The organism is Streptomyces sp. NPDC025721 (genome assembly GCF_055558595.1).
Map to the genome: position 1 here is coordinate 1 of NZ_JBVHMF010000021.1, position 112,239 is coordinate 112,239.

91 protein-coding genes and 5 pseudogenes are annotated in these 112,239 nt (G+C 70.2%); 47 read left to right on the forward strand and 49 right to left on the reverse strand.

The window, feature by feature from the left end:
• Window positions 1-138: 138 nt before the first annotated feature.
• Window positions 139-246, reverse strand: a pseudogene (locus tag ACZ4EF_RS25805) (aldehyde dehydrogenase); the annotation flags it as partial.
• A gap of 304 nt (window positions 247-550) precedes the next feature.
• On the opposite strand from ACZ4EF_RS25805, the gene ACZ4EF_RS25810 reads away from it, so the two are divergent.
• The 7 genes and pseudogenes from ACZ4EF_RS25810 to ACZ4EF_RS25840 form a co-directional block, all read left to right on the forward strand.
• The gene (locus ACZ4EF_RS25810) at window positions 551-832 is read left to right on the forward strand and encodes a hypothetical protein (protein ID WP_467506507.1); all 282 of its coding nucleotides are present in this window, start codon (window positions 551-553) and stop codon (window positions 830-832) included.
• A 294-nt stretch (window positions 833-1,126) separates the two neighbouring features.
• Entirely contained in the window at window positions 1,127-1,306 is a 180-nt protein-coding gene (locus ACZ4EF_RS25815) for a hypothetical protein (protein WP_467506508.1), read from the forward strand.
• A gap of 242 nt (window positions 1,307-1,548) precedes the next feature.
• The gene (locus ACZ4EF_RS25820; RefSeq protein ID WP_401720314.1) at window positions 1,549-1,842 is read left to right on the forward strand and encodes a VOC family protein; all 294 of its coding nucleotides are present in this window, start codon (window positions 1,549-1,551) and stop codon (window positions 1,840-1,842) included.
• A 1,549-nt stretch (window positions 1,843-3,391) separates the two neighbouring features.
• Window positions 3,392-5,245: an SGNH/GDSL hydrolase family protein gene (locus ACZ4EF_RS25825; protein WP_467506509.1), complete on the forward strand. Its 1,854-nt coding sequence runs from the start codon at window positions 3,392-3,394 to the stop codon at window positions 5,243-5,245.
• A gap of 33 nt (window positions 5,246-5,278) precedes the next feature.
• A pseudogene (locus ACZ4EF_RS25830) lies at window positions 5,279-5,535 on the forward strand (winged helix-turn-helix domain-containing protein); the annotation flags it as partial.
• Window positions 5,536-5,644: 109 nt separating this feature from the next.
• Window positions 5,645-5,884: pseudogene (locus tag ACZ4EF_RS25835) on the forward strand (transposase); the annotation flags it as partial.
• A gap of 146 nt (window positions 5,885-6,030) precedes the next feature.
• Window positions 6,031-6,648: pseudogene (locus ACZ4EF_RS25840) on the forward strand (IS701 family transposase); the annotation flags it as partial.
• 172 nt (window positions 6,649-6,820) lie between these two features.
• Here ACZ4EF_RS25840 and ACZ4EF_RS25845 read toward each other — a convergent pair.
• The 5 genes from ACZ4EF_RS25845 to ACZ4EF_RS25865 all read right to left on the reverse strand — a co-directional run bounded on the left by ACZ4EF_RS25845 (window position 6,821) and on the right by ACZ4EF_RS25865 (window position 9,635).
• A complete protein-coding gene (locus ACZ4EF_RS25845) occupies window positions 6,821-7,333 on the reverse strand; it encodes a DUF4760 domain-containing protein (protein WP_401854512.1) in 513 nt (170 codons plus the stop codon).
• Window positions 7,334-7,619: 286 nt separating this feature from the next.
• Entirely contained in the window at window positions 7,620-7,892 is a 273-nt protein-coding gene (locus ACZ4EF_RS25850; RefSeq protein WP_467506510.1) for a hypothetical protein, read from the reverse strand.
• A gap of 21 nt (window positions 7,893-7,913) precedes the next feature.
• The gene (locus ACZ4EF_RS25855) at window positions 7,914-8,090 is read right to left on the reverse strand and encodes a toxin glutamine deamidase domain-containing protein (protein WP_467506511.1); all 177 of its coding nucleotides are present in this window, start codon (window positions 8,088-8,090) and stop codon (window positions 7,914-7,916) included.
• An 8-nt stretch (window positions 8,091-8,098) separates the two neighbouring features.
• On the reverse strand, window positions 8,099-8,356 hold the full coding sequence (locus ACZ4EF_RS25860; protein ID WP_467506512.1) for a hypothetical protein: 258 nt from the start codon (window positions 8,354-8,356) through the stop codon (window positions 8,099-8,101).
• An 889-nt stretch (window positions 8,357-9,245) separates the two neighbouring features.
• Entirely contained in the window at window positions 9,246-9,635 is a 390-nt protein-coding gene (locus ACZ4EF_RS25865) for a MerR family transcriptional regulator (RefSeq protein ID WP_266608394.1), read from the reverse strand.
• Between the two features lie 80 nt (window positions 9,636-9,715).
• On the opposite strand from ACZ4EF_RS25865, the gene ACZ4EF_RS25870 reads away from it, so the two are divergent.
• Complete coding sequence (locus ACZ4EF_RS25870) at window positions 9,716-10,906, forward strand: MFS transporter (protein WP_467506513.1); 1,191 nt, start codon at window positions 9,716-9,718, stop codon at window positions 10,904-10,906.
• A 249-nt stretch (window positions 10,907-11,155) separates the two neighbouring features.
• Here ACZ4EF_RS25870 and ACZ4EF_RS25875 read toward each other — a convergent pair whose 3' ends face one another.
• The 4 genes from ACZ4EF_RS25875 to ACZ4EF_RS25890 all read right to left on the reverse strand — a co-directional run bounded on the left by ACZ4EF_RS25875 (window position 11,156) and on the right by ACZ4EF_RS25890 (window position 14,588).
• Window positions 11,156-11,509 (reverse strand): STAS domain-containing protein, encoded by a 354-nt coding sequence (locus ACZ4EF_RS25875; RefSeq protein WP_467506514.1) that lies wholly within the window; start codon window positions 11,507-11,509, stop codon window positions 11,156-11,158.
• Window positions 11,506-12,810, reverse strand: a complete 1,305-nt coding sequence (locus ACZ4EF_RS25880) for a PP2C family protein-serine/threonine phosphatase (RefSeq protein WP_467506515.1) — start codon at window positions 12,808-12,810, stop codon at window positions 11,506-11,508. The genes ACZ4EF_RS25875 and ACZ4EF_RS25880 overlap by 4 nt, the downstream gene beginning before the upstream one ends.
• A complete protein-coding gene (locus ACZ4EF_RS25885; protein ID WP_467506516.1) occupies window positions 12,810-13,613 on the reverse strand; it encodes an alpha/beta fold hydrolase in 804 nt (267 codons plus the stop codon). The genes ACZ4EF_RS25880 and ACZ4EF_RS25885 overlap by 1 nt, the downstream gene beginning before the upstream one ends.
• A gap of 282 nt (window positions 13,614-13,895) precedes the next feature.
• A complete protein-coding gene (locus tag ACZ4EF_RS25890; protein ID WP_467506517.1) occupies window positions 13,896-14,588 on the reverse strand; it encodes a PRC-barrel domain-containing protein in 693 nt (230 codons plus the stop codon).
• A gap of 594 nt (window positions 14,589-15,182) precedes the next feature.
• Between ACZ4EF_RS25890 and ACZ4EF_RS25895 the strand changes: the two genes are divergently transcribed.
• A complete protein-coding gene (locus tag ACZ4EF_RS25895) occupies window positions 15,183-15,668 on the forward strand; it encodes a hypothetical protein (protein ID WP_391162722.1) in 486 nt (161 codons plus the stop codon).
• On the opposite strand, the gene ACZ4EF_RS25900 is transcribed toward ACZ4EF_RS25895, so the two are convergent.
• Both ACZ4EF_RS25900 and ACZ4EF_RS25905 read right to left on the reverse strand, forming a co-directional pair.
• Window positions 15,559-16,041: a helix-turn-helix domain-containing protein gene (locus tag ACZ4EF_RS25900; protein ID WP_467506518.1), complete on the reverse strand. Its 483-nt coding sequence runs from the start codon at window positions 16,039-16,041 to the stop codon at window positions 15,559-15,561. The genes ACZ4EF_RS25895 and ACZ4EF_RS25900 overlap by 110 nt on opposite strands.
• 25 nt (window positions 16,042-16,066) lie before the next feature.
• A complete protein-coding gene (locus ACZ4EF_RS25905; protein ID WP_467506519.1) occupies window positions 16,067-16,600 on the reverse strand; it encodes a universal stress protein in 534 nt (177 codons plus the stop codon).
• Between the two features lie 337 nt (window positions 16,601-16,937).
• Between ACZ4EF_RS25905 and ACZ4EF_RS25910 the strand changes: the two genes are divergently transcribed.
• From ACZ4EF_RS25910 to uvrA, 10 genes are all read left to right on the forward strand, one after another.
• On the forward strand, window positions 16,938-17,795 hold the full coding sequence (locus ACZ4EF_RS25910) for a slipin family protein (RefSeq protein WP_391047955.1): 858 nt from the start codon (window positions 16,938-16,940) through the stop codon (window positions 17,793-17,795).
• 94 nt (window positions 17,796-17,889) lie between these two features.
• Entirely contained in the window at window positions 17,890-19,377 is a 1,488-nt protein-coding gene (locus tag ACZ4EF_RS25915) for an APC family permease (protein ID WP_391047956.1), read from the forward strand.
• On the forward strand, window positions 19,374-20,693 hold the full coding sequence (locus ACZ4EF_RS25920; RefSeq protein ID WP_467506520.1) for an arginine deiminase: 1,320 nt from the start codon (window positions 19,374-19,376) through the stop codon (window positions 20,691-20,693). The genes ACZ4EF_RS25915 and ACZ4EF_RS25920 overlap by 4 nt, the downstream gene beginning before the upstream one ends.
• Before the next feature lie 55 nt (window positions 20,694-20,748).
• Entirely contained in the window at window positions 20,749-21,771 is a 1,023-nt protein-coding gene (argF, locus tag ACZ4EF_RS25925; protein ID WP_355335120.1) for an ornithine carbamoyltransferase, read from the forward strand.
• On the forward strand, window positions 21,764-22,741 hold the full coding sequence (locus ACZ4EF_RS25930) for a carbamate kinase (protein ID WP_467506521.1): 978 nt from the start codon (window positions 21,764-21,766) through the stop codon (window positions 22,739-22,741). Before argF ends, ACZ4EF_RS25930 begins: the two co-directional genes overlap by 8 nt.
• 140 nt (window positions 22,742-22,881) lie before the next feature.
• Complete coding sequence (locus ACZ4EF_RS25935; RefSeq protein WP_467506522.1) at window positions 22,882-23,355, forward strand: universal stress protein; 474 nt, start codon at window positions 22,882-22,884, stop codon at window positions 23,353-23,355.
• A gap of 1,461 nt (window positions 23,356-24,816) precedes the next feature.
• Window positions 24,817-26,028, forward strand: coding sequence for a hypothetical protein (locus tag ACZ4EF_RS25940; RefSeq protein ID WP_467506523.1), 1,212 nt, complete (start codon window positions 24,817-24,819; stop codon window positions 26,026-26,028).
• Window positions 26,029-26,050: 22 nt separating this feature from the next.
• Window positions 26,051-26,533 (forward strand): hypothetical protein, encoded by a 483-nt coding sequence (locus ACZ4EF_RS25945; protein WP_467506524.1) that lies wholly within the window; start codon window positions 26,051-26,053, stop codon window positions 26,531-26,533.
• A gap of 675 nt (window positions 26,534-27,208) precedes the next feature.
• Window positions 27,209-28,723 carry an endo-1,4-beta-xylanase gene (locus ACZ4EF_RS25950; protein ID WP_401307627.1) on the forward strand — a complete coding sequence of 505 codons (1,515 nt, stop codon included), beginning with the start codon at window positions 27,209-27,211 and terminating at the stop codon, window positions 28,721-28,723.
• 208 nt (window positions 28,724-28,931) lie between these two features.
• Window positions 28,932-31,400, forward strand: a complete 2,469-nt coding sequence (gene uvrA / locus ACZ4EF_RS25955; RefSeq protein ID WP_467506525.1) for an excinuclease ABC subunit UvrA — start codon at window positions 28,932-28,934, stop codon at window positions 31,398-31,400.
• 30 nt (window positions 31,401-31,430) lie between these two features.
• Here the strand turns inward: uvrA and ACZ4EF_RS25960 are convergent, their stop codons facing one another.
• Window positions 31,431-32,729, reverse strand: coding sequence for an amidohydrolase (locus ACZ4EF_RS25960; protein WP_467506526.1), 1,299 nt, complete (start codon window positions 32,727-32,729; stop codon window positions 31,431-31,433).
• A gap of 394 nt (window positions 32,730-33,123) precedes the next feature.
• Here ACZ4EF_RS25960 and ACZ4EF_RS25965 point away from each other — a divergent pair, with 394 nt between their 5' ends.
• Entirely contained in the window at window positions 33,124-34,077 is a 954-nt protein-coding gene (locus ACZ4EF_RS25965) for a DUF5996 family protein (RefSeq protein WP_467506527.1), read from the forward strand.
• 71 nt (window positions 34,078-34,148) lie between these two features.
• Here the strand turns inward: ACZ4EF_RS25965 and ACZ4EF_RS25970 are convergent, their stop codons facing one another.
• On the reverse strand, window positions 34,149-34,781 hold the full coding sequence (locus tag ACZ4EF_RS25970; RefSeq protein WP_402713213.1) for an NADPH-dependent F420 reductase: 633 nt from the start codon (window positions 34,779-34,781) through the stop codon (window positions 34,149-34,151).
• 348 nt (window positions 34,782-35,129) lie between these two features.
• A complete protein-coding gene (locus ACZ4EF_RS25975; RefSeq protein ID WP_355335140.1) occupies window positions 35,130-35,258 on the reverse strand; it encodes an LPFR motif small protein in 129 nt (42 codons plus the stop codon).
• A gap of 227 nt (window positions 35,259-35,485) precedes the next feature.
• On the opposite strand from ACZ4EF_RS25975, the gene ACZ4EF_RS25980 reads away from it, so the two are divergent.
• From ACZ4EF_RS25980 to ACZ4EF_RS26010, 7 genes are all read left to right on the forward strand, one after another.
• Window positions 35,486-36,553 carry an acyl-CoA dehydrogenase gene (locus ACZ4EF_RS25980; RefSeq protein WP_391162734.1) on the forward strand — a complete coding sequence of 356 codons (1,068 nt, stop codon included), beginning with the start codon at window positions 35,486-35,488 and terminating at the stop codon, window positions 36,551-36,553.
• Window positions 36,550-37,320: a PIG-L deacetylase family protein gene (locus ACZ4EF_RS25985; protein WP_355335144.1), complete on the forward strand. Its 771-nt coding sequence runs from the start codon at window positions 36,550-36,552 to the stop codon at window positions 37,318-37,320. Before ACZ4EF_RS25980 ends, ACZ4EF_RS25985 begins: the two co-directional genes overlap by 4 nt.
• A 44-nt stretch (window positions 37,321-37,364) precedes the next feature.
• Window positions 37,365-37,952, forward strand: a complete 588-nt coding sequence (locus ACZ4EF_RS25990; RefSeq protein WP_402713410.1) for a class I SAM-dependent methyltransferase — start codon at window positions 37,365-37,367, stop codon at window positions 37,950-37,952.
• A complete protein-coding gene (locus ACZ4EF_RS25995; RefSeq protein WP_401854547.1) occupies window positions 37,949-38,671 on the forward strand; it encodes a glycosyltransferase family 2 protein in 723 nt (240 codons plus the stop codon). The genes ACZ4EF_RS25990 and ACZ4EF_RS25995 overlap by 4 nt, the downstream gene beginning before the upstream one ends.
• 264 nt (window positions 38,672-38,935) lie before the next feature.
• On the forward strand, window positions 38,936-39,460 hold the full coding sequence (locus ACZ4EF_RS26000; protein ID WP_467506528.1) for a hypothetical protein: 525 nt from the start codon (window positions 38,936-38,938) through the stop codon (window positions 39,458-39,460).
• Between the two features lie 238 nt (window positions 39,461-39,698).
• Entirely contained in the window at window positions 39,699-40,433 is a 735-nt protein-coding gene (locus ACZ4EF_RS26005) for an amino acid kinase family protein (protein WP_467506529.1), read from the forward strand.
• 181 nt (window positions 40,434-40,614) lie between these two features.
• The gene (locus ACZ4EF_RS26010; protein ID WP_467506530.1) at window positions 40,615-40,767 is read left to right on the forward strand and encodes a hypothetical protein; all 153 of its coding nucleotides are present in this window, start codon (window positions 40,615-40,617) and stop codon (window positions 40,765-40,767) included.
• 96 nt (window positions 40,768-40,863) lie between these two features.
• Here ACZ4EF_RS26010 and ACZ4EF_RS26015 read toward each other — a convergent pair whose 3' ends face one another.
• Window positions 40,864-41,235: a winged helix-turn-helix transcriptional regulator gene (locus tag ACZ4EF_RS26015; protein WP_355335155.1), complete on the reverse strand. Its 372-nt coding sequence runs from the start codon at window positions 41,233-41,235 to the stop codon at window positions 40,864-40,866.
• A gap of 83 nt (window positions 41,236-41,318) precedes the next feature.
• Between ACZ4EF_RS26015 and ACZ4EF_RS26020 the strand changes: the two genes are divergently transcribed.
• Window positions 41,319-42,227 (forward strand): NAD(P)-dependent oxidoreductase, encoded by a 909-nt coding sequence (locus tag ACZ4EF_RS26020; protein ID WP_467506531.1) that lies wholly within the window; start codon window positions 41,319-41,321, stop codon window positions 42,225-42,227.
• A 40-nt stretch (window positions 42,228-42,267) separates the two neighbouring features.
• Here ACZ4EF_RS26020 and ACZ4EF_RS26025 read toward each other — a convergent pair whose 3' ends face one another.
• The 8 genes from ACZ4EF_RS26025 to ACZ4EF_RS26060 form a co-directional block, all read right to left on the reverse strand.
• Window positions 42,268-43,260, reverse strand: coding sequence for a GNAT family N-acetyltransferase (locus tag ACZ4EF_RS26025; protein WP_401307660.1), 993 nt, complete (start codon window positions 43,258-43,260; stop codon window positions 42,268-42,270).
• 251 nt (window positions 43,261-43,511) lie between these two features.
• Window positions 43,512-44,411 (reverse strand): dihydrodipicolinate synthase family protein, encoded by a 900-nt coding sequence (locus ACZ4EF_RS26030; RefSeq protein ID WP_467506532.1) that lies wholly within the window; start codon window positions 44,409-44,411, stop codon window positions 43,512-43,514.
• Window positions 44,412-44,439: 28 nt separating this feature from the next.
• Window positions 44,440-46,059 carry an N-acyl-D-amino-acid deacylase family protein gene (locus ACZ4EF_RS26035; RefSeq protein ID WP_467506533.1) on the reverse strand — a complete coding sequence of 540 codons (1,620 nt, stop codon included), beginning with the start codon at window positions 46,057-46,059 and terminating at the stop codon, window positions 44,440-44,442.
• The gene (locus ACZ4EF_RS26040; RefSeq protein ID WP_467506534.1) at window positions 46,052-47,350 is read right to left on the reverse strand and encodes an NAD(P)/FAD-dependent oxidoreductase; all 1,299 of its coding nucleotides are present in this window, start codon (window positions 47,348-47,350) and stop codon (window positions 46,052-46,054) included. The genes ACZ4EF_RS26035 and ACZ4EF_RS26040 overlap by 8 nt, the downstream gene beginning before the upstream one ends.
• Before the next feature lie 170 nt (window positions 47,351-47,520).
• Window positions 47,521-49,296: a dipeptide ABC transporter ATP-binding protein gene (locus tag ACZ4EF_RS26045; protein ID WP_467506535.1), complete on the reverse strand. Its 1,776-nt coding sequence runs from the start codon at window positions 49,294-49,296 to the stop codon at window positions 47,521-47,523.
• Between the two features lie 110 nt (window positions 49,297-49,406).
• Window positions 49,407-50,273, reverse strand: a complete 867-nt coding sequence (locus ACZ4EF_RS26050) for an ABC transporter permease (RefSeq protein WP_355335169.1) — start codon at window positions 50,271-50,273, stop codon at window positions 49,407-49,409.
• On the reverse strand, window positions 50,270-51,208 hold the full coding sequence (locus ACZ4EF_RS26055) for an ABC transporter permease (protein WP_467506536.1): 939 nt from the start codon (window positions 51,206-51,208) through the stop codon (window positions 50,270-50,272). Before ACZ4EF_RS26055 ends, ACZ4EF_RS26050 begins: the two co-directional genes overlap by 4 nt.
• Before the next feature lie 93 nt (window positions 51,209-51,301).
• Entirely contained in the window at window positions 51,302-52,849 is a 1,548-nt protein-coding gene (locus ACZ4EF_RS26060) for an ABC transporter substrate-binding protein (RefSeq protein ID WP_355335174.1), read from the reverse strand.
• Window positions 52,850-53,169: 320 nt separating this feature from the next.
• On the opposite strand from ACZ4EF_RS26060, the gene ACZ4EF_RS26065 reads away from it, so the two are divergent.
• Window positions 53,170-54,810 carry a PucR family transcriptional regulator gene (locus ACZ4EF_RS26065; protein WP_467506537.1) on the forward strand — a complete coding sequence of 547 codons (1,641 nt, stop codon included), beginning with the start codon at window positions 53,170-53,172 and terminating at the stop codon, window positions 54,808-54,810.
• 9 nt (window positions 54,811-54,819) lie between these two features.
• On the opposite strand, the gene ACZ4EF_RS26070 is transcribed toward ACZ4EF_RS26065, so the two are convergent.
• The 6 genes from ACZ4EF_RS26070 to ACZ4EF_RS26095 form a co-directional block, all read right to left on the reverse strand.
• On the reverse strand, window positions 54,820-55,662 hold the full coding sequence (locus ACZ4EF_RS26070) for a M55 family metallopeptidase (RefSeq protein ID WP_391162758.1): 843 nt from the start codon (window positions 55,660-55,662) through the stop codon (window positions 54,820-54,822).
• 75 nt (window positions 55,663-55,737) lie between these two features.
• Window positions 55,738-56,841 carry a P1 family peptidase gene (locus tag ACZ4EF_RS26075; protein ID WP_467506538.1) on the reverse strand — a complete coding sequence of 368 codons (1,104 nt, stop codon included), beginning with the start codon at window positions 56,839-56,841 and terminating at the stop codon, window positions 55,738-55,740.
• Window positions 56,825-58,516 carry a CocE/NonD family hydrolase gene (locus ACZ4EF_RS26080; protein ID WP_467506539.1) on the reverse strand — a complete coding sequence of 564 codons (1,692 nt, stop codon included), beginning with the start codon at window positions 58,514-58,516 and terminating at the stop codon, window positions 56,825-56,827. The genes ACZ4EF_RS26075 and ACZ4EF_RS26080 overlap by 17 nt, the downstream gene beginning before the upstream one ends.
• Window positions 58,513-60,189 carry a CocE/NonD family hydrolase gene (locus tag ACZ4EF_RS26085; protein WP_391048026.1) on the reverse strand — a complete coding sequence of 559 codons (1,677 nt, stop codon included), beginning with the start codon at window positions 60,187-60,189 and terminating at the stop codon, window positions 58,513-58,515. Before ACZ4EF_RS26085 ends, ACZ4EF_RS26080 begins: the two co-directional genes overlap by 4 nt.
• Entirely contained in the window at window positions 60,189-61,208 is a 1,020-nt protein-coding gene (locus ACZ4EF_RS26090; protein ID WP_467506540.1) for a 1-aminocyclopropane-1-carboxylate deaminase, read from the reverse strand. The genes ACZ4EF_RS26085 and ACZ4EF_RS26090 overlap by 1 nt, the downstream gene beginning before the upstream one ends.
• A 165-nt stretch (window positions 61,209-61,373) precedes the next feature.
• A complete protein-coding gene (locus ACZ4EF_RS26095; protein WP_391162765.1) occupies window positions 61,374-62,426 on the reverse strand; it encodes an alanine racemase in 1,053 nt (350 codons plus the stop codon).
• Between the two features lie 117 nt (window positions 62,427-62,543).
• Between ACZ4EF_RS26095 and ACZ4EF_RS26100 the strand changes: the two genes are divergently transcribed.
• The 4 genes from ACZ4EF_RS26100 to ACZ4EF_RS26115 all read left to right on the forward strand — a co-directional run bounded on the left by ACZ4EF_RS26100 (window position 62,544) and on the right by ACZ4EF_RS26115 (window position 67,925).
• Entirely contained in the window at window positions 62,544-63,935 is a 1,392-nt protein-coding gene (locus tag ACZ4EF_RS26100; RefSeq protein WP_467506541.1) for a serine hydrolase domain-containing protein, read from the forward strand.
• Window positions 63,936-64,125: 190 nt separating this feature from the next.
• The gene (locus ACZ4EF_RS26105) at window positions 64,126-66,444 is read left to right on the forward strand and encodes a transketolase-like TK C-terminal-containing protein (protein WP_467506542.1); all 2,319 of its coding nucleotides are present in this window, start codon (window positions 64,126-64,128) and stop codon (window positions 66,442-66,444) included.
• A 155-nt stretch (window positions 66,445-66,599) separates the two neighbouring features.
• Window positions 66,600-67,133, forward strand: a complete 534-nt coding sequence (locus ACZ4EF_RS26110) for a DUF2231 domain-containing protein (protein WP_467506543.1) — start codon at window positions 66,600-66,602, stop codon at window positions 67,131-67,133.
• A 225-nt stretch (window positions 67,134-67,358) separates the two neighbouring features.
• Window positions 67,359-67,925, forward strand: a complete 567-nt coding sequence (locus ACZ4EF_RS26115; protein WP_467506544.1) for a COG4315 family predicted lipoprotein — start codon at window positions 67,359-67,361, stop codon at window positions 67,923-67,925.
• Window positions 67,926-67,950: 25 nt separating this feature from the next.
• Here the strand turns inward: ACZ4EF_RS26115 and ACZ4EF_RS26120 are convergent, their stop codons facing one another.
• From ACZ4EF_RS26120 to ACZ4EF_RS26130, 3 genes are all read right to left on the reverse strand, one after another.
• Complete coding sequence (locus ACZ4EF_RS26120) at window positions 67,951-68,628, reverse strand: HAD-IA family hydrolase (protein ID WP_467506545.1); 678 nt, start codon at window positions 68,626-68,628, stop codon at window positions 67,951-67,953.
• Between the two features lie 10 nt (window positions 68,629-68,638).
• Complete coding sequence (locus ACZ4EF_RS26125) at window positions 68,639-69,688, reverse strand: NAD(P)-dependent oxidoreductase (protein WP_467506546.1); 1,050 nt, start codon at window positions 69,686-69,688, stop codon at window positions 68,639-68,641.
• A 93-nt stretch (window positions 69,689-69,781) separates the two neighbouring features.
• Window positions 69,782-70,711 carry a helix-turn-helix transcriptional regulator gene (locus tag ACZ4EF_RS26130; protein ID WP_467506547.1) on the reverse strand — a complete coding sequence of 310 codons (930 nt, stop codon included), beginning with the start codon at window positions 70,709-70,711 and terminating at the stop codon, window positions 69,782-69,784.
• Window positions 70,712-70,961: 250 nt separating this feature from the next.
• On the opposite strand from ACZ4EF_RS26130, the gene ACZ4EF_RS26135 reads away from it, so the two are divergent.
• The 5 genes and pseudogenes from ACZ4EF_RS26135 to ACZ4EF_RS26155 all read left to right on the forward strand — a co-directional run bounded on the left by ACZ4EF_RS26135 (window position 70,962) and on the right by ACZ4EF_RS26155 (window position 74,678).
• Complete coding sequence (locus tag ACZ4EF_RS26135; RefSeq protein ID WP_467506548.1) at window positions 70,962-71,291, forward strand: carboxymuconolactone decarboxylase family protein; 330 nt, start codon at window positions 70,962-70,964, stop codon at window positions 71,289-71,291.
• Between the two features lie 186 nt (window positions 71,292-71,477).
• Window positions 71,478-71,882 (forward strand): (R)-mandelonitrile lyase, encoded by a 405-nt coding sequence (locus ACZ4EF_RS26140; protein ID WP_467506549.1) that lies wholly within the window; start codon window positions 71,478-71,480, stop codon window positions 71,880-71,882.
• A gap of 207 nt (window positions 71,883-72,089) precedes the next feature.
• A pseudogene (locus tag ACZ4EF_RS26145) lies at window positions 72,090-72,500 on the forward strand (SDR family NAD(P)-dependent oxidoreductase); the annotation flags it as partial.
• Window positions 72,501-72,574: 74 nt separating this feature from the next.
• Window positions 72,575-73,666 carry an aldo/keto reductase gene (locus ACZ4EF_RS26150; RefSeq protein WP_467506550.1) on the forward strand — a complete coding sequence of 364 codons (1,092 nt, stop codon included), beginning with the start codon at window positions 72,575-72,577 and terminating at the stop codon, window positions 73,664-73,666.
• A 40-nt stretch (window positions 73,667-73,706) separates the two neighbouring features.
• On the forward strand, window positions 73,707-74,678 hold the full coding sequence (locus tag ACZ4EF_RS26155) for an aldo/keto reductase (protein ID WP_467506551.1): 972 nt from the start codon (window positions 73,707-73,709) through the stop codon (window positions 74,676-74,678).
• A 112-nt stretch (window positions 74,679-74,790) separates the two neighbouring features.
• Here ACZ4EF_RS26155 and ACZ4EF_RS26160 read toward each other — a convergent pair whose 3' ends face one another.
• Window positions 74,791-75,153 (reverse strand): hypothetical protein, encoded by a 363-nt coding sequence (locus ACZ4EF_RS26160; RefSeq protein WP_391048055.1) that lies wholly within the window; start codon window positions 75,151-75,153, stop codon window positions 74,791-74,793.
• 153 nt (window positions 75,154-75,306) lie between these two features.
• A complete protein-coding gene (locus tag ACZ4EF_RS26165) occupies window positions 75,307-75,963 on the reverse strand; it encodes a TetR/AcrR family transcriptional regulator (RefSeq protein WP_467506552.1) in 657 nt (218 codons plus the stop codon).
• Window positions 75,964-76,060: 97 nt separating this feature from the next.
• On the opposite strand from ACZ4EF_RS26165, the gene ACZ4EF_RS26170 reads away from it, so the two are divergent.
• Together ACZ4EF_RS26170 and ACZ4EF_RS26175 are read left to right on the forward strand one after the other, a co-directional pair.
• A complete protein-coding gene (locus ACZ4EF_RS26170; RefSeq protein ID WP_467506553.1) occupies window positions 76,061-76,711 on the forward strand; it encodes a CatB-related O-acetyltransferase in 651 nt (216 codons plus the stop codon).
• 281 nt (window positions 76,712-76,992) lie between these two features.
• Complete coding sequence (locus ACZ4EF_RS26175) at window positions 76,993-78,126, forward strand: phosphatase PAP2 family protein (RefSeq protein ID WP_467506554.1); 1,134 nt, start codon at window positions 76,993-76,995, stop codon at window positions 78,124-78,126.
• 96 nt (window positions 78,127-78,222) lie between these two features.
• On the opposite strand, the gene ACZ4EF_RS26180 is transcribed toward ACZ4EF_RS26175, so the two are convergent.
• Entirely contained in the window at window positions 78,223-79,467 is a 1,245-nt protein-coding gene (locus ACZ4EF_RS26180; protein ID WP_467506555.1) for an MFS transporter, read from the reverse strand.
• 53 nt (window positions 79,468-79,520) lie between these two features.
• On the opposite strand from ACZ4EF_RS26180, the gene ACZ4EF_RS26185 reads away from it, so the two are divergent.
• Entirely contained in the window at window positions 79,521-80,345 is an 825-nt protein-coding gene (locus ACZ4EF_RS26185; RefSeq protein ID WP_467506556.1) for an AraC family transcriptional regulator, read from the forward strand.
• On the opposite strand, the gene ACZ4EF_RS26190 is transcribed toward ACZ4EF_RS26185, so the two are convergent.
• From ACZ4EF_RS26190 to ACZ4EF_RS26200, 3 genes are all read right to left on the reverse strand, one after another.
• The gene (locus ACZ4EF_RS26190) at window positions 80,298-81,827 is read right to left on the reverse strand and encodes a GDSL-type esterase/lipase family protein (protein WP_355335236.1); all 1,530 of its coding nucleotides are present in this window, start codon (window positions 81,825-81,827) and stop codon (window positions 80,298-80,300) included. The genes ACZ4EF_RS26185 and ACZ4EF_RS26190 overlap by 48 nt on opposite strands.
• 139 nt (window positions 81,828-81,966) lie before the next feature.
• Entirely contained in the window at window positions 81,967-83,112 is a 1,146-nt protein-coding gene (locus ACZ4EF_RS26195) for a permease (protein ID WP_391162788.1), read from the reverse strand.
• Window positions 83,012-83,680: an STAS domain-containing protein gene (locus tag ACZ4EF_RS26200; protein ID WP_467349748.1), complete on the reverse strand. Its 669-nt coding sequence runs from the start codon at window positions 83,678-83,680 to the stop codon at window positions 83,012-83,014. The genes ACZ4EF_RS26195 and ACZ4EF_RS26200 overlap by 101 nt, the downstream gene beginning before the upstream one ends.
• 130 nt (window positions 83,681-83,810) lie before the next feature.
• On the opposite strand from ACZ4EF_RS26200, the gene ACZ4EF_RS26205 reads away from it, so the two are divergent.
• On the forward strand, window positions 83,811-84,209 hold the full coding sequence (locus ACZ4EF_RS26205; protein WP_402713236.1) for a helix-turn-helix transcriptional regulator: 399 nt from the start codon (window positions 83,811-83,813) through the stop codon (window positions 84,207-84,209).
• Between the two features lie 167 nt (window positions 84,210-84,376).
• Window positions 84,377-85,279: a zinc metalloprotease HtpX gene (gene htpX / locus ACZ4EF_RS26210; protein WP_391048225.1), complete on the forward strand. Its 903-nt coding sequence runs from the start codon at window positions 84,377-84,379 to the stop codon at window positions 85,277-85,279.
• A 177-nt stretch (window positions 85,280-85,456) separates the two neighbouring features.
• On the opposite strand, the gene ACZ4EF_RS26215 is transcribed toward htpX, so the two are convergent.
• From ACZ4EF_RS26215 to ACZ4EF_RS26240, 6 genes are all read right to left on the reverse strand, one after another.
• Entirely contained in the window at window positions 85,457-91,177 is a 5,721-nt protein-coding gene (locus ACZ4EF_RS26215) for a family 78 glycoside hydrolase catalytic domain (protein ID WP_467506557.1), read from the reverse strand.
• Between the two features lie 352 nt (window positions 91,178-91,529).
• A complete protein-coding gene (locus ACZ4EF_RS26220) occupies window positions 91,530-92,897 on the reverse strand; it encodes a sulfatase family protein (protein ID WP_467506558.1) in 1,368 nt (455 codons plus the stop codon).
• Entirely contained in the window at window positions 92,894-94,384 is a 1,491-nt protein-coding gene (locus tag ACZ4EF_RS26225) for a sulfatase family protein (RefSeq protein WP_467506559.1), read from the reverse strand. The genes ACZ4EF_RS26220 and ACZ4EF_RS26225 overlap by 4 nt, the downstream gene beginning before the upstream one ends.
• The gene (locus ACZ4EF_RS26230; RefSeq protein ID WP_355335253.1) at window positions 94,381-95,268 is read right to left on the reverse strand and encodes a carbohydrate ABC transporter permease; all 888 of its coding nucleotides are present in this window, start codon (window positions 95,266-95,268) and stop codon (window positions 94,381-94,383) included. The genes ACZ4EF_RS26225 and ACZ4EF_RS26230 overlap by 4 nt, the downstream gene beginning before the upstream one ends.
• 14 nt (window positions 95,269-95,282) lie before the next feature.
• A complete protein-coding gene (locus ACZ4EF_RS26235) occupies window positions 95,283-96,290 on the reverse strand; it encodes a carbohydrate ABC transporter permease (protein WP_401307757.1) in 1,008 nt (335 codons plus the stop codon).
• On the reverse strand, window positions 96,287-97,603 hold the full coding sequence (locus ACZ4EF_RS26240; RefSeq protein ID WP_401720134.1) for an ABC transporter substrate-binding protein: 1,317 nt from the start codon (window positions 97,601-97,603) through the stop codon (window positions 96,287-96,289). The genes ACZ4EF_RS26235 and ACZ4EF_RS26240 overlap by 4 nt, the downstream gene beginning before the upstream one ends.
• Window positions 97,604-97,849: 246 nt before the next feature.
• On the opposite strand from ACZ4EF_RS26240, the gene ACZ4EF_RS26245 reads away from it, so the two are divergent.
• Complete coding sequence (locus ACZ4EF_RS26245; RefSeq protein ID WP_467506560.1) at window positions 97,850-99,025, forward strand: GntR family transcriptional regulator; 1,176 nt, start codon at window positions 97,850-97,852, stop codon at window positions 99,023-99,025.
• Between the two features lie 21 nt (window positions 99,026-99,046).
• Complete coding sequence (locus ACZ4EF_RS26250) at window positions 99,047-100,036, forward strand: Gfo/Idh/MocA family protein (protein WP_467506561.1); 990 nt, start codon at window positions 99,047-99,049, stop codon at window positions 100,034-100,036.
• Window positions 100,037-100,123: 87 nt separating this feature from the next.
• Here ACZ4EF_RS26250 and ACZ4EF_RS26255 read toward each other — a convergent pair whose 3' ends face one another.
• The 3 genes from ACZ4EF_RS26255 to ACZ4EF_RS26265 all read right to left on the reverse strand — a co-directional run bounded on the left by ACZ4EF_RS26255 (window position 100,124) and on the right by ACZ4EF_RS26265 (window position 106,512).
• The gene (locus ACZ4EF_RS26255) at window positions 100,124-103,342 is read right to left on the reverse strand and encodes a chondroitinase family polysaccharide lyase (protein WP_467506562.1); all 3,219 of its coding nucleotides are present in this window, start codon (window positions 103,340-103,342) and stop codon (window positions 100,124-100,126) included.
• 82 nt (window positions 103,343-103,424) lie between these two features.
• Entirely contained in the window at window positions 103,425-104,906 is a 1,482-nt protein-coding gene (locus tag ACZ4EF_RS26260) for a sulfatase-like hydrolase/transferase (protein ID WP_467506563.1), read from the reverse strand.
• 106 nt (window positions 104,907-105,012) lie between these two features.
• Window positions 105,013-106,512, reverse strand: coding sequence for a sulfatase-like hydrolase/transferase (locus ACZ4EF_RS26265; RefSeq protein WP_467506564.1), 1,500 nt, complete (start codon window positions 106,510-106,512; stop codon window positions 105,013-105,015).
• A gap of 222 nt (window positions 106,513-106,734) precedes the next feature.
• On the opposite strand from ACZ4EF_RS26265, the gene ACZ4EF_RS26270 reads away from it, so the two are divergent.
• Both ACZ4EF_RS26270 and ACZ4EF_RS26275 read left to right on the forward strand, forming a co-directional pair.
• Complete coding sequence (locus tag ACZ4EF_RS26270; RefSeq protein WP_467506565.1) at window positions 106,735-108,114, forward strand: ROK family transcriptional regulator; 1,380 nt, start codon at window positions 106,735-106,737, stop codon at window positions 108,112-108,114.
• Window positions 108,111-109,100: a formylglycine-generating enzyme family protein gene (locus ACZ4EF_RS26275; RefSeq protein WP_467506566.1), complete on the forward strand. Its 990-nt coding sequence runs from the start codon at window positions 108,111-108,113 to the stop codon at window positions 109,098-109,100. Before ACZ4EF_RS26270 ends, ACZ4EF_RS26275 begins: the two co-directional genes overlap by 4 nt.
• Before the next feature lie 179 nt (window positions 109,101-109,279).
• On the opposite strand, the gene ACZ4EF_RS26280 is transcribed toward ACZ4EF_RS26275, so the two are convergent.
• Window positions 109,280-111,820, reverse strand: coding sequence for a collagenase (locus ACZ4EF_RS26280; protein WP_467506589.1), 2,541 nt, complete (start codon window positions 111,818-111,820; stop codon window positions 109,280-109,282).
• Window positions 111,821-112,239: the final 419 nt, after the last annotated feature.

Below are 112,239 nucleotides of genomic sequence, written 5' to 3' on the forward strand. Positions count from 1 at the left end.
TCTGTTGATCTTTCCCCGGTCCCCCCCCCCCTCCGCCTATCCATCGCGCGAAACGGGGGGCGGGGTTTTTCCCGGGCCCCCTCCCCCCCCGCCCCCGCCCCCCCCCCACCCCCCCCCCGGCCGCGGCACTGCGCCGGGTCACGGCTTCAGGACGACCTTCGTCCATCCCCGGTCGCGGTCGTCGAAGTGCCGGTAGGCGTCGGCGTACAGGGGCAGCTCGTGCGAGACGATGAACGACGGCTCGGCGCCGGTAACCCCGTCCGGACAACCGGCTCACCGAAGCGGACACCCCCACTGCCATCCACGACTGCCTGGACGCGGCGGGCAACACGACCGGCGTCGACGCCCCCTCACGTGCCCCGACACCAGGACCACCTACGCCTTCAACCAGCTCACCCGCCTCAGCGCCGCATACTCCGGCACCGACAACGGCGAACGCACCCGCCTCGGCGCGACCACCTTCCACAACGGACCCGAAGGACTCGCCGCCTCCACCACCGCAGGAACCGACACCGGATACACCCGCGATCCCCAGGGCACACTCAACTCCATGAATACCGGGGGCACTTCGTACTACTACCCCACCGACATCGACGGCTCCGTCCTCGGCCTGGCCAACGCCGCCCGCACCCACAACCACAACCCCTACGGCCAGGACGCCTCTACCCCACCGGCCCGTACAGAACGGGCGCCCGCTACTACGACCCCACCCCCGGCCGCTTCACCCAAACCGACCCCTCCGGCCAGAAAACCAACCCCCTACCTCGCCCTCGCCGGTGACCCCATCAACCACACCGACCCCAACGGAAGATCATTCTTCGGCAAAGCCTAAAGTTCGGATATTTCGCCAGTTTGATGAAGAAAGTAATAACCGAAGACGACAGCGGAGCGTTCGCTGCTAAAGTCGGATTTTTGGTGGGAATCGGAACAGAAGCGATTTGCGATGCAGCCGCCGCTGCCGGAGCCGCGCCTACTCTGGGAGCGAGTATCGGCCTAGGCATCACGGGCTGCACCGTGCTGGCATCCGGCCTCGCTGCGGCGGCCACCGCTGGCACAGAAGCCGCTCAGTAATAAACCGTGGCGAGGGTGGGTGTCACGCGGCACCCACCCTCGTGAGGAGATACATATGGTCAAACCGCTTCTGACGATCGCGGGTTTCGCTACGGTCATTCTTATCGTTCTGGGTGTCAGCGCGGCGATAAACGGCAACGGGGCGCTGGCCGTCATCCCCCTCGTCTTCGGTATAGGCATGATCGGGGCTATAGCGTGGATCAGCCACCGCGCCTCCGCCGGTGGCAATAAATGAGTCCTCGCATCCCTGATCCCACACAGGCATTCGGTCAGCTCAGCCTCGTTTCAACGACGGAGCCCGGTGCCGGACAGGCGGTTGCCGTAGTGTTCCTCGCCTCGTTGGCAATCGTCGTCGGGTACTACATCATCATCCGACGTCGAAAATAGCCCGTACCGTGCGGGCCGCCACCAACACCCGGAACGCTCACGCTTCCCCGATTACCGGGCGTTCCGTCGCCCGGGCCACATGATGGGTGGATGCAGATCACTCCGCGCGCCTTCGCCCATATCCGCCTCACGGTCACCGGCGTCGACCGCTCCCGCGCCTTCTACGAGGACCTCTTCGGACTGCCCGTGGCCTTCGAGCTGCCCGCGGACGCGGACGACAAGACGCGCGAGGAACTGTCGTTCCTCTACGGCGGCGTCAGCTGCCGACTCGGTGACTCCCTGCTCGGGCTGCGCCCGGTCGCCTCGGACCGCTTCAGCGAGGACCGGGTGGGCCTGGACCACGCGGCAGCGAAACAGGCCCACAGAGCCCCGCCGCGCTGCTGACGCAACTGGGCGAGGCCGTCGTGGCCCAGGGCGCCGTGAACCTCAGTGAATGGGTCACCGAGCAACTGCCGACAACGCTGCGGCCCGCGTCCTGGGCTGCATCCTCCACCTCGCCGACGCCACCTACGACGCCCGCCGGTGGTGGCAGTACGCCGCCGGTGAGGACCGCGCAGCCTCCCACTGCCTGTACCTGTCACCTGCCACGCGGCGAACCCACAACCGCGTCATGGCTCGGCCAGTACAAGCCGCATCCCGGCCCGGCACCCCGAATCGAGCGGGCGGTATCCCGCACGGCGGGCAAACTGCTCGCCGCAGTCGGCGAAACCCGCCCCGGGACCCCGACCGCCTCTATGCCCTCCGCGCGCCGGCACCCAGGCGCCCACCTGGATTCCACACTGGAATCGGAGGGAATCGAGACCCGGGCGTTACCCGGTGGCGTGGACGGCCGGGGCTGCGAGACGGTACGCCGTCAGCTTCACAGCTGGTCGTCGCGCTCTGCTCGTTCGGCGGGCAGACTCGTGCGGCCACCGCCGCACGGTCGGGGCATCACACGTAGACGAGCTCTTACAACGGCTACCTAGGAGCGGATCGAGCCGCTGCTGCCGAGGAGGGAGCGGCGGTTCTGGTTTCCGGGACGTCGGCCGGTATCTGACCGGGAGGCGCTGTCACCCGGCTCCAGTCCCTGCCAACACGAAGGAGCACCGACGAAATGGCGTGTGCGGGGTGACGGAATGAGGCCGCGTTCTCAGAGTGGGGTTGCTGCGCCGAGGTGGGTCCTTCGCTTGGCCAGCGGCCGGGGGGAGTCGGCGGATAGCGTGTTCAGTCCGCGCGAGGGGTGAGGGGGGCGTGTGCTGGTGGGGAACGAACAGTTAGGTGTTGTGCTGGTCCACGGAATCGCAACGCGCAGCCGTCTCACTCAATCAAGTCCACACAGGTCAACGCCATGCGATCAACTTAGTTCGGTTAGACGGGTCATCCACGGTGACAGCGGGCCCGGGGAATTTCGAAGCGGGATCCGTCCGGGCCCGGGGCCTGTGACGGCGCAGAGGGCACCGGAGAGTCGGTGGGGCGGACGCACCTGCTGACAGGCAGGTGCTTGTCGGTGCGTATCGGAGTAGATGCCAAATGAGCGTCTGACAGGCAATAACGGCGAACAGGGCTCATAAGGACACATCGGCCGCTAACATCGCCTGATTCCGCTTGGCCCGGGTGATCCGCCCGGCGGTCCGCGGAGGTGAGCTGAGGGGTGGGACTTATGCCGGGGACACGACGTGCGCTGGTCGCAGCGGTGACAGGAATGCTATTAGCGGCGGGGCTCATGGCACCCGCGGCACGTGCCGAACTCCCGCAGGACATGCCGCAGCCGTCGGCTGCGGCATGGCAGCAGCCCGTTGAGAGTTCAGGGCTGCTCCATACGGACTTGCAGGGGAACTCCAGCGTCCAGGGATGCACGGGCAACGACAGCACAGGGCCGATGGTGCAGCGGTTCACTGCCGGTGGGTCTCCGCTTCCCGGCGCGCCCGCAGGAGCGCTGGCGTCTTGTGTCAGCATGGTGAGCGCCAGTGGTCTGACGGTAGGCATCCGCCCACGCCCGCTCGGCAACGGCACCGATCCTTCGGTCGTGGCGGCGTACCAGGGCGCGGCGTTGAAGTGGACCCGCCCCATCAGCGTGACGTGCGGCCAGTCTCCTGTCGCTATCGGATACGGACAGCTCGTCCCGGGCGCGGACGGCAACATCTACGGCGCCGGCACCGCGTACACCAACTGCGGCTGGCAGGCCGTGATCTTCGGCATATCCGCGACGACCGGGGCATTGCTGTTCGCCAACCGGTCCGCGGACGCTTCCGGCATCGTCGGGGCCTACCGGCGGGGCCTGGTAGTGGAGAACTACGCCGGAGACGGCGTGCGGTACGTCGACTACCACGGCAACGACATCGGCCGCGTTCGCGTGGTGTCCGCCGCTGCCGAGATGCCGCAGCGGCTCGCTGTGAACCCCGACGGCTACGTGTTCGCGTACCTCACCAACCGCAGCGGCCCCACCTCCAAACCCGACTGCTGGCGGTACGACCCGGTTAACCGCCTCGATGTGTTCAACATCAGTGGCCGCACCGGCCGTTACACCCTGCCATACTGCGCCGACCCACTCATCAACGCTTGGACCGCTGCCTCGTGGGGGGTGCCGGTCCTGCTGACTGTCACTCAGGCTGGAAGCAGCACCGACCGCCTGATCGCTGTCGATCCCAGGGGCCATCTGCTGTTCACCCGTACCGTCCCCGAAAGAGACGACGCCCGCGACCGCGCCTACGCACCGGTCGCCGTCCAAGCCGACAGCCGCGGCCACATCGTGCTGCTGCGCAATGTCGCCTATAACGCGTACACCTCCACCAGCTTTCAGGTAGACACCTACAGCCACACCACCGGCGCGCCGGTGGACTCCTTCGACACCTCCGCGCTCGACTCCGGCGCAGGCGGAAACAGCAGCCAGTACGCCCTAGCCGAAGGCCGTCTCTACGTCGAACAAGTCCAGTGCACCGCCCCGGACGGGCTATGTGGCACTTGGCAGACCGTGCTGGTGTCCATGCCGCGCCCGGGGCTGGGGATGGACGAACCTCGCGCCACGCTCCTGAAATCCAGTGCGGCGCTTCCGGCGCCGGTCTCGACTGTCGCGCTGGGCGACTCCTACTCCTCTGGCGAGGGCAATCCGCCGTTCGACGCCGCTTCCCACGCCTGCGATCGTAGCCCGCAGGCGTGGCCCCGGCTGCTGGCGGTAGACGACGCGGCCGTGCATCTCGCGGCGCACCTGGCGTGTTCAGGGGCGGAAATCTCGGCGCTCAGCTCGACGTTCAAGGGGGAACCCGCACAGGTGACGACCCGTCTGCGTTCCCTTCGGCCCGCACCGAGCCTGGTCACGCTCACTATCGGTGGAAACGATGTCGGCTTCTCCGGCATCCTGACCCACTGCTTCCTCAGCGACTGCGTCCTGGATCGCACCGTCGCCCACGCGAGGAGCTACATCAGCCAGACGCTCCCGGGGAAGCTGCTGAGCGCCTATCAGCTGGTCAAAACGACAGCTCCGCATGCCCGGGTAGTCGTGGTCGGCTATCCGCGGTTGTTCCCCGCGCAGCAGTCGGCCACCAGGCGGTGCGGCTGGCTCACACCTTCTGAGCGCTCCAATCTCAACGACCTGGCCGCGCAGATGGATGCCGCCACCCGGGCCGCGGCCGCCCGCGCTCACGTTACCTACGTCTCGGTCCTGAACAGCTTCGACGGTCACGAACTGTGCAGCGCCTCACCATGGGTCTACGACGTCGGCCGGAACGGCGGCGACAACCGCGGCCACCCCCTGCCCGCCGGACAACGCGCCATCGAATCCGCAGTACGGCGGGTGATCGACGCCGTCTGACCACCGCCAGGCCACACCGCCGGTGAGTGTCGCGAGGCTGGAGTGGCCTTGAAGGGTTCGCCCGGCCGTCCTCGCCTCAGTGACGCGCAGATCGCCCGGCTGGAGCAAGAGTTGCAGCGCGGTCCGCTAGTCCACGGATGGGCGGACCAGCGGTGGACGCCGACGCGGGTGAAGACGCTGATCGGGCCGCTGTGCCACGTCTCCTACACCGTTGAAGGCACCTGGTGGTTACTGAGACGGCACAGCTGGTCCTGGCGCAGCCAGCCCGGTGGGTGTTCGAGCGGAACGATGCGCCGAACGTCGGAGACGCCGACCTTGGCCTCATTACGCGTCTCGTAGTCCTCGGCCGCCGCCAGCCCGTAGGCCACGCCGGGCTCCGGCGCTGCGGGAAGCTTCGTGCGTCACCGCTGCGGCGCTCGTGCTGTCGGTCGCCGTGGCACTCGGCACGGCACCGGACTGGGCACCTACCGCTGGGTCGTCGAGCGAACCTTCGCCTGGCTCCACGGTTTCAAACGACTCCGCATCCCCTGGGAACGACGAGCTGACATCCACGAGGCCATCCTCAAACTCGCCTGCTGCTTGATCACCCTGCGACAGGTCAACTCATTGTGTTGGCCGTTGTTAGTACTCCAGTCGTAGATCGTGACCTTGCTGGTCGGGGCTGGTGCGGAGATGGCTGCGGCCCCCGTTGATCATCGTGAGTTGTGTGGACAAACGAAAATCAGGCGGTGGCCGCGGGGCACAGCGGAGTGCCTGCCCGGTGGCGGGCGATGTTCGACCAGCTGATGAGTCGCGTGACGGGCCGGTTCGCTCGGGTCGAACCCCGACGTCGCGCAACCGCGTTGGTGCTCGGCCTACTCTCGGACCTGCCGAGGAAGAACTGCTGGACGCTGGCCGAGCACGCCGGCGACGCAGCCCCAGACGGCATGCAGCACCTGCTCCACCGTGCGAAATGGGACGCCGACGCAGCCCCTGACGACGTGCGCGCCTACGTGATCGAGCACCTCGCCGACGACCAGGCGGTGCTCGTGGTCGACGAGACGGGCGACCTGAAGAAGGGCACGGCGACCGTCGGCGTCCAGCGCCTGTACACCGGCACGGCCGGCCACATCGAGAACGTCCAGGTCACCGTCTATCTCGCTTACTACGCCGCCCGCGGACACGCCGCCATCGACCGAGCCCTGTACGTGCCACGCTCGTGGACTGAGAACCCGGATCGCTGCCGGAGCGCGGGCATCCCTGACGATCTGGCCTTCGCCTCCAAGCCCCAACTCGCTGCCCCCATGGTTGAGCGGGCCCTGGACGCGGGAGCTTCCGCTCGCTGGGTCGCGGGCGACGAAGTCTACGGCGATAACCCGCACCTGCGGACAGTCCTTGAACACCGTCGGACCGGCTACGTCCTCCTGCCGACCCCTTCGCTCACCCACGCCGTGCTGTCCGCGCTCACCCGACTCGATCCTGGCACGGGCGTCGACCAACTGGCGTTCGCTGCCCGGCTCGCGGCCGCCGATCCGGAGGCCGCCCCAGTTCCGTGACGGATGCTGTGCTGGGTGGGGCGGGCGATGACGCTGGGTGTCACCGGCTCCGAGGTGGGCGTGAACGCAGGCCCAAGGCGGCGTAGACCAGGGTGTTCGGTGTAGCAGCGGTGCGGGCTGCGAGGTCCTCGAAGTAGATCCAGAAGTGGTTGTCGTGGACGCGTCTCTGTTGGTAGACGTATGGAGCCAGGGCGTCCCACATGCGGACGATTCCCGTACCGAAGGAGCCGACAACCAGTTCCTGATCGATTATGCCGTGGGCGACGAGCCTGCCGAGGTCGTCGAAGAACATCCCTATCTTCAATGCATGGGGGCGAGCTTCGTCGGGAAGTTCGGTAACGCCGCAGTCGACGGAGTGCCGGGCTAGATCGTTCAAGACATACTTCTCATCTTCGAGGTAGGTCGACTCCGGGCCGTGGACTAACTTGAAGGCTTCGAGGATCACCGGCAGGTGGTTCCCTCCGTTGCTGAGGCGGTTCTGCCGCAGGGCCAGCAGCAATGCCAGAGAGGCGATCACTATGGTGGCGAGGTTCAGGACTATGGTCACGTCCACGGACTCTATGAAAAAGTGGCCTCGGGGCCCAGGGTCAGGGTCGCTTCGTGCCAGGGTGACCGTGGTGCCCTTGAGAACGATCAGTCGCGTTCGGCTTCGCGGGAGGCCGGTTGCCCGCTGCGGCGGGAGGACCGGCGGGTGATGCACGGGACAAGTCTCAGCCATCAACTTGTGGGCAACCGCCGCCGGCGCGAGCGCCTCGACAGCCGCAGCCGTGGCGCAGTACCGCTACGACTCCGTCGGGCGGCAGGGCCGTCCGGTCAAGCAAGGCGAACTCCTCGCCGTATCATTCGCTGTCCTGAGCCTCTGGGCGTGCCAGTACTTCCTGGATGGTCATGTATCGGCACACTCCAGTAGAGAGATCTACCAGGACCGGTAGATTTCCCATCAGCCGCTCGCTTTTCCGGCCTTCGTCCGAAAAGGCTCGAGAGTTGTAGGGAATGACTGCGTGCCCGTCTTCGACGTAGGCGTGCTCCGGCTCAAGCCTCATCGTCTCCGGGTCCCGGCCTGCACCGCCCTGCACCAACAAAGTAGAGGCCGCGCCCAGCACTTCAGTCATTGACAGCTCGTCAGTTCATCCTCATGAGTTAGCACTCCCCCAGCCTACCGGCTGGACCGTTCCTAACTGGTAGTCGAGGAAGACGATATTACCGTCCACGTTGACCACATTGAAGACATGACCAATTCTGGATCCCGTGCCTCTGGTAACCGCAACGAGAACGCGACCACCTGGGCCCCAGAGGAGTACGTCCTCCATGACGCCACTCAAGCGCGCCCCCTCAAATCCAAGAGGCCGACGGTCATCAGCAGGGCCGATCCTCTCCTACCGCCCTTGGTCCCGCCAAGAACAGTCACGGCGATCTGCTGAACCAGTTGGTCTGCGGCGGCGTACTCGTCGGCGAGTTGGTCACAGCTTTGCTGACAGAGCATTTGGGGCAGCGCGGTAGAGGCCAGGTCATATTCGCCCTGATCCACAGCGGAGAAGTCCACAATCTCGCCGCGGAGTTCGCCAGGCTCAGCCACAGCCGATCGCCTGGGACGCTCACTTCTACGGCACTCCAGGAGACCCGAACTCCGGCGAGGCCACTGCGTCATCGAGCAGACCCGCTGAGGCGCAAAGCGCCGTTTACGAACCGATACGGCCGGTACCAAGAATATCGGGCCTGCCCGCGGTTGGCCGCGCTGCTTCCACACCTTCGCTTCGGCAGCACAGCACGACCACCTCGGCCTTGGCTGGAGGCGTTGTTCCGACGCGGCATCCCCAGCGTGTGGCGTGATGCCGGTGGCACCAGCCCATCAGGATCATGGCATGCAACGATTAGCCGGTGCGGCGGCGCCGCGGGGGCCTGGTTGGTGCGGCCATCGCCCAACTCACCAAAGCCAACTCTCGCAGATGTGTTGGCAACACTCGCGCCGAGGACTCTGCCGTAGCACAGGTACAAAGCCCCTTCGTAGCCGACGCGCTGGTCTGCGCCTACTGGGCGGTATGGCATATCAGCCCATACGACCACCCCGGCCCCCACGGACGGACGGCGTTCTCCACAATCAGAATGGGGTCGCTGGGCCGGCATGGAGCATGGGCCCGCAGCCGAGACAGACGCCCGCAGGGACCCCGACGACCCGGCGGCTCCTGGACAGTTCGCACGGCCTCGGCTGTTCGACGGTGACCGCGATACCGCACGGCCATTTCTGCCTCGCACCTGTCCGCCGGTGCGCTTCCACGGGCAGGACCGCGGTGGCAATCCGGGTGCCGCGAGGACAAGTAGAGGTGCGGGCACTGCTCGGCATCTGGCGGGAGTCCATCACCAAGATCCGGGCCATATGCGGGCCAACTCCGTAACCCTTTCGACAGGCCGGGCACCACCTTGGGGACCTCAGCGCCGTCGGGGTACGGCGGTGAGAGTCGATTCGTTCACACGTCGAGTGAAGCAAGTGCCCTGCGAGTGACGTCGGCTGGGGCCGCAGCGATGACGTTGTTGAGCGCGTCCATGGAAGCCTGAAGGTCGCTGATGGCCTGAGCGATGCGGTCGCGTTCCTGGTGGAGGTCGGCGAGCAGGTCCGAGCAGGTGGGGACGAGACGGTCGCCGGTATCCCGCAGGCACGGCAGGACCGCGGTGATGGTGGAGGTGCCCAAGCCGGCGGCGAGCAGGCTGCGGATGCGGCGGACCACGGCGACGTCCTCCTCGACGTATTCCCGGTAACCGCTGGGACGACGCTGCGGATGGAGCAGACCCTGCTCCTCGTAGTAGCGCAACAGGTACACGGCCACATCGGTCCGCCGGGACAACTCACCGATACGCACAGGGACCTCCTGACAGTCGCGCGGACATTGCCCGTTCGGGCTTGACTCTCATACCCATGTGAGACTTTAGCGTCTGCGGCATGAAGGTGAACAAGGGTTTCGCGACGCTCGCCGCACTGTGCGTAAGCGTCTTCGTCGTGGGTACCTCGGAGTACCTGATCGCCGGGTTGCTGCCCCAGGTCGGCGAGGATCTGGACGTCTCCGTGGGAACCGCCGGACAGGCAGTGACCGCATACGCGCTCGGAGTCGTGGTCGGAGGGCCGCTCATGGCCCTGCTGACCTCGCGTCTGCCGCGCAAGGGCCTCGCCATCGGGCTGATGCTGCTGTTCGCGGCGGGCAGTGCGACGAGCGCCGTGGCGCCGTCGTTCGGCCTGCTCCTGGTGGGCCGCGTGGTGTCCTCGCTGAGTCACGCCGCTTTCCTGGCGCTGGCGCTGGTGACGGCGGTTCGGGTGGTCCCGGCCGAGAAGACGGGCTCGGCCATCGCCACCGTGGCCTCCGGCTTCACCGTGGCCACGCTCCTCGGAGTGCCCCTGGGGGCACTGCTCGGGCAAAGCGCCGGATGGCGGGCTCCATTCGCCGCGCTGACCGTTCTGTCCCTGGTGGGCACCGTGCTCCTGGCCGCCGTACTGCCCCGTCAGGAAGCCCCGTCCACGCGGTTGCGTGACGAGATGCGCGTGGTGACCCGTCGGCCGGTCATGCTCGCCATCGCCACCACCGCGGTGGGCTTTTCCGGGGTCGCCACACTGTTCACCTACATCGCGCCGCTGCTGACCCGGGTCTCCGGCTTCTCCGCCGACGCGGTCTCCGGTCTGCTGCTCGCCTACGGCGCGGGTAGTTTTCTCGGCAACCTCACCGCCGGAAAGCTGACCGACAAGTCGATGAGCGCCACCGTACGCGGGGTCTTCGGCGGCCTCGCGGCGACGCTCTCGCTCATCCCGTTCGCCGTGGTGTGGCAGCCCACCGCCGTGGCGGCAGTCCTGGTGCTCGGTCTGTTCGCCACCGCGACCATCGCCCCGCTGCAGGGACTGATCCTGCACCACGCGGGCGCCGCGCCGAGCCTGGCGGTCTCCGTCAACGTGGGCGCCTTCAACCTCGGTGCGGCAGCCGGCTCGGTCATCGGCGGCGCGATCGTCGCCGCCGGTGCTCTGCGGTGGACCGGCCTGGCGGGCGCGGTCCTGAGCCTGATCGGACTGGCCCTGACCTATCTCGTCCTGCCGCGGACACGGACATCGGCGAAGGACGCCGGACACGAAGCCTCGATCAACGCCTGATTCCCCGTCCCAGCTGCGGTACCCGGGCCGAGCGGGTCTCCCTGCCCGCCCGGCCGCTGGCGGCCGCACCCACCAGACAACGTTCTGATCACCGGCGCGGCCAGTGCCGTGGGCGGCATCGCCGTCCAACTCCCCCGCCTACGCCGCACCGATCGGCGAATGGCTCTTTGGCAGCGCCTCTGCCTGGGAGGCGGCATAGCGCGGCCACCCCAACACTGACCCCCTTGGCTGACGCTGTCCGGAGCAGGATCAACTGGCGGCGGAGTGGCGGGCGGTGGCCGTCGTGGCGTCCGGGTGGATGGTGAAAACCTGGTCCAGGCCGATGATGCCCAGGATGCGGGCGGTGTTCGCGGGAACCGCGGCGAGGGTCATGTCGCCGCCGTGTTCGATAGCCAGACTCCGAACCGACAGCAGAGCGCTGATCCCGCTGGAGTCGCAGAAGTCCAGGCCGGCCAGGTCCAGGACCAGCAGTTGCCCCGCGGCGACCGCCAGGCCGTCTACGGCCCTGCGCAGTTCGGGTGCCGTCGCGTAGTCGAGGTCACCGGTGATCTCCAGGACGGGACCGGTGGCGGTGGCTCGGGCGGTGATCGTCAAGGGGTTCATGTCAGCTCGTCACTCGCGGTGGTGGGAAGCGGGGCGGGCATGCCGAGGGCGAGCAGGGCGGTGTCGTCGTCGAGCCCGTCGCCGAAGGTGGCGAGCAGCCCGCTCAGGGCGGTGATGAGAGCCTGCGGGCCCGTCGGCGGCTGGGCGGCGATGAAAGCACACAGAGCGTCCTCGCCGTACAGCTCACGGTCCGGCCCGGTGCGGGCCTCGGTCAGGCCGTCGGTGTACAGGAGCAGGGTGTCGCCGGGCAGCAGATCGGCGCGGGCGGCCGTGAACGGGGCCTGCGGCAGGACGCCGACGAGCAGGCCGCCCGGAGTGGGAACGTAATCGGTGCTGCCGTCCGCGCGCTGGATCACCGCGGAGGGGTGTCCGCCGGAAGCCAGGTGCACGCCGACGTGGCCCTCATCGGTTTCCAGGACTCCGAAGACGGCGGTGCAGTAGCGGCCCTCGCCGCTGGCGTACCGCTCGTGCAGCACCGTGTTCAGGGTGGTGAGCACGGTGACCGGGTCGGCATCGTGCAGAGCGGCGGCGCGCAGGGTGTAGCGGGCCAGTGAGGTGACCGCGGCGGCTTGGGGCCCCTTGCCGCACACGTCCCCGAGGAAGAACGCCCACCGGCCGCAGTCCAGGGGGAACAGGTCGTAGAAGTCTCCGCCCAGCAGATCCGGGGATGCCGTGTGGTAGTAGGAACCGGCCTCCAGGCCCGGGATCGCGGGCAGTTGCGAGGGCAGCAGGCTCTGCTGGAGAACGGCGAGCGCCTCCTGGAGCCGGACGCGATCAGCCTCCGCGCGCCGGCGCGCCGCTTCGGCCTGCCGGTGGGCTTCCTCAGCCGCCTCGCGGCCGCGCAGCAACTCCGCCTCATAGGCGCGGCGGTCGCGGGCGTCGAAAACGGTGGTGCGGATCAGCAGGGGCTCGCCGTCCTCGCTGGTCTTCACCTTCGAGGTGACCAGCACCGGCATCCGCGCCTTTCCGGCGGCCCTGATGTCCAGGGCGATGCCGCTGACCTCGCCCTTCATCTGCAACAGCGGCGCGAAGTGCGTCTCGTGATAGAGCTTGCCCCCCACAGTGAGCAGATCGGTGAACCGCATCCGCCCCACCACCTGCGCACGCTCCATGCCCAGCCAGTCCAGCAGGGTGGTGTTGATCCTCGCGATGGTGCCGTCCATCAGCGTCGACAGATATCCGCACGGGGCCTGCTCGTACAGCTCCTCCGCACTGTCCTCCAGCAATGAGGTGAACACCGCGTCCGTGGTGTCCACGTCCTGCTCCTCGCCCGGCTCGGGCGCCTGGTCGGTCCTGCACATCACCGGCTTGTCCCGACGAACTCGATGATCGCGCCCGCGGTGGCCTGCGGCGCGCTCAGCTGCGGGCAGTGACCCGTCGCCTCCAGCGTGACCAGGCGGCTGCCGGGGATCGCCGCGTGGACGTAGGCGCCGACCTCCCGGGGCGCGATCACGTCCTGCCTGCATTCAAGGACCAGCGTCGGCGCCGTGACCGTTTTCAGGTCCTCGCGGCTGTCGGACAGGAACGTCGTGCGGGCGAAGACGCGAGCCATGTCCGGGTCGGTCGCGCAGAACGAGGCGGTCAGCTCCTGGCCGAGTTCCGGGCGGTCCGCGTTGCCCATGATGACCGGGGCCATCGCCGCCGACCAGCCCAGATAGTTCGACTCCAGCGACTCCAGCAGCTCGTCGATGTCCTCGGCGCTGAACCCGCCCCGGTAACCGTCGCCGTCGATGTAGCAGGGCGACGGCGCGACCATCACCAGCCGGGACACACGCCGCGGGGCCTTCGCCGCGGCGAGCACCCCGACCATCGCGCTGACCGAGTGCCCCACGAACGTCACGTCCCGCAGGTCCAGCTCCTCGCAGACCTCCAGTACGTCCCGCGCGTAGCCCTCCAGGGAGCTGTAACGCCGCTCGTCCCAGGCCGACGGGTCTGCCCGGCCGGAACCCACGTAGTCGAAGAGCACCACCCGGTAGCTCTCAGCCAATACGGGAACCACCGTGCGCCACATGTTCTGGTCACAGCCGAACCCGTGCGCCAGCAGGAGCACCGGCCCGTCTGCACAGCCGGTGACGGTGACGTTGTTCCTGTGACGGATATCCATACCCGCCAGTTTCCCATCCCCCCGCCCCACCCCGGGCAGCGACCCGAGGCCGTGGCGGACTGCGGGCCGCGGCTTCCATCACCGCCGTCCGGCGGAGCGCCGTGCGAAGGGGGGCTCCGATCCCGTTCCGCCCGGATCGGCCGCCCTGCTGTTCCCTGGCCGTCAGGGGCGAGAGCAGCCATTGGCCCGCGTGAACGCCTGAGGGCACCGCAGGAGCCGAGACGTCGACACAGGGTCGCGGCTCGTGCCGTGCCGGTCAGCGGAGGCTTGCCCCCCTGCGGCTCAGACAGGGTCTCCGTCGGCGACGGTCGGTGTGGGGTCATGGGCGAGGTCGACCGGCGGCAGGTCGCGTACCTCGTCCTTGGTCAAGCTGAGCCGGACGTCGCCGGTGACGCTGACGACCGCGTCGATGGGGATCGCGACGCGTCGCTTTCCCCACAAGTGGCCCTCGTCCAGCAGCACATGGCTGACGTGGTAATCACCGGTGTCCACGGCCAGGCCCTGGACCCGGCCGATCTCACCGTCGGTCGCGTGCACGGCGTCACCCCGGCGGATCTCCACCTCGCCGGTGGGAATACGGTCCCGCGTGATGAGGCGCGGCCCAGGAACCGGGAGAACGGGCCTCATGGCGACCGCGCCTGTCCCCATACCGAGTCCGTAGTAGGGGAGAGCGAAAATCTCGCCGCCCGCATAGCCCCACTCATTGTCCGGTGCGGGCACAAAATGCTTCTCGTCGGCGCTCGACAGAGCCTCGAACTCGGCCGTGGTGCAGTGCAGTGCGATCCGTGCGGCGGACTGGTCGATCAGACCGACAGGTACGAGGCGGCCGGCCGCGTGGTGGTACTTGGGCTCGATCACCAGGTGAGTGAGGGTTCTGGCGACCGGGTCGACGACCACCCGGCGCAGGACCCCGAAGGCGCCGTCCTCGTCGGAGACTTCTGCGCCGATGGTGAAGGGCCTCGTCGTGAGTGTCATGGCTTTTCCTCGTTCCGCATCGTGTGCGGACGCCCAGTGAGATCAGTGCGGGCGCCGGGGCGGTCGGTTGCGTACGTCGTACGTCCGGCCCCGCTGCGCAGTCTGTCCCGCGCTCCCGCGGTCCGCGCAGATGCCGAACGGCCCTTCCGGGGGCCGAAGGGTCCTGCTCGGCAGTTCCCGTCGATCCACCGTCGCGGATGGATGCGTCCGATGGGATTATCACCTCGGGCCATGGTCGACGTGGTCGAACGCCGCTACAGTTGCCGTGACGTCCGTGACCCCGGCGGCATACCGCACAGTCGATACGGACGTACCTGAGGCGAGTGAGACGATGATCCATCGCCCGACCATCCGAGTGCTTCCGAGCGAGCCTCCGGACCGGCCCTGTCGCCTCCGGACTGCGCTGTTGGCGTGGTTGCCTCCACTCGCGTAACCGGGCCACATGCCTCGCCACAGGCTCCGCACCAGTGCCCGGGCACCGCGTGACCGGAGCGCGGCACCGCGCGGCATTCCTTCCGCAGGTTCGCTCAACTCGTGCTCAATTCAGCGCCCGCGCCCGGTGACCGGGACCCGCGCTTCGAAAAGAGGTCCGCAGTGACTCTGCGCAGAACGAGGCCGGCCGCCGCTTCCACCCGGAACCGCGAAACCGAGCGACTCCTCGCCCGCCGACGCTCGATCATCATCTGGTGCGACCGCCACCTGATCGCCATCCACGCCCTGTCAGCCCTGATGACGGACGATCCAGTCGTGGTCGAAGCCGCCATGGCCGAAGTGCTCGCCGCACCGGACTCCGTCATCACAACGCATCGGACGCGCTCTTCACCTGTCCCACCTCACGTCCCCCACATAAGGGACCGGTGCCCCGAGACGGCGTCAGTCGCGCTCGACCGGGTGGAGCTGGCGCTGATGCTGATCGGTGACCAGAGCTGCGCCGACGCCTCGCAGCGGCTCGGAGTCTCCGAACGCTCCGTCAGCGTCCGCCTGAACGCGGGGTTGTCGGCCCTGTTCGCCCCGTGCGACGGCGATTCGGTCCGCTCCGTACTCCATGGTCTCCCGACCGTCCCCGTCCGCCGCGATTGACCCTGTCCGGCGTTGAGGTCGCAAGCGGACGAACCGGTCCCCCGACGGCGCGTCTCACCGCGGTTTTCCTGACGGCCCCGCCGCGGCGGGATTCTGCCGCACGGCGATCCTGCGACCGGTGACCCGCCTCGGCACGATGGTGATCCGCCTCGAATGCGGTATCCGTGCCCGCCGCCTGTGCGGGCAGCGCGTCCGGTGCGGTTCTGAACGACACATTGCCCTGCGCAACCAGCTCCGCGACCGTCGTCTCCAGCGCGTTCGCCAACCGCGGCAGGAACGTGACGCCGGGCACAGCGGCCTCCTTCTCCACAGACTGGAGGTAGCCACCCGCGGAACCAGCCCGTCCTGCGACCTCCTCGCGACTCAGCCCCAACTGCTCGCGCCGCGGTCGCAGGAGGTCAGCCGGCCAAGGCCGTCGCCACGGGGGCCACGGGCGGGAGTTCGCTGTGCCGGGCTGTGGCGCGGAGCTCCGGAACCGTAACGACGGGGCAATGGGATTCCCTGACGCACGCGCGGGTCACCGGACCGAGTTCGGTCGGCGAGCCGTCCCTGTACAGGCTCTGCCCGAGCGTCAGAAGCAGAGCGTCGTCGCTGTAGCGCAGGAGTACCGCGACCGGCGGCCCCTCGGCCAGCACCGCCCGCACGTCAGCGCCCGGATGGGCCATCCGGACTGCGGCCACCGCGACTTGGACCAGCCTCTGCCCGGACTCCCGGTCCTCGGCCGGTGTACGGCGCTCCGCCACGGTGGCATACGGCGCACGCCGACGTACCGACGGCTCCCAGGCGTGCACCGTCACCAGGGGCACCTTGCGTGCCTCCGCTTCCGCCACGGCCCATCGCAAGGCAGCAAGGGACGCACGGGAACCGTTCACCCCGACGACGATCGGCCGCGCTCCGGAAAATTCCCTCAGGTTGGTCTCTTGGATTCTCATAACTCCACGATGGTGCGGCACCGGTACGGCGGCCAAGGGCCGACCGGCTCTCCGAAATGGATTTGCGGCCAGTCCTCAGGAGAATCCGGTGGACGCAGGGGGCCGCTGAGCCGGAGAGGAGGGACCACCCGGCCCTACCGACGACGATCTGGCGCGGCGACGATGCGGATATGAACTACAGGACTGCGCAGACGAGTTGGACGAACGGGAGCGTCTGAGGGCTGCTGATATGACCTCCACCGGTCACATCCTCTCCGCCCTTCACGCACCGCCCGCGGTCCTGCCGGTCGATATGTCCTGGACCAGGAATCCGCCATCCTTTCTGAGGAGCAACGCAATGGCACTTCTGATTTTCCTTCTCGTCATCGTGGTCATCCTGGCCATCGTGGCCATCGCCATGGCGGTCAAGGTGATCAAGCAGTACGAGCAGGGAGTTCTGTTCCGGTTCGGGCGGCTGGTCGGTGCTCGTCCGCCGGGGCTGCGGTTCATCGTTCCGTTCGTCGACGTCCTGCACCGGGTGTCGCTGCGGACGGTCACCATGCCCATCCAGTCCCAGGGCATCATCACCCGGGACAATGTGAGCGTCGATGTGTCGGCCGTCGCCTATTTCCGAGTGGCGGACGCCGTGAAATCGGTGATCGCGATAGAGAACGTGAACACGGCGATCAATCAGATAGCGCAGACGACCCTGCGCAAGGTCGTCGGCCAGAACACCCTCGACCAGACGCTGTCGGAAACTGACCGGATCAATCTGGACATCCGCGAGATCCTCGACGTGACGACCACCGAATGGGGCGTCGAGGTCACCCTGGTCGAACTCAAGGACATCCAACTGCCCGACAGCATGAAGCGCGCGATGGCCCGCCAGGCGGAAGCCGAGCGGGAGAAGCGAGCGAAGATCATCAACGCCGAAGGCGAATCGATGGCCGCCGCCGCGCTCGGCGACGCCTCGGACATCATGATGGACCACCCGCTGGCGCTCCAGCTCCGCAACTTGCAGAGCCTGGTCGAGATAGGCGTCGACAAGAACACGACCGTGGTCTTCCCCGCCCCCCTCATGAGCACCATCGGCGAGCTCGGATCCTTCCTCGCCCGTGAGAAGGCAGCCGCCGCGGCCCCCGTACCGCCGACCGGCATGGTGAAGACCGTCCCCGTCCCCGTACTGAACGGCTCCAACGCCAACGCATCGGTGTGATCGACCGGTAGCGGCAGCCCGACGTGGACCGCCGGACTGCCGCTGCCGAGCCCCCAGCGTGGGCCGTCGTGAACAGAGGCGAGGAGGAACTCAGTTGAGTACGCAGGTGCACGATGAGGCGTCCGGAGAAACCTCGCACCCGACGAGTACGCAGAAGACGGCGAAGAAGCGGCAGTTCGGACTGCCGACGGCCACCGCACTGGTCATCGGATCGGTGATCGGCACGGGAGTCTTCGCGCTGCCGAGTGCCTTGGCGCCGTACGGCCCGATCAGTCTGGTCGCGTTCGTCCTGGTCACCGTAGGCGCTCTGGCGCTGGCGTTCACCTTCGGGTCGCTGTCGAAGAGAGTGCCGGGTTCCGGCGGCCCGTATGTCTACGCCAGAGACGCCTTCGGGGACTTCGGCGGCTTCCTCAACGCGTGGTCCTACTGGATCACCGCTTGGGCCGGCAACGCCGCGATCGTCGTCGCGTGGGTCGGATACGTCGAGGTCTTCTGGAACACCGGGCACGCCAAGCTCTGGTCCGTCGTGATCGCCATGGCGGGTCTGTGGATACCCGCGGTCATCAATCTCTCCGGGGTGCGGAACATCGCCATCACGCAGAACGTCACGACCGTGCTCAAATTCATTCCCCTACTGTTCATGGCCACCGTCGGGCTGCTGTTCATCAAGGCCCACAACTTCGGGCCGCTCAACCCCACCGGCACCTCGGCGACCGCGGCGATCTCGGCCGCCGCGGCCATCGCGCTGTTCAGCTACATCGGCATCGAGACCGCCTCGGTGGTGGCCGGCCGCGTACGTGACCCTCGGCGCAATGTCGGACGGGCCACGGTGCTGGGCACCATCGGCTGCGCCGTGGTGTACATCCTGGGCACGGTCACCGTGTTCGGCACGGTGTCCAACGCCGCCCTGCAGAAGTCCACAGCACCGTTCACCGACTCGGCCGACGCCATCTTCGGCGGCCGTTGGGCCGGCCAGACCGTCGCCGTCGCGGCGATCGTCTCCGGCCTGGGCGCTCTGATCGGCTGGACCCTGGTCGTCGGCGAAATGCCCATGGCAGCCGCGAAGGACCGCCTGTTCCCGGCGGTGTTCGCCCGCGGCCGACGCGGCATACCCGCGTTCGGCATCATCAGCTCGACCTTCCTCGCCTCGGTCCTGACCGTGGTCAGCTACACGCGCTTCGAGAAGGTCTTCACCACGCTCGTCCTGCTCTCCGTGGTCACCGCCGTCATCCCCTATCTGTTCAGCGCGGCCGCGCAGTTGTACTGGCTCCTCACGCGCGGCCGGCAGACCCACTGGCAGCACCTGGTCCGCGACTGCGGAGTGTCCGCGGTCGCCCTCGTCTTCTCCTTCTGGTCGCTGGCCGGCAGCGGGTACCAGGCCGTCTACTACGGCCTGTTCTGCGTCCTGCTGGGCCTGCCCGTCTACATCTGGCTGAAGTCGGGGCGGGGCGAGTACGGCGAGAGCCTCGTCGTGCCCTTCGACAGCGCCGCCCTTCCCGAGGTCCCTGAGACCCCGGTGGGCAGTCGGCTCACCCCGGCACCCGCCACCCGCACCACCGACACCGGAGAGATCCCGTCATGACGCGACCGACACAAGCTGTTCCCGCCGCCGAGCGCCCCGCCGACCGAGCCGCCGGGAAAACCAGGTCGACCCGCACGCCGGGAGTCCACTCCGAAGTCGGCCAACTGCGTGAAGCCGTTGTCCACCGTCCCGGGCTGGAACTCAGCCGCCTGACTCCCGGCAACTGCGACCAACTGCTCTTCGACGACGTGCTGTGGGCTGCCAGAGCCCGCGAAGAACACGACGCGTTCACGCAGGCCCTCCGCGACCGCTTCGTCACCGTGCACCATTTCGACGTACTGCTCGCCGAAACACTGGCCCTCCCCGAGGCCCGGGCGTTCGTGCTGGACCGCGTCTGCACGCCCGAGCAGGTCGGACCCACCCTGGCAGCCCCGTTGCGGGCGCTCGCCGACGACACCGACTCCGCGACACTGGCCGAGCTGCTCATCGGGGGCGTCACTCGCACGGACCTGTCACCGCTGCGGGTACGCAGCCTGCGCTGGCAGACCCTGGACCCCGACGACTTCGTACTGGCGCCCTTGCCCAACACGCTCTTCCAACGCGACAACTCCGCCTGGATATACGGCGGCGTCACCATCAACCCGATGGCCAAGTCCGCCCGGCAGCGCGAATCGCTGCACAGCAGGGCTGTGTACGACTTCCATCCGCTCTTCGCCGACCGCGCGTTTCCCCGCTACTACGGAGACGACGACAGCAATCACCAGCCGGCCACCTTGGAAGGCGGTGACATCCACGTCCTGGGGCGAGGCGCCGTCCTGATCGGAATGGGTGAGCGCTCCACCCCCATGGGCGTGGAAATCCTGGCCCGAGAGCTCTTCCGGACCGGTCAGGCCACCACCGTCATCGCCGTGCAGCTCCCGAAGTCCCACGCGTTCATGCACCTGGACACCGTCCTGACCATGATCGACACGGACACCTTCGTCCGCTACCCCAACCTCGACCCGAAGGACATGCGCACCTGGGTGATCGAGCCTGCCGACCCGCACGAGGTCGTCGAGCACGACACCGCGGCGCTGCACGTGGAGCAGCGCGACGACCTCTTCGCCACCATCGCCGACGCCTTGGGCATCGAGAAACTACGCGTCCTGTCCGCCGAGGAGGACGCGCGAGCCGCCGAGCGAGAGCAGTGGGACGACGCCAACAACTTCCTCACCATCGCCCCCGGCATCGTCGTCGGCTACGAACGCAACACCGTCACCAACAGCATGCTGCGCGACAACGGCATCGAGGTCATCAGCATCCCCGGCAGCGAGCTGGGCCGAGGCCGCGGCGGAGCCCGGTGCATGACCTGTCCCACTCAGCGCGACGGCATCTGAACCGCCTCCGCCCCGCCCGCACGCCGCCGTACCGCTCAGAAACGAGGTCCGCCCCATGACGACGACCACCGCCCCGACCACCGCCTTTCGGCATCCCGGTTCGCTCCTGAAGGAGACCGACCTCGACAAGCAGCAGTTCCTCGCGCTGATCACGCGCGCGGCGCAGCTCAAGCGCGACAGGGCCGGCGGCACCGAACGGCCCGCGCTGACAGGCCGGAACATCGCGCTGGTCTTCGAGAAGAGCTCCACCCGCACCCGCTGCGCATTCGAGGTCGCCGCACACCAGCAAGGCGCCCATGTCACCTACCTCGGGCCCGAGGGCTCCCACATCGGTCGTGAGGAGTCGGTACGCGACACGGCGCGGGTGCTGGGCCGGATGTTCGACGGCATAGAGTTCCGCGGTTTCGCCCAGGACACCGTGGAGCAGCTCGCCGACCATGCCGGCGTCCCCGTATGGAACGGGCTCACCGACTCCTGGCACCCGACCCAGACGCTGGCCGACGTGCTCACCATGACCGAGCACCACCCCGGCCCCATGTGGCAGATCGCGTACTGCTTCCTCGGGGACGGCCGCAACAACGTCGCCCGTTCGCTTCTCGTCACCGGCGCCCTGCTGGGCATGGATGTGCGGATCGCGGCGCCGCGCGAACTGTGGCCCCCCGACGACGTCATCGCCACCGCCCGGAACCTCGCCACGAACAGTGGCGCGCGCGTCCTGGTGACCGAGGACGTCGAGCAGGCCACAGCGGGCGCCGACTTCGTCTACACCGATGTGTGGGTCAGCATGGGCGAGTCCGACGAGCAGTGGAAGACGCGCATTCCGCTGCTCCTGCCGTACCGCGTCACCGAGAAGGTCCTGCTCGGCTCCGGCAAGCCCGACACCAAGTTCCTGCACTGCCTGCCCTCGGTCCACGACAGCAGCACACCACTCGGTCAGCGCCTCAACGACCAGTACGGGCTCACCGGCGCCGAGGTCACCGACGAGGTCTTCGAATCCGCTCGATCGATCGTCTTCGACCAGGCGGAGAACCGCCTGCACACCATCAAGGCCGTCCTCGTCGCCGCGCTGGGTGACTGAGGTGCGCATCGTCGTCGCCCTCGGCGGCAACGCGCTCCTGCGTCGTGGCGAGAAGCCCGATGCCGCGCTCCAGATCGGTCACATCCGCGCCGCGGCTGAGGCCCTCGCCCCGCTCGCCGCCGAGAACGAACTGGTCATCTGCCACGGAAACGGACCGCAGGTCGGCATGCTCGCGCTCGAAAGCGAGAGCGACACCTCGTTGACGCGCCCCTACCCGCTGGACGTACTCGTCGCCCAGACCCAGGGAATGATCGGCTACTGGCTGGTCCAGGAACTGCGCAACGCCGGAGTGACCAAGCCGATCCTCAGCATCGTGACCCAAACGGTCGTGGACGCGGAGGACCCGGCCTTCGCCAGACCGACGAAGTTCGTCGGACCGGTCTACGACCAGCCGCAGGCCCGCCTGCTCGCCGAACTCCACGGCTGGGACATCGCCCCCGACGGCGGACGCTGGCGACGCGTCGTGTCCTCGCCCCACCCGCAGCGCGTCCTCGAACAGGGCACCATCACCCACTTGCTCAGGCAGCAGTCCGTGATCATCTGCGGTGGCGGCGGCGGAGTACCGGTCGCCGAAGACGACGCCGGACGGATCCACGGCGTGGAGGCCGTCGTCGACAAGGACTTCACCGCGGCGCTGATCGCCATCAAGGTGAACGCCGACCGGCTGCTCGTCCTCACGGACGTGCCGGGCGTGATGGAACACTTCGGCACACCCCAGGCGATGCTGCGCAGGCGGATCAATGTGGACGACATGAGCCGGATATCCGTCCCTGACGGCTCCATGGGCCCCAAACTCACCGCCTGCGCCCGATTCGTCACCGCGACCGGCCGGAAAGCGGCCATCGGCTCGCTGTCCCAGGCCGCCGCGGTCCTGAACGGCAGCGCCGGGACCACCATCACCGAACACCGGCTCGGACAAGTGGACGCGCGCTCCCGAAACGGTGGCCGACGCGCCTCGGTGGACGGGTGACTCGAAGGAAGAGCGGACGGTCGGCTGAGACCGAACAAAGGGCATGGCCCGCACAATTCGAGCTTGAGGTCCGAGCTTGATACCCGAGCTTGAGATCCGAACGCAAACGATCAGCAGGAGTTCCGATGAAAGATTTGCCCGTGGACCAGACCGACCGGATCGTCGTGGGAGTGGACGGCTCCGCCGGGTCCGAGGCCGCGCTGCACTGGGCGATGGAGTACGCCCGACAGGTGGGGGCGTCGCTCTCGGCGGTCGCCGCATGGCAATACCCCAGTATGTACGGATACTCCTGGGGCTACCTGCCGTCCATGCCCGACGGCGGAAACTTCGCCATTTCGGCCGAGAAATGCCTGGAAGAAACCGTCGCGCGCGTCGTGAAGAACCAGAACGGCAGCACGGTCCAGGTGGCAACCCACTCGGTGGAGGGGCACCCGGCACAAGCCCTCACTGACGCCGCACGCGACGCCCGGCTGCTGGTGGTGGGAACCCGGGGACACGGCACCTTCGCCGGCGTCCTGCTCGGTTCCGTCAGCCAGCACTGCGTCCAACACGCGTCCTGCCCCGTCGTAGTCGTTCCGCAGCCGGTCGCGACCAGCGACCCGGCCGACGAATGACCTCGCAGGAAGCAGGTGATCCCGCCTCGATCAATCACACACCCGTCGGATTCCCCGACATACCCTCGCGGTAAGGCTTCGCCCTAGCGCGACCCCGGCCCGGTTCTCGCATTGACATCGCGTGTCACGGCTCAGCCGACCGCCGCGCCGCAACCTCGCGCCGGGTGACAGTTGTCGCGATCGGTCGCAGGCGCCGGAGCGCGGCGACGCCGGTGAGCCGACTGCGGAGTTCGAACGCTCGCGCAAATCCCGGGAGCACGGGTGCAGCGCGGGCGGTGGATGAGCGGGGTGAGCCCGCCGGGGCCCGGTGGGCGGCCGGACGATTCGGTCTGGGTGAAGCGGCTGACGGTGGGGTCGTCGTACCGGGCGCCCATCTCGTTCAGGCCGGTGGGGTCGTAGCGGTAGTTGCCGGCACTGTCGGTGAGGGCGACGTCGGAGCCTTCCGCGTCGGTGAGGAGTCCCCCGACTGTCTTGTGGTGTGGTCTCCGCTCCCGCTGCCAAACCGATTCCGCTACCTCGGCGTCGACGGTTGGCCCGTTGATCCTTCGGTTCGGGGATGGTGTGCCTTGATCTGGCGAAGTGCGTCGCCGATCTCGCCCACAGCCTGCGCTCACGTGGTGTCGCCGTCATGACGGACGACCAGAGCGCACCGAGGCACCGCACGGACGGGGGCCAGCAATTTTAGCCGCTCAGATGTGGATTTGTCCGATGCTGTGCGTGATCTCGCCCAGTGCACGATTGGCTGGCCGACGAGCCAGTCAGTGCGAGTCGCCATTCGAGGCCGGAAGAGTACGAACAACCTGCGTCTACTGACAGCACCGGCGACCCCGCGGCTGCAGCGGTCGGCCTTCGGGGTTGGCGATCTTCGCAAAATGTTGGTCAGGCAGAAGCTGTCGGCACTGAGGCCCGATGCGGCATTTTCTTTCCATCCAACATTAATGTACCTAAGCGAAATCAGAGCATTACTTTCAGGTATTTCCTAAGTGGGGCGAAAGACGCAAAACTCCCGAAGTGCCAGCGCCTTGGCGCGCCAAGGAACGTGCGCCTCCCCGAGTGCGGCGCGCTGCGGTGGGCGACTGCGACCCTCGGCCCACGAGCGACCCGTTGATCATGCATATGCCAGCAAGGTACGTTCCGGGCCCGGCTCCGCACTGGCAGGGCCAGGGGGTTTCCGAGGGGGATATACGCATGCTCAAAAGTCATAGACCTGCGGTGGCGGCCGTGCTTGCCACGGTGGTTGCGGGCTCGCTGGTGTGGGTGTCCGGGGTAGGAACCGCACCGGCCGCATACGCGGCGTGCACCAACACATCGCCGGGAGGCGGCGGGTGTGGCAGCACGCCCACACCCAACCCGAGCGACACAGTCAACAAGCCGACCGGCACGGTGCCAGCACCGTCGGGCGGCCCGACGGTGACGCCGTCACCCGATCCCACGACGCAGGTCCTGTCAGGACCTGCAACTGTGCGGGGAAGCTTCACCACCGGTTCGGGTGCGCCACTGGGCGGTGCGCCGGTACGGCTGACGGCGGTGGACTCCGTGCCTGCGGACGGCACCTCCGCGGCCCCGACGGTGATAGGCACCGCGACCACGGCATCGGACGGCACCTGGTCCTTCACCCTTCCGGCCACGCTGCCGGCCGCTGTGCAGGCTCTGGCGGATGCCAACGGCGGGGTGCTGGCGCTGGAGGCGGACGTCAGCGGGACCGCGGCCGACGGGACGGTGCTGGCAGGTTCGGACTACGTTGACGCCGGTGTGGCCACCGGAGCAGCGACCACTGACGGCTCGGTCGCGGCCCGGCAGGAGAGCCCCGACACCGTCGCGATCCACCCCGACACCGGCACCGCCGCTGTTGCGCCTGCCACCATGCCCGACGGCGACCCCGGAACACAGGACAGCACCCCGGTGCCCGAGCAGGATCCGCAACTGCCTGCCTGGCAGGCAGTCGACGGTTCGTCGAGCACCGGCTACAACCCCGACGTTGTCGGCGGCGTGAACTACGCCAACGCCATCCCCGCAGTGGCGAACTGCGGAGTTAAGGACCGTGTCCTGGGCACCTCCATCCAGTACACCACTGTCGGCGAAGCACACGCGTACTACGACGCCACCGCCGCATTCGAGTACAGCACCACCTTGTCCAGCACCTGGGGCGTGGCCACCAGCATCGACGGCAAGTACTGGTCGGTGAAGGGCAAGATCTCCCGCAAGAGCACCATGGGGCGGGCAACCGGTTTCGCTGGCAAGGGCCCGTACTGGGCCCAGCAGTTCCGGGTCCCGATCCAGTACCAGGAGCGCGACCACGAGCTGCTGTGCCCCAACGGCCGGACCGTCCACAACTACTCGATCGTCCCGATCAAGTACATGGTGCCCTCTGGCGGGGCGGTCAGCGCCTTCGGCAGTGACGTGCGCAGCCACGACGGCTACAACGCCTACTCCAAGTCCAAGGCGGCCAACAGGGCGAGGTTGAGCCCGGGGGCGTATTACACCGTCAGCGCCGGCACATCGGTCACCTACAGTTTCGCGGTGAAGGTCTTCAACGTCGAACTCAGCCTCGACACCGACTTCAACAAGAATCACTTCCAGAAGATCACGGCAGGAAACGGCCCCCAGGAACACGACATCTGGGGTGCCAAAGGACCGGTCTGGAGCAACCCCGGTGTCCTCTACTCCTTCTAAAGCGCTTACCGCCGCGGCAGCAGTGCTGCTGGCGGCGGCCTGCGCCACCGGCACCAGCGGACCCCGCACAGGCACGGCGCTGCAGGGCGGCGGTCCCGCCATGTTCGGCACCTCCGGCTACCCCCACGCCAAGCCCGGCGTCACCTACTACTTTGCTTTCCCGCTGCTGAGGAACACCAGCAAGAAGCCCGTAACACTCGTGGCCTTCACCGCTGAATCGGTTCCGCCGCAGGTCAAAGTCCTCGGCTACCCGGTCTACTCGGTCAACGACACCGACGGATACCTGCTGGAGGGCAAGGACTCAGACTTCGCAAAAAAGCCTGACTACGCAAAGAAGCCACTGACCATCAAGGCCGGTGCGACCAGCCCCTACTACGCGACAATCCGCGTCCAGGCCAGCGGGAAGCTCGCCCACCACATCAAGGGCTGCGACATCACGTACCAGCAGAATGACCACACCTACCACCAGCGCTTTCCCTGCGACTACGCACTCGACATGCCCTGACACCGCACGACAGCCGGGCCCGGCACGCGACACGACCCCGCGCGCCGGGCCCGACCACGAGCCGGATCCAGTGGCGGCGTACCCGCCGGGGTGGCTCGACCACGACCGGTACGAGTCCCAGGCCCAAGCACGGGAGCGCCAAGAGAACGCGGAGCACCGCGCCCAGGTGCTCGTCCAGATCGGCCCCACATTGGCGGACGCCGCGCCGCACGTCAGAAGGTTGTGGTCCGAACGGGCGCTTGTCGAACATCCCCGTGTACGTGGCCAGGTTGGACCGGGGAGTCCGGCCGATGGGCGTACTCCCCCAAGAAGCTCGGCTCCTTCTCGACCGGCAGCAAACGGTGCCCGGCCACCATTTTGGGGAAGTGCTGTGAGCGCTAACAAGCTGGTGCAACGCACCGGACTCTGCCGGGATTGACATCACCACCGCCCCATGGGATCGAAACTTTCGGTGCCTCGGACGTGCTCAGAAGCCGTCCAGCTATCACCCTGACCAGCAATAGTTTCCGAAACTTCTCCGAAAGTGTTGACACGTTTCGCGGGCGTTTCCACACTGAGTCCCCGAGGCGACGGCCCTGCCGACTCGGTGGAGCCGGAACGGTCGACGCCTACGAATCCGCGGGCGTGTCCCGCGTGTCCCCCCACGTTCTGTGAATCGGTTACGGAGGCTCTGCGATGAGCACAAAGGCCATACCCCCACCCCCGCCCGGGACCCGACGACGGCTCAGCCGTGTCCACCGGGCCGTCGTCGCCGTCGCGACCGGCTCGGTCGTGGCGGCCACGGCGGTCCTGGTGGCGGCGGCTCCCTCGGGCGCCGCCGCGACGTCCCTCGGCGCGGCAGCCGCGCAGAGCGGGCGGTACTTCGGCACCGCCATCTCCTCGGGCAAGCTCGGCGACTCGGCCTACACGACGATCGCCGACCGCGAGTTCAACATGGTGACGGCCGAGAACGAGATGAAGATCGACGCCACCGAGCCCCAGCAGGGCCAGTTCAACTTCAACGGCGGCGATCAGGTCTACAACTGGGCCGTACAACACGGCAAGCAGGTACGCGGCCACACCTTGGCCTGGCACAGCCAGCAGCCGGGCTGGATGCAGTCCCTCAGCGGCAGCGCGCTGCGCCAGGCGATGATCAACCACATCAACGGCGTGGTTGGTCACTACAAGGGCAAGCTCGCGCAGTGGGACGTGGTGAACGAGGCGTTCGCCGACGGCGGTTCCGGTGGACGACGCGACTCCAACCTCCAGCGCACCGGCAACGACTGGATCGAGGTCGCCTTTCGGACGGCGCGGGCGGCCGATCCGAACGTGAAGCTCTGTTACAACGACTACAACATCGAGAACTGGAACGACGCCAAGACGCAGGGCGTCTACAACATGGTCAAGGACTTCAAGGCTCGCGGCGTTCCGATCGACTGCGTCGGCTTCCAGTCCCACTTCAACAGCGGCAGCCCGTACAACAGCAACTTCCGTACCACGCTCCAGAGCTTCGCCGCTCTCGGCGTCGACGTGGCCATCACCGAGCTGGACGTCCAGGGCGCGTCGCCGACCACGTACGCCAACATCACCAACGACTGCCTGGCGGTCTCGCGTTGCCTCGGCATGACGGTATGGGGCGTCCGGGACAGTGACTCGTGGCGCAGCCAGGACACGCCGTTGCTGTTCGACAACAGCGGCAACAAGAAGGCGGCGTACACAGCCGTCCTGAACGCTCTCAACGCGGCCGGAGGTGGCACGACCACGCCTCCCACCACACCTCCGACCACGCCCCCGACCACTCCTCCCACGACCCCGCCGGGCGGCGGAAGCAACGGTCAGATCAAGGGGACGGGTTCGGGGCGGTGCCTGGATGTGCCCAACTCCACGACGACCGACGGCACGCAGGTCCAGTTGTGGGACTGCTCCGGCGGCAGCAACCAGAAATGGACCTTGACGTCGGACGGCGAACTCAAATCCCTCGGCAAGTGCCTGGACGCGGCCGGCACCAGCAACGGCGTCAAGGCGCAGATCTACTCCTGCTGGGGCGGCGCCAACCAGAAGTGGCGCCTGAACTCCGACGGCTCCATCGCCAGCACCCAGTCGGGACTCTGCCTGGACGCGGTCGGCACCGGGACCGCCAACGGCACCCAGATCCAGATGTACTCCTGCTCCGGCGGCAGCAACCAGAAATGGACATGGGCCGGCAACTGACCGCGCCCCACTTCATCCGATGAGGTGAGGGACGTCTTCCGGCGCCATGGGGCCGCGCCGGAAGACGTCCCGTCGCGTGGAGAGACGGGCCCGCGCGGCGCCCGGAGCATGGTCGCCGAAGGGGCCATTCGTGATCCGCCGGACAGAACCTAGGCCCGGTGGCGGCGCCTGTCGCGCGGATGCGGGCGCGATCGGGTAGTCAGGAACAGTGGACAAGGACGCGACCGACCCCTTCGTGCATGTCCGGGGCGCCAGTGAGAACAATCTGCGGAACATCGATGTCGACGTTCCGCGGGACGCGATGGTCGCCTTCACCGGCGTCTCCGGTTCGGGCAAGTCCTCGCTCGCGTTCGGCACCCTCTACGCGGAGGCCCAGCGGCGCTACTTCGAGTCCGTGGCACCGTACGCCCGAAGGCTGTTGCAACAGGTCGGCGCTCCGCATGTGCGGGAAATCACCGGACTGCCACCGGCCGTCGCCCTGCAGCAGCGACGCGGCTCCCCCAGCTCGCGCTCGACGGTCGGCACCATCACGACGCTGTCCAATCTGCTGCGCATGCTGTACTCCCGCGCCGGCACCTACCCGCCGGGGGCCGCGCGGCTGGAGGCCGAGTCCTTCTCACCCAACACCGCGGCAGGCGCCTGCCCGCAGTGCCACGGACTGGGCGTCGTGCACGACGTCGCCGAGGACCTGCTGGTCCCGGACCCCTCGCTGAGCATCCGCGAGGGGGCGATCGCCGCCTGGCCGGGCGCCTGGCAGGGCGCCAACCTGCGCAGTGTCGTGAGCGGCCTGGGGATCGACATCGACCGGCCGTGGCGCAGGCTCAGGAAGAAGGACCGGGACTGGCTGCTGTACACGGACGAGCAGCCCTCCGTGTACATCCAGCCGCAGGAGGACCGCGTCGACTACGGCTACCAGGGCACGTTCTGGAGCGCGCGCAAGCACGTCATGCACGTCCTCGCCGACTCCAAGAGCGACAAGATGCGCGAACGGGCGCTCCGGTTCGTCAGGAGTGTGCCCTGCCCCGAGTGCCACGGCAGCGGACTGCGGCCCGAGGCAATCGCGGTGACCTTCGCCGGACGTTCCATCGCCGAGATCAACGCGATGCCGCTCACCGAGGTCGTGGCGCTGCTGCGGCCCGTCGTGGGGCGGTCCGAGGCCGACGCCACCACGTCGACCGCCCGGTCCGGGGAGACGACCGAGGCCGCGGTCCGGATCTGCGGCGATCTCGTCGCGCGGATCGACGTACTGCTCGACCTGGGCCTGGGATATCTCAGCCTCGGGCGCCGCTCGACGACCCTGTCGCCCGGCGAGGCGCAGCGCCTGCGGATCGCCACCCAACTGCGCTCGGGGCTGTTCGGCGTCGTCTACGTCCTCGACGAGCCCTCCGCCGGGCTGCACCCGGCCGACGCGGAACCGCTGCTGGACGTGCTGGACCGCCTCAAGGCGGCGGGCAATTCGCTGTTCGTCGTGGAGCACGACATGGACGTCGTGCGGCGGGCGGACTGGGTGGTGGACATCGGCCCCGGCGCGGGTGAGGGCGGCGGACGCGTGCTGTACAGCGGCCCGGTCGCCGGTCTTGAGCGGGTCGCGGAGTCGGCCACGAGCCAGTACCTGTTCGGGCGCGCCCAGTCGCTCGAGCACCGCCCGCGCACACCGCACGGCTGGCTGCGTCTGAGCGGCGTCTCACGCCACAATCTGCGCGATGTGTCGGTCGACGTGCCGCTGTGCGTGCTGACGGCGGTGACGGGTGTGTCCGGTTCCGGGAAGTCGACGCTGGTGACGCAGGTGCTCGCCGAGGTCGTCCGCGGCCACCTCGGGCTCGTACCCGAGGAGCCCGACGAGGCGGAGCTGGAGGTCGACGTCCAGGACGCGTCGGGGGTCGAGTCGTTCGACCGGCTGGTCCGGGTCGACCAGCGGCCCATCGGCCGGACTCCCCGGTCCAACCTGGCCACGTACACGGGGATGTTCGACGCGGTGCGCAGGCTGTACGCGGGGACGGAGGAGGCCAGGGCGCGCGGCTACTCGGCCGGGCGGTTCTCCTTCAACGTGCCCGAAGGGCGGTGCGAGACGTGCCAGGGCGAGGGATTCGTCGCGGTGGAACTGCTGTTCCTGCCCGGCACCTACGCGCCGTGCCCGACCTGCCGGGGCGCCCGCTACAACGCCGAGACGCTGGAAGTCACCTACCGCGGCAAGAACATCGCGCAAGTGCTGGGAATGTCCGTCGACGACGCCGCCGGGTTCCTGTCCGCCGTCCCGGCCGCCTCCCGCAGTCTGGAGACGTTGCGCGAGGTGGGACTCGGGTACCTGCGGCTGGGGCAGCCCGCGACGGAACTCAGCGGTGGCGAGGCGCAACGCATCAAACTGGCCACCGAATTGCAGCGGGCCCGCCGCGGGCACGCGCTCTACCTGCTCGACGAGCCGACGGCGGGGCTGCACCCCTCGGACATCGCGCTGCTGCTACGACAGCTGCACCGGCTCGTGGACGCCGGCAACACGGTCGTCCTCGTCGAGCACGACCTCGACACGATCGCCACCGCCGACTGGGTCATCGACCTCGGACCGGGCGGCGGCGACGCGGGCGGGCGGGTGGTCGCGGCGGGCCCGCCGGACAAGGTGGCGAAGGCCCGCGGCAGCGCCACCGCGCCCTACCTCGCGGCCCGCCTCGCGCGCTCCTGACGACGGCGCGAAGCGCTGACCACCGACGCTTCAGCCGCGTCGGTGCTCGGGGCGGGCGAGCCGGGTCAGGGAGGCGACGACCAGGGCTTGCACGCCGGTGTCCAAGGTGGGCTGAAGGACCGGGGCGAAGCGGGCGCTGTGGTTGACGGGGATGTCCTGGGCGACGGTGCCGCGCCGCTCGGCCGCACGGTAGGCGTCGGGGTCGGTGCAGCCGATGCCCCAGTAGGTGTACGGGGTGCCGAAGGCGTCAGGGACGCGGCTGAAGTCCTCGCTGGCGCTCTGCAACGCGCTGGTACGGGCCCGCTCGCCGAAGTAGGCGGTGAACGCGGCGGAGACGTCGGCGGTGACGGCCTCGTCGTTGACGGTCGGCGGGAAGCGGCCGCCCTCTTCGTACTGCGGGTCCCGGGTCGCGCGGGAGGCGTCGCACTCGGCTGTGACGATGCGCCGCACGGCGGCCAGGACGGCTTCACGGGTGCCTTCGTCGTAGGTGCGCACATTGAGCTGGATCTCGGCCGTGTCCGGGATCACGTTGCCGGTCGTACCGGCGTGGACGGAACCCACGGTCAGCACGGCGGGCTCGGTCGCGGCCAGCTCTCGGGAGACGATCGTCTGAAGGCGGACCACGATCATCGATGCCATGACCACCGGGTCGATCGCGGCCTGGGGAGCGGAGCCGTGGGCACCCCGGCCGTGGACGGTGATCTTCAGATTGTCCGCCGCCGAGAGGAACGACCCGGAGCGGGTGCCCAGGGTCCCGGCGGGATAGGGCAGTACGTGCTGGGCGAACGCCACGTCCGGGCGGGGGACGCGGTCGGCGAGACCGTCGGCGAGCATGCGGTCGGCGCCGTCCCCGGGTTCCTCCGCGGGCTGGAACAGGGCGACGAGCGTGCCCTGCCACGACGTCGGGGAGGCCGCCATCAGCCTGGCCGCGCCCAGCAGACAGGTGACGTGCATGTCGTGGCCGCAGGCGTGGGCCACGGGGACGTCCCTGCCGGACGCGTCCGTGGCGGTGGCCGTGCTGGCGTACGGGAGACCGGTGTCCTCCCGGACCGGCAGCGCGTCCATGTCGGCCCGCAGCAGGACGACCGGCCCGTCGCCGTTGGCGAGCACGCCGACCACGCCGGTGCCGCCGACACCCGCGTGCACCTTGTAGCCCCACTCCGTCAGGCGCTCGGCCACCCGGGCCGCGGTCCTGTGCTCCTGGTGGCCCAGCTCGGGATGGGCGTGCAGGTCCCGGTAGACGTCCTCCAGCTCGGAACGGATTTCCGGCAGTCCGGCCAGGACGACGTCCGCGGGAGCCGCCGTACCGGTGGAATCGTCGATCGCCACAGCCGCCAGCTCCTCGCCGATGGGGGTTGCCCGGATGGTCGACCAGCTGGTCGACCAGCTCGATGACCCGACGGTAACCCGGCCCCTGCCGTGCTGCCTGACCTGGCATTCGTGATCACCGCTGCCGGGTGAGCCGGGGCCGCCCGCCGCCCGCGTACCCGCACCGGCCGCCTTCCCCCTTCCGCGGGCGCGCCACGACGCGCGGACGGCCGTGTACGCACGCGTCGGCTCGGCGTCGATCAGACCGTGATCGGGCGGGAAGGGCCGTGACCGAGCGGGCAGGGCCGTGACCCGCGTGCGAAAATGGCCCTACGATCGCGCCACGATCCGCAAGCCCACGCGATCCACGACGCATCCCTTCTGCCGACCCGATCGACGCACTGGGAGGCTCTCGGTGAGCGCACGTCGCAATGGATGGCCGACGCTGGTCCACGAGGACATGGCGGCCATGGTCGGATACGTCAACCGGGTGGTGCAGGTCGCGGGCAAGTACACCCTCGACGAGCCCTTCGAAGTCGGCTGGGGAAACGTCGTCCTCGACGTCACTCCCCGCGGGCTCAGGACGCCGACGTTCCGGCGGCGAGGGGTGACCTTCGCGGTGCACTACCGCCTGCTCGACGGTGACGTGGTCGTCGAGGCCGACGCGGGCTCGCGGACGGTGCCCTTGTCGGACGGATCAGTCGCCGCGTTCTACGCGGCGTTCCGCGACGCGGCGGCCGAGCTGGGCATAACCCGGCCGCGTACCTCGCTGATCTGCGAGATTCCGGATTGCGAGCCGACCTTCGAGGACGATCACGTCGAACGCGCCTGGGATCCCGGCGTCGCCCGGCTGATGTGGCAAGCGCTGAACCTCGCCGCCGGCGGGCTCGAAACGTGGCAGGCGCCCTTCCTCGGGCACCGCCCCCGGGTCGGGGTGATGTGGGGCGGCTTCGACCTGTCCGCGACACGGCACCGGGCGCGGCCCACCGAGCCGCCGCCCGATCGTCCGGCGTTCATGCAGAACGCCCAGCTCCGGGAGTACGTGGCGGTGGGATTCTCCTTCGGGGACGCCACAGCGCCCGGCGCCGGTATGTACGCCTACATCTGGCCTCAGCCGGACGGCCTCGACGGCCGGTCCTGGGGTGTCGACGGGGCGGTCTGGAATCCCGACGCCGGTCTGGTTCTCCTGCCGTGGGACAGGCTCGGGGAGACGGCCGACCCGCACCAGGCCATCGTGACGTTCGGTGACGCCGTCTACGACGCCGCCGTCGGGCTGTCGGGCTGGCCGTCCGACCTCATCGGGCCCCGCGTCGACGGCTGGTACATGAGCCGGACGCGGCCGGACGCCGTCCGGGGCCTGCGCCCCTGAACCGAGCTGGTTCGGCCGGCTGAGACGCGAGCACCCGGGCAGCCCTTCGCGGCGGACATGATGGGGACACCTCAGGATTCGGGAATGATCTTGATCGCGCTGGACCACTTCAGTCCGAGCCGGTCCTGGAGCGTCATGTGCAGGAACTGGAACGCCTCCAATTCCAGGGCGCGGCGCAGCGGTCCGGCGTCGAGGGGGCGCAGGCCGCCGCTCGTGACGAATTCGGTGACGGTCGCCCGTGCGTCGTCGTCATCCGTGGCGATGAACACGTCCAGAGGCTGACCGGCCACTTCGCCGGCCACGAGCGTGGTCGCGAACGTCGTGTTGAACGCCTTGACGAAGCGGGCCTGCGGAGCCTCGGCCGCGACGAGGCTGACTGCGGTCACGCCGGGCGGGGTGACGAGCGAGTCGAAGGTGGAGAAGTCGACGGGGTTGCAGATGTCCACGACGACCTTGCCCGCGAGGGCCCGGGCGTGTTCACGGGCCACCGTCTTCGCCGCTTCGAACGGCAGGGCGAGCACGGTGATGTCCGCGCCGTCCAGCGCGTCGAAGTCCGCGCCGCTCGCGTCCGCGCCGAGGTCGGCGGCGAGGGCGTCCGCCTTGGCCCGGTTGCTGTCCACGAGACGGACCCGGTGGCCGCCCGCGAGGGCGCGGGTGGCGATGCCGCGGGCCATGTTGCCCGCACCGACGATCGTGATCTGCATGGCTGACTCCTTCATCCGTCAAGGCCGACGAGGGCCGCGACCGAGCGCCCGGAGAGGGGTATACGGCTGGCACCGTCCGGCTCCGTGCTCGGGGCGCGCGATGACCGGCTCATCACGGTCGAGTGCGGCCAGAGCACACCGGGCCATACGCACCCCGCCGGCACCGGTCGCGGCCGAGGCGACGCTGCTCCGGTCCCGCCATGGTGCGGCGCCCTATGAAAAGCCCAGCTCAGGACGGTCCCGAGAACGTCGGCGACTCTGTCATCCTGCGGGAAGCGGCGGACGCCCGCATCCGGAGCGGTGACCCGAGACAAGCCCCCGCGGCGCGACGCCAGGGTGCCCGATGTGTCAGTGGTGACCGTGGGCTGTGTCGGACGCTCCGCCGAACAGGCGGCCCACGGCCCGGAACGGCAGGGACACCACCGTGGCGACAGCGCTGCCGATCTTTCCGAGTACATCTGCGATGGCCTTGAACATGGCTCACCCTCCTTCGGTACGCGGTGCGGTTGTCCGGCACCGCGTGTGGAGCCTCACCTGGTCCCCTACCCGGATAGCGGCCGCCCATGGGCTCTCCCGCTCGTTCTCATGGGAACTGTCCGCGCGACCGTGTAGGACGGCCCCCGCGGGGCATCCGGATGCGTACGCCACTGTCCCGGGTGAGGCTGTGAATGCGTACGAGTCGTCACCGAGGGAGGCCACCACACATGCGGAGCACCACGCGGCAGGACGGGCCCGCCACCGCTCCACCGGCGACCGCTCCTGATCCGGCGGCCCACGACGCGGCGACGGGTCTTCCCGTCGCGGCGGCGGCCCGGGAGTCGGCGGAGCGTTTCGCGGAGCTGGTGGCCGCTCTGACGTCGGGAGCGCTGGACTGCCCGTTGCCGGGCTCGGGTCGTACGGCGGAGCGCTTCGCCGTCCTCACCTCGGTGGCCGAGCGGGATCTGTGCGCGGCCCGGCTCTTCGAAGGACACGTGGACGCGGCGGCGATCCTGGCGGAACTGGACGCGCCGCCGCCCCGGCCGGGAGAGCGGTGGGGCGTGTGGGCGGCCGAACCGCCGGGCGAAGGACTGCACGCCACCCGTGACCGCGACGGCTGGGTGCTGACCGGGCTCAAGCAGTACTGCTCGGGAGCCCACAGCTGCACCCACGCGCTGGTCACCGCGGCGACGGAGCGGGGAAAGCGGCTGTTCGCGGTACGGACGGGGGTGGCCGACGGCTGCCGCCCGGTGCCGGGCACCTGGCAGGCCGTCGGGATGGCCGGGAGCGACACCCCTGACGTGCGCTTCGACCATGTGCCCGGTGTGCCGGTCGGCGACGTCGGCGGCTATCTGAAGCGGCCGGGGTTCCAGCACGGCGGTATCGGCGTGGCCGCCTGCTGGTACGGCGGGGCCCGCGCCGTCGCCGACGTTCTGCTGCGCGCCGCCGCCGATCGCGGCCCCGACCCGCACACCGACGCGCACATGGGCGCGGTCGACATGCTGCTCCATGCCGCGGCGGCCGTACTGAAGCAGGCCGCAGCGGAGATCGACGGCGATCCGTCCGACACCGGCGGCACCGCGCGGATGCGGAGCCTGCGCACCCGCGCGTTCGTCGAGTCCGTGTGCGCGGATGTCCTCACCCACGTGGGACGGGCCACCGGCGCCGGTCCGCTGTGCCACGACGAACGCCACGCCCGGAACACCGCCGACCTGACCGTGTACATCCGCCAACACCACGCCGAGCGCAACCTCGCCGAACTGGGCGGCCTCGCCGCCCGCAAGGAGCCGTCGTGAGCGAGCAACCAGGCCCGTCGCCCGCATACGCCAACCCCATCCAGGCGCCGGGCACCGACGAGGCGCTCTGGCGGGACTGGGACGGCTGGCGCGCGCTTCCCGAGCTGCGGCTGCCCGAGGCGGGCAGGGTGGTCGTGGTGGCCGCGCATCCCGATGACGAAGTGCTGGGCGCCGGCGGGACGATGGCGATGCTGGCGGACGCGGGGACCGCCCTCACCGTGGTCTCCGTCACCGACGGGGAACAGTCGCACGCCGACAGCAAAGCCGTCACGCCCCAGCGGCTGACACAACTGCGCGCCGAAGAACTCCGCCAGGCCCTCGCGGCGTTGGGCACGGGCACGGCCCACGTCGTCCGGTTGCAAGTGCCGGACACCCGGGTGGCCTTCCACGAGGACGAGATCGTCAAGGCACTCGTCCCGGTGCTGGAGGGCGCCGCGTTGTGCCTCGCGCCGTGGATCGGCGACGTCCACGGTGACCATGAAGCCGCAGGACGGGCCGCGCTCGCCGCCGCCGCTCAGGCGTCCGTGCCCTGCCTGATGTACCCCGTGTGGATGTGGCACTGGGCGCACCCCGGCGACCCGCGTGTCCCGTGGCCTTCCGCGCACCGGGTCACCCTGCCCGCGGACGTCCAGGCCCGCAAGCGCGCCGCCGTCGCCCGGTTCGCCACCCAGGTCGAGCCCATCGGCCCCGCGCCGGAGGACGCCGCGGTCCTGCCGCCCGACGAGGTGGCCCACCACCTCCGCGCGCACGAGGTGATGTTCCAGTGAGCCGGACGAACGCGGCGAGTACGCCCGCCGCCTACTTCGAGACGATGTACGGCGGGGGCGAGGACCCCTGGCACCTCGCCGAACGCTGGTACGAGCGGCGCAAGTACGACATCACCGTGGCCGCGCTCCCCCTGCCGCGCTACCGCCGTGCCTTCGAACCCGCCTGCTCGGTCGGTGAGTTGACTCGCCGACTCGCGACCCGTTGCGACGAGGTACTCGCCTGCGACCGGGTCGCGTCCGCCGTGGCGACCACGCGGCAACGTACCGCCGCAGCAGAGAATGTGACGGTACGTCAGCTCACGCTGCCCGACGAGTGGCCGGACGGCTCCTTCGATCTGATCGTGCTGTCCGAAGTGCTCTATTACTTCGCCGCTCCCGATCTCGACAGGCTTCTGGACCGGGCCCGGACGGCGTTGGAGCCCGGCGGGCATCTCGTCACCGTGCATTGGAACCACCCGGTGCCCGAACACCTGTGGACGGGCACCGAGATCGCGGACCGCGTGACCGGCCTGCCCGGGCTGTCACTGCTCGCCGATCACCGCGAGGCCGACTTCGTCCTCCAGGTCCACGGCCGTGACCTGGCCGACGGGAGCAGCCCGCCCGGTCCCGCCGAGCGCGAGGGTCTGGTGTGAGGGTCGAGGCCATCGCCGTCGTCATCCCGGCGCACAACGAGGAGGCGCTCCTGCCCGCCGCGCTGGAGGCGGTCGCGGCTGCCGCGCGCCACCCCGCACTCGCCGCCGTGCGGATTCGCACGGTCGTCGTCGCGGACTCCTGCCGTGACGGCACGGCCCGGATCGCGCACCGGGCCGGAGCCCTCGTGGTGCCGGTCGGTTTCCGCAGTCCGGGCCGGGCGCGCGCCGAGGGCGCCGAGCACGCGCTGGCGGAGATCGCCGTCCCGCACGAGCGGGTGTGGCTCGCCACCACAGACGCCGACAGCGCCGTACCCCCGCACTGGCTGGCACACCACAGCGCTCTCGCCCGTGACGGGTGGGACGCGGTGGTCGGCACCGTGACCGTGCCGACGGCGACCGCCCTCACCGTCCGGCACCAGCTCAGCTACGAAGCCACCCGTCCGACCGACGGCGCCCACTGGCACCACCCCCATGTCCACGGCGCCAACCTGGGCCTGAGTGCCAGCGCCTACCGCGATGTGGGCGGGTTCCCGCCGCTCGACGTCGGCGAGGACCACGCACTGGTCGCCGCGCTGGTCGGCCGCGGTCATCGCGTCCTGCGCACCTCGGCCGCCCCTGTCATGACCTCGCCCCGTCTGCACGGCCGCGCCCGCGGCGGCTTCGCGGACTTCCTCGCCGCGCAGGCCGAACACACCGCCCGCAGCGAACCGGCGAGCTGACCGGCGCGGCGTATCGGCCAAGGGGTACGTGGAACCAGCGACGACCGACACCGCTGGCACCCGCGACAGCGCGGGGACCTCTCACCGCCACGCCATCGGGTGACGCGGCTCAGCCAGCCGGGTGACAGCGGCCACCGCGGGCTGCCGCCGGGCGGGCCGGTGCTCCAGGATCGGTGCCGCCGCCGTCTCCGGCGGGCCGCGCGTCGACCGCGCGCCCGTGACGCGCGATCAGATCGACCACGGCTGTTCGAGGAGTCCCACCCCATGCGTTCACGCGTCATCGCCATCATTGCCGCCGCTGCCGCCGCCACCGCGGCACTCGCGCAACCCGCCCACGCCGCCCCGCTCGTCGACGGGGTCTACCGTTTCGCGGCCCTCAAGGACGGCATGTGCCTGACCTGGCCCAAAACGAAGGCGCGCATCGGCATGGTGGCGCTGGGCGCCTGCACGGACACCGCCTCCACCTCGGCGAACTGGCAGGTACGCCAACGCCCCAACGGAACCATGGAGGTCTCCACACCGGACTCCGACCCGCGCACCTGCCTGGGCCTGACGACGGACTACCACGTGAAGGTCACCGACGCCTGCTCCGACAAGTACGCCGAGTGGACCGTCTCCTACGGCTCCGCAGGTCCTGGCAGCGTCGTCTGGGCCGACATCGAGCACACCCCCAGCGACCACTCCAACTCGTGGGGGAAACTCGTCGACAGCCCCGACGTCACCGGCCGCATCGTGGTGCGGCAAGCCCCCATCGACCCGCACTACTGGGCTTTGCAGCCGGCCGGCTGAGACCTGTCCCGCACCGGCTGTCCACCGGGGCCCGGCCGGCAAGGCGCTGCCGCCTTCCTGCGACGGACGCTGCTACGGCCGCAGGGCCGTCAGGCGCCGACCGGGCGGGGCCGACCGGCACCCGTCTCGGGCCCTTGGGCCCCACGACACCCGGCCGTGCGCGCGGGAGCGTGGACAGGGCGGGACGCCACGGCGATACGCGCCCTCGGGAGTCCCGCCCCTCCCGAGGAGCGTCCGTATGCGCATCATCGTCAGCATCGACACCGACACCCTCGTCGGCGATGACGGTCTCGATCCGGCCGCCGCGTCGCTGGCCGAACTCCTCCGGGCCGGCCACGAGGTCGTCATCGTCCACGGCGCTCCCGCCGAGACCCAGACCGTCACCGGATCGCGTCTGGTACGCGCGCTGGACTCCGTGCTCGTCGGCCGTACCGTGGTCGCGCTCCTGACCCACGCCCAGGTCGGCGCCCACGACCCGCAGGTGAGCGTGCCGGACCGGCCCCGCGTACGCCCGCAGGCCGTTCCCGAGGCTCAGGTCGTCCGGGAACTGCTGGCCGACGGCACCGTGGTGGTCTGCGGCGGCGGCATCCCCGTCCTACGGGAACGCGGCACCGCGCGCCTGCGGACCGTACCGGTGACGGTGGACCCGGATCGGACGGCGGCGCTGCTGGCCGTCGAACTGGACGCGGACATCCTGCTGTTCCTCACCGGCGCCACGCACCTGTTCGCCGCGGGAGGACACGGCCGCCCCAGGCCGCTGCTGCGGCTGACCCCCGACGAACTGTCCGGCGTACGTCTGCCCGAGGCCGTGATCACCCGCGCCGCGATCGCCGCCGACTTCGTCACCCGCACCGGCGGCGTCGCGGCGATCGGCCCGGTCGACAACGCCCTGGGCATCCTCCTCGGCACCACCGGAACCCAGATCCGCCCCGCACCCGCTTCGGTCAGGGAAACCGCGCCGTCATCCGACTGATCACCGGCACTATCGGCCGTTTCGACTCCCCCGCCGAAAACCGTCCGCTCCCCCATCTTCCGCCGGTCCGGCTCCGGCACGAACGGGTGGTGTACGCCAGGATGCGGGGCACGCAGGACCGCATGGCCGACACCATCACCTCGTTCGCGGGCACGATGGGCTTCGTCTCTCTGCACGCGGCATGTTCGAGACGAATCTGCGCTCGGAGGTGTGGTCGGCGCACATCGGCAGAGCCCTCGGCCTGGACCCCGAACAGATCGAGGGCGAGGTCCGGGCGGCCCTTGCCGACAGCCGCACCCGAATGAGCACGGGAGGACGCGCCGCGGGCCCATAGGCCCCGACGAAGCGCACCGGGCCGAAGAACCAGCGGTACGGCCGCAGGGCGGCTCACCGTGCCCGAGACGAGGTCATGATCTGTGCCGGACAGCCCTCAGCCGTGGGAGATCTCGGCCACCTCGACCACTTCGGAGCCTTCGCGACGCATCCGTTCGCTCCCCCAGACGCCGAGCGGCCCGAGCGCTTGATTGAGCGTGCGCCCGTGCTCGGTCAGGGAGTACTCCACCCGCGGCGGCACCTCGGCGAAGACCTTCCGGTGCACCAGTCCGTCCTCCTCCATCTCGCGCAGGTGCTGCGTCAGCATCTTCTCGCTCACTCCGGGCAGGCCGCGACGGAGCTCGGCGAAGCGGCGCACACGATGGGCGTCAAGTTCCCAGAGGATGAGTCCCTTCCACTTGCCGCTCACCACGTCGAGCGCGGCGTCGATGCCGCAGATGTAAGGCCCGCACCTCGGCGCCCTCGCCATCACTGATCCCCTTACTAAAAGGTAAGTACCGCAGAAAATAGTGGGTACTTCCCAGATTAGTGGCCCTCTCCGAGCATGAAGAGGTGAACGAACAACAGCACGGCACCACCAGGCAACACAGCAATGTCACCGTGATCGGACTCGGCCCGATGGGCCAGGCGATGACCCGTACCCTCCTCGCCGCAGGCCACCCGGTCACCGTCTGGAACCGCACCGCCGACCGGGCCGACGGCGTCGTCGCCGACGGAGCGGTCCTCGTACCGACACCCCGCGAGGCGGTCGAGGCAAGTGACCTCGTGATCCTCAGCCTCACCGACTACCAGGCGATGTACGACATCCTCGACAGCGCCACCGCGTCGCTCGCCGGCCGGACACTGGTCAACCTGAGCTCCGACACCCCTGACCGCTCACGCGAAGCGGCATCCTGGGCGTCGGCCCACGGCGCCACCTTCCTCACCGGTGGTGTCATGGTCCCGGCACCGATGGTCGGCACGGACGCGGCCCACGTCTACTACAGCGGCCCCACCGAGGCGATGGAGAGCCACCGGCCGACACTGGCGCTGCTCGGCGCGCCGACGTATCTGGGCGTGGATCCAGGTCTCGCCCAGATGATGTACCAAGCCCAGCTCACGGTATTCCTCACCACCTTGTCCGCACTGATGCACGCCACCGCGATGCTGGGCACCGCGGGAATGACGGCCAAGGAAGCACTGCCGGAGTTGCTCTCCTCCGCCGACTCGATCGGCGCCATCCTCAGGGCCGGCGAAGCGACCCCCGGCACCGCGCTGGACGCCGGAGAACACCCCGGCGGGCTCAGCACGGTCACCATGATGGGCGCGACATCCGACCACATCGTCGAAACCAGCACGTCACTCGGCCTCGACCCCGCGCTCCCCCTGGCCGTCCAGGCCCACTACCGCCGCGCCATCGACAACGGCCACGGCAGCGACAACTGGACCCGCATCATCGACAGCATCCGAAAGCCGCACTGACCCCACACGGCACCGTCGTAGAGGGGTATTTGAGGGAGCATCAGTTCGTCAGCACGACCACCAGCATCGCCAGCCAGCCCAGTGAGACGAAGACGGGAAGCAGCACCATCACGAGACCGGTCGGGGACGCCTGGAGCCACCCTGATCCCGGCTCTGTCAGCCGGCGTCCCACTATCCGCTGCCCGCCGTGCCACGCCATGTGCTCTTCCAGCTCCACGACCGTGCTCTTGCGGGTCTGCAAATAGCGGCGTCCATAGCGCAGCATGACGGCGAACGCCAGCCCGGAAACGAACCCGATCACCGTGATGACCGCTCCGACGCCCCGGGCCACTTCCTGTGACTGCGCGCCCTCTTTGCCGAGGGTAAACGCCAAGGTGGCCGCGAGGCCCGCGGTGATGTAAAGGAAGTTATTGAGCTTGTTCCAGTTGAGGAGGTCCTCATGCTTGTATAAGTCGACCGCGATCTCGTACTGGGTCTGCAACATCGACTCACGCGGCTTGCGCGAGACCCACACCACGCGCAGACGGCCGTCCGGCGGTCGCAACCGTGTCAGTTCCTCGAAGCCCAGCTTCCGGTGGAATTGGCTCGACGCCTCATTGAGCGGCTCGTTGACCACCGCGGCGATCACCGGGTTGGCCGTCCAGCGCTCCAGCACATGGTGGTACAGGCGTGACGCGACGCCCTGCCGCGACGCGTCACGGGCCACGCACACCTGCTTGATCACCAGGAAGCTGCCGAGCGTGGTCTTGATCCGGTGGTTCAACCACTCGTCAGGTTCGATCTGGGCGTCGCTGTAGGCCAGGAGGAATCCCAGGACGTCGGTTCCCTTGACGGCCACGTAGAAGTGCTCGGCGCTCACCAGTCGCCTTTGGTACATCTCGTCGGTGTACTCCGACACCAGGAATCCGTCTCGGCTGGCCTCCACCGGGTCGATTCCGTCCAGATTCCTGGACTGTGCCAACGCGAAGATCATCGGGACATGCGCCGAAGTCGCCCGCACGATCTCGATCCCCGCTTGGTCAGGCGCGGTCACGCGCTCACCTCCCACTGAACAGGCGTTCACAGGGCTCCGCGGAAAGCGTGTCCTGACAGCCCGTCGGATGCAAGAGCGCATGAAGTGGCGTCATGGCGAAGCGAATTCGGCCGGTCCCGGCTCAGGACCCGGCGCAGTCGCATCCGAGGCGTCGGCTGCTGCTCCGCCGGGCACCTGTGACCGGCCCGAGGCGTTTGCGGTGCGAGACGACCACGCCGGTGGTGATGTACGAGGTCGATGTGAAGAACCCCTTAGCGGGCCAGGTCGATCCCGGCTTCGCGGAGGAGCCGGGCGAAGGTGGTCGCGTGCTCGGGGGTGAGGGGGAGGGCCGGGAGTCGGGGGGGTCCGCTGGGGACGCCGACCAGGTCGAGGCCCGTCTTGATCGCGCTTGCGTACGGGTGCGCCTCGAGGAATTCGCAGATCGGAAAGATCTTCGTCCACTGCTCCCGTGCCTCGGCGATGTCGCCGCGGACCGCGAGGGTCTCGTAGAAGTCCGCGCACAGTTGAGGGATGACGCTCGCCGCTCCCCAGACTCCCGCCCGCGCGCCGGCGGCGATGCCGGAGAACGTGAGGGTGTCGTAGCCGTTGAGCGGCTGGATGACGTCCGCGTAGTGGTGAAGGACCGTGGCGAACTTCACCGCGTCACCCCCGGTGTCCTTGAACGACGTCACGCGGGTGCTCCGGGCGAGCTCGGCCAACCGCCCGGCCGAGATGTCCAGTCCCGTGGCGTCCGGCAGGTTGTAGAACATGATGTCGATGTCCACCGCGTCGGAGACGGCCCCGTAGTGCGCCACGACCTCCTTCCAGCCGAGAGCGCCGTAGTAGGGGGGCACGATCATGACCGCCGTCGCACCGGCGTCAGCCGCGTGCCGGGTGAGGTCGATCGTCTCGCCGGTGGTCAACGCTCCGGTGCCCACGACGACGGGCACCCGACCGTCCACAGCCTTCAGGTAGAGGTCCGCGACCTCCTTCCGCTCCGCGTTGCTGAGCGTCGTGAATTCGCCGGTGCTGCCCAAGGGCACCACGCCGTGCACGCCCGCACCGACGATGTGCTCGACCTGGCGACGGACTCCCCCGGCGTCGACGGTCGAACCGTCAGCGCGAAAAGGGGTCACCACTGCCGCGAGTATGCCGCTGAACGGCGTTGTCATCGCTCTCCTTCGTCGTTCGTCGACGGGTTCACCGGGCTCGGAAGCCGCTCGTCGTCGGCCGGGTCCCGCGTCGTAGCGCGCGCCCGCCGAGCTCGTCGGTCGGCTTTCCCCCGCGGAACGCGACGACGCCGTTGATGATCACGTGCCGCATCCCGTCGGCGTACTGGTGCGGGTGGGAGTAGGTGGCGAGGTCCCGGACCCTGTCGGGCTCGAAGATCGCGAGATCCGCGAAGGCGCCCTCGCGGATGACGCCGCGGTCGGTGAGACGCAGCGTCCGCGCGGGCAGGCTGGTCATCCGTCGGACGGCGTCCTCGATCCGCAGGACGCCGTCCCTGACGTACGGACCGAGAACGCGGGCGAAGGACCCGTAGGCCCGCGGATGCGTCGGAGCGTCGGTGTACGGCGGAGAGGCCGTCCACGCTTCGGCGTCGGAACAGACCGAGACCCATGGGCTCCGCAGCGCGAGACGGACGTTCTCCTCCGTCATCTCGAACAGCGCGATGATCATCTGCGAGTCCGCCACGACGATGTCCAGAAGCGTGTCGAGCGGATCCGCGTCACCGCGCCGCGTCGCGACCTGCGCGAGTGTCATGCCGTTCCACTCGGAGGTGTTGCCGCCCAGGAGCAGGATTCCGTCAGCGCCGCCCGCGCTCTTGTAGCAGTTGTCCCAGTCGGCGCCCGGGGCCCGGATGGCCTCCTTGACCGTTTCCCGGAAGTCCTCATGCGCGAGCTTGCCGCGCAAAGCGTCCGGGCCGCCGTCGTGGAATCGTGGGGGGATGCACGCGTCAAGGCCGGTAGCGCCCGCCTCGTACGGATAGACGTTGGCCGTGACGGCGAGGCCGCCGGCCCTGGCTTCCTCGATGCGCTGGATCGCGGAGGCCATCAGGGGCCAGTTGTCCCGGCCTGCCGCCTTCAGGTGGTAGACCTCGGCCCGCGCTCCCGACCTCTCGGCGATCCCGATGAGCTCGTCCAGGCTTTCGAGCAGGGAGTCGGACTCGTTGCGGATGTGCGAGATGTAGAGCGCGTCGTGCTCGGCGAGCACTTCCGCGAAGGCGGTCAGCTCATCGGTCGAGGCGTACATGCCCGGGGCGTAGATGAGAGCGGAGCCCAGACCCAGCGCGCCGTCCGCCAGTTCTTCGTCGAGGAGCCGGCGGGCGGCGGCCAGCTCGTCGGGCGTCAGCGGACGGTCTTGCGGACCGGCGAAGGCCATGCGGAGGTTGTCCGCCCCGACGAAGCTCGCGACATTCGGTCCGACGCCCGCGTCGGCCATGTGGTTCAGGAAGTCGTTGAGCCGCGGCCATTCATGCCGGACGTGGGTTCGCTCGGCGTAGTCCTTGGCGATGGCGCGCATCCGGCCCTCCACGGGGCCGAGCGAGTAGCCTTCGCCGAACACCTCGGTCGTGACGCCCTGGTAGAGGTCGGAGAGACCTCGGGGGTCACGCTGGAGCGACTCGTAGGCCTGGCTGAGCACGTTGATGAAGCCGGGCGCGACCAACGCGCCGGCGGCGTCCACCTCGGGCACGTCGGTGTCGGGGACCTCGCCGACGTGAACGATCCGGTCACCCCGGACCAGTACGTCCGCGCGTCTGAGCGGTGCGCCGGTGCCGTCGGCGACAAGGCCGCCGCGCACCACCAGATCACTACGCATCCCGACTCCCCTCCTGGGCCCTCATCGTCTTGCGCGTCTTCCCGCGGGCGAACCGCTGCGCCGAGAAGGGCCCGGTACGACCGTCGTCCCCCGAGGCGATCGCCTCTGCGAGGTGCACTCCGGCGGCCGGTGAGATCGTCATGCCGAGCATCTGGTACCCGGTGGCGACGAACACGTTCGAGTCCGGCGCGAGCCTGCCGATCATGGGGAGGCCGTCAGGAGCCACGGGGCGCAGACCCGACCAGGCGGCCGACTCGTCGGTCCACGGCCCGAGGAGGGCCTGAGCCGAGCGCCGCATCGCCCTGACGCGCCGTGGGGGGATGCGGGTCGGTGAGTTGGTGAAGTCCATCGCCCCGGCGACGCGAAGGGTGCCGCCCATCGGCGAGATCGCCAGGTGCGTGTCGAGGGTCTGGATCGCCTGCCTCGGCATCCGCCCCGGCCGGACGTCGAAGCTGTAGCCCTTGCCGCCGATCACCGGAAGGGGATGGCCGATCGAGCGTGCCAGCGCGGTGGTGTTCACTCCCGCCGCGAGAACCACGTGGTCGGCCTCGTACGTACCGCGGTCCGTGCGCACCGCTCGCACCCGTCCGCCTTGCGCGTGGAGGTGCTCGACGGGCTCGTGCTCGCGGATCTCGACACCTGCGGCGACCACCTTCTCGATCAGCGCCGCCATGTAGGCGTGGGGAACGATCTGCCAGTGGTTGCCGATCAACGCTGCCGCCTGGCCTCGTGGCACCGTAGGGTCCAGGTCCTGGACCGCGCTGCCCGTCAGGACCTCTGTCGTGGCTCCCTGCCCGAACTTGGCCAGCGGCGCGATCTTCTCGATGAAGTGCTCGATGTCCGCGGGGTTCTTGGAGACGGTCAGGAGACCGGTCTTGTCGAAGTGCTCGTCGAGGCCGAGCCGTTCGATGAGCTTGAAGGACGGGTACCCGAGCGTGGACAACGCCGCCAGCCCGTCGGAGTACGACCGGTCGTTGCAGTAGCGCGCGAACGTCGCGATCCAGGGTCCGAGGCGCAAGAGGGCCGCGGGCGAGAAGTGGAGCGCGGAATCACGCCGGGTCAGGTCCTTGAGGCCGTGCATGATGATGCCGGGCTCGGGCACCGGCCCGGCCTGGGCGGGGCATATCCAGCCCGCGTTGCCCCAGGACGCGCCGGCCGCCGCGGCACCGGCGTCGAGCACCGTCACGCGCATTCCGACCTCGGTCAGCGCCCAAGCCGTCCACAAGCCGGCGGCGCCGGCGCCAACGACCACGCAATGCTCGCCATTCACCACTATCGGCAGCCCTTCCACTCGTGTGCGTCAGTTGCTCAAGGAGGGACTTTGCCAAGGCTTCCGGACGCGTTGTTCGTTCATTCGGACCAGAAAGCCGGATGATCATGTCGGCCCGGACAGACGGGCCGGGCGCGGCGCGCCGCGGCGAACCGGCGGATTTCGCCGCGGATCGCGCGCGTATCGGCCGGTCAGACCTCGGTCGACACGGGTGCGTCGATCCAGTCGGCGTCCGACCGGGGGATCGACCGCAGCAGCTTGATCGTGTACGGATCGGTCGGATGGTCCAGGATCTGGTCCACCGGACCGGATTCGACGAGCCGTCCGCGGTACATGATGCAGACGCGCTCGGTGATCTGCCGCAGCATCGAGAGGTCGTGCGTGATGAAGACGAAACCGACTCCGCGTTCGCGCTGGAGCGTCGCGAAGAGGTTGATGATCTGGGCTCGCACCGAGACGTCCAGGGCGGAGACGGGTTCGTCGCAGACCAGGAGCCGTGGGTTGACGGCTAGGGCCCTGGCGATCGCGACGCGCTGACGCTCTCCGCCGGAGAGGGCCGACGGCCTGCGTTGCGCGTACGAGGCCGGAAGACCGACCGTCTTCAACAGGTCGGCCACCGCGCCCGAAGCGTGCTTGGTGGCGCTCTCGTGCGACCTGATCGCCTCGGACAGTGCCGAGCCGATGCTCCGCATCGGGTTGAGGCTCGCGTAGGGGTCCTGGAAGACCATCTGCACGGTTCCGCGAAGGCGACGGAGATCCGCCGCGCTCAGCCGCGACCAGTCGTGCGCGGGAATGCCGTCGATCATGATGTCGCCGCTGGTGCACCGCTCGAGTCCCAGCAGCGTGCGAGCGAGGGTGGTCTTGCCGGAACCGGACTCCCCGACGACGGCGACGCTCTCCCCCTGGTTCACCTGTATCGACACCCCGGCGAGCGCGTGGACGGTGCGCTGCCCGACGCGGAACTCCTTGCGCAGGTCCCGGATGTCGATCAGCGGCCGCTCCGCCCGTACGTCTCGCACCGGAGCCTCCACGACGTCGATCCTGGCCCGCTTCGCCGCCATGTCGGAACTGATCTCCGGCAGGCGGACACAGGCCGAATACCGCAGGTCGGCGACCTCGATCAGTGGCGGCGGTCCCTGGCGGCACTGGTCCGTGACCCACTCGCACCGGGTGGCGAAGGCACAGCAGCCCGTGGTCTCCCGGGCCTTGGGGACCGACCCCGGGATGGAGGGGAGTTCGGCGACCCGACGGTCGACCGACGGTTCGGCCAGCAACAGGCCCTGGGTATACGGGTGCAGCGGCTTGGCCTCCAGATCGGAGCCGGGCGCGACCTCGATGAGCGATCCGCCGTACATCACGTAGACGCGGTCGCACATCGCGAAGGCCACCCGCAGATCGTGCGTGATCAGTACGACGCTCATTCCGCGCGACTTCTGGACACCGCGCAGGAGGGTGAGCATCTCCTTCTGGGTCGTGACGTCCAGAGCCGTCGTCGGTTCGTCCGCGATCAGGATCTTCGGGTCGCGGGCGAGCGACGCGGCCACAGCGACGCGCTGACGCATGCCTCCGGAGAGCTGGAACGGGTACCGATCCGCTACCGAGGGGTCGGTGAGTCCGACCTCGGCGAGCCGGCGGTTGACCTCCGCCCTGCGTTCGGACCGCGGCGGGCGCCGACGGCCCTCCCAGATCAGCGACTCCTCGATGATGCGCCCGCAGCGGAACACGGGGTTGAGCATCGTGAACGGGTCCTGGAGTACGAGCCCGATTTCCCGTCCTCTGACGTGACTCCACTCGCGTTCCGACAGCTCCAGCAGATTGCGGCCGTCGTACTCGACCTCGCCGCGCGCGACGAGCGATCCGGGCAGGAGACCCATGATGGCGCGGGCGGTCATGGTCTTGCCGCTTCCGGACTCGCCCACGATCCCGATCGTCTCCCCCGCGGACAGGTCGAGTCCGAACGACGTCACGATCGGGTGGGTACCGTCAGGACCGACCGCGTCAACGCCGAGGGCGCGCACTTTCAGGACCGTGTCCGAGGTCATCCCTCGCGTCACGCGGTCCGACTGTTCGGGGGCCATTACTTGCTTCCTCCACGACTCGAGAGCGCCTCGTACATCCAGTCGCCGATGATGTTCATCGAGATCGCCGTCGCCACGATCATGACGCCGGGCCCGAGCGCCGCCGCGGGGTTCTCGAAGAGCAGGCTGGTTCCGTCCTTGAGCATGAGACCCCAGTCCGGCGAACCGGCGTCGACCCCGAATCCGAGGAACGACAGTCCTGAGAGCGTCACGATGGCGCCGGCGAAGGTCAGGAACGCGTTGGCGACGGCGGTCGCGGAGACGTTGGGCCAGATGTGGAAGAGCATGATCCGTCGGTTCGACAGGCCCAGCGCACGCGCGGCTTCCACGTAGGGCAGGAGCGCCTGCTCCAGTGTCGCGCCTCGGATGACGCGTGTGTCGAAGGGGATCGTCAGCACGAGAAGGAGCGCCACCGCCATCCAATAGCCGCCGCCGAACGCACCGGCGACAACCACGATGACGAGAAGTCCGGGGAGCGCCCACATGAAGTCGACCCAGCGCATGACGACCGCGTCGACGGCACCTCTCTTGTAACCGCTCCACAGACCCAGCAGGTTGCCGATCAGCATGGAGCCGACGGTGATGACCAGCGGGCCGATGAACGCGGTGCGTGTTCCGGCGATCAGTCTGGAGAAGACGTCCCGGCCGAGTTCGTCCGTGCCGAGCCAGTGCCCGGCGCTGGGCGAGGCAAGGACGTCCGAGACGTTCTGGGCGCCGGGGTCCTGGGGGGCCAGGACCGATCCGAGGACGGTCATGACGACGACCCCGACCACGATCACCAGGCAGGCCAGTACGGTCCAGGACGGGCGCGCCGAGCGACGCGTCGGCCTGGCGGGATCTTCGAGCTGCGGGACTGCGGCACTCATGCGGTCGGCCTTCCGTGCCTGATGCGTGGATCCGCGGCCAGGTAGAGCATGTCTGCCGCCAGGTTCGCGAACATGATCAGCGCGGCCACCAGCAGCGCGATGGCCTGGAGTGTGGGGAGGTCCTGGCTCGACGCGGACCGCACGAGCAGGTCGCCGATCCCCGGGATCGAGAAGGTGACCTCGACGAGGACCGCTCCGGTGGCCAAGGACGCGAGCAGGGGCACGCTGACCGTGATCACGGGGATCATGCCGTTGCGCAGCGCGTAGAACAGGAACACCCGGCGGGACGACATCCCGCGTGCCCGGGCGAAGGTCACGTAGTCCTGGTCGAGCACCTTGATCATCACGGCCCGCGTGTGTTTGACGATGAGCGCGACGCCGGAGATCGCGAGCGCGAGCGCCGGAAGGGTCAGGTGCCACAGTTTGTCGACGAAACCGCTGCCGGCCCCGAAGACCGGGAACCATCCGAAAAGGACCCCGAACACGTAGAGCAGGGCCACGGCGCCCACGAAGACCGGTGTGCTGAATCCGACGATCACCGACGCCACGATCCCGCGGTCGACGAACGTCGACTTCTTCACCGCCGCGGCCAGCCCCAGGGGGATTCCGATGAGCATGGTCAGCAGATAGGCCACGCCCGCGAGGAGCAGGGAATTCGGCAGCCGCGCCTTGATCTCGTCCGTGACCGGAAGCGTCGAGACCGACGAGTTTCCGAAATCGAACCGGACGGCGTCCTTCAACCAGATCCAGTACTGGGTGAGGAACGGGTCGTTCAGGTGGTACTGCTGCCGGAGCAGCTCCTCTGTCTCGGGAGTCCGCCTCCGGGTGCCGAGCAGATTGCTCACGGCGTCGCCGGGCGTGATGTACAGCAGAGAGAAGATGACGAACGAGATCAGGACCAGCATCGCGGCGCACACCAGGACCCGACTCAGCACTAGGAAGAAAATTGCTCGTGTTTGCATCGTTGCCTTTTTCTCGTTGGGGCTCGCGGCCCACGCGGCCGGCGTCACCGCGGCCGCGTGGCACCGTCACGACGCGGGCTTGACCTGCGCCACCCACGCGGCCGGACCGTAGGCCGAGGAGAACGGGTTCAGCTCGGGCCACGTGAAGGTGTCCGACAGCGCCAGGACGTTCTCACCGAGGTAGAGCGGGATGTAGGGAACGTCCTGCGCGGCGAGCTTGTCCAGGGCGGAGTACGCCTGGAACCGTCCCGCCCGGTCGGCCGTGGAGATCCCCGCGTTGACCAGCTTGTCGGCCTCCGGATTGCTGTACGCGGCGTAGTTCGCGTAGGCGATGTCCGCCTGCGAGCTGTCGAGGAGATAGCTGGCCGTGGTGTTCGGCTCCTCCGAGCAGTCAAGTCGCTGGATCGTGAGCTGGATCTTCTTCTTGGCCGCTCCTTCGCCGACGCGCTGGGTGTACTGGGCCTCGGAGAGGACCTTGACGTCCAGCTCGATGCCGGCCTTCGCCACCATTCCGGCGATGGCCTGAGCGATCTTGGGGCGGATTCCGTCGTCGGGAACCTCGAAGGTTCCCTTGACGCTGCCCGGGTGGCTCGACTTCGCGATCTCTTCCTTCGCCTTGGACACATCGAACGCGTAGGGCGGGAGCGAGCCGATCATGGTGTCGATGTCCGCTTTGTCGGCCACCTTGGCCAGGACCTGGGCCGGGAACAGGCTGTCGTAGGTGACGGCGCCGTCGCCTTCGGCGGCGGCGAGGCCCTTGCGGTCCAACGCGTAGGCGAAGGCGCGCCGGACGTGCACGTCGTCCCACGGGGCGACCTGGGTGTTCAGTGACATGAACGTCTGCTTGCACCCGGGGACCTTTACCAGTTTCGCCTTGGAGCTGGCGGCGAAGGCCCGCGGGTCCGCGAGCGGGTACGCGGCGTCGAGCTGGCCGGACCGGTAGGCGAGCGCGGCGCTCGTCACGGTCTTGAAGGGCTTGACCGACACCCTCTGGATCGCCGGCTTGCCTCCCCACCAGTCCGGGTTGGCGGTGAGGTCCGCGCCTTCGGTCGGGTTCAGCCGGTCGAGCCGGTACGGCCCGGTCGCCATGGTCAGCGTGCCCGGCTTGCCGAAGTCGGCCTTGTGCTCGTCGTAGAACTTCTTCTGGAAGATGCTCGCTCCCACGCTGGCGAGGAGCGACAGGACGCTGGAATCAGCCTGCTTGAGCGTGACGACGACGGTGTTCGCGTCCCTGGCGGTCACGTCCTTCACGTTCACGAACAGCGACTCGTACGGGGACGGCGCCAGGCGCTCGTAGTCCAGCGAGGCGACCACGTCAGCGGACGTCATCCCGGTGCCGTCCCAGAACGTGACGCCCTTGCGCAGGTGGAAGATGTACGTGCGCGGGTCCGGGGTGTCCCACGACTCCGCGAGCCCCGGGGCCAGCTGGCCCTTCGGGTCGGCGGTGAGCAGGGCGTCGTAGACCGTGGCGAGAAGGTTGTTGCCCGAGGTCAGCGTGAGCGGGTCGATGCTGTCGAGGCTGTCCGCGACGATGCCCCACCGCAGGAGGTCCGCCCTGCCGCCGGTCGCTCCCGGCTTCTCGGCGCCGTTGCAGGCAGCCAGTAGCGCTGCCAAGCAGACAACGGTGGCGCTGACCGCCACGAGTCTGATGGACCGTTTACGCTTCATGACCCGTCCTCCTCGGGCCAGAGGTCCAGCCCCCAGCCGGTTGTGTGCCGCCCGTGTGATCAGGCTCACGGGTTTGGATGAGGCTATGGCCGTCGAACGGCGCGGACCTGGTGACGATCCGCCCAATTTTCCGCCTGGAATCGTTCAATGTAACGAAGGCGCACAACGGCCCGGCCACGCCTCGGTTTCGGTCAACGAACGGAGGCCGCGCGTTCGTTCGTTCTTCCCAAGACGCGCGGCGGAGCGTCCCGTAGACTCCGGCGGATATGAGCGAGACGTCCAAACCGCAGCGTGCGAGCTTGTCGAGGATCCTCAACGACCTCGGCGGTACGTTCCTCGACGTGGTCGTCGCCGACGTGAGTGCCCACGAGCAGGTCGGGGCCGTCGTCGTCCACGACCACGGACAGAACCACACGCTCCTGCCCAAGGCGCTGGTCCTCGGCATCGGGGTGTACGGCGCGTCCGACATCGCGGAGCTGCTGCGCCTTCTCGGGACACAGAGCGCCGCGGCCCTGATCGTGCGGGCGCCCGTGGACCGCGAGCCAGAGGTGCTCAACGCCGCCCGCGACGCGGGCGTCGCCCTACTCGCGCTGGCGGAGAACGCGGACTGGCTTCAGCTCGCTGACATGCTCCGGACCATCGTGGCCCAGGACGATGTCGGGGACGAGGTGACGAGCACCCTGGGCGGTGTCGCCGCGGGCGACCTCTTCGCCCTCGCCAACGCCGTGGCGGCACTGATCGACGCGCCGGTCACCATCGAGGACCGCCGGTACCGCGTGCTGGCGTTCTCGGGACGGCAGGACGAGGCCGACGCCGCTCGCATCCGGACCATCCTCGACCGCCAGGTGCCCGAGGTCTACCTCCGCGAGGACGAGGACCGGGGGGTGTTCAAGGCCCTCTACCAAACGGAGGAGCCGCTGTACATCGAGGCCTCCAAGATCAGCGAGAACGAGATCCCGCGCCTGGCCATCGCGGTGCGTGCCGGTGACGAGATCCTGGGATCGATCTGGGCGGCGGTCACCGGACCGCCGTCCACCGAGCGGTCGCAGGCCCTGGCCGACGCCGCGAAGCTCGTCGCCCTCCACCTGCTGCGCCGACGAGCCGGAGCCGACGTCGACCACCGCCTGCGCTCCGACCTGGTGGCCACCGCCCTCGAAGGCGGGCCCAAAGCCGCGCACGCGCTCGGCCGCCTCGGGCTGCTCGGGAAGACCGTCAATGTCGTCGCCATGGACATCGTCGACCACGGCGACGGACAGACCGATCCCTCCCGGCAGGCGAGGGAACGCCAGCAGTTGGCGGACGCGTTCGCGATGCACCTCACCTCGGTCGCGCCGCGGTCGGCGACGGCCCTGCTCGGCGACGTGTCGTACGGGCTGGTCTCGCTCACCGGGGACGCCGACCAGAACGAGCAGCGCGCCAAGCGGCTCGCGGCCGACTTCCTGAAGCGGACGGGCACGCGGGTGCCGGCCGTCATCGGCATCGGCACCGCGATCAGCGACCCGATCCGCTTGAACGAGTCGCGGACGCGGGCCGACCGTGCGCTGCGCGTACTGCGTACGCGAGGGACGGCGGGCACCGCGGCCACGATGTCAGAGGTGCACATAGACGCGCTGGTGCTGGAGCTCCAGGACTTGTCCTTGGCACGCCATGACCCGGTGACCGGCCCGTTGAGCCTGATCCTCGAGTACGACGAGCGGCGCAACGGCAGCCTCCTGGCAACTCTCAAGTGCTGGCTGAACGCCTTCGGCGACATCCACGCCGCCGCGGCCTCGGCCGGTGTGCACCACAACACGTTCCGCTACCGGCTCAAGCGGCTCAGCGAGGTCGGGAAGATCGACCTGGAGAACCCGGACGAGAGATTCGCGTTGATGCTCCAGATGCGTCTGATGAACCCCGCCGTCGAGTGATTCGCCGCGTCACGGCGAAGCGGTCGCCTGAGTGGCGACCACGTGCGCGGCCAGTGCTCCGGCGACGCTGACGAAGTCGTAGATCTCGTCGACGGTGGCGCACCGGATCCGCACGGTGTACTCCGACGAGCGCTCGGCCGTCGGAATCATGGCGATCAGATCAGCGCTCGTCGACAGCTTCAGGTCGATCTCCACCACCAGGTCGTGAGGGACGACCGGCGGCCGGATCGACGAATCCGCCACGGCTCGCGCCGCGCCTTCCCGGATGTGCGCCCTGGCGGTGGCCGGGGAAAGGGCGTCGGCCGAGTTGTAGGAGAGGTAGCGCTTGACCTCGACGCGGTGGACCGCCTCGACTCCGGCGAGACCGGCCGAACAGGTCCGGTCGTCTCCGGTGATGAGCTTCACCGGGACTCCGAACCGGCCGGCGTAGAGGGCGTTGACGTCTGCCTCGGACGCGGCCCGACCGTTGAGCCGGAGTTCCGACCAGAATCCGGTGAACGTGTGTGAGAGCACTCCGGGCGCTCCCGCGGCCGCGTGGTAGCCGATGAAGAGGGCCGCGTCGAAGTCGCCGTGCAGGCCGTGCACCATGCCGCAGGTACGGGGGCTGCCGTTGACGAGACGTGCACGCGGGTCCAGCAGGGCGGGCAGGATGTTGTCCATCGGCCCGTGGCTGTCCGCCACCACCACGTGGGTGGCTCCCGCGTCGAACGCCCCCGCCACAGCGGCGTTGGCCTCCTCGGTCATGAGCTCCTGGCCGCGTGCGTAGGTCCGGTGCCCGGGGACGGTGTTGTGCAGCCGCGAAACACCCGCGACTCCCTCCATGTCCACGCTGATGTAGACAGAACCGGCCATGAGACCGTCCCTTCTTCCTTGGTCTGACCCGGCCGTTCACCGGGTGGTTGCCAGCCGAACCGGGGGCGGCTTGCCTCAGGTCGCCGATGCGAAGGCCGCGAGGAGTGCGTCCGGCTCGAGCCCGTACGCCGTGAAGCCGCGCGCACCGGTCATCGTGGGAGCGGCGAGCATCGCGTTGATGATCGACTCCTCGGTGGCCTCGACGACGGCGCGGAACAGGTCGTCCAAGGCTTGGTGCGGAACCGCGGAATGGGGCGCCACCAGCGGGTGACCGCCCGCGTAGCCCTCGGTGGGCACGTTCTGCGGCGCCGTGGAGAAGGCGAGCATGATGTCACCGCTCGAGTCCTGGATGCCGCCGCCGACCCGGCCGATGCCGATGCTCGCCCTGGTCGCCAGCCGACGGCACTGGCCGGGCAGCAGCGGAGCGTCCGTCGCCACGATCACGATGATCGATCCGGAGCCGGGCGGCATGGGCGGGTCTCCGCCCGGCTGGGTCCGGGCCGGCAGCGGGACGTGTGCCAGGCGCGCGTCACGGCCCACGGGCCGGCCGTCGACCCTGAAGTCGGGGCGGGTCCCGTGGTTCGCCTGGACGAGCACGCCCACGGTCCAGCCGCCCGCGGACGCGTCGAGACGACGCGACGCCGTTCCGATCCCGCCCTTGAACCCGTGGCAGACCATGCCGGTTCCCCCTCCGACACTCCCCTCCTCGACGTCGGCGGACGCCGACTCGTAGGCCGCTCGGACGTGTTCGCCGGTGACGAACTGGGCGTTCCCGCTGTTGAAGGAGAGGTCCGCGGTCTCGCCCACCACCGGCAGGGAGAAGGCGTTGCGGAAGGTGTCGTGCGCCGTTTCGATCGCGACCAGGCTGTCCCTGACGACGCCGACGCTGTGGGTGCCCGTGAGGGCCAGGTCGGTCGTGAGCAGACCGCTCTCGCGAACCCACTCGAGACCTGTCATCTCACCGTTGCCGTTGAGCGTGGCGCAGCCCGCGAACAACGGATGTGTTCTGACGTGTCCCGGCCGTGGACGGATCACGGTCACGCCGGTACGGGCGATGACGTCGTCGTCGCGGATGACGGTCGCGTGACCGACGGTGACGCCGGAGACGTCGCTGATGGCGTTGCGGGGTCCTGAGGGAAGAATCCCGATCTCGATGCCGAGGTCACGGAGCCTGGTCATGGTTCTCCATTCGGTGGAGGGGGAGCTCGATCCTGCTGGGCAGGCGGGGCCCGTGGAAGACGGAGTGCGTACCGCGTTCGGCCTCCGTCGCACCGAGGTAGTCGGCGGAGCCGAGGTTGATCGCGTAGAGCGGGAAGAGACTGGAGGTCACCACGAGGCGCAGGGCGTGCCCCGGCTGGAGCTCGTGCGCCACGTCCGTCATCGCGATCCTGTAGCCGACCGGCGCACCTGTCCGGAACGCGGGCACCGATCCCGCGCGCACGGCCCCGTGTGCCAGGTGAACCGTTCTCGTCTCGCCCGGGAAGACGTCCTCGAGGGACACCATCCAGTCCGCGTCATCGCGATCGGTCCCGGCGAACAGATGGACCACCGGCGTGCCGCGGACGAGTGTGGGAACGTCGACGGTCGCCGCCGTGTACGTGAGCGTGTCGTCGCGGCTGGTCGCGAACGATGTCTCAAGGGTGAATCCCGCTGGGCCGGTCCGTGAGAAGGACCCGTGATCCGGCTGCCACGGAACGGGATTCCCGGGATCGTGGACGAAGTGATCGGCCGCCTCGCGGGGTGTCGCGTCGCGCGTCAGTCGTCCGGCCCCGATCCGGGTGTTCGCCCGCCCTTCGGAGGTCAGCCACAAGGTCTCGACCTCGTCGGCCACCGGCCAATGGTCGAGGTCTTCCCAGGCGTTGCGGCCCGTGACGAAGACGCGCACGGGGGCGGGAGCCCAGGACGACGGGTCGTCCCGCAGGTGGTGGTCGAACCACTCGAGGAGCAGTTCGTCGGGGTCGACGACGGAACGGGGCCCCCATTCGACCCCGCCGACGACGCTCACCGGTCTCCGGGTTCCGGCTGAGTCCCACGGGCCGATGACCAGCGAGTGCTCCCCTCCGGCGGAGGAGACGGTCTCCCAGTGCGCCATCGTGGCGCCCAGCCCGCTGTCCCACCGGCCGGAGACCAGGAGGGTCGGCGCGCTCGCATTCATCCCGCCGCCCACAGCCAGGCTGCTCCAGTACGGGTCCTGGGGGTCGAGGTGGGCGAGCCAGTCGGGCCACGGCGCGTCCGGTCTGCCCAGCGCTTCGTGCATGCCGGCCAGCGGCCTGCTGCTGAAGACCGACTTCCATGGCGGCGCGTCGACGGGCCCTCGTACCCGGCCACCGACGAGGTGCATCCAGAACAACCAGTCGAGTCGCACGGCACCGCCCCGCGACGGCAGGCCCTCGGCCGCCGCGAACGGGGACCACACGGCGAGCGCGTCCACCGGAGCGGCCGACGCGGCGGCGAGCGCCGCGAACCCGGCGTAGCCCGCGCCGAAGCAGCCGAGGCGGCCGTTGGACCCGGGAAGGTCACGGGCCCACGTGACGATGTCGGCGCCGTCTGCGGCCTCGTGGAGGAACGGCTCGAAATCCCCGTCCGAGTCACCCCGGCCCCGTACGTCACCCGCGACCACGATGTATCCGCGCGCGGCAAGGAGCTTGAAGCGGTCCGAGGGGACCTGCGGCGCCGTGCTCGCAGGAGGCTTCTGGTCCGCGCGGTTGTTGTCGTAGGGCGTGCGGGTGACGAGGACCGGGTGATCACCGGGGGCAGGCGGCATGTAGACGTCGACGGACAGGTCGACCCCGTCGCTCGCCTCGACCCGTACGTCGAAGCGGGAGCGCACACGGGAGACATCGGTGAACCTCATACCGCTCCCCCGCTGTTCTCGACGGGCAGGACGAGCCGCGAGGGGTGCTCCGGGCCGTGGTGAACGGTCACGCTCACCACGCGTGAATCCACGGCGTCGGCCCAGGGCTCACCGGTGCCGAGGTTGCGTGAGAAGGCGGGGAACGCGCCCGCGGTCACCGCGAGCGCGATGCGGTGCCCCGGCAGGAAGGTGTGGTGGAGCCAGACCAGCGGGATGCGCAGCCCGACGATCTCCCCGGGGCTGACGGGCGGTGAGCCGGGCCCGGACCGCATCGAGATCCGCTGTAGCCCGCACGACCCGAGCTCGCTGCCGACGAGCATCATCCGGCCGTCGGGATGGACGTCGAGCAGCAGAACGCTCAGGTCCGCGTCGGGCGCGTCCAGCGAGACGAAGACGTCCAGCTCGGCCTGGCCGCTCACGTGGACGGGCTCGTCCAGGGCCGGACCCGGGTAGACGAGGACGTCGGGGCGGCGCAGCAGGTAGCGATGGTCGTGGGGCGGGTCGCTCCAGGCGAACAGGTCGAGGTTGGTGAAGTCCCTGGCCGGGTTCTCCGGGTCGAAGACGTATGTGTCGCGGGCGGCTTTCTCCGGAGTCCGGGTGAGCCGGCCGTTTCCGCTCAGTGTGCGGGCGTCGCCGCCGCTGGCCAGGTACCAACTCGTCGGCTCGACCGCGGTGGACGGCCACTCGTCCAGGTCTTCCCACCGCATCGTCCCGGTCCGGAAGACCCGGCACGGGTGGGCATCAGCGGGTTCGTCGTCGTCCCTGAGGTGCCGTGCGAGGAAGCGCTCGACGTGTCCGACGGTGTCCATGACCGACGGGGAGACATCCAGTCCTCCCAGCACCGGGCTCGGCGAACGGTTCCCTCCGTGGTCCCAGGCTCCGATCAGGAGCTGGGCCCTGGCGCCCGCGGGCGACCGCGCCAGCCGGGCCCACGTCGCCATCGTGGTCTGGTCGTCCCACCAGCCGACGGTGACGAGCACGGGCAGGTCGAGGTTCGCCCAGTCGTCGTCGCTGAGCACGAACGCCTCGCCGAGGTAGTCGATCTCCCCGTCCACGTACTTCGGCCACCACCGTCCACCGGTGCCGACCTGCTCGTGGAGGGTGCGCAGTGGCAGGTGCCTGATGTTGTGCCCCCACGAGGGAGCGCCGTAGTGCTGTTGGGTACGTCCGGTCACCTGGTGGAACCACCAGCTCCAGTAGAGGTGCGGGACACCGGTGTTGAAGCTCGGCCGCGGGCCGAGGCCGGCGACTCCAATGGCCATCGGCGCGATGCACCGCAGGTGCGGCGGCCGGGCCCGAGCGGTCCACCACTGGGTGAGACCTTCGTAGCTGAGCCCGACCATGCCGACCCGGCCCGTGCACCAGGTCTGCTCGGCGACCCACTCGATGCTGTCGTAGCCGTCGTCGCTGTCCTGGACGAAGGGCTGGAAGTCACCGCCGGAGTCGCCGCGTCCGCGCATGTCGATCATGACGTAGGCGTAACCGGCGGCGACGAGCCGCCGCATCCAGATTCCCGGCTTGCGGTTGTACGGGGTTCGTGTCACCACCGCCGGGAACGGGCCGTCACCGGCCGGGACCATGATGTCGGCGGCCAGCTCGACGCCGTCGCGCATCGGGATCCGGCAGTTCCACAGGGCTCGGACCTCTCTCGTGCTCCCCCTCAGCGCGGGCATCAGAACGCCTTGGCGTACGCGTTCAGTGCCTGCTGGCCGCCGAGATGCGCGTACAGCACGTTCGAGTCCTTCGGGATGTCGCCGTCGCGGATCAGGTCGATGAGGCCCGCCATCGACTTGCCTTCGTAGACGGGGTCGATGATGATCCCCTCCGTCTTGCCGGTGAGGCGGATCGCGTCGAGGGTCGACCGCACCGGGACCCCGTACTCGTCTCCGGCCCAGCCCGGGAGCACGGTGATCTCGTCGTCCCGCAGGTCACGCCTCAGCCCGATGAGATCCGCGGTGTTCCGGGCGATCCGACCGACCTGGTCGACCGTCGTGTCGAGGGTGGCCGAGGCGTCGATGCCGATGACCCGGCGGGGTCGGCCGCCCGCGTCTTCGAGTGCCGCGAAGCCCGCGATCATGCCCGCGTGCGTCGAACCGGTGACGGTGCAGACCACGACGGTGTCGAAGAAGGTGTCGAGCTCCTGCTCCTGCCGGGCCACCTCGTACGCCCAGTTGGCGAAGCCGAGACCGCCGAGGCGGTGGTCGGACGCGCCGGCGGGGATGCCGTAGGGCTTGCCGCCGCGCTTCTCCACGTCGTCGAGGGCCTGCCGCCACGAGTCACGGAAGCCGATGTCGAAACCGGCGGGGTCGAGTCGTACCTCTGCTCCCATCACCCGGCTGAGCAGGATGTTGCCGACTTCGGTGCTCAGCGGATCGGTCCAGGAAGGCACCCAGTTCTCCTGGACCAGGACGCACTCCAGCCCGAGGTGGGCGGCGACCGCGGCGACCTGCCGGGTGTGGTTGGACTGGTGGCCCCCGATCGACACCAGCGTGTCGGCCCCTTGGGCCAGCACGTCGGGGATGAGGTACTCCAGTTTGCGGGTCTTGTTACCGCCGTAGGCCAGCCCGGAGTTGCAGTCCTCCCGCTTCATCCAGATCGAGGCACCGCCGAGGTGGGCGCTCAGACGTGGGAGCGGGTGCACCGGACTGGGGCCGAAGGTGAGCGGGTGGCGGGCGAAGTCCTCGATGGACACAGCGCGTTCTCCTTCGCGGATTGGCGATCGACGACGAGGCCGTCAAGGTGCCTCGGGCGATCAAACTGTCACTCCCCCGGCGGCCTCGTTTCGTGAATGAGACCGAACCTCGGGCGGGGATTGGTGTGGGTTCACCACACGGGGACCCGCGGCGCGGGAAGTCTGCTAGCTGTTGCGCCCTCGCGCGGCGACGGCCCAGGGGCGCAGGCCGCCTCCCTCGTCGATCCATAGCCGCTCGGCCAGGTTGACGGCCGCGCAGCAGTGGTTGGGCACCACCGCGACCTGGCTCCCCAGCGGAGGCAACGGGGCGCCGCCCAGGTCCACGACGGCGTGGTGCTCGGAGACGAGAACGATCCGGGCGTCCGGGTGGTCGAGCAGACGTCCTCCTCCGGTGTTGAAGGCAGCCTTGTCGGCGGCGAGCACCTTGCTGCCGGAGTCCAGGACCGCGCGGCCTCCGGCGTGGCTGACGACCGTCGCACGACAGGTCAGCGCGACGTCATCGGGATGCGTCGTCCCCAGCTCCCACTGCTGCGCGTCCCCGAAGACGTAGACGCCGGGGCGCACCTCGGTGACCGCCTCTGGCCGGGTGTCGGCCAGGCTCGGCGTCGATCCGCCGCTGACCACCGCGACCTCGATTCCGGCGTCCTCCACGGCCGCGCGCGCGACCGAGAGCGCTCGTGCCTCGTCTGCGGCGGCCGTCGCCCCGGCGTCCATGGCGTAGCTGTGTCCCGGAAACGTGAAGACTCCCGCGACCTTGGCACCCGAGAGCGCGGCGGCGGTCGCGACCAGGCCCGCGTCCGAGGGGCGGCAACCACTGCGGTGGTGACCGCAGTCCACTTCGATGACCACCTCCACGCCGAGGCGGCCGACCAGGTGACCCGCCCGGGCGGCGCCCTCGGCCGAGTCCACGCCGATCGCGATGCGGGCCCTGTCCGCCAGAGCGCCGAGCCGGCCGGCCGCCTGGCCGTCGATGTGCAGGGGGTAGGCGATGAAGAAGTCGGTCACGCCGCTGTCCGCGAAGACTTCCGCCTCACCGATCGTCGCCACCGTCAGTCCGACGGCGCCGGCCGCGATCTGGCGCCGGGCGATCCGGGGCGACTTGTGGGACTTGGCGTGCGGGCGGAGCGCGAGGTCGTTCGTCGCGGCCCACTGTGCGACTCGCCGGATGTTCCGGTCGAGCCGATCCAGGTCGACGTGCAGGTAGGGGGTGTTGGGCATGGCCGAATCCTCCTCGCCGCTCCGACGGCGTGATTGGTGAGTGGCGCCGAAGACAAGCGGCGCTCTTCGTACGGCCGGACAACGAATCCAGGGCAGCGGCCCGGCACACTGTCCGATATGACGACACCAAGGGTGGACCGACGGGAGTTCCAGCAGCGCCTGGACGATCTCGCGAATCGGTACGGCGTCCCGGGGGCGGCGGCCGGCGTGCTGGTCGACGGGAGGACCACGGTCGTCGCCACCGGGATCGCGAAGCTGGGTACGACCGTTCCGGTGACGACGGACTCGGTGTTCCTGCTCGCCTCCATCACCAAGGTGTGGACCGCGACGCTCGTCCTCCAGCTCGTGGACGAGGGGCTGGTCGACCTGTCCTCGCCGGTGAATCACTACCTGACGCCGCCGCTGCGGTTGGAGGACGAGGAGGTGGCGCGCACCGTCACCGTCGGGCAACTGCTCTCGCACTCCGGCGGGTTCTTCGGCGATGCCGCCGAGCCGGACGTCCGGAGCGACGACGCCGTCGAGAAGATCGTTGAGAGCTACAGCGGCCTGGCTCAGCTGCACCGGCCGGGAGCGGTGTTCTCCTACTCCAACTCCGGGTACAACGTGCTGGGCCGGCTCATCGAGTGCGTGACCGGATCGACCTGGGACGAGGCGTTGCGGACGCGCCTCATCGAACCGTTGGGGCTCGGCAGCACCTCGACGCTTCCCGAGGAGACCATGACGAGACCGCTCGTGGTCGGCCACGTACCGGCGGCGCCGGGGTCGTACGATCTCACGCCGGTCTCGACCTGGCTCGACCCACGGACGTCGGGGCCGTGCGGGGGGACGCTGGCGGCAACCCCGGCCGACCTCCTGGCGTTCGCCAGGCACCACCTCGAGGACGGTCTGGCGCCTTCGGGCGCGCGACTCATGAGTCCGCGGACCGCGCGGACCATGCGGGAGCCCCACATCGCGCAGCCGGATCCGAGCCGGGGTCCCGCGTGGGGCTGGGGATGGTCGATCGAGCGTCTCGAGCCGCGGATCGTCGGCCACATCGGGAGCACCTGCGGTCAGCAGTACCGGCTGGTCCTGGCGCCCGACCACGGCGTCGCCGTCTGCGTCATGGCGAGCGGTGACATCCAGGGCATGGGTGACGAGCTGGTGTCCGAGCTGTTGCGGGAGCTGGTCGGCGTCGGCCTGCCGACCACGCCGGGCCCGGTCGACGCGGACATCGACGTCACGCCGTACGTCGGGCGGTTCCGGATGAGCGACGAGGCGACGATCGACGTACGGGCGGAGGCATCGGGTCTCATCGCGTCCTTCACGACGAGCGGCCGGTGGGCAGACTTCCACGGGGACTTCTCGACGCCGATGACCTACGCGGGCGGAACGACGTTCCTCATGTCGATGCCGCCCGTGACCGAGCCGGTGGCGGCCACCTTCCTCTGGGCGGACGGGCCTGGCGGACCCGCGACCCACCTCGCGTCGCAGATGCGGGTCGCTCCCCGGTCGGAAGACTCTCCGCGGTGACGGCCCCGGTCGGAAGACTCTCCGCGGTGACCGCCCCGGTCGGAGTCCTCTGCGCCGTGACGGCCGGCGGTACGCGGGCCGCGCGGCGGCCGGGCGGTCCGGCGCGCCCCGGACGTCGTCGTCCGTGTCATCCCACCCCGTCGCGGCGCGTACACCGCGCGCGTCCACCGCATGTCTGCGAGGCAATCCGATGACCGTGACCTCCTCTTCCGTGGCATCGGCGGCTCCCGCGGAGGAGGTGCTGCGAGAGATCGCCCGCAAGGTGCTCTGGATCGCCACGTCGATCGTCGACGCGGCGAACCGTGGCCGTCCCAACGCCAGTGGCGTCAAGGTCGGGGGCCATCAATCGTCCAGCGCCTCGATGGTCGACATCATGGTCTCGCTCTGGTTCGCCGAGCTGACCCGGAACGACCGGGTGTCGGTCAAACCGCACGCGTCCCCCGTACTCCACGCGATCAATTACCTCATCGGCGACCTTGACGCCAAGTACCTCACGACACTTCGCTCCAAGGGCGGGTTGCAGTCCTACCCCAGTCGGCTCAAGGATCCCGACACCGTGGATTTCTCCACCGGCTCGGTCGGCATCGGGGCGACTGCCGCGCTCTGGGCGGCCATGTCCCACCGCTATCTGACCTCGCACTTCGACTCCACGCCCGAGGCGGGCCGCTTCATCAGCCTTCTCGGGGACGCCGAGCTCGACGAGGGCGCGGTCTGGGAGGCCGTCGCGGACCCCTCCACGGCGAAGATGGGCGAATTGCTGTGGGTCGTCGACCTGAACCGCCAGTCGCTCGACCGCATCGTGCCCGACGTCCAGATCCACCGCCTCATGGGCATGTTCGAGGCAGCCGGGTGGCAGGTGATCACGCTCAAGTGGGGGCGGAAGGTCAGCGCGCTCTTCGACCGTCCCGGAGGGGACGACCTGCGTACGCGGCTGGAGACGATGCCCAACGAGGAGTACCAGCGCCTCCTGCGTGTCGACGCCGAGCAGATCGCCGACCGGATCGTCGGCGACGACGGGTCCGAAGCGCTGCGCGAGCTGCTGCGGTCGGTACCCTCCGACCATCTCGCGGTGGCCCTGCGGGACCTGGGCGGGCACGACATCGGCCTGTTGCTCGACACCTTCGCCCACGTGGATCCGGATCGGCCGACGGTCGTCTTCGCCTACACGGTGAAGGGGCGCGGCCTGCCTACGGAAGGGCATCCGAACAACCACTCGGTCTTGCTCACCGACGTCCAGATGGTGGCGCTCGCCGAGTCGGTCGGCGCGAACCCGGCCGACCCGTGGCGACGGTTCCAGGACGGGTCCTTCGCGGCGACGCTGTGCGCGGAGCGCGGGCACGCCCTGCGGCGGCGCGCCGCTGTCACGAATCCTCGGCCCGATGCCGTTCCCGTCGCCTTGTCCCGGAAGCACCGCGCTCCGATCTCGACCCAGGCGGCTCTGGGTCGATTTCTCACCGATCTGACCCGCGAGGCACCGGAAGTGGCGCGCCGCGTGGTGACCTGTAGTCCGGACGTCGCCTCCTCGACCAACCTCGGCGGCTGGATCAACAAGACGGGGGTCTGGTCGGTCGCGGACCGACCGGACTGGTTCGCCGATGACCCCGAACGGGTTCTCAAATGGTCCGAGGGCGCCGGTGGTCAGCACATCGAGCTCGGTATCGCCGAGGTCAACCTGGTGAGCCTGCTCAGCGAGCTCGGTTCGACCTGGTCGCGGTGGGCCGAGCGGCTGGTCCCGATCGCCACCATCTACGACCCGTTTCTCTCACGAGCCCTGGAACCCTGGTCCTACGGCATCTACGCCGGTGGTCAGTCGATCATCGTCGGCACGCCATCGGGCGTCACCCTCGCTCCCGAGGGAGGAGCGCACCAGTCGATCACGACTCCGTCGATCGGCTTGCAGCAGCCGGGCTGCGTCGCGTGGGAGCCGGCGTTCGCCCAGGACCTCGAGTGGTGCTTCCTGGACGCGATCGACCACGTGGGTGTCCCCGGCGGGACGTCGGCGTACTTCCGGCTCTCGACCCGCCCGATGGACCAAGCGCTTGCCCGCTTGCCCGAGGACCCTCTCCTGCTGGAGCGCCGCCGACGCCATGCCGTTGCCGGCGGCTACCGCCTGACCGATCATCCCCTCGCGGACGAGCGGGTCACCCTGGTCGGGGTGGGAGCGATCATGCCTGAGGTCGTGGCGGCGGCCGATGCCCTGACCGGGCTCGGTGTGACCGCCGGAATCGTGTGCCTGACGAGCCCGGACCTCATCTTCCGGTCCGCGCAAGGCAAGGGGAGCGATATCGCCTCGGCTCTGTTTCCCTCGGAGAGCCCTGCCCCCTTGCTCACCGTCATGGACGGCCACCCCCACACGCTTGCCTTCCTGGCGGGGCTGCGCGGTGACCGGACCAAAAACCTCGGCGTCACCGAGTTCGGCCAGTCGTCCGCACTCCAAGACGCCTACAGGATTCACGGGATCGACACAGCGACGATCGTCGATGTCGCGCTCAGCCTGACCGGCCGCTGAGCCGGGGACTCCGCTGGGCGGACGGCTGCCGGCGGGCCGTATTTCAGAAGGACTTGAGAAGTTGGCGTGGAAGGCTGCGATCTCCTTCCGAGCAGCGGCGGCCGGGTTGCCCGGTGGGCCCGCTGCGCACGTCCTCGTCTGTGGAGAAGCCCCCCATGAGTCTTACGCATATCAACGGCCTTCCGGCGCACGTCCTGTTCGTGCACTTCGTGGTGGTGCTGGTGCCGCTGACGGCCCTGGCCGCGGTGGTCTGCGCGGTCCAGCCCCGGTATGCCCGGCGCATGGGGCTGTCGCTTCCGCTGCTGGGTCTGGTGACCCTGGCGCTGGTGCCGGTCACGACGCATGCCGGGGAGTGGCTCAAGGCCCGTGTGGGCGACGATCCTCTGGTGCGTAAGCACGCGGAACTGGGCGACGGTCTGCTGCCGTGGGCGATAGGGCTGTTCCTCGTGACGCTCGGGGTCTGGTGGCTGGGGCGCCGGACCGCACGGTCCGGGGAGCCGGCCGCCGAGAGCGTTCCGTCCGCCGGCGCGCGGCGGAGCCTGCCGACGGCTCTGCGCGCGACCGCCGCCGTACTCGCGGTGGTCGTGTCCGCCGGCGCGGTCGTCGACGTGTACCGCATCGGTGATTCCGGCGCGAAGGCGTCCTGGAACGACAACTACGACAAGCACCCGTCGGGACACAACGGCTGACGGGCACTCCGCACCTCGGCGCCGAAGGACTCCGATCGGCTTCCACGGACCTGCCTGTGAGGTCAATGGGACGCCATCGCGGCCCTTCGGTCACCCGCGCGGGTGAGGTTCGGCGTGGGGCGGTTCGACCGGGCAAGGGGGCGGGGCGCCGGTGCGTAACTTGGTGCCGCGGCTAGCCGTCGGCGAGTCGGTGTCACCACATCCCCCCAGGTCAAGGGGTCTGTCATGAAGCGCGTCATCTCCCTCGCCGTTGGCATGGCCGCCGTTGCGGCCACTGCCTCAGGATGCGGCAGCTCCAGTTCCACGACGTCCCTCACCCCCCATTCCAGCGCCGGCGCCACCACCGCGAGCGCCAGCGCCTCCGCGTCGACCGGCGGCGCCGCCACGGTGAAGACAGCGAACTCGCCGCTCGGTCAGATCCTGGTCGACGCCTCCGGCAGGACCCTGTACCTGTTCAAGGCCGACACCGGGAAGACGTCGACCTGCAACGGATCCTGCACGCGGGCCTGGCCCCCGCAGACCACGACCGGAAAGCCCCACAACAGCGGCGTGACCGCCTCAATGGTCGGAACGAGCACCCGGTCGGACCACTCGACCCAAGTGACCTACAACGGCCACCCGCTGTACTACTTCGCCAAGGACACCAAGCCCGGAGAGACCAACGGCCAGGGCCTCAACGAATTCGGCGCGCTGTGGTACGTGGTCAGCCCCAGCGGCAACGCGGTCACCACCGCGGCCTCCACGTCGGCCTCACCGTCGACCGGCTCCGCCAGCGGCGGAGGCGGGTACTGAGGCGCGGTCCCGTCCATCACTGCGCTCACCGGCGCAGCAGGTCCGCGGCGGCGAGACTGAGTACGCCGTCGTGCCAGGCGAGGCCGCGCAGGTCGCGGACGACGACGGGGGCGTGGGTGGCCAGTGCGCGCCGCCCGACCCCGACGACGACCGCGCCTGCCGCGGCTCCGGCCGCCGCCCCCGCGGCGCTGTCCTCGAAGACGACCGTCCGGGCCGGGGCGAAGCCCAGCTTCCGGGCCGCGGCGCGGTAGCCGTCAGGGGCTGGTTTGCCGTGGCTGACATCGTCCGCGGTGATGAGCACGGGCGGAGTGGGCAGTCCCGCCGCCGCGAGGCGGGCCCGTGCCAGGAGGGTGACTCCGGAGGTGACCACCGCCCACCGCTCGCGCGGCAGGCTCGTGAGGAGGTCGAGGGCACCGGGGAGCGCTGTGGTGGTGGCCGCGGCCTCGACCTCCATACGGTCGATCGCGGCGAGTGCCGCCGGCCGTTCGTCCGGGTCGGTCACCAGGAGGGCGACGGTGTCGGCCGACCGGCGGCCGTGCACCATGGCGGTCACCTGTTCCGGCGGCAGGCCGCGGTCACGGGCCCATTGGCTCCATGCCCGGTCGACGCCGTGATCGGAGTCGACCAGGACCCCGTCGTTGTCGAAGAGCAGGCCGTCGCAGGGGATGTCGAGCGCGGAGGCCGGGTGGGGCTGTGCGGTCATGGACGGTCCCTCAGGTCACGGGGCGGTTGCGGTAGCGGCCGACCAGTTCACGGGCGGCGGTCTGCATCCGGGCGGGCGGAAGTCCCTGGGCGATGAGGGTGAGGTCGTCGAGAACCATGTCGCCGATGGTCTCGAAGGCCGCCGGGATGCCGCCCGCGCGGTGTGCGGACAGGACGAGACCGTCGAGGGAGCGGGCCGGGTCGTCGGGGGCGACCGGTTCGTCCGGCCAGACGTCGATGCCGGCCATGACGCGCCCGCGCGCGACGTGGGAGAGGAGCGCCGGGTAGTCGACGACCGGGGCGCGGCTGACCAGGACGAGCCGGGCGCCGTCCGGGAGCAGGTGGAGCTCGCGCTCGCCGATGAGGTGGCGGCTTTCGTCGGTGACGGTGGCCAGCACGAACACGAAGCGGCTGCGGGACAAGGTCTCGTCCAACGAGGCGGGCAGCACACCGTGTTCGCGCAGGACGCCGGGCGGCAGCCAGGGATCGTACACACGGATGGTGGGCCGGAAGGGGGCGAGGAGGCGGTTGAGGCCGCGGCCGAGGTTGCCGAAACCGACCAGGCCCACGTCGGAGCCTTGCAGCAGTACGGCGTCGGCGTTGCCGTCGAAGACGTACCGCTCCCGTCCCGCGCGGAAGGCGCGGTCCTCCCGGCTGATGCCCCGGGCGAGGTCGAGCGCGAGGGCGAGCGCGTACTCGGCGACCGCCGGGGCGTAGGCGGGGCCGCAGCCCAGGACGTGGATGCCGCGCTCGAAGCAGGTCGCGTAGTCGACGTTGGGGAAGAAGTTGCCTTCGACATTGAGCAGAGCCCGCAACCTGCCCGCGCGGGAGAGCCGTTGGGCCGGAAGGTCGGGCTGTCCGACGATCGCGAAGGCGTCGGGCAGAACCTCCTCCAGCGCTTCCTCGGAGGGCTCCCTCTCCAGGTCCACCACGGTGAAGCGGTCGCGGAGCGACCCCAGGGCGGCGGGGGTGAAGATGCGCTCCGTGCGCTGCGGGGCGGGGCGCAGGACCACAACTGGCCTGGCGGGTGCGGGGGTTGGGTCCGGGCCGGGCGTGCTCATAGGGCTCCTCGCGTACGTACGTCGGGACTTCGGACGACCAGGTCACGGCCCGCCGCCCTTGGCTTGGCGCCAGTGGCCAGGTGGCGCCGGGGCTCACTGGTGCAGGTGGCCGCCATGCTCCGCGCCGCCGGGGGAATGGTGCTCGGCGCCGACGGAGGGCCGAGGGTCGGGTCCGGTGGGTTCGAGGGTGGCGAACCAGGTGGCGAGCAGTTTCAGCGCGTCGTGGGCGGGGCTGCCGGGCTCGGCGCTGAGCGCGGTGAGGGTGAGGCCGGGGTCCGTGGGTACGGGCAGGGCCTCGAAGGCGAGGTCGAGGTCGCCGACGACGGGGTGGTGGAAGCGTTTGACGCCGGTGTGGTGCAGGCGGACGTTGTGCGCGGCCCACAGCGTACGGAATGCCTCGCTACGGGTGGACAACTCGCCGATCAGGTCGCTCAGTTCGCGGTTGTAGGGGTCCCTTCCCGCTTCGGTGCGGAGCAGGGCCGCGGCGGAGGCGCGCTGCGTGTCGAGTTCGGTCATGTACTGGTCGGCGCCCGGATTGAGGAACTGGTAGCGGGCCATGTTGACCGGGCGGGCGGGGTCCTGGAAGAGGGGCCAGTACAGGGCTTTGCCGAGGCGGTTGGTGGCGAGCATGTCGAGGCGGCCGTTGCGGATGAACGCGGGTGCGTCGGTCATCGCGTCCAGCAGTTGCCGCAGACCGGGCCGGACGGGCTGTGCCGTCCGGCGGCGTGCGGGGCGCCGGGTGGAGCTGGCGGTACGGGCCAGGTCCATCAGGTGGGCACGCTCGGACTCGTCCAGTTGGAGGGCGCGGGCGAGGGCGTCCAGGACGGCTTCCGAGGTGCCGGAGAGGTTGCCGCGTTCCATGCGGGCGTAGTACTCGGCGCTGACCCCGGCGAGCAACGCGACCTCCTCGCGGCGCAGCCCGGTGACCCGGCGGTGGCCTGCGGCGGGCAGACCGGCCTGCTGGGGGGTGATCCTGGCGCGGCGGCTGGTGAGGAACTCGCGGACCTCGCTGCGGTTGTCCATGCCTTCGAGGCTACGACGATCCCGAGCGGTGAGGGGTGTACTGCCAGTACACGTATCAACGGGTCCTTCCGCGCGCCTGCGACCTGCCGTTTCATCGTTGACAGGCCGGTTGACGGCCGTCCGCCGCTCCGCTGGCACCCCCGGTGAGGGCAGGGCGGAATGGAGGCGGACAGACGCCCGCGCCGTCGTTCGAGAAGGCACCCGCGCCGTCGCATGAGAAGGCGCCGGGCCCCCGTGGAAGGAGACCGTGATGCCGGAGGACCGGCAGCCCGGAGGACCGCGTCAGCAGTTCGGGGACATCGCCCCGGCACTGGCCGGATACACCGAGGACGTGCTGTTCGGGCAGGTGTGGGAAGACCCGGACCTGTCCTCGCGCGACCGCAGCCTGGTGACCGTGGCCAGTCTGATCAGCAGCGGCAGCACCGAGCAGCTCGCGTTCCACCTCGGCAGGGCGAGGGAGAACGGGCTGAGCGACAAGGAGCTGATCGCGACGGTCACTCACCTGGCGTTCTACGCCGGATGGCCCAAGGCCATGTCCGCGCTCACGGTCGCCCGCCAGGTATTCGCCGACGGTGCCTGACGCAGGGCCCGCCAGGCACACGCGACACCGCGTGACCCGCCGCCCGGCAGGCGCTCGCCGACACCGCCTGACGCAGGGCCCGCCAGGCACTCACCGACACCGCCCGGCCCGGCTTCGCTCCGCGCGCGGCCGTCACCCGCCGCGCGTGAGTCGGCCGCCGCTTTACGGACACAAGGAGAGACAACCATGGAGATCATCCAGCCTCCCGCGACGGCGAAGCTGCCGCCGGAGATGTTCACCGGAGACGCGTGGGCGGACGTGATCCACCGCGGCGAGGACCCCTCCCGCGTGCGGATGAACATGGTGCGCTTCGCGCCCGGCGCCCGTACCGCCTGGCACTCGCACCGCCTGGGCCAGACCCTCTGGATCGTGGAGGGCATCGCCCTGGTCCAGTCCCGCGGCGGCGACATCGTCGAGGCCCGCCCCGGGGACGTCATCGTCACCCCCGCCGACGAGGTGCACTGGCACGGCGCCGCGCCGGACCGCTTCATGGCGCACATCGCCCTGTGGGAGGGCGACGACGTCGACTGGCTGGAGCACGTCGGCGACGCCGAGTACACCGGCCCCCGGCGCCCCGCCCGCACCTCCTGACCAACGGCCCGCACGGTCACCGCGTACGTCCGCGTGCCCCCCGCCGACGGCGCCCCCGTACCCGGCGCGGTCGCCGAGGCGCGTCCACGGCCCGCCGCCCTGCCCCCGGACCGCCCTGCCCCGGACCGCCCTGCTCCGCACACCGCCCTCCTCCCCCGCGCCATACGGGTCGCGAATGACACCGGCCCGGAGATTGGAAACCCTCCCGTGAACCCCCAGTACAGCTTCGAGGGGCAGGTCGCCCTGGTCACCGGCGCCGCCTCCGGCATGGGCCTGGCCACCGCCCGCGCCTTCGCCCGGTCGGGCGCCGCGGTCGTCCTGGCCGACGTCGACAAGGACGCCGTGGACAAGGCGGCCAAGGAACTCACCGACGCCGGTCACCAAGCCCTCGGCGTGGTCTGCGACGTCACCGACGAGGCCCGGGCCGCCGCCGCTGTCGACCGCGCGGTGGACGCCTACGGCCGCCTGGACATGGCCTTCAACAACGCCGGCATCCAGGCCCCGCCCACGGACGCCGCCGACGAGAGCGCCGAGAACTTCGACCGCGTCAACGCCGTCAATCTGCGCGGCGTCTGGGCCGCCCAGAAGCACGAACTGCGCCACATGCGCACCCAGGGCCCACTGACAACCGCCGTCCGACGCGGCGGCGCCGCGCAGCCGCCCGCCCCCGCGCCACGTAAGGAGCCCACGTCATGGAGTACCGCCGTCTCGGCACCAGCGGAACGCTGGTGTCCAACCTGTCCCTCGGCACGATGAACTTCGGCACCCCGCAGACGCCGGAGGACGAGGCGTTCGCGCAGATGGACGCCTTCCTCGACGCCGGCGGCAATCTGCTCGACACCGCCGACGTCTACAACGGCGGAGTGGCCGAGGAGACCGTCGGCCGGTGGCTCGCCGCCCGCCCGGACGAGGTCACCGACCGCGTCGTCCTCGCCACCAAGGGCCGCACGCGCACCGGCACCGACCCCAACGAGGCCGGAAACTCGCGCCGCCACCTGGACCGGGCGCTCACCACGTCCCTGCGCAGGCTGGGAGTCGACGCCGTCGACCTCTACCAGCTCCACGCCTGGGACCCCCTGACACCGATCGAGGAGACGCTGGCCTTCCTCGACTCCGCCGTCCGCGCGGGGAAGATCCGCTACGTCGGCCTGTCCAACTTCACCGGATGGCAGCTCCAGCTCGCGGTCTCCACCGCGCGGGCGCACGGCCTCCCGGTGCCGGTGACCCTCCAGGCCCAGTACAACCTCGCCACCCGCCAGACCGAGTGGGAGATGACCGCCGCCGCCCGGTACAACGGACTCGGCATCCTGGCCTGGTCCCCTCTCGCGAGCGGCTTCCTCACCGGAAAGTACGAGCGCGGCGCGCGGCGGGCCGCCGACACCAGGGCCGGTCAGGACCACGCCCTCTACCAGTACACCTCCTCCAACTACGAGCACTCCGACCGCACATGGGACGCCGTGGACGCGCTGCGCGAGGTCGCCCGGGACAACGGCGTCACGCCCGCCCAGGCCGCCCTGAGCTGGGTCGTCAACCGCCCCGGCGTCACCTCCGCAATCGTCGGCGCCCGCACCGTGCGGCAGCTCACCGGCAACCTCGCCGCCGCGGACCTGCGCCTGGACCCGGACTCCGTCACCGCGCTGGACACCGCGAGCGACCCGGACCCGGCCCCGTACCCCTACGGCCCTTTCGGCTCCGCCCAGCGCGACCGCACCGCCAACGACCCCGAAGCCCTCGGCGCCCTCATCGACCAGCACGCCGAATCCGGCGGCGCCGGGCAGCACTGATCCGTTCACGGACGTCCAGCACACGAAAGGGAGTTCCACCATGGAGTACGTCCGCCTCGGCGCCACCGGCCTGAAGGTCAGCCGGCTCGCGCTGGGCTGCATGAGCTACGGCGACCCGGCCGTGCCCGGCGCCCACCCGTGGGCCCTGACCGAGGACAAGGCGGGACCGTTCTTCCGGCAGGCCGTCGACCTGGGCATCACCTTCTGGGACACCGCCAACGTCTACCAGGCGGGCACGTCCGAGGAGATCACCGGCCGCGCGATCCGCGAGTACGCGCGGCGCGAGGACATCGTGCTCGCCACCAAGGTCCGCGGCAGGATGCACGACGGTCCCGGCGGCGAGGGCCTGTCCCGCAAGGCCGTCCTCGAACAGGTCGACGCCTCCCTGACCCGGCTGGGCACCGACTACATCGACCTGTACCAGATCCACCGCTTCGACGATGACACCCCGGTCGAGGAGACGATGGAGGCGCTGCACGACCTCGTGAAGGCCGGGAAGGTCCGCTACCTCGGCGCGTCGTCGATGTACGCCTGGCAGTTCGCCAAGCTCCAGCACGCCGCCGACCTCGGCGGATGGACCCGCTTCGGGTCCATGCAGAACCAGTACAACCTCCTGCGGCGCCAGGACGAACCCGAACTCATGACCATGTGCGGCGACATGGGCGTCGGGCTCGTTCCCTACTCCCCGAACGGCAAGGGCCGCCTCGCCCGCCCCGCCGGGGAACAGAGCGCCCGTTCCCGTACCGATCACGTCGTGCGGTCCTTCGACAGCCCCCACGACGGACCCGTCATCGACGCCGTCCAGCAGGTCGCCGAATCCCGCGGCGTGCCCATGGCCCACGTCGCACTCGCCTGGGTCCTCCGCAACCCGCTCGTCTCCGCGCCCATCGTCGGCGCGACGCAACCCCACCACCTTCAACAGGCCGTGGACGCGCTCGACTTGAGCCTGTCGGACGAGGAAGCCGCCGCGCTGGAGGCCCCCTACGTCAACGCCGGACCTTCCTGGTTCTGATCACGGACCCGCGTGACGGGGCGTGCGGTTCTGCCGCGTGCCCGCGTGACGGGCGTGCGGTTCTGCCGCGTCGGACCCTTCCGCGCCCGCGGGCACCGAACATGACGCTGCGTCAGCCGGCGGCGTAGGCGCAGCCGCCCGCGGTGATCGTGGTGCCGGACACCGCTGCCAGCGAGCAGGTCGCGATGACGTTGGAGGCGTTGAAGGGCACCCAGCGCCCGGAAATGAGCACCTCCTCCACGAATTTGGCCAGGTGGAAGACGTACGTGGGACCGGAGTCCGCCCAGCCGGGGCAGGCTGTGGTCGTGGTCGTCAGCGGCGAGGTGATGTTGTTGGGGTTGCCCGCGGCCCTCACCGAACCGCCCGAACAGTTGACGGCGGTCGCGGCATCCGCCGACGGCACGGCGGCCAGGGCGAGGACGGCGGCGGATCCCACGGCCACCGCGAGGGCGGTGGCACGCTGCATGTGCTTCATGGCTTCCCCCTGCTGCGGCCGAACGCGCGTCGGCCGTCACCGACATTGTGGGAAGGCCCACCCGCCCGGTTCCAGACGCCCCCGATGGCAACTTCCTGCGCGCGTCGGCCGGAAGGCCGGACGGAAGGGGCCCCGCCGCCGGTGCCGCGCGGTTCATGGCGCGGCGGCGGGGGGCGGGTGAGGTGGCGCGGTCGGGGCTCGACGGGTGGAGAAGGCACCTGCGGCGGCGGCCAGGGCTGCGGTGTGCGCGGCGCGTTCGGGGAGTCGGGGGTCCGGGTCGGCGCGCAGGAGTACCAGCTCGTGGTAGACGGGCGCCGTGGCGGCGATCAGCAGGCTCCGCGCGTCTGTCTGCGGGGTGGGGAGTTCGCCGCGGTCGACGGCGCGCTCGACGAGGATCTCGCACTGGGCGTACCGGTCGGCCCACAGTTGCCGCTGGGCCAGCGCGGCCTGTTCGGAGTGGAACGAGGCGGCCATCAGGGCGACGGCGAACGACGGCTGTACGACCAGGGACTCCTGGATCTCCTGGTTGAGGGCGGTCAGATCGCCGAGCAGCGAGCCGGTGTCCGGCGGTATCCAGTCGATCTCGCCGGCGGCGCCGATGACGTCGACGAGCAGGCCGCCGACATCGCGCCACCGCCGGTAGACCGTGGCACGGTGCACTCCGGCCCGCGTCGCGACGCCCTCGATCGTGAGTCCTTCGTGGCCGCTCTCGGCCAGTTCGGCTCGCACCGCGTCGAGAACCTGGGCGCGGACGCGGGCGGTGCGACCGCCGGGACGGCGGTCCGATGTCGTGTTCAGCGGGTCTGTCATCGGCAGTCATTATCCGGTTGATCCAGGCGGCAGGGCCGTGCCAGCATCTTAACGCGACGCTTGTCGCTCTAACCGCCGGAGAGGAACCGCCTCCACGATGCCGCCCGTTCCCGCCGACCCCACCGTGCTCCACCCGATGCCCGAGCACCCCCGCGTGGTGCTGCTCAAGCCGTTGGTGAAGTCGCCGCTGATCGAGGTCGGCGACTTCTCCTACTACGACGATCCGGACGACCCGACCGCGTTCGAGACGCGCAACGTTCTCTACCACTACGGTCCCGAGCGGCTCGTCATCGGCAAGTACTGCGCGCTGGGGACGGGCACCCGGTTCATCATGAACGGCGCCAACCACCGTATGGACGGCCCTTCCACCTTCCCGTTCCCCACCATGGGAGGCTCCTGGGCGGAGCACTTCGACCTGATCACCGACCTGCCCGGCCGGGGCGACACGGTCGTCGGCAACGACGTGTGGTTCGGGCACGGCGCCACGGTGATGCCCGGCGTACGCATCGGTCACGGCGCGATCGTCGCCGCGGGCTCCCTGGTCACCCGCGACGTCCCCGACTACGGCATCGTCGGCGGCAACCCCGCCCGGCTCATCCGCACCCGCTACGACGCCGCCGACATCGCCCGGCTCCTCGCCGTGGCGTGGTGGGACTGGCCGGTGCGGCACATCACCGGGCAGGTACGGACGATCATGTCGGGGACCATCGCCGACCTGGAGGCCGCCGCGCCGACCGACCAGCCCTGACACCGCGCACACAGGTCACCTACGACGACGATCCGGCCGACCGTCCAGCAGCCGCAGGCCGATCCGGTCGGTGAGGGCGTGCGAGGGCGTGCGAGGGCGCCATCAGGTACTCCCCGTGCTCGTCGAGGTCATCGATCTGGTAGATCACCGGCCCGGCGGCGGCCCGGCCGCGATACGTAGCCGCGCCGCGGCCTCACCCGGTGCCACTGAACCCGCCGACCGAGGGCAGACGAACTCGTACGCGTCACGTACGACGTCGCCACCGGGAGACAGGGGAGAACGTGTTCGGGAACGTCGCTCTGCCGATCGCGACCGTCAACCGACCAGGGCCCGGCCGACTGGCCCGCGCGCTGCCCGAGGCGGCCCTGCTGGCGGCGGTGTACGCGGGCTACAAATACGGCCGCAAAATCGCCAACGGCCATACGGACGACGCGTTTCCCCACGCGCACTCGGTGTGGGGCCTGGAGCGCGCCCTGCACCTGCCGAGCGAACGGCTCGTCCAACGCGCCGCCATGCACTGGGAAACGGTGATCCACGCCGCGAACTACCTCTACGCGACGGTGCACTTCCCGGCGATGGCGCTCTTCCTCGGCTACATGTTCCTGCGCCGCCCGACGCATTACGTGTGGATCCGCCGCGCGATCGTCGTCCAGACCGCGCTGGCGCTCGTGGGCCACCTGCTCTACCCGCTCGCCCCGCCCCGGATGCTCACCGGCTCGGGCATGGTCGACACCGCGGCCCGCTACGGTCCCGCCGTCTACCACGGCACCCCGCAGAACCACTCCATGTCCAACCAGTTCGCCGCGATGCCGTCCCTGCACGTCGGCTGGGCCCTGGCCATCGCGGTCGGCATGATCGCCGCCCACCGCTCCCGGGCGCGCTGGCTGTGGTTGCTCCACCCCCTGATCACTCTCCTGGTGGTGGTCAGCACGGCCAACCACTACTGGCTCGACTGCGCCGTGGGCTGCGCTCTGCTGGGTCTGGCGATCCTGATCATCCCCTCGGCCGCCCCGCGCCCGCGCGGAGTCGCGCTCCCCGCACCGGGTAGACGCCCCCGTATGACGCAGCCTGCCGACCACACGAGCCCTTCCCCGCTCTCCCCCACCCCCTTCACGCCCGCCGCCGAGCCCGACCGCGGCACCCGCAGATGGGGCCAGCGCCTGTACGTGCTGGGCGCCCTCGTCTACGTCGCGGGAATCACCATCGCCCTCCTGACGGCCCACCCCACGGCGCGCGCCGCCGTGTGGACGGTCGCCTGGGCCGCCCTCGTCCTGGGCGCCGGGGGCGCGGGACTCCTCTGGATCCGCCGCCACAAGGCGACGAAAGCCCGGGCCGAAGCGCTCAGCGAACCGCCGGTGGAAGCACCGGCGGAGGCACGGACCGAACCGCGCACGGAAGTCCGCCACTTCGACTGAGCCCCGCGCGCCGCGCCGCTGACCCGCTTCCCCAGCGGTGCGGCGCGGTGCGGCTCCCCGCGGGGCAGAACAGCCGGACCCCGGTCCTGTGCTCGCCTACGCACGCTTGCGCAGGACCAGCCAGGAAGAGGCGAGGACCCCGGTCCCGGCCGCCGCGCCGAGGACGAGCAGCGTGGTCCGAGGGGTGAGGTATTGGAGCGCGATGCCGCCCGCCACCGCCGGTAGCGAGAGCCCGACGTAGCCGGCGAGGAAGAACCCGGAAAGGCTCTCGCCGAGCTTGTCGGGAGGCGAGAGGGCGACGACGCTGCCGAGGGTCCCCTTGTACAGGATCGCGGCCCCGGCGCCGATCACACCGCCGCCGGCCAGGAACAGACCGAGGCTGGGAGTGGGCAGCCAGGCCGCCACGACGACCATCGCCAGGCCGGCGAGGTCGATCGGGAGGCCGACGACGAGCAGTCGCCTGACCGGCCACGTGCCGGTGGCGACCAGGGCCACGATGCCGACGGCGCACGCGATGAAGATCGCCAGCCCGGCCATCGCCAGCGACGTGTCGCCGATCACCCTGGCCAGGAACGTTCCGGCCAGGCCCAGGAAGATGGCGACTCCGGCGTAGGCCACGAACACCTCGACCAGCAGCCCGAAGTACCGGGGCCTGGCATGGATCGGGACCGAGACCCGCTGGGGGCGGTACGGCGGCAGGGGGCGCGGCCGGTGGCGGGTCTCGGGTGACGCGATCAAGGCGATCGCCCCGACGACCAGAGCGGCGAGCAGTACCAGGTAGGGCAGGACGAGCGGGTGCGGCGCGTACTGGGCCAGCAGGCCCGCGCACAGTCCGCCGAGGCCGAGCCCGCCGAAGTTGGCGCCCGCGGCGGCCAGTTGGGGTCGCCGGACGGTCTCGGTCCCGGGGCGGTGTCCCGTGTGCAATTCGTTGAGGTAGGCGGTGGCGGTGGAGACGGTGAGACCCACGGCCACCCCGGTCAGGACGCGCGCGACGAACAGCCCGGCCAGGCCGGGCCAGAAGATGAACACCACCGCGCTGACGCTCGACAGGCACACGGCGGCGAGCAGGTGGACGCGGCGGCCGTGGACGTCGGAGAGGTGACTGGCGAGGGACAGGCTCGCGACCACGCCCACCGCGTAGGCGGCGAACACGATCGTCACCATCAGCGACGAGAAGTGATCCCGGTCGGCGTAGAGCACGTAGAGCGGACTCGGCGCGGTGGAGAAGGCGAGCACCGCCAGGAAGACCCAGGTCGCGGCCCAGAAGCCGAAATGGTGATGGCGCGGAGAGGGCACCGGTCGTAGTGAGGCGACGGGTTGCCCGGTGGTGGAAACGGTCATGAGTCCAAGATCGTCATTCCCGGCCCGACCTACCACCGGTATAGTGCCAGGTGATGCCGGAAAGTAGCCACATCGTCGACAACGCGCTGGAGATGGGCAGCCTGCCGCTCCTGCACGGCGACCATGTCCCGTCGCACCGCCATGGGCAGGGCCATCTCGTGTACCCCGCCACCGGTGTGCTGTCGGTCACGACCAGGGAAGGCACCTGGATCGCACCCGCGACCCGGCTGGCCTGGACGCCCGGCGGCTTCGAGCACCATCACCGGGCCTACGGGTTCACCGACATGCGCGTCATCTTCCTCCCGGCCGCCCTCGCCGCCCGCCTCCCGGACCGCCCCGCGGTGTTCGCCGTCTCGGCCCTGGTCCGCGAGGTCCTGCTCGCCCTGACCGACGACACCGACACGCCCCGGTCACCGACGGCCCTCGACCGGCTGCGCGCCGTCGTCATCGACGAACTCGTGCCCGCCTCCGAGGAACCGTTGCACCTGCCCGAGCCACGTGACGACCGGCTCCGCGCGCTCAGCCGCCTCCTGCACGACGACCCCGCCGACAACGCCACCTTGACCGAACTCGGCACGCGGGTCGGCGCCGGCCAACGGACCCTGACCCGGCTCTTCCACGACGAGCTCGGCATGAGCTTCCGGCAGTGGCGTACCCAACTGCGCCTCCACCACGCCCTCACCCTCCTCGCCGCCGGACACACGGTCACCCACACCGCGGCGGCCTGCGGATGGGCCAACCCGACCAGCTTCATCGAGGCGTTCACCGCCGCCCTCGGAGCGACCCCCGCCCGCTACCGCCACGATCCCGACGCCCGGCGGCCGATCGCCTCACCGCACCGGAGCCGAGGGCGAGGAACTGTCCGTGGTACCGGGTGACGTGCCGTCCGTGGGCGCGTCGCTCGGTGTATTGCGGAGCTCGGCGAGTGCCTGCTGGTCGGCGAGGGCGATGGCCAGTTCACCGGCGGCGGTGGGGTGCAGCGGAGCCTGGTCGGCGGCGTTCTGGACGAAGGGCTGCTCGCTGCACAGCCGGTGGCCTTCGAAGTCCGGCTGGGCGGTTGCGAAGTGGAAGGCGTCCGCGCCCTGCTGGAGCACGGCGTTGAGGTTGGCCAGGCGGGATTTGAGGACCTTCACCTTGGCCTCGGTGAGGCCGTCCTTTTCGAGGCACCTGATGTCGGGGCCGAAGGGCTCGTAGTACTGGTTGATGAGCACGTCGGGGTGGTGAGGGAGGTCGGAGAGCTGCTGGAGCAGATCGAGGTAGTTCTGCGAGAACGTCGAGAGCTGCTCCTTGAAGTACGCCGTGGACGCCTTGTCGTCGCAGACGGGCGCTTTGGCGCACAGGCCCGTCAGCACGGCCCAGTTCATGTCGTTGGCCCCGACGCTGACAATGATCACCGACGCGCTCGACGCGCGCTGCGCCACCGCGAGCTGCGGCGGTACGGCCTGGTCGCCGCGGAGCTGTACGCCGAGGAGGCCGTCGGTCACGGTCGCGCCCTGGCAGGCGAGGTTCAGCACGTTCCAGTCGTTGACCCGGCCGAGAACGGCGGCGAACGCGTCGGAACTGCGCCCGCAGGTCTTGTCCAGCGCGCTGGGGTCCTTGACCGGCTGGTTGCCGATTCCCGCGGCGGTGGAGTCGCCCAGCACCACGGCGTGCACGCCGGTCAGCTGCGGTCCCTTGGCCGGGGCGACCGGCTCCGTCGGCGCGCGCCCCACCAGGTCGTCGAGCGTACGCACCTGCCGGAGCGCCTGAGGAGTGCCGGACGCCATGAGGTACACGCCGAGCGCGTTGACGGCACTCACGGTCAGGACGCACACACCGACCATCGTCAGCGTGGTACGGCGCGGGGCGCGCCGGATTCCGGCCACGGCCACCGCGACGACGGCCGCGCAGCCGGCCGCGATGAGGAGCTCCCAGACGCAGTAGCGGATCCACCCGGCGGCCAGCTGCCGGCTGAGGGTCAGCTGGAGTGTGTCGTGGTCGTCGGACCGGACGATCTGGTTGACCTGCGAGTTGATGCTGATGTCCGCGAGCTTCAGGCGCGGCCGGATCGGTCCCTGGAAGTGCGGCTCGGTCGCCAGTGCTTCTCCGAACAGGTCGAGTTCGCCGGGTCCTGACAGGCTGAGGTCGGGCGCGACGGCGCCCACTTCGACGGTCTGGCCGGCCGCGGTGACGGACTGCATCGGGGTGAGACGTACCGCCAGCCAGATGGACGCGACGCAGACCGCGAGCAGCGCGACGACGGCCAGGAGGCTGTTCCGGCCGCGCCGGAGCCAGCGGCCTTTCGCGCTGCCGCGCCGGGGGCGGGCCACCGCCTCGTCGTCCCGGCGTTCTTGGAGGATCGGCAGTTCTGCTTTCGGCATGTCCCTCGCTCTCCGGCGGCGCCGGCCACTGATCGCACATCATCCGTTATATGGACGATACGACGTCCACCGCGCGGGATGTCGCGTCGGTGGGCCTGCGGAGGGTGATCCGTTCCGCCGTCAGCGGGCCGATTCGGCGTCAGCGGGCCGGTCCGCCGTCGTGCCCCCGGACGCCGCCCTGACCGTCCGGGCCCTCGGGCGCCCCTCCCATCATGCGGAGCATGGGGATTCCGCCGGTCCGCCAGAAGCGGATCACCAGTGCGGCGCCGACCAGGAGGAAGACGATGTTGAGCCAGGTCGTGTAGTCCCAGGAGATCCCGGCGGTGGGAATCCTCGCGTCGGCCTGATCGGGAATCAGGCCGAGCCCGCCGAAGACGAACTCGACGGCGTATCCGGCGACGACCATGGCCGCGTAGAAGGCGCCGAGCAGGTACAGCGCCATGCGGGCGCCGTAGTACCGCCGGTAGATGTTCAGGACGGGCAGGATCAGCAGGTCGGCGAAGAGGAAGGCCACGACCCCGCCGAAGCTGATGCCGCCCTTCCACAGCACCACCGCCAGCGGCACGTTCCCGATCGAGCAGACGAAGGACAGCAACGCCACCACGGGACCGATCAGCGGGCCCCACAGCTTGGACGCCAGCGGGTGGCCGTCGAAGAAGAACGCGCCCCAGAAGGCGTCGGGTACCCAGGCCGCCACGGCCCCCGCGACGAACAGACCGATCGCCAGGTCGCGCGCGATCGCCGCCCATTCCATGACGAAGACGTGCGCCACGGAGGTGAGGCCCTCGCCCGACAGCAGCCGCCGGGCGAAGGAGCCCTGCCGCCGCACGGACATGTCCATCGCCGCATGCCCCTCCATCGAACCCGCCAGCCCGCGCCCGGCCTGCTCACGGGCCTGCCGCACCAGCGGCTCGCGCAGGGTGAGCCGGAAGACGACCGCGAGTACCAGGATCATGACCGGGCCGCCGGTGAATTCGGCGGCGGTGAACTGCCAGCCCATCAAGAGGGCGAGGATCACGCCGAGCTCGACCACCAGATTCGTGGAGGCGATCTCGAAGGCCATGGCCGCGGTGAAGTCCGCGCCCTTGCGGAAGAGCGAGCGTGCCAGCGCGACGGCCGCGTACGAACACGACGAGGACGCCGCCCCGAGCGCCGAGGCCCGCAGGAGCGTACGCGGCCGGTCGTCACCGAGCAGTCGTACGACCGTGGACTTGCGCACGACCGCCTGGACCACCGCGGACAACGCGAATCCCAGGATCAGCGCCCACGTGATCTCCCACGTCATCGACCCGGTGATGGACAACGCGTGCAGGAGTGGGTGCATGGCCCCCATCCTCGTGGGTGGGGGCCTGCCATCCGGGCAATGACGTTTCCGCCCGCGTCATACGGAGCGGCCTTTCGCCGGCGGAACGGACCGCTTCCGGCGGGCGGCCCGGATCCGGCGGCGGCCCCTCGCCCTCGGCGTAGTCGAAGAGCCCGTCGGCGCCGGTCAGGCCCAGCACCCGCTGGACGGCCGGGCTGACGGCGGTCAGCCGGAGTACCGCTCCGGTGCACTGGGCCACGCGCCGGGCTCGGAGCAGCGCGTTGAGCCCGCCGCAGTCGAAGAAGGCGACGCCGCTCAGTTCCAGGCTCAGGCTGTCGCTCTCGCACAGCAGATGGTCGATGAGGACGCGGGCGAAGGTGTCCGCGCCGGTGAAGTCGATCTCGCCGCTGACAGTGACGACCGTGTGGCCGGCGCGCTGGCTCACCCGTACGGCCAGGGCGTCGGTCGGATGGGTGATCATCCGGGAGGTGTGGACCGCCGCGCCTGCGTCGTCGTCGTGCGCGGAGAGTCCGCGATCCCATTCGGACATGTCGAGGGCCCTCGCCTTCCCGATCCGGTGGCCACACCAAGTTTGTGGGCGGGCAGCAGAGGCGTCAAGCAAAACGTGAATCTGTGTTCATGCTTTGCAGATCGTGAATCGGAGATCCTACGATAGGGCGATGGACGATTCTGAGCCGCGCCCCGCCACCGGATGGACGTTCCTGACCAATCACGCACGTGTCCTGGCCGTCATCGCCCGCGACCCCGGGAGCCGGGTGCGGGACATAGCGGCGCGCTGCCTGCTCACCGAGCGCGCCGTACAGAAGATCATCGCCGACCTGGAGAGCGAGGGGTATCTCACGCACACCCGGGTCGGACGCTCCAACCTCTACGAGATCCCGGCCGGCACGGTGTTGCGCCACCCCGCCGACATGGGCCCGACCGTCGCGGACCTGCTGTCGATCCTCACCGTCCACCGGAACGGTTCCGAGCCCGAGCCCGAGCCCGCAGCCAAGCCCGAGCCCGCAGCCGCAGCCGGGTCCGGGTCCGAGTCCGGGTTCGAGTCCGGAGCGCGCTGACCTGCGCCGACGGGCACCCCTCGGGGCCGGGGCCCGGCTGCCCGGCACCGTCTCGCGGGCGACCTCGCGGAGCATACTGGGAGGTAGTGGACCACGGCGGCCGACCGCCGCACACGGCGGGTCGGCGGGCCGGGTCCGGCTCGCTTGAGATGAGGTGGTGAGCGGTGGTGCGCTCCCGGTTCGCGCCCGACTGGCGGCTCACGGTCCGCATGGTGACGGTGATGTTCCTGCTGGGCCTGGTGTTCGTGGCCTTCATCGCCGTGCTGGTCGCGCTGCTGAAGTCCGTGGTGGTCGTGGTGGTCATCGCGGCCGGCGTACTGGCGGCGCAGTACTGGTTCTCCGACCGGATCGCGCTGTTCGCGATGCGGGCCCATGAGGTCACCCCGCAGCAGCAGCCCGAACTGCACGGCGCGGTCGACCGGCTGTGCGCCCTGGCCGACATGCCGAAGCCGCTGGTGGCCGTCTCCGAGATGGACCTGCCTAACGCCTTCGCCACCGGCCGCAACGCCGACCACGCCGTGATCTGCGTGACGACCGGTCTGCTGCGGCGCCTGGAACCGGGCGAGCTGGACGGCGTGCTCGCCCACGAGCTGTCCCACGTCGCCCACCGGGACGTCGCGGTGATCACCATCGCCTCCTTCCTGGGCGTGCTCGCGGGGCTGCTGGTGCGCTTCGTCTTCTACTCGGAACTGTTCGGCCGGGGCCGCCGCGACCAGAACACCGCTGCGCTGCTCGCGATGATCATGGCGGTGTCCGTGGTCGTGTACGGGCTGAGCTTCCTGCTGATCCGGGCGCTGTCCCGGTACCGCGAGCTGGCGGCCGACCGCAGCGCGGCCGAACTGACCGGACGCCCCTCCGAACTGGCGTCCGCGCTGGTCAAGGTGAGCGGCACCATCGCCCGTATCCCCACCGAGGACCTGCGCACCGTCCGGGCCTTCAACGCCTTCTTCTTCACCCCGGCCCTGAAGGAGGGCTCGGCCCTCGCCTCGGTCTTCTCCACCCACCCCAGCCTGGAACGCCGCCTGGACGCCCTGGCGAAGCTCTCCACCGAGATGGGCCTGCGCGCCTGAGCGGTCGGCGCCGCCCGTCGAGGTCGTCGGGATGAGCGGGCGCCCGGACGCCTGGCCTGGGGTCGGACCGGCGCAGAAGAGCGCCCCGCGCCGACGGCCGGTGCCAGAGCTGAGGTGGCGGGCCGTGGGCGCGGGGCGGTCTTCATGGGGGTTGGTCGGCCGGTGGCCGACGGCGGGTCAGCGCACGCGGATGTGCGTCTGGGTGGAGGAGCCCTCGATCGACGAGTTGCCGACGTAGACCACCTTCAGGGTGCGCAGGCCCCGGGTGGTCATCTTCAGCGAAGCCGAGGCGGTGCCTCGGGCCGTGAGTTTGAGGGTCTTGACCCGGCGCCCGTTCTCGTAGACCACTACGTTCCCGCCGGGCGTGCCCGCCGTGGACGAGACCGTGACCTTGAGCGTCACCGACTGGTTCTTCTTCAGCGATGTCGCGGAGAGCCCGACGGCGACCCGCGACTTCGCCGCGGTGACCTTGGCGGTCTGCGGCGAGGTCGACGACGCGGATGCCTTGCCCGACTTGGACGCGGTCACCGTCACCGACAGCCGGTGCCCGATGTCGGCCTTGACCGGCCGGTAGGCCGACGCGGTCGCGCCGCCGATCAGCCGGCCGTCGCGCCGCCACTGGTAGCGGAAGGACAGGCCCGTGGTGTTCCACGAACCGGTGGTCGCGGTCAGCGCCGAACCGTACTTCGGCGTCCCGCCGATCTGGGGCGCGACCAGGGCCTTGATGGTGTCCACGTCCGCCAGGTCGACCACCACCGAGTGCACCGGCTCAGGGTTGCCGGCCACATCGGTGGAGAAGAAGTCGACCGTGTGCCGGCCGAATCCCTTGACCGAGGGGGTCTCCCCGGCCAGCACCTTCCAGGCGCTCCCGTCGATCCGGTAGGTCGTCGACGCGACGCCGCTGAGCGCGTCCTGGGCGGTGAGGCCGACCGTGGCCCGGTCCGCCTCCGCCGTCCCGGACTTGCGGGTCACCGCGACCTTGGTGACGGGAGCGGTCCCGTCGATCCACACCGACGCCGTCCGCTGACCGGTGGAGTTGCCGGCCGCGTCCTTCGCCCGGTAGGAGACCGCGTGCTTGCCGTCCCCGCTGACCAGGACGGGAGCGACGTACGCCTGCCAGCCGGCGGACCCGCCGACCTCGACCGTGGGAGCGGCGTCCCGGTTGTCGACGGCGGTGACGGCCACCGAGGCGTCGCCCCGGTACCAGCCGTTGTCGCCGGGCGCGGCGGCACTGGTCACCGTCGCGGAGGCCAGCGGAGCCAGGCTGTCGGCGGGCACCGGCAGCACCCAGCTGTCGGCGATCGACGGGTCGAAGTAGCCCGAGGCGTCGAGCGGGAACTCGTACTTGATGCGTACGGTGCCGTCGTTGGCGAGCGCGGCGGGGGTGTCGATGACCGTCTGGTAGGTCTTCGTGCCCATACCGGTCTCGGTGCGCTTGAGCGTGTACGTCTTCACCAGGGTGTCGTTGACGTAGATGTTGTACTTCTTCGTCCTGGCGCCGTCGAACGTCTCCCGGTTGCGGAGCATGAACGGCTTGCCCGGCGTCACGTGCGCCACGGCCGAGTACCACGAGCCCGGGTTGGCCGAGTTCGCGTAGCGTCGGTCGAAACCGGCTTCGGTGTTCGTCCCGCTGGCCGGTGCGGCCATGATCGCGTGGGCCTTCTCCGAGGCCGCGTTGCCGAAGTCGATGTAGTCGAGGACTTCCTGGGTCGGCGGCGCCGGGAGGTTGACCGTGATCTTCGCGGCCTTGTCGGCGAGCGTCACACCCTGGTCTACGAAGTCGACCTCGGCGGCCTGGTCACCCGCGACGGTCTCCAGTCCGGGGAACAGCGGCAGGACGACGGTCTTGGTCGCCCCGGGCTCGATCGTGACCCGGTCGGAGGCGGGCGGGGTCTTCCACCCGTCCGGCACGGCCGCCGTGAGCTGGCCCGACACCGCCGAGCCGCCGTTGTTCCTGACCGTCGCGGTCAGGGTCGCCTTCTCGTCCGAGCCGTCGACCGGACCGGCCGACGTCACGGTGGTGATCTCGACGCCCGACGTCACCGAGACCCACGGCGTCGAGTCGTTCAGGGTGAAGGTGCCGTACTGGCTGGTGAAGGTCAGCTTGACCGACGCGTTGTACGTGCCGGGCTTCTGGTGCTTCGGCACGCGGACCGTGAACGGCAGTTGGACGCGGTCGCCCGCTCCCAGCGTGTCCTTGGCCGAAGCGGTGGGGTCGACATTCCAGTCGTCGACCGTCACGACGGCCTTCAGGTCGCGGATCGCGGCCGTACCGGCGTTCGCGATCTCGACCGTTCCGGGGATGTTCGCGCCGGGGCCGCCGGGCTCGGCGACGGGCGGGACGACCACCGAGATTCCGAGATTCGCGGCGACCGCCTTGCCGAACAGCGCCTCGATCGCGTCCAGGCGCGCCGTCAGGTCGTTCTTGACCGGTCCGTCGACCGACGAGCCGGCCAGCCAGGTCCTGAGGGTACGGATCGGCGCGACGCCCTCGCTCAGACGCTGCGACGCCTGACCGGAGTCGCCCGCGACGTCCGCCGCGACGGCGTCCTCGACCTTGCCGCTCGCGGTGTCGAGCGCGGCGCCGACACGGGCGCGGTCGTCCGCGCCGAGGTCGCCCGCCGCCGCCAGGTCACCGGCGTGCGCGTCGGTCTTGTGGATCTCGGTGACGATGTCGCCGAACAGGGCGCGCTTGGCGTCGGAGTGGATCGCGTACGTACCCGAGCCGACGGTGAACGTGACGACGCCGTCGGCCACCGAGACGTCGCTGACGCCCTCGGCCTTCGTGATCGGCGTGCCGCCCTCGGTCACGGCCTCGATGTTGCGGGCCGGGACGCTGACGCGCGAGGTCGTGTTGACCGGGACCGTGATGTCCAGGGACATTCCCTGGTCGGTCTTCTTCCAGCTCGACCCGATCGTGCCGTACACGGACTCGTAGGTGCCCTGACCGCTGGTCAGGTCGCCGCCCACGGCCGGGGCGATCCTCGACTCCTTGTAACCGGCCTTGAGCGCCGAGATGCCGCCGATGTTCTGGTACATCCAGTCACCGACCGCGCCGTAGGCGTAGTGGTTGAAGGAGTTCATGCTGACATCGCCGAAGCTGCCGTCGGGGTTGATGGAGTTCCAGCGCTCCCACATCGTGGTGGCGCCGTGCTCGATCTCGTAGCCCCACGACGGGTAGTCCTTCTTCAGGATCATCGTGTAGGCCAGGTCGGAGCGCCCGATGCTGGTGAGCGCGGGGAGCAGCCACGGCGTTCCGAGGAAGCCGGTCGTGAGGTGGTAGTCGGTGGTCTTGAGCTTGGCGACGAACTTCTCGGCGACCTTCGCGCGCAGCGCTGGATCGGTCACGAGGTTCATGCCGAGCGCCATGGCGTACGCCGTCTGGCTGCCGCCCTGGACGGTGCCGTCGGCCGCCACGAGCTTCGCGGTGAACGCGGCGCGCACATCGGCGGACAGCTTGGCGTAGGTCGCCGCGTCGGCGTCCTCACCGATCGCCTTGGCCATCTCCGAGAGCATGCGCGCGTCTTCGGCGTAGTACGCGGTGCCGAGGACGTCCGTGCCGGTGTTGTCGTCGAGGTTGAGCCAGTCGTTCCAGTTGCCGCGCGCCGAGTCGATGAGGTCGTCGCCCGCGCCCTTCTTCACGAAGCCCAGGAACTTCGTCATCGAGGCGTAGTTGGCCCGCACGATGGCGTTGTCGCCCTGCGCGTGCCACACCGCGTACGGCACCGTGACGGCCGAGTCGGACCAGCCGAGGCCGCTGCCGAGGTCGATCGTCGGCACCGACGGCGCGATGCCCGGGTAGTTGCCGTCGCTGTAGGCGGAGTCCCGCAGGTCGGTCGTCCACTTGTTGAGGAATGCGCGGGTGTCGCGCAGATAACTCGCGGTCGGCGCGAAGACGTTGATGTCTCCGGTCCAGCCCAGGCGCTCGTCACGGGCCGGGGTGTCGGTCGGGATCGACAGGAAGTTGCCGCGCTGTCCCCACGAGATGTTGCTCTGGAGCTGGTTGAGCATCGCGTTGGAGGTCGTCAGCGTTCCGGTCGCCTTGAGGTCGGAGCCCCAGACGACGCCGGTGACGTCGCCGAGCGCGGGTGCGCTCTTGATGTGGGAGATCTCGAGGTAGCGGTAGCCGTGCTGGGTGAACTTCGGTTCGTAGACGACCGTGCCGGTCGCGCTGAACGTGTAGTAGTCGGTGACCTTCGCCGCGCGGAGATTGGCGGTGTAGAGGCTCCCGTCCTTGTTCAGGACCTCGCCGTAGCGGATCTTGACGGTCTGTCCCGCGACACCCTGGAGGCGCATCCGGGCGACACCGACCATGTTCTGGCCGAGGTCGTAGATGTACGTGTCGGCGGCGGGACTGATCCGCGTCAGCGCCGGAAGCTCGCCGGTCACGCGCACGGGCTCATCGGGCTGGGCCACGAGCTTGGCGGTGTCGGAGGCGCCGATCGTGACGGGGTTCCACGCCGCGTCGTCGTAGTCGGGGCGGTCCCAGCCGGGCTGTTCGGCCCGCGCGTCGTACGTCTCGCCGTCGATGTTGTCGGCGGCCGCGTAGGGACCCGAGTGGCTCTTCCACGTGCTGTCGGTCTTGACGATCTGGTGCGTTCCGTCGGTGTAGTCGATGCGCACCTGCGCGATCAGGCCGACGGAGTTGCCGAACATGCCGGGGCCCCACATGCCGACCTTGCCGGCCCACCAGCCGTCACCGAGCTCCGCGCCGATCGCGTTCCGGCCGTTGCCGACCTGGTCGGTGATGTCATAGGTCTGGTACTGGACGCGCTTGCGGTAGTCGGTGTCGCCGGGGGCCAGGAACTGGTCGCCGACCTTCCTGCCGTTGAGCTCCAGCTCGTAGGTGCCGTGCGCCGAGGCGTACACCCGGGCCCGCGCGACCGTCTTGCCGGGTTCGGTGGTGAACTCCTTGCGCAGCAGCGGCAGATTGCTGTCGCTGGTCCGCAGGATCACGTCGAGCTTCTTCTCCACGAGCAGCCCGTCCGGCGTCAGGGCGCCGCCGGTGAACGGGTTCTCGGTCCCGGAGAAGTCGGTCCGGAACAGTACGTCACCGGCCTTCGAGGTGACCTTGACGGCGTGGATGTGCGCGGCCTCCGGTCCCTCGTTGGCGAGGTCCTGGCGGAAACCGATGAAGCCCTTGGCGAAGGTGGTGTCGGTCCGGCTGTCGATCTGGGCGCCGTCGAGCTTCGTGGTGATCGTCGGGCCGTCCACGGTGAGCGACAGGCGGTGCGTGCCGGTGAGCAGTTGGGCGGACGTCAGCGTCGTGATCGGGATGTTCCCGAGCAGGGAGAAGCCGCCGTTGACCTTCTTGTGCGGCCGGAACTTCGGGACTCCGGTCCCGTCCGCGGTGCTGATCTGCCACATGTACGCGTTGCCGGTGTCCGACGCGCGCAGGTAGACGCCCAGCGCCAGGTTGTCGAGGGTGAAGTCGATGTCCGTGGTGTAGTCGTTCCACTTGTCGATCTCACCGCCGGCGGACTTGCCGATCCAGTCGCCGGTCCACTCGGCCGCGTCGAGGATGCCGGTCTCGAACCAGCCGGGAGCGCTCCAGTCGCTGGCCCGGCCGTCTCCGTCCCAGACCCTGGCCTGCCAGTAGTAGCGGGTCTGCGAGGTCAACTTCGGGCCGCCGTACCGCACATCGAGCTGGTCGCTCGACGCGACCTTCCCCGAGGACCACACGTCGTCGGCGGCAGCGCTGGTGCCGACCCGGACCTCGTACGCCGTCTGCACCACGCCACGGGCGCTCGACGTCGACTTCCAACTGAACGTCGGGGCGTCGCCCGCGATGCCGAGCGGGTTGGTCCGGGCATTCGTCTGAAGAGCGCCGACCGTGAGGCCGTTCCCCTGCGCCGCGGCGGCCGCCGGGTCGGCGGCCAGGAAGGCGACGGCAAGCATGACGAGCGCCGCGAGCAGAGCGATCAGGCGTCGCCCTCCGGGCGCGGCGGGTGGAGCGGGAAGTCCGGCAACTGGTCTGGCAGGCGTCATGTCGACGGGCCTTTCGTGGCAAGTTCGTGGCAAGAGAAAGCCCTCGCGGCTCTCGCCACGAGGTGAAACGTTCCAAAAATGATGTGACGGCCGTCTCATGTCAAGAGTTTGGACAAGATCAGCACGCGCTTGACCGTGCCAAGGTGCGCGACCGCACCACCTGACACACGTTCATCGGCGATTGAAACGACACACAATTGAGCTGGACCAGCGGCGCGAGGCGTTACCCGGAGGGCCGGGCGGCGGATCGGGGCGCGAGGTCTCAGTAGGGAATCGCGAAGACGCGGTCGCGGGTCCGGCTCGCCACGCCGTCGGGGAGGACGAGGCGTTTGAGGAAGTCCGTGTCCCCGGTGTCCAGGCACCATTGGAGGAGCGTCGCGCGCAGCCGTTCGCGCAGGGCGTCGTGGCTCTCCTCCACCGCCAGGTTCCGGGTCTCGCCCGGATCGGCGCGCAGATCGTGGAGTTGTTCGCGCCAGCGGCCCCAGCTGTAGACCGTGTATTTGTGGCGTGCGGTGATCAGTGAGCGCCCGCGCGTCAGGGGCGGGTCCGGACGTTCGAAGAGGGTCTCGACCACGATGTGGTCGTGGCCGCAGGGTACTTCGGGGGCGGCCAGGAGGTTCCTGCCGCGCAGTCCGGGCGGGGCCGGGACGCCCGCCGCGGCGCACAGGGTGGGCAGCAGGTCCAGGCCGACGGAGACCAGCGCGTCGCTCACGCCGCCGCTGCCGCGACCGCCCGGCGGCCGGATGACGAGCGGGACCCTGACGGCTTCCTCGAAGAGCGCGGTCTTCTGGTTCCACGCGTGGGCCGCGTCGCCGTCGCCGTGGTCGCTGGTGAACACCACCAGGGTGTCGTCGGCCGCGCCCGTGGAGTGCAGCGCGTCGAGCACGGTGCCCAGTGCCGCGTCGGCCTGTTCGACCAGGCGGGCGTAGGTGTGACGGTACCGCCGCCAGTCGTCGGGGGTGTAGCCGGCGGTCCCGTACACCGCGGCCTGGACGGCCTGTTCGTGCCGGACGGCCTCGGGTTCGTAGGGATGCCGGCCGAAGTTCGACGGGAGCGGCGGGGCTCGGCGTACCGGAACCGCGGGCACGTCCCCGTACGGCATGGGCTGGTCCCTGGCGTACTCGCAGACAGTGTGTGGATCGTCGAAGGAGGCGACCAGGGCGAAGGGCCGGTCGCCGGGCACGCGGGAGGTGAGCCAGCGCGCGCAGGCGTCGGCCAGACCGGCGTCGCCGAAGGGGCGCAGCACGGTGAAGCCGTCCTCGGGCGTCGCGCTCGCAGTCCGCGCGTGCCACTTGCCCGCGTAGAGGGTGTCGTAGCCGGCGGCCCTGAGCAGGTGGCCGAGGCTGTCGGGACGACGGCCCGGATCGCTGCCGGGGGCGGAGGATGCCGGGGCGTTGCCGTTGACGCCCAGTTCGTGCGGGTACCGCCCGGTCAGCAGGCTGCCGCGCGCCGGGACGCACAGCGGGAAGGTGGTGTAGGCACGGTCGAAACGGGTGCCCTGCGCGGCGAGGCGGTCCACGTGCGGTGTCGAGACATGACCGGCGCCTGCGCAGCCGAGCATGTGCGCCGCGTGCTGGTCGGTCAGCAGCACGAGGATGTTGGGGCGTTCGGCCCCGGCGGGGGCCTTCATCGCGCGGCGCCACGGGACGCCTGGCCGTGGTCCTCCGTCTGCTTCCGCGCTCGCGCCGTCCACGCCGCCAGGGCCGACCGGCCCGGCCACGGATCGCCGGTGCGGTCCAATTCGCCGGTCAGCGCCGCCGCGAGGGCGACCGCCTGGGCGGACCGGTCCGCGACGACGTCCGTGCGCTCGTAGGGGTCCGCCGCGAGGTCGAACAGCCGTACCGTGACCGTGCCTTCGGGTGCGTACGCGGCCACCAGCTTGTGCGTGCGGGTGCGCAGGCCGCGGATGTCGGGGTCGCCGGGCCCGGCCGCGGGTCCCAGATACAGCGCGGCCCCTGGCCGTACGGCGCCCCGGTCGCCGGGCGGTGCGAGCAGCGCCCCGGACAGGTCGCGCCCCTGCGTGCCCTCGACGATCGCGTCCGCCACGCCGAGCAGGCCCAGAACGGTGGGCGCGACATCGGGCGAACTCAGCAGCAGGTCGTCGCGGCCGGGCGGGACGTGGCCGGGCCGGGAGACCAGGAACGGCACGCGCATCGACTCCTCGTAGGGCACGTTCTTGTACATCAGACCGTGGCTGCCCAGTTGCATACCGTGGTCCGAGGTGAACACCACGAATGTGTCGCCGGTCAGCCGGTGCTCGTCCAGGGCGGCGAGCACCCGGCCGATCTGGTGGTCCACGCCGGTGACCGCGGCGTAGTAGGAGGGCGCGGCGCGTGCGGCCTCGGCGGCCTCCGGACGGTCCCAGTCGACGTTCGGCCGGGTCAGCAGTTCCCGCGCTGACCGTGTCGAGTAGCCGTCCAGGTACCGCTGCGGCACCTGGTCGAAGGGCTGGTGCGGCGGGTTGTAGGACAGCACGAGGGCGAACGGCGTGCCGCCGCGGTGGTAGTCGCGTGCCGCGCCGTCGAGGAAGGACAGGGCGACATCGGTCTCGTGCTCGGCCGACCACTGGTCGACCCTGACCGGGGCCTCGCGGGGCGCGTCGCCGGTCCAGTAATGGGGCCGGGCGTGGTCGTCGCAGCAGCCGTGGGAGTACCAGAAGCCGAAGCCGTGCCTGCGGTCGGGCGCGGTGTACGCGTCCCAGACCCGGCCGTCCTCGCGGACGCCTTCCCCGGCCGCCGTGTCCGCCGGCACCGGGGCCTCCAGATGCCACTTGCCGATGTAGCCGAGCGCGTACCCCTCGTCGGCGAGGACGTCCGACCAGCACCGTGTTTCCGGCCGCAGCCCCACGCCGAGTTCGGCGGTCGCGGAGTTGACGTTGAGGTGGACGCCGTTGCCGTACGGGTAGCGTCCGGTCATCAGCATCGCCCGACAGGGGCTGCACACCGGGTAGTTGCTCACCGCCTGCGTCAGCACCCTGGACCTTTCGGCCAGTTCGTCGAGGGCCGGGGTGCGGACCGGGTCCTCGCCCAGGAATCCGAGGCAGCCGGCCCGCCACTGGTCGGCGATCACCAGGACGAGATTGGGGCGTCGTACGGAACCGTCCTCCCCCGGCGTCATTTGCCCATCCCCAGGGTGAGACCTTCGGTGAGCCGCCGTCCCAGCCAGATGTAGACGACCAGCATGGGCAGGACGACGATGCACAGCCCGGCGAACAGGCCGCCCCAGTCGGCGCCGCTGTACGTCTGTTGCTGCACGAAGGAGATCAGCGCGATCGGCAGCGTGTAGTTGTCGGTGGACTGGAGCAGGGTCAGGGCGAGCAGCGTCTCATTCCAGTGCGCGATGACCTGGAGAACGAACGCGGTGACGATGCCGCCGCGGGCGACGGGCAGCATGATCCGCCAGAAGGTGGCGGCCGGGGAGACCCCGTCCAGGGCCGCGGCCTCCTCCAACTCCTTCGGCAGCGAGCGGAAGAAGCCGGTCAGCAGGAAGACGGTGAAGGGCAGCGAGACGCCGATGTAGACCAGATTGAGGCCGAGCAGGCTGTCGGTGAGGTAGACGCGGTTGAGCATGACGAACAGCGGGATGAGGATCACCTGCACCGGCACACCGAGGCCGAGCACGAAGAACAGCGTGAGTCCGCGGCTCAGTCGGGTGTCCTGCCGGGACAGGTAGTACCCGGCGGGCGCGGCGACGGCGACGGTCAGCACCGAGGAGATCCCGGTGACCACCACCGAGTTGAACGCCGCCCGCCCGAATCCGCTGACCGTCCAGGCGTGCACGAAATTGTGCGCGGACAGCGAGTGCGGCAGACCCCACGGCGAGGAGAGGATGGACCGGGTGTCGCGGAACGACTGGAGCACCAGCCAGACCAGTCCGGCGACGTTGGCGGCGACGAACAGCCAGGTCACGGCCACGCCCGCGGTGCGCAGCGGGCTGCGTCCGCCGAGCGGTGTCCGGCCGCGCGGCCCGGCCGGCCGTCTGACCTGCAAGAGGGAACTCATGGGGTACGCGCCTTTCAGAACTCGACGGCTTCCCTGCGCATCAGGCGCCGCAACAGCACGACGAGCACGGTGACCAGCAGGAGGGAGAGGATCGCCGACGCCGTGGCCGCCCCGTAGGAGGGCACCGAGTCGCCGGAGAAGGCGGTGGCGTAGGTGTAGACGGCGGAGGTCCAGGTCTTGGTGGGCGGGATGCCGTTGCCGCTGCTGCCGCCGAAGATCCAGACGATCTCGAAGATCTTCACCGAGGAGATCGTCCACAGGACCGCGCAGACTCCGAAGACGTCCCAGGTCAGCGGGAGGACGACGTAGCGGAGCCGCTGGAGGGCGCCGGCGCCGGCCAGCGCGCAGTCCTCGTAGTAACTGACCGGGATGCGGTCGACACCGGCCATCAGGATGGTGGTGAAGTAACCGGTCGTCATCCAGGTCATCGTGACCATGATGAGCGGGAACATGTTGTCCTGGGACAGCCACTGCGGCGGGGAGTGGATGCCGAGGTGGGCGAGCAAAGAGTTGGCCAGGCCGTCGGGATTGAAGATGAATCCGACCAGGACTCCGTAGACCAGGGCGTTGACCAGGTGCGGGAAGAAGATGATCGACCGGACGACCTTGCGGCCCGCCATGTCCCGCAGGATCAGGGTCAGGGCGAAGCTGATCGCGAAAACCGCGATGCCGACGAGGAAGAGCAGCTTGAGGGTGTTGCCGAGCGACTCCATGAACAGGTCGTCGTGGAAGAGCCGGGTGTAGTTGCGCAGTCCCGCCCAGGTCATGGGCCCGGAGCCGGCCCAGTTGTGCAGGCTGATCCAGACCGCGCCGCCGATCGGCGCCACGAAGACCACGGTGTAGAGCAGCAGGGCCGGGCCGACGAACGGCACGAAGAGCCGCCGTCGCTGCCGGGCGAGCGTTCCGCCCGCGGCGGTGCCGCCCGGACGGGCCCGCTCGGGCCGCACCGGTCCTGGCTCCTGGCCGGTCGCGGAGTCGGCGGCCGGGCCGGTGTCGGGACCGGCCGGTGCGGTCCTGATCACTGCGGCTGGTCCTTCCAGTACGTGGCCTGGGCCCCCTGCATCTGGTGCACGAACTCCTCGGCGGAGATCTTGCCGAAGAAGAGTTCGTCGTCCTTGGCCCAGAACAGCTTCTCGTTGTAGCCGGGGAAGGCCACGCCGTCGTTCTGCTGGTGGAAGGAGTCCGCCTGGTCCAGTGCCTTCTTCACGTCGGCCATCTCGGGCGAGGTGGCCGCGTCCGCGCGGACCGGGATGACCTTGGCCTGCCGGCCCATCGCGTCCTGGTACTTCTTGCCGAGCAGGAAGGCGGCGAACCGCTGCGCGTCCTTGGCGTCGTCGGCCTTCTTCGGCACGGCGAAGCCCACGAAGTCGGCGCGCATGCTGGAGTGACCGGCGGCGGTGACCGGGAAGGGGAAGGCCGCGTACGCGAAGCCCTTGGCCGCGTAGGTGGCGGACTCGGTGGGCAGCCACGAGCCGTTGAACATCAGCTCGGCCTTGCCGTTCGCCCACTTCTGCTGCTCGGCGGGCCACTTGCTCGCCTTGTATCCGTCGATCAGGTAGCCGCCGCGGACGAGTTGCTCGACCTTCTTGGCGGCGTCCAGCACGGCCGGGTCGAGCCACGCCTTGCCGGTCCGGTCGGAGGCGACCTTCTTGAGCCCGCCGGGTCCGAGGTTGCGGACGATCAGGGTGGACAGGAACGCGGCGTTGTAGCCGGTCACGTCGCCGTCCGCGGCGAGCGGGGTCCGGCCGTCCTTCTTGATCCGGTCGAGCAGGGCGATGAACTCGTCCCAGGTGCGGGGCGGGTCGCGTCTCAGCTCGGGGTGGGCCGCGGCGTCGTACCAGACGGCGTCGGAGGTGATGCTGTACGGCACCATCCAGGGCCGGCCCGCCGCGTCGTCGATGTCGATGGTCTTGAGGTACTTGGCCGGGATCAGCTTGCCCGCGGTGGAGCCGTCGACCTCGGTGTCGAAGGCCGAGGTCAGGCCGAGCGACTGCTGGGTGGCCACCAGCGCGGGGACGAGCTTCACGTAGGGACCGTCGACCAGGTCGGGCACATTGTTGGTGTTCAGCGCGGGCACCAGCTTCTGCAGGTTGTTCCGCCCCTGCCACTGGACCTTGACCTTGATGCCGGTCTGCTTCTCGAAGTCGGTGACGGCCAGGGCGAGCACCTTCTGCTGCGGCTCGCCCTCCTTCCACATCGACCAGTAGGTGAACTGCCGGGACGAGCCCGACGAGGAGGTGGCGCCCGAGCACGCCGTCGCGGCGCACAGGAGGACGCCCACGGCGCCCAGCGCGACCGGGAGCTGCCAGCGATGACCTGAGATATGCGTGCCCATACTTCCCGCCTCTGGATGAGGGCAGTGGATGACTGCTCTGTGCGGCCCACTGTCACGAGCGCGGAAGAGAGCATTCAAGACGTATTGCGTCCCGAATCCGCTTGGTAGTCGGCGGCTGCTCCGCCGTCACCGGAGAAGTCCGCCGGTCCGTCATGAAGCCGTCCCTGATTAGTCCTTTATTGCTCTCCTGCCGGGCGCGACAATCGGAGCGGACCACGCTCGGCGACACTCCAGCAGAGGGACGACATGGCCGATTCATCCCGTTCCGGTGGCAGCCGCCGCAGGACCGGCTCGGTGCGGGACACCGCCGCGCGCAACCTCAAGTTCCAGTCGCTCGCGGCGGAACTGCGCCGCGGCATCCTGGCCGGCGACTGGCCCACCGGCGCGAAGCTGCCGACCGAGAGCGGGCTGTCCCAGGAGACCGGCCTGTCGCTGACCACGGTGCGGCGCGCCTTCGACCTGCTGGTCGAAGAGGGTCTGGTGGTACGGCGGCAGGGCTCGGGCAGCTTCGTGGCGAGCCCCCGGCAGCAGGCGCCGCGCACCCGGCGGACCGTGGGCGTCCTCGTCCCCGACACCAAGCTGTACTACCCCCGGGTGCTCCAGGGCATCGAGGAGGCGCTGTCCGCGGCCGGTGTCGGCCTGCAACTCGCCACGTACCACTACGACCGCGCCGAGGAGGACCGCGACCTGGACTTCCTGCTGGAGTCCGGCGTCGACGGGCTGCTGCTGGTGCCCACCTTGACCGGGATCGAGGACCCCGGGGTCCGGGCCGGTGAGCTGATGTCGCTGCCGGTGCCCGCGGTCCTGCTGGAGCGCCGCCTCATCGACGCGGGTCCCGGTGACCGTACCGAGCACGTCTGCTCCGACCATCTGGGCGGCGCGTACGACGCGGTGCTGCACCTGCACCGGCTGGGGCACGAGCGGATCGCGCTGATCACCCGCAGCCGCAATCCGACCGGGGTCGCCGTCGCGCTGGGTTTCCGGCGGGCGATGGACGACCTCGGGCTGTCGGGGAGCTTCCGCCACGAAGCCGAGAAGGCGCAGTGGACCGCCGCGCTGGCGGACCGGATGATCGCCGACCTGATGGAGTCCAGGACGACCGCGGCCCTGGTCTTCGGCGACCGGGAGGCGATTTTGCTGGAGGCCGCCGCCCGACGTCACGGCACGCAGATCCCGGGGCAGTTGGCCCTGGTCTCGTACGACGACGAGACCGCGGACATAGCGGAGGTGCCGCTCACCGCGGTCTCCCCTCCGAAGTACCGGGTCGGCCGGATGGCGGCCGAGGTGCTGCTGCGCCGGCTCTCCGAGGGCGACGCCTGTCCCCTGCACCAAGTGCTGCTCCGCCCGCGGATCGTCGTGCGCGCCTCCTGCGGGGCCGCCGCGCACCGCGCGGAGCCGCGACCGCTCCCCGAGATGTCCTGAATCCCACCGACAAGGAGTTCCATGCGTATCGGACTGATCGGCGCGGGCGCGGTCGCGGACCTGCACGCCCTGGCCGCGGACCGGATCGCGGACACCCGCCTGACGGCGGTCTGTGACCTGGAGGAATCGGCGGCCCGCCGGGTCGCCGCGCCGCACGGGGCCGCGACCTTCACCGACTACCGCGACCTGCTCGCCTGCCGCTCGGTCGACGCGGTCATCGTCAACACCCCGCACGCGCTCCACAGCCGGATGGTCCTGGACGCCGCCGCGCACGGCCTGCATGTGCTGGTGGAGAAGCCGATGGCCACCACCCTCGCCGACTGCGACGCGATGGCCGCGGCCTGCGGGCAGGCCGGGGTCACCCTGGCCGTCGGGCACATCCAGCACTTCCTGCCCGACAAGTGCGCCGCCGAGCGGGCGATCGCCGACGGTGTGCTGGGCGCGCCGCTGGCCGTGCACGACTACCGCAGCACGGACTACCGGCCCGGCACCCGCTCCCCCTGGTTCTTCTCCCGTGAACTGGCGGGCGGCGGCGCGCTGATGAACATCGGCGCCCACTGCCTGGACCGGTCGGTCTGGCTGGGCGGCGCGCCCGCGGTCTCGCTGACCGCGGCCGTCACCGAGCGGTTCGGCGCGCCCGTCGAGACCGACGGCACCGTCGCGCTGCGGCTCGCCAACGGCGGGCTGGCCGGTGTCTCGGTGATCTCCGACCCGCCCCACAAGGTCGACGAGCTGACCGTGGTGTGCGAACGCGGTTCGGTGGTCGCCGACCCGCGGGCGGGAACGTTTCTGCGCATCGACGGCCGCACCCGGCAGATCCACACCCCGAGTGGTACCGACATCCCGGACGCCTTCCGGGAGCAGCTCGCCGACTTCGTCGCGGCCGTCGGCGGCGCCGCCCCCCGGGTCACCCCGGAACACGGCCGCCACATCGTGGAACTCGTCCTGGCGTCGTACGCCTCGGCCGCGACCGGAGAGCCGGTCGGAGTGGGCGCCGCGCAGAGCGTCTGACGCCGACGCCCGGAAGGGCCGGTGCCCGGGAGGAAACCCCCGGGCACCGGCCCTTCCCGTCTCCCGCTCATCCGCCGCCCGGCGCCTTCACGCGGACCGCAGCCGGATCTGTACCCCCAGGCCGAGGTGGCACCGGACGTCCACCGAGGTCAGGCCGCCGTGCACGGCGGTACGGACTTCGGCGTGGGGCTCGGCGGTCCGCCAGGCGCCACGCAGGACCAGCCGCAGCCGGTGGGTGCCGCCCCGGCTGTCCCGCCAGGGCCTGGAGAAGGGGCTGAGCACGCCGACGAACGCGCCGTTCCGGTCGTACTGGTCCCGGTCCCGGCCCTCGTACAGGCGCAGGTCGGGATCGGTGACGGACAGCACGAGGCCGCCCGAGTCCGGGCGCGCGAGCAGCAGCGAGGGCGTGTCCACCGCCGTGATCGGGCCGCCCGCCGCCAGGGTGCGCTGCGGCTCGAAGACGGCGTACGCGGTGATCCCGGTGGCCCGGTCGTGCACGACGTGCGCGCCGTCGTCATGGCGCAGCACCGAGTACGGCGCGATCGTCGGGTCGGCCATCCGCGCCGCGAAGTCCCTCATGTCCTCCGGTGTGGCGTCCACGATCAGGGCGTACGCGTAACGGCCGCCGCGCGGCGCGCTCCCGTGGTCGAGCCACGCGGTGGCGAAGTCGGCGGTACCGGGTGTGCCCGTGCTCTGGTCGGGAGCGGTCTGGGAGGCGCGGGTCAGGGCGAGCCGCTGGCCCGGCGGTATCCAGTAGCCGTTGCCGACCGGGTCGATCAGCCACGTCGGGTCGGACGGCGTGCGGTCGACGGCGTAGGGGAAGTCGGCGACCGCGCCCAGGGCGCTGTGGATCACCGGTTCCGAGGGCTCGGCCAGGTGGCACTGGAAGAGCGTGGTCCGCGTCGGGTTGACGGAGTCGTCGTTGCGGATGCCGGAGCCGAGGGCGATGACCCGCTCGTCGAAGAGGAACACCGATTTGCGTGCCCGGTGCGAGGGGTTGAAGACGGGGTGTTCGCGCAGGTCGATCGCGAAGACGGCGTGCCGGTCGTCGATGGTGCCCGCGCCGCCGAACCGCGACTCGGTGAGCGGCATCTGCTCGATCGCGCCCGCGAGGTTGGACCGCAGCTCTTCGTAGGGCAGGCGGATGGCCGTGGTGCCCGGCCACTGGTTCCAGTCCCAGCCGGGCTGCCGGAATCCGCTGGCGAGGTTGTCGACCGGGTCGCCGCGGCCGAGGACCTGGATCTGGCCGTAGGTGGTGTACCGCCCGTAGAGGTTGTCGGTGGCGTAGATCTCGGTGCTCCACAGGTAGCGGTTGTGGCCGCGGACCGCGACCAGCCAGTTGTCGCGTCGGTGGAGGGCCAGCGCGCTGTGGTTCATCGCCCAACTGCCTGTCGGCGCGGCTTCCGCCGTGACGCCCGCGGCGGCCAACCGCTGGGCCAGCGCCTTCTGTACGGAACTCGGCTTGGCGGGCAGCAGGCGCAGGAACGCGGCGCCCACCTCGGGGTCCAGCTCCCGCGAGCCGTCCGGGGACCCGGCGGTGGTGAGCGACTGGTAGGGCGGCAGGGCGAGCGCGGTCAGACCGGTGGGGTGCCGGGCGGCCAGCGACAGCGGCCAGTCGGAGGCGTTGGCGTAGACGCGCATCCGCAGCAACGCGTCCTTGTAGCGGCCGTGTGCCGCCTCCCCCACCCGGAAGGCGGTGCCGCTGAGGATGTCGACGGTCGGGGCCGACCCCTTGTAGCCGTCGCGGGCGTAGTCCGGGTACATGCCCAGGTGGTGGAAGACGGAGCCGTCGGCCTTGAAACCGTCCATGATGCCGGGCGAGACGGTCAGGGCGGCGTCCAGCCAGCGCCGCAGCGCGTGCAGGTGCGCCACTTGCCCGGCCGGGGTCGGCATGAGAAGGGCGGTGCCGAGCATGCCCTGGAGGTTGGTGTTGAGGATGTCGAAGATGCCGCCGTAGGACTCGGCGTCGCCGAAGTCCTGGAGCAGTCGGCCGAGTCCGGTGAGCCAGGCCAGGTCCTCCCGGACACCGTCCAGCAGCCCCCGCTCGGCCAGGGCGTCACGGATCAGGTGGACGGAGTCGTAGAAACCGCGGAACTGGTAGCCGAGGTGGTGGATCGTGCCCTGGCAGCTCCCCGCCGCCCAGCCCTGTTCGCGGAGGTGGTCCAGGATCCGTACGTACAGATCGGTGAGCCGGGTCCGGTGCGCGTCGTGCGACGCGGCGTCGTACGCGCAGGCGATCTGGTACATCAGGTCGGTGACCTGGCGCAGCGGGCTGCCGGCGACGAACGCGTTGAGCGCGGCGGCGATCCGCGGCGGGTAGATCTCCGTCTGGTAGGAGTCGACGGCCCGGCCCGGCACCCGCTCACCGGGGTACGGCACACCGAGGCCGTCGGTCGCGGCGGCCAGCGCCGCGACCGCCGCGTCGTCCACCGTGAGGGACTTGCGCAGGACCGCGTGATAGCGCCTGGTCACCTCGGCGAGCGAGGCGCTCTCCCCCGCTGTGGGCTCGGGTTCCGGCAGCGGGTGCGCGGCGAGCCGGTCGGCGTACGAGAGCAGGGCCAGCCAATGGGCGTTGGCGGCCCGGTCGCCCTCGCGGTTGACGAACGGCACCTGCCGGTCACGGGTCGGGTGGTCGGGGCGCAGTTCGGTGTTGACGATGAGCTGGTCGAGGTGGAGGGTGCCCGCGCCGGAGCGCCGGGGCGCGACGAACCGCAGGGTGTCCATGCCCGCGCGCGGCTTTCCCGACAGGTCGTACCCGTAGCGGAGCCACACGGTCCGCCAGCCGGTGAAGCCGAGGTGGATCTCGCACCACGCGTCGGCGCGCCGGCCGCGCCCGAACTCCACCCGGAGCACGTCGTCGAGGGCCCGGTCGTTGTGGATCCACACGGCGAAGGTGTCGACCGTCCCCATGGTCGCCTGGTCGTCGCCGTCGCGATACGCGTCGGGTGCGTAGCGCAGCGGGGTACGGATCTCCAGTTCGGCGCCCGGCCGGTAGTCCCAGCGCAGGGAGTGCGGGCCGATCCGGGCGGTGGCGGCGCTGATGCTCACCCGCGAGCCGGGCCCGGTGCGCAGGTGCTCGGGTATCCGGGTCTCGAAGAGGAACACCGGCGGGTCGAGGGCGAGTGCCTGGTCCTCGACGGTCGGCGCGTCCGCGGCCTGCCCCGGGGGGCCGGCCGCGGCGCCGTTCGCCGCCGGGCTGTCGGCCGCCGCCGGTGCGGCCGCGACGGGCAGCGCGGCGGCGGCCGATCCGAGTGCGGCGCCGATCAGCGCCTTGCGTCGCGTGAATCCTTGGGCCTGCTCTGGCATGGTCTGTCCTCCGGTACTCCCTCGCCGGGTTCCCGTGAGGGGAGGGGTTCGCCTGCATCACAGCGGCCGGGGACAGAACGATTCAAGAAGGACTGAACGGCGGATGCGGCGGTTGCCACTCGGGGTCGTCGAAGGCGCCGAGCGGGTCCGCGTCCGGAGCGTCGGCGCCGCCCCGTCCGGCGTCCAGCGGCGCGCGCTGCCCGGCTCCGGTGACCGGCAGGCGGCTGCCGTCCCGCGCCGGGTCCCCGTGTTCCGTGAACCACGCGTCGAGCCGGCGCCGCAGGTCGCCGACGCGTTCGCGGTGCGCCGGGTCGGCGACGAGGTTGACGCGCTCGCCCGGATCGGCGGCCAGGTCGTACAGCTCGTGCGGACCGTGCGGGTACCGGTGGACGTACTTCCACTCGGCGGTCCTGATCATCCGGACGGGACCGTACTCGTCGTAGACGACCACGGGCCGGGGCGGCGGCGGCTGGCTCGGCCGGCCGGTCAGCAGCAGTGGCGCGAAGGATCTGCCGGGTCCGGTCTCGAACGGTTCCGCGTCCAGCCCGGCGCACTCCAGCAGCGTGGCGGCGAAGTCGTACGCCGACAGCAGTTCGTGGCGCACCGAGCCCGCGCTGATCCGGCCGGGCTGCGCGATGATCGCCGGGACCTTGACCGAACTGTCGTAGATGTTCTGCGGAAAGGTGCCGTTGCCCTTGCCCCAGATGCCGTGGTGGCCGCAGTTGAAGCCGTTGTCGCTGGAGAACACCACCAGCGTGCTGTCGGTGAGGCCCAGGTCCGCGAGGGTTCGCAGGACCTGTCCGACGGCGGTGTCCATGGCGGTGACGGAGGCGAAGTAGCCGACGAGTGCGGCCCGGACGTCGGCCTCGCCGCCGACCGGTACGCCGTCGACCAGCGGCTGCCACGGGTGCGGTTCCTCCTGCGGGCAGGTGTCGAACGCGCAGTCCGCGTAGAGGCGTTCGACCTGCGGCGGGTGCTGGCCCTTCCAGGGCTTGTGCGGGGCGGTGAAGTGCAGCGAGAGGTAGAAGGGCTCCTCCCGTCCGGCCTCGCCGTTCAGGAAGTCCACCGCGTCGTCGGCCAGGACGTCGGTGAGGTATCCGGCGGCCGGTTCCCTCGTGCCGTGCCGGTACATCGGTGCGTCGTGGTAGGCGCTGCCGCCGCTCTCGTGCGCGTACCAGTGCGTGAAGCCGGGGCGCGGCCGGTCGTTGGCGCCGAGGTGCCATTTGCCGGACAGGCCCAGCCGGTAGCCGGCGTCGGCGAACTCGTCGGTGAACAGCCGCTGTCCGGCGAGGAAGTCCTGGCCGTCCGGGCCCGCGTGGCCGCCGGAGAGCCAGTCGTGCACGCCGTGGCGGGACGGGATCTGGCCGGTGAAGAGGCTGGCCCTGGCCGGTGAGCAGACCGGGGAGGTGCAGAAGAAGTTCTCCAGCCGGGTGCCGCTCTCGGCGAGCGCGTCGAGGGACGGGGTGAGGATCTCGTCGTTGCCCGCGCAGCCGAGGGCCCAGTGGCCCTGGTCGTCGCTGAGGATGAGCAGGACGTTCGGGCGCCGCGGGTCGTGGCTTGCCATGGTGGGTCTCCCTGGTGGGCTGATGGTGAGGTGGGGCGCGGGCGGACGGGCCCGGCGGTCGGGGGCGGGCCGGTGCGGGACGGCCGGGCCCGGGTGACCGGCCGGTTCAGCCGAGGTCGTCGGCCACGCCGTCGAGGTCCGGTGCGCGGTGGCCGCCGATGTCGGCCGTGTAGCCCATCCAACTGTGGGCGGGGTCGCCGCGGCGCAGCAGTTCTCGGTACAGCCGCCCGGTCAGCTCCCGCCTGACGTCGGCGTACGCCGGGGACCCGTGGACATTGCGCAACTCGTGCGGATCGCGGTCCAGGTCGTACAGCTCGTGCACGCTCTCCGGGTTGTGGACGAGCTTGTACCGGCGGTCCCGGATCATGCGCTGGGAGTACGGGAAGTGGTGGCCGTGGAATTCGGCGACGACCTCGGTCCGCTCCAGGACCGCGCGCGCTCCCCCGGTGTTGCCGGTCAGCAGCGGCAACAGGCTGTCGCCGTCGCAGGGTTCGGGGGCGGGCAGGCCCGCGATGTCCAGCAGGGTGGGGTTGAGGTCGGTGAGCGTGGCGAAGGCGTCCGAGACCTGGGCGGACCCGCCCGGCACCCGCGCGATGGCGGGGACGCGGTAGATGTCCTCGTACATCGCCGGGCCCTTGTCGTTCAGCCGGTGGCCGCCGGTGAACTCGCCGTGGTCCGCGGTGAAGAACACGGCGGTGTCGTCGCCCAGGCCGTACTCCTCCAGGGCGCGCAGAATCCGGCCGATCTGGTGGTCGATCATGGTGACGTAGCCCCAGTAGACGGCGATCAGCTTGCGCCAGGCGTCCGCGTCGAAGGCGTCGGCCGACCAGTATTCGCTGTAGCGGCGCTGTACGTCGGGCTTGCCCGCGAAGGTCTCGGCCATCGACTCGGGCAGCACGACATCGTCCGGGTCGTAGAGGTCGTAGTAGTGGTCGGGCACGAGATAGGGCAGATGCGGTCCGAACCAGTGGCAGGACAGCATGAACGGCCGCCCTGACGTGCGCCGGCCGGCGGCGTACCGCTCCAGCAGCGCGAGGGTGCGGTCGGTGAGGAACGCCTCGACGGTGGCCTCGACGGGCTGCCGCAGCCGACCCGCGATGAGGTGGCCCCGGCCGACGCCGTTGGCGGCGGTGCCGAAGACGGGGTCGGTCACCGCGAACGGCGGCAGGCCGCGGTCCGCCAGCCATCGCTGGTACGACGGGTGGCGTACGGGGTTGAGCGCGCCGGGCAGGTGCTCGCCGTCCAGGCCGTGGTGCTCGGGGCCGTGCTCGCGGCCGATGTGCCACTTGCCGACGTGGCCGACCTGGTAACCGGCCGCCCGCAGTTGGGGCCAGAGCAGTGGCTGGCTCTCGTTCAGCTCGTCCTGGCCGCCGGCGGCGCGCTCGGGGTTGGCGAGCAGGCCGTGCCGGAACGGGTGCAGGCCGGTGGCCAGCGACGCGCGTGCCGGTGTGCAGATCGCCGTCGGAGTGTAGAACCGGTCGAACCGCGTCCCCCGCGCCGCGAGTCCGTCCAGGGCCGGGGTCTCGACGACGGTGTTGCCGTACGCGCCGAGGGTGTCCACCCGGTGCTGGTCGGTCATCAGAAAAAGGATGTTGTGCGGGCTCACCGGCCGCCGCCCCTCCGCTCCCACCGCTCGCGGCGCTGTCGTCGCTTGGTCGGCTCCCGTGCACCGTAAGGACGGCCCGGCATTTTGGTCAACCCTCGGGACTAATCACCGGCCGATGGTCCCCGAATCCGGCGAGCACCTCACCGCCGAAGGCACTGACCAGCGCGGATGGATTAGTCCCGAAACTTGACAGAATCCACGGCGCGGTCCGATCATGCGGACATGGCAGACCGACGCGGAGCCGCACTGCACCGACTGCGCGCCGCCCACGAGGCGGCGGTGCTCGGCGAATTGCGGCGCGCGGGAGCGCTGAGCCGCGCGGAGCTGATCGAGCGGCTGGGGCTCTCCCGCACCACCTTGTTCACGATCGTCTCGGACCTGCTCGCCCGCGAGGCCGTCGTCGAGCGGCCGATGACCGCGCCGGACGGCACTTGGGCGCCGGGCTCCGGCGGCGGTACGGGGACGGCCGCCGCGACCGTACCCGCGGCGGACGGCGCCCCGGACCCGACCGCCGACGCAGGCGCCCGCACCGGCACCCGGCCGCCGAGGGGCCCCGGCCGCCCCGCCATGGCGGTCTCCCTCAACCCGCGCGGCGCGCAGCTCATCGGCATCGGGCTGCTTCCGACCCGCTTGCAGATCGTGATCGCCAACCACGCCCACGAGGTCGTCGCCCGGTCCAGCACCGCGCTGCGGGCGGAGGCCGGACCCGACGAGCGGGTGGCCGCGGTCGTCGCCGCCGTCGGCGAACTGGTCGCGGAGCGCGGGGTGAGCCTCGCCCCGGTGACCGGCGTCGGCCTCGGCCTGCCGGGGCCGGTGCGGCGCCCGGACGACGAACGTCCGCCGGACCCCGCGGACCGGGCGGCCTCCGCGGCCCGGATCGTCGCCGGGCTCGGCGACCACTTCGAGGCGCCGGTGGCCACGGACAACAACACGCGGCTGGCCGCGCTGGCCGAGATCACCTGGGGCGCGGCGCGCGGCCTGTCCGACATCGTGTACCTGCACTGGTCGCAGGGGGTCGGCGGCGGGCTCGTGGTGGACGGCCGACTGGTACGCGGCGCGCACGGCGCGGCGGGCGAGATCGGCCACACCAGTTGCGACCCGCGCGGAGCGGACTGCTACTGCGGAGGCCGCGGCTGCCTGGAGGGCGTGATCGGCATCCCCGCGCTGCTGGCCGAGTGCCGCGCCAGAGGGGCGAGCGTCCGGGACGCGCGCGAACTGGTGGCGCGGGCCGCGTCCGGCGAGCGACCGGCGGCCGACGTCGTGGCCGGGGCCGCGACGGCGGCGGGCCGTGTGCTCGCCGCGCTCGCCGCCCAGACGGACCCCGCGTGCGTGGTGATCGCCGGTGAACTCGCCGCCCTCGGCGCTCCAGTCCTCGACACGGTCCGCGCGCAGCTCACGGCGTTCTCCCTGCCGGCCGCCGCGCGGACCATCCCCGTCAGGGCCTCCACGCTCGGCGACGACGCCGCGGCCCAGGGCGCCGTCGCGATGCTGCTGCACGCGGCGGGCGAGCGGGTCGACATCCTCGTGGACGGGGGTGCGCCGCCGCCGGGACGCCGCGGCGATCCGGCCGGTGGCGCGGGTGACGCCGGTGGTGCCCGGTGACGGCGTGCTGCGGCCCCGGCGGTCACGGCGGAACGGCCGAGGCCGGAGCCGGGACGGGGTCCGAACTCACGCCTCCGCCACGGGACTTCGCCGTTCCCGACCGCCCGCGCGCGGAGGTGCTGCGGGGCATGGTCGCCGTGCCCGCAGGCCCCTATCTGATGGGCGGCGACGACGAGGACGCGTTCCCCGACGACGGCGAGGGGCCGGTGCGCGAGGTGACGGTCAGCGCCTTCCGCATCGACGCGACATGCGTCACCAACTCCCGCTTCGCCGTGTTCGTCAAGGCCACCGGCTTCCGCACCCAGGCCGAACTGAGCGGCTGGTCCTACGTCTTCGGCGGCTTCGTGCCTCCGCGGGCGCGGCACGCGGTGCTTCCCGGCCGCGTGCCGGGCGCGCCGTGGTGGCGAGCGGTCTCGGGCGCCTGCTGGCGCTCGCCCGAAGGCCCCGGCACCTCGATCGGGGAGCGCGGCAACCACCCCGTGGTGCACATCTCCTGGCACGACGCCGTCGCCTACGCGGCCTGGGCGGGCAAGCGGCTGCCCACCGAGGCGGAATGGGAGAAGGCCGCACGCGGCGGACTGGTACGGGCCCGCTTCCCCTGGGGAGACGAGCTGACCCCCAACGGGCGGCACCGCTGCAACATCTGGCGCGGCGACTTCCCGGTCCGCAACACCCGCGAGGACGGATATCTGGGCACCGCGCCCGCCAACGCCTTCACGCCCAACGGCTACGGGCTCCACAACGCCTCGGGCAATGTCTGGGAGTGGTGCGCGGACCGGTTCTCCCCCGACTGGCACGCCGCGCCCCGGCCCGAGACGCGGGTCGACCCGGTGGGTCCTCCCGACGGCGACAACCGGGTGCTGCGCGGCGGTTCGTATCTGTGCCACCACTCCTACTGCAACCGCTACCGGGTCGCCGCCCGTACCTCCAACACTCCGGACAGCACCACGGCGCACGGCGGCTTCCGGTGCGCCGTCGACGACTGACCAGCTGAGACCGCCTTATCGACCGACTTACCCACTGACCGACCGGCCGGAAGCGAGGGGTCGCCCCGCTTCCGGGGTACGGGCGGCCCGGAGGGCGGACAGCGGTGGTGACCGCTGTCCGCCCCTTCGGACCGTGGTGCCTCCTGTTCCGTGCGCCCGCTACCGGCAGGCGGCCGGGATCAGTAGGACGTGGTGACCGAGGCTCCGCTGAAGCCCTGGACGGCGTAGAGGCTGACGTAGACGTAACCGGCCGTCGGGTTGGTGACGGTCAGGGTGTGGGCGTTGCCGCTGCCGGTGGCCTTGCTGGTGTAGCTGGCGGTCGTGGCCCACCCGGTGTTGCTGTAGTAGAGGTCGGCGTTGCCGGTCCCGCCGGCCGAGGTGATCTTCAGGGTCGTGGTGCCCGCGGGCAGGTAGAGGTACAGGTAGGCGTAGTCGCCGGTGGGCGCCGACAGATTGCCGCGCTTGCAGTTCTTGCCGAGCTGGTTGACGTCGGCGCCGGTGCACTCGGGCGCCGTGCCGCTGCCGACCGTGACCGTCCGCGACGTGGTGTTGGTGGCGCCGCCGTTGTCGGTGACGGTCAGTGTCACGGTGTACGTGCCCGCGGCCGTGTACGTCCTGGACGGGTTGGCGGCGGTGGAGGTGGTGCCGTCACCGAAGTTCCAGGCGCGGGAGGCGATGGTGCCGTCGCTGTCCGTCGACCTGTCGGTGAAGGCGGCGGTCAGATTGCTGACGGTCGAGGTGAAGGCGGCCGTGGGCGCCTGGTTGCCGGGCGGGTTGCCGCCGCCGATGCTGCCGCAGTTCCCCACCGCGCACTTGGTCAGCCAGGCGTCCCAGTCACTGTTGTAGCGCGTGCCGATGGTGCTGGTGAGCAGGGTCTGCGCGGCGGCGTAGTTGCCACTGCGGTAGTCGGCGAGCAGCGCGGTGACGTCCGCCGGGTGCGACTGGAGCATGTAACGCACCGCGAGGTAGCCCCAGTTGTAGACCAGGGTCTGGCCCGAGTCGTAGGTGTTGCCGAAGATCGACCGCAGGGTGTAGCCGTGTGTCGCGGCCTGGTTCTGCGCGTCGGTGTAGACCACGTTGCGGTAGGAGTAGGAGACGTACTCGGCGAAGCCCTCGATCCACCAGATGGTGGTCGGCGTGGCGGTGCTCGCGGTGAAGTCGCCGTAGGTGTCGAACCGGCCGTCGAGGTAGTGCGTGTACTCGTGGTTCAGGTTCCAGATCTGGAAGTCCGGGCGCACCCACTCGGCCTCGTAGGCGATGAAGCGGGGCTGGTTTCCGGCCGCGGCGGGGTCGCCCTCCAGGTACATGCCGCCGTTGTTGGTGTCGATGCCGTACATGGCCCCGGCGTATGTCTGGTAGTCGGTGCTGGAGTTGAAGACCACCACCTCGATGGTGGAGTTGTTGTCGTTGGCGACGGGCCCGCTGTCGTGGACGAGGCCGTGGAAGTACGCGTCCTGGGCGCGCAGGCTGGCGCAGGAGGAGCTGAGCTGAGCGGCCGTCATGTCCTGGGCGAGGATGCGGATGCTGGAACTGCACGTGTAGTTGGACGTGAGCACCGAGCTCTTGAGCCGGTCGGCGAGGTTGCACGTGTCGTAGTACGAGCAGTTCGACGCGTCGTAGTAGCTGGTCATCTCGGCCAGGCCGACCCACAGGGCCGCGGTGGGTCCGGTGATGGCGGTCCGGCTCAGCAGCGCGGCCACCAGCGGGCTGGCCTTGGCGCGCAGGGCCGACTCCTGGAGGAACCGGCCAAGTTCACGCCCGGCGTTGGACGTCAGGTACGCCTGGTCGGTGCTCAGCAGCGCCAGGTGCGAGCCGGCGAAGTTGTACAGCGTGTCCAGCACGCTCGGGTCGGCCACGACGGCCGCGACGAAGTCCGGGAACTGGTGGCCGCGGAACAGCACGGTGTAGACGTTGTTGACGGCGTTGAGCATGTACCAGGACGCGTCGTACGAGCTGTTGTAGCCGTTCAGCAGCCGCTTGACGACGTACAGGTAGCGGGCGTCCTGCTCGGAGCTGTCGATCAGGGTGACGGCCTCGGCGAGGGCCTCGCCGTTGGCGTCGGTGACGTCGCCGGAGTGGGCGCTGGCGAAGAAGGCGTCCAGGGCGCTGCGGATGGCCGTGACCATGGCGGTGCCGTAACTGCCCACCGCCGAGGAGTTGTAGTACTGGACGTAGTAGCCCGCCCGCAGGTAGAGCACGAGCTGCGGCATGCCGGTGCTGCTGTCACCGGGGTAGGCGGCCGAGCCGTCGCGCATGGCGTAGGCGACGGTGGTCATCTGCGCCTCGCGGAAGGCGTTGTAGGCGTCGGTGCCGGTCAGGTTGAACAGCGTGTTGACGCAGTCCGTGGTGGACGCCCTGATCTGGGCGACGAGGGCGCTGCCGGTCCGGCCGGTGAAGTCCGAGGCGTTGCATGTCGCCGCCGCGGTCAGGCCGTTGGCCCTGGCCTTGGCCCGCGCCGCGGCCTTCATGGACGGCGCGGAGTGGCTGACCACCGGCGCCGTCGGCGCGTCGTAGTCCTGCTTGAGCGCGTCCTTGGACGCGGGCAGCGGCGCCCGGTCGGCCGCGCTGAGCGAACCGGCTCCGGTGTGGTCGGACTTCGCCGCGGCGACCGTGGCGGGCTGGGCCGCCGGGCCGGGGCGGGTGGCCGCGGTCCCGGCGGGCTTCGGCTGCGCTGCCGCGGCCCGTTCCGGGTGGATCAGCATGCCGATGCCCAGGCACATGGCCAGGGCGAGTATCAGGAACCCGGTGAGACTTCGTCGTACCGGTTGGGTGTTCACGTGCCGCCTCCCAGCGGTGTGTGCCGCGCTCCGTTGCGCGGCGAGGGGGGATTCGCGGTGCACCCGTCCGGGCCCGCCCGGCACTGTGGGGAGTGGGCGGTGCGGTCCCGGACGGACCGCGAGCCGTGCCTCAGCTTTTGGCATGAGCACGGCTTTCAGGTTGTGCGCCATGTACCATTGCACATGTCACATCGCTTGGGAACCCTGGGTGGAGAACTCGCGAAAACGGCCTGGGGGGGGGGGGGGGGGGGGGAGGGAGGAGGGGGGTCCCCCCCCCCCCCACCCCCCCCCCACCCCTCCCCCCCCCCACCGCAGAAGAAAACCCCCACAGCACTGTAGGGGGCATCCGCCACCATAACAAA

Coding starts and splice junctions, on each gene's coding strand:
- ACZ4EF_RS26050 (WP_355335169.1), bottom strand. CDS start 50,273: ATGAGTGCCGCAGTCCCGCAGCTCGAAGATCCCGCCAGGCCGACGCGT.
- ACZ4EF_RS26160 (WP_391048055.1), bottom strand. CDS start 75,153: ATGAAGCACATGCAGCGTGCCACCGCCCTCGCGGTGGCCGTGGGATCC.
- ACZ4EF_RS25820 (WP_401720314.1), top strand. CDS start 1,549: ATGCAGATCACTCCGCGCGCCTTCGCCCATATCCGCCTCACGGTCACC.
- ACZ4EF_RS26135 (WP_467506548.1), top strand. CDS start 70,962: ATGCCGGAGGACCGGCAGCCCGGAGGACCGCGTCAGCAGTTCGGGGAC.
- ACZ4EF_RS26190 (WP_355335236.1), bottom strand. CDS start 81,827: ATGCCGAAAGCAGAACTGCCGATCCTCCAAGAACGCCGGGACGACGAG.
- ACZ4EF_RS25950 (WP_401307627.1), top strand. CDS start 27,209: ATGAGCACAAAGGCCATACCCCCACCCCCGCCCGGGACCCGACGACGG.
- ACZ4EF_RS26165 (WP_467506552.1), bottom strand. CDS start 75,963: ATGACAGACCCGCTGAACACGACATCGGACCGCCGTCCCGGCGGTCGC.
- ACZ4EF_RS26240 (WP_401720134.1), bottom strand. CDS start 97,603: ATGGGCACGCATATCTCAGGTCATCGCTGGCAGCTCCCGGTCGCGCTG.
- ACZ4EF_RS25810 (WP_467506507.1), top strand. CDS start 551: ATGAATACCGGGGGCACTTCGTACTACTACCCCACCGACATCGACGGC.
- ACZ4EF_RS26120 (WP_467506545.1), bottom strand. CDS start 68,628: ATGACCGCACAGCCCCACCCGGCCTCCGCGCTCGACATCCCCTGCGAC.
- ACZ4EF_RS26180 (WP_467506555.1), bottom strand. CDS start 79,467: ATGACCGTTTCCACCACCGGGCAACCCGTCGCCTCACTACGACCGGTG.
- ACZ4EF_RS26220 (WP_467506558.1), bottom strand. CDS start 92,897: ATGAAGGCCCCCGCCGGGGCCGAACGCCCCAACATCCTCGTGCTGCTG.
- argF (WP_355335120.1), top strand. CDS start 20,749: ATGACGACGACCACCGCCCCGACCACCGCCTTTCGGCATCCCGGTTCG.
- ACZ4EF_RS25905 (WP_467506519.1), bottom strand. CDS start 16,600: ATGAGAATCCAAGAGACCAACCTGAGGGAATTTTCCGGAGCGCGGCCG.
- ACZ4EF_RS26030 (WP_467506532.1), bottom strand. CDS start 44,411: ATGACAACGCCGTTCAGCGGCATACTCGCGGCAGTGGTGACCCCTTTT.
- ACZ4EF_RS26270 (WP_467506565.1), top strand. CDS start 106,735: ATGGCAGACCGACGCGGAGCCGCACTGCACCGACTGCGCGCCGCCCAC.
- ACZ4EF_RS26155 (WP_467506551.1), top strand. CDS start 73,707: ATGGAGTACGTCCGCCTCGGCGCCACCGGCCTGAAGGTCAGCCGGCTC.
- ACZ4EF_RS26005 (WP_467506529.1), top strand. CDS start 39,699: ATGCGCATCATCGTCAGCATCGACACCGACACCCTCGTCGGCGATGAC.
- ACZ4EF_RS26115 (WP_467506544.1), top strand. CDS start 67,359: ATGAAGCGCGTCATCTCCCTCGCCGTTGGCATGGCCGCCGTTGCGGCC.
- ACZ4EF_RS26130 (WP_467506547.1), bottom strand. CDS start 70,711: ATGGACAACCGCAGCGAGGTCCGCGAGTTCCTCACCAGCCGCCGCGCC.
- ACZ4EF_RS26015 (WP_355335155.1), bottom strand. CDS start 41,235: ATGGCGAGGGCGCCGAGGTGCGGGCCTTACATCTGCGGCATCGACGCC.
- ACZ4EF_RS26095 (WP_391162765.1), bottom strand. CDS start 62,426: ATGCCCAACACCCCCTACCTGCACGTCGACCTGGATCGGCTCGACCGG.
- ACZ4EF_RS26185 (WP_467506556.1), top strand. CDS start 79,521: ATGCCGGAAAGTAGCCACATCGTCGACAACGCGCTGGAGATGGGCAGC.
- ACZ4EF_RS25920 (WP_467506520.1), top strand. CDS start 19,374: ATGACGCGACCGACACAAGCTGTTCCCGCCGCCGAGCGCCCCGCCGAC.
- ACZ4EF_RS26245 (WP_467506560.1), top strand. CDS start 97,850: ATGGCCGATTCATCCCGTTCCGGTGGCAGCCGCCGCAGGACCGGCTCG.
- ACZ4EF_RS26225 (WP_467506559.1), bottom strand. CDS start 94,384: ATGACGCCGGGGGAGGACGGTTCCGTACGACGCCCCAATCTCGTCCTG.
- ACZ4EF_RS25875 (WP_467506514.1), bottom strand. CDS start 11,509: ATGAACCCCTTGACGATCACCGCCCGAGCCACCGCCACCGGTCCCGTC.
- ACZ4EF_RS26195 (WP_391162788.1), bottom strand. CDS start 83,112: ATGACGTGGGAGATCACGTGGGCGCTGATCCTGGGATTCGCGTTGTCC.
- ACZ4EF_RS25825 (WP_467506509.1), top strand. CDS start 3,392: ATGGTGAGCGCCAGTGGTCTGACGGTAGGCATCCGCCCACGCCCGCTC.
- ACZ4EF_RS26105 (WP_467506542.1), top strand. CDS start 64,126: ATGACCGTGACCTCCTCTTCCGTGGCATCGGCGGCTCCCGCGGAGGAG.
- ACZ4EF_RS26215 (WP_467506557.1), bottom strand. CDS start 91,177: ATGCTTGCCGTCGCCTTCCTGGCCGCCGACCCGGCGGCCGCCGCGGCG.
- ACZ4EF_RS25970 (WP_402713213.1), bottom strand. CDS start 34,781: ATGCAGATCACGATCGTCGGTGCGGGCAACATGGCCCGCGGCATCGCC.
- ACZ4EF_RS26100 (WP_467506541.1), top strand. CDS start 62,544: ATGACGACACCAAGGGTGGACCGACGGGAGTTCCAGCAGCGCCTGGAC.
- ACZ4EF_RS25890 (WP_467506517.1), bottom strand. CDS start 14,588: ATGACACTCACGACGAGGCCCTTCACCATCGGCGCAGAAGTCTCCGAC.
- ACZ4EF_RS26075 (WP_467506538.1), bottom strand. CDS start 56,841: ATGACCAGGCTCCGTGACCTCGGCATCGAGATCGGGATTCTTCCCTCA.
- ACZ4EF_RS26230 (WP_355335253.1), bottom strand. CDS start 95,268: ATGAGTTCCCTCTTGCAGGTCAGACGGCCGGCCGGGCCGCGCGGCCGG.
- ACZ4EF_RS25885 (WP_467506516.1), bottom strand. CDS start 13,613: ATGGATATCCGTCACAGGAACAACGTCACCGTCACCGGCTGTGCAGAC.
- ACZ4EF_RS26035 (WP_467506533.1), bottom strand. CDS start 46,059: ATGCGTAGTGATCTGGTGGTGCGCGGCGGCCTTGTCGCCGACGGCACC.
- ACZ4EF_RS26125 (WP_467506546.1), bottom strand. CDS start 69,688: ATGAGCACGCCCGGCCCGGACCCAACCCCCGCACCCGCCAGGCCAGTT.
- ACZ4EF_RS26140 (WP_467506549.1), top strand. CDS start 71,478: ATGGAGATCATCCAGCCTCCCGCGACGGCGAAGCTGCCGCCGGAGATG.
- ACZ4EF_RS25975 (WP_355335140.1), bottom strand. CDS start 35,258: ATGTTCAAGGCCATCGCAGATGTACTCGGAAAGATCGGCAGCGCTGTC.
- ACZ4EF_RS26110 (WP_467506543.1), top strand. CDS start 66,600: ATGAGTCTTACGCATATCAACGGCCTTCCGGCGCACGTCCTGTTCGTG.
- ACZ4EF_RS26280 (WP_467506589.1), bottom strand. CDS start 111,820: ATGTGCCTGGGCATCGGCATGCTGATCCACCCGGAACGGGCCGCGGCA.
- ACZ4EF_RS25855 (WP_467506511.1), bottom strand. CDS start 8,090: ATGGAGGACGTACTCCTCTGGGGCCCAGGTGGTCGCGTTCTCGTTGCG.
- ACZ4EF_RS26080 (WP_467506539.1), bottom strand. CDS start 58,516: ATGAGGTTCACCGATGTCTCCCGTGTGCGCTCCCGCTTCGACGTACGG.
- ACZ4EF_RS25815 (WP_467506508.1), top strand. CDS start 1,127: ATGGTCAAACCGCTTCTGACGATCGCGGGTTTCGCTACGGTCATTCTT.
- ACZ4EF_RS25880 (WP_467506515.1), bottom strand. CDS start 12,810: ATGTGCAGGACCGACCAGGCGCCCGAGCCGGGCGAGGAGCAGGACGTG.
- ACZ4EF_RS26085 (WP_391048026.1), bottom strand. CDS start 60,189: ATGCCCGCGCTGAGGGGGAGCACGAGAGAGGTCCGAGCCCTGTGGAAC.
- ACZ4EF_RS26010 (WP_467506530.1), top strand. CDS start 40,615: ATGTTCGAGACGAATCTGCGCTCGGAGGTGTGGTCGGCGCACATCGGC.
- ACZ4EF_RS26255 (WP_467506562.1), bottom strand. CDS start 103,342: ATGCCAGAGCAGGCCCAAGGATTCACGCGACGCAAGGCGCTGATCGGC.
- ACZ4EF_RS25910 (WP_391047955.1), top strand. CDS start 16,938: ATGGCACTTCTGATTTTCCTTCTCGTCATCGTGGTCATCCTGGCCATC.
- ACZ4EF_RS26170 (WP_467506553.1), top strand. CDS start 76,061: ATGCCGCCCGTTCCCGCCGACCCCACCGTGCTCCACCCGATGCCCGAG.
- ACZ4EF_RS26260 (WP_467506563.1), bottom strand. CDS start 104,906: ATGGCAAGCCACGACCCGCGGCGCCCGAACGTCCTGCTCATCCTCAGC.
- ACZ4EF_RS25980 (WP_391162734.1), top strand. CDS start 35,486: ATGCGGAGCACCACGCGGCAGGACGGGCCCGCCACCGCTCCACCGGCG.
- ACZ4EF_RS25870 (WP_467506513.1), top strand. CDS start 9,716: ATGAAGGTGAACAAGGGTTTCGCGACGCTCGCCGCACTGTGCGTAAGC.
- ACZ4EF_RS25990 (WP_402713410.1), top strand. CDS start 37,365: ATGTACGGCGGGGGCGAGGACCCCTGGCACCTCGCCGAACGCTGGTAC.
- ACZ4EF_RS25850 (WP_467506510.1), bottom strand. CDS start 7,892: ATGACTGAAGTGCTGGGCGCGGCCTCTACTTTGTTGGTGCAGGGCGGT.
- ACZ4EF_RS26250 (WP_467506561.1), top strand. CDS start 99,047: ATGCGTATCGGACTGATCGGCGCGGGCGCGGTCGCGGACCTGCACGCC.
- ACZ4EF_RS26205 (WP_402713236.1), top strand. CDS start 83,811: ATGGACGATTCTGAGCCGCGCCCCGCCACCGGATGGACGTTCCTGACC.
- ACZ4EF_RS26070 (WP_391162758.1), bottom strand. CDS start 55,662: ATGGCCGGTTCTGTCTACATCAGCGTGGACATGGAGGGAGTCGCGGGT.
- ACZ4EF_RS26000 (WP_467506528.1), top strand. CDS start 38,936: ATGCGTTCACGCGTCATCGCCATCATTGCCGCCGCTGCCGCCGCCACC.
- ACZ4EF_RS26150 (WP_467506550.1), top strand. CDS start 72,575: ATGGAGTACCGCCGTCTCGGCACCAGCGGAACGCTGGTGTCCAACCTG.
- ACZ4EF_RS26065 (WP_467506537.1), top strand. CDS start 53,170: ATGAGCGAGACGTCCAAACCGCAGCGTGCGAGCTTGTCGAGGATCCTC.
- ACZ4EF_RS26200 (WP_467349748.1), bottom strand. CDS start 83,680: ATGTCCGAATGGGATCGCGGACTCTCCGCGCACGACGACGACGCAGGC.